110 protein-coding genes and 2 tRNA genes (2 of these 112 only partly in view) are annotated in these 112,654 nt (G+C 67.4%); 50 read left to right on the forward strand and 62 right to left on the reverse strand.

Annotated features, from left to right (window positions below; genetic code table 11):
* The 8 genes from H0B54_RS03385 to H0B54_RS03420 all read left to right on the forward strand — a co-directional run.
* A protein-coding gene (locus H0B54_RS03385; RefSeq protein WP_188259243.1) for a S1C family serine protease crosses the window boundary here: on the forward strand, positions 1-193 show its 3' end. 830 nt of this gene lie to the left of the window's left edge; only the last 193 of its 1,023 coding nucleotides appear in the window; the start codon falls outside the window, past its left edge; the stop codon is at positions 191-193.
* 88 nt (positions 194-281) lie between these two features.
* A complete protein-coding gene (locus H0B54_RS03390) occupies positions 282-890 on the forward strand; it encodes an NUDIX domain-containing protein (protein WP_188259244.1) in 609 nt (202 codons plus the stop codon).
* Positions 891-1,000: 110 nt separating this feature from the next.
* Complete coding sequence (locus H0B54_RS03395; RefSeq protein ID WP_188259245.1) at positions 1,001-2,005, forward strand: cysteine synthase A; 1,005 nt, start codon at positions 1,001-1,003, stop codon at positions 2,003-2,005.
* Between the two features lie 16 nt (positions 2,006-2,021).
* A complete protein-coding gene (locus H0B54_RS03400; RefSeq protein WP_188259246.1) occupies positions 2,022-2,729 on the forward strand; it encodes an alanyl-tRNA editing protein in 708 nt (235 codons plus the stop codon).
* Between the two features lie 15 nt (positions 2,730-2,744).
* Positions 2,745-3,662, forward strand: a complete 918-nt coding sequence (sseA, locus tag H0B54_RS03405) for a 3-mercaptopyruvate sulfurtransferase (RefSeq protein WP_188259247.1) — start codon at positions 2,745-2,747, stop codon at positions 3,660-3,662.
* The gene (locus tag H0B54_RS03410; protein WP_188259248.1) at positions 3,659-4,093 is read left to right on the forward strand and encodes a GNAT family acetyltransferase; all 435 of its coding nucleotides are present in this window, start codon (positions 3,659-3,661) and stop codon (positions 4,091-4,093) included. Before sseA ends, H0B54_RS03410 begins: the two co-directional genes overlap by 4 nt.
* Positions 4,069-4,710: a GNAT family N-acetyltransferase gene (locus H0B54_RS03415; protein ID WP_188259249.1), complete on the forward strand. Its 642-nt coding sequence runs from the start codon at positions 4,069-4,071 to the stop codon at positions 4,708-4,710. The genes H0B54_RS03410 and H0B54_RS03415 overlap by 25 nt, the downstream gene beginning before the upstream one ends.
* Before the next feature lie 52 nt (positions 4,711-4,762).
* Positions 4,763-5,716, forward strand: a complete 954-nt coding sequence (locus H0B54_RS03420; protein WP_188259250.1) for a DMT family transporter — start codon at positions 4,763-4,765, stop codon at positions 5,714-5,716.
* Here H0B54_RS03420 and H0B54_RS03425 read toward each other — a convergent pair.
* The 5 genes from H0B54_RS03425 to H0B54_RS03445 all read right to left on the reverse strand — a co-directional run bounded on the left by H0B54_RS03425 (position 5,652) and on the right by H0B54_RS03445 (position 11,224).
* Positions 5,652-6,737, reverse strand: coding sequence for a pyridoxal phosphate-dependent aminotransferase (locus tag H0B54_RS03425; protein ID WP_188259251.1), 1,086 nt, complete (start codon positions 6,735-6,737; stop codon positions 5,652-5,654). The two genes, H0B54_RS03420 and H0B54_RS03425, sit on opposite strands and share 65 nt — an antisense overlap.
* A gap of 141 nt (positions 6,738-6,878) precedes the next feature.
* Positions 6,879-7,655, reverse strand: a complete 777-nt coding sequence (locus H0B54_RS03430) for an amino acid ABC transporter ATP-binding protein (protein WP_211109180.1) — start codon at positions 7,653-7,655, stop codon at positions 6,879-6,881.
* A gap of 22 nt (positions 7,656-7,677) precedes the next feature.
* Complete coding sequence (locus tag H0B54_RS03435) at positions 7,678-8,796, reverse strand: amino acid ABC transporter permease (RefSeq protein WP_188259252.1); 1,119 nt, start codon at positions 8,794-8,796, stop codon at positions 7,678-7,680.
* Positions 8,797-8,801: 5 nt separating this feature from the next.
* Entirely contained in the window at positions 8,802-10,001 is a 1,200-nt protein-coding gene (locus H0B54_RS03440) for an amino acid ABC transporter permease (RefSeq protein WP_094302112.1), read from the reverse strand.
* 200 nt (positions 10,002-10,201) lie between these two features.
* The gene (locus tag H0B54_RS03445) at positions 10,202-11,224 is read right to left on the reverse strand and encodes an amino acid ABC transporter substrate-binding protein (RefSeq protein ID WP_094302113.1); all 1,023 of its coding nucleotides are present in this window, start codon (positions 11,222-11,224) and stop codon (positions 10,202-10,204) included.
* Between the two features lie 240 nt (positions 11,225-11,464).
* Here H0B54_RS03445 and metC point away from each other — a divergent pair, with 240 nt between their 5' ends.
* Together metC and hisI are read left to right on the forward strand one after the other, a co-directional pair.
* Positions 11,465-12,643 carry a cystathionine beta-lyase gene (gene metC / locus H0B54_RS03450; protein ID WP_188259253.1) on the forward strand — a complete coding sequence of 393 codons (1,179 nt, stop codon included), beginning with the start codon at positions 11,465-11,467 and terminating at the stop codon, positions 12,641-12,643.
* A gap of 37 nt (positions 12,644-12,680) precedes the next feature.
* Entirely contained in the window at positions 12,681-13,115 is a 435-nt protein-coding gene (gene hisI, locus H0B54_RS03455; protein WP_188259254.1) for a phosphoribosyl-AMP cyclohydrolase, read from the forward strand.
* A 332-nt stretch (positions 13,116-13,447) separates the two neighbouring features.
* On the opposite strand, the gene H0B54_RS03460 is transcribed toward hisI, so the two are convergent.
* From H0B54_RS03460 to H0B54_RS03475, 4 genes are all read right to left on the reverse strand, one after another.
* Complete coding sequence (locus H0B54_RS03460) at positions 13,448-13,690, reverse strand: DUF6460 domain-containing protein (protein WP_247894981.1); 243 nt, start codon at positions 13,688-13,690, stop codon at positions 13,448-13,450.
* Between the two features lie 443 nt (positions 13,691-14,133).
* A tRNA-Arg gene (locus H0B54_RS03465) sits at positions 14,134-14,210 on the reverse strand.
* 10 nt (positions 14,211-14,220) lie between these two features.
* Positions 14,221-14,517, reverse strand: a complete 297-nt coding sequence (locus H0B54_RS03470; protein WP_094302117.1) for an ETC complex I subunit — start codon at positions 14,515-14,517, stop codon at positions 14,221-14,223.
* Between the two features lie 49 nt (positions 14,518-14,566).
* Positions 14,567-14,644, reverse strand: a tRNA-Pro gene (locus H0B54_RS03475).
* A 116-nt stretch (positions 14,645-14,760) separates the two neighbouring features.
* On the opposite strand from H0B54_RS03475, the gene H0B54_RS03480 reads away from it, so the two are divergent.
* Positions 14,761-15,261 carry a hypothetical protein gene (locus tag H0B54_RS03480; RefSeq protein ID WP_188259255.1) on the forward strand — a complete coding sequence of 167 codons (501 nt, stop codon included), beginning with the start codon at positions 14,761-14,763 and terminating at the stop codon, positions 15,259-15,261.
* 13 nt (positions 15,262-15,274) lie between these two features.
* Here the strand turns inward: H0B54_RS03480 and H0B54_RS03485 are convergent, their stop codons facing one another.
* The 4 genes from H0B54_RS03485 to H0B54_RS03500 form a co-directional block, all read right to left on the reverse strand.
* Positions 15,275-15,715 (reverse strand): DUF192 domain-containing protein, encoded by a 441-nt coding sequence (locus tag H0B54_RS03485; protein WP_246472305.1) that lies wholly within the window; start codon positions 15,713-15,715, stop codon positions 15,275-15,277.
* Positions 15,716-15,841: 126 nt separating this feature from the next.
* Positions 15,842-16,396: a hypothetical protein gene (locus H0B54_RS03490; RefSeq protein ID WP_094302120.1), complete on the reverse strand. Its 555-nt coding sequence runs from the start codon at positions 16,394-16,396 to the stop codon at positions 15,842-15,844.
* On the reverse strand, positions 16,393-16,965 hold the full coding sequence (locus H0B54_RS03495; protein WP_188259257.1) for a hypothetical protein: 573 nt from the start codon (positions 16,963-16,965) through the stop codon (positions 16,393-16,395). The genes H0B54_RS03490 and H0B54_RS03495 overlap by 4 nt, the downstream gene beginning before the upstream one ends.
* Positions 16,966-17,115: 150 nt before the next feature.
* On the reverse strand, positions 17,116-18,297 hold the full coding sequence (locus tag H0B54_RS03500; protein ID WP_425490001.1) for an acetoin utilization protein AcuC: 1,182 nt from the start codon (positions 18,295-18,297) through the stop codon (positions 17,116-17,118).
* Positions 18,298-18,394: 97 nt separating this feature from the next.
* On the opposite strand from H0B54_RS03500, the gene H0B54_RS03505 reads away from it, so the two are divergent.
* The gene (locus H0B54_RS03505; RefSeq protein ID WP_188259258.1) at positions 18,395-19,153 is read left to right on the forward strand and encodes a DUF1194 domain-containing protein; all 759 of its coding nucleotides are present in this window, start codon (positions 18,395-18,397) and stop codon (positions 19,151-19,153) included.
* A 79-nt stretch (positions 19,154-19,232) separates the two neighbouring features.
* On the forward strand, positions 19,233-20,057 hold the full coding sequence (locus H0B54_RS03510; RefSeq protein ID WP_188259259.1) for a universal stress protein: 825 nt from the start codon (positions 19,233-19,235) through the stop codon (positions 20,055-20,057).
* A 40-nt stretch (positions 20,058-20,097) separates the two neighbouring features.
* Here the strand turns inward: H0B54_RS03510 and H0B54_RS03515 are convergent, their stop codons facing one another.
* From H0B54_RS03515 to H0B54_RS03530, 4 genes are all read right to left on the reverse strand, one after another.
* A complete protein-coding gene (locus tag H0B54_RS03515; protein WP_246472306.1) occupies positions 20,098-21,573 on the reverse strand; it encodes a sodium:proton antiporter in 1,476 nt (491 codons plus the stop codon).
* A gap of 110 nt (positions 21,574-21,683) precedes the next feature.
* Positions 21,684-22,064 (reverse strand): DUF1850 domain-containing protein, encoded by a 381-nt coding sequence (locus H0B54_RS03520; RefSeq protein ID WP_188259260.1) that lies wholly within the window; start codon positions 22,062-22,064, stop codon positions 21,684-21,686.
* A gap of 24 nt (positions 22,065-22,088) precedes the next feature.
* Positions 22,089-24,167, reverse strand: coding sequence for a TRAP transporter permease (locus H0B54_RS03525; protein WP_246472307.1), 2,079 nt, complete (start codon positions 24,165-24,167; stop codon positions 22,089-22,091).
* Positions 24,168-24,231: 64 nt separating this feature from the next.
* Complete coding sequence (locus H0B54_RS03530; protein WP_188259262.1) at positions 24,232-25,170, reverse strand: TAXI family TRAP transporter solute-binding subunit; 939 nt, start codon at positions 25,168-25,170, stop codon at positions 24,232-24,234.
* A 321-nt stretch (positions 25,171-25,491) separates the two neighbouring features.
* Between H0B54_RS03530 and H0B54_RS03535 the strand changes: the two genes are divergently transcribed.
* The 8 genes from H0B54_RS03535 to H0B54_RS03570 all read left to right on the forward strand — a co-directional run bounded on the left by H0B54_RS03535 (position 25,492) and on the right by H0B54_RS03570 (position 34,175).
* Positions 25,492-25,989: a (2Fe-2S)-binding protein gene (locus H0B54_RS03535; protein ID WP_188259263.1), complete on the forward strand. Its 498-nt coding sequence runs from the start codon at positions 25,492-25,494 to the stop codon at positions 25,987-25,989.
* 37 nt (positions 25,990-26,026) lie between these two features.
* Positions 26,027-28,417, forward strand: a complete 2,391-nt coding sequence (locus H0B54_RS03540) for a xanthine dehydrogenase family protein molybdopterin-binding subunit (RefSeq protein WP_188259264.1) — start codon at positions 26,027-26,029, stop codon at positions 28,415-28,417.
* Positions 28,418-28,432: 15 nt separating this feature from the next.
* A complete protein-coding gene (locus tag H0B54_RS03545; protein WP_188259265.1) occupies positions 28,433-29,227 on the forward strand; it encodes an FAD binding domain-containing protein in 795 nt (264 codons plus the stop codon).
* 168 nt (positions 29,228-29,395) lie between these two features.
* Positions 29,396-30,319: an AAA family ATPase gene (locus tag H0B54_RS03550; protein WP_188259266.1), complete on the forward strand. Its 924-nt coding sequence runs from the start codon at positions 29,396-29,398 to the stop codon at positions 30,317-30,319.
* A 6-nt stretch (positions 30,320-30,325) separates the two neighbouring features.
* Positions 30,326-31,525 carry a vWA domain-containing protein gene (locus tag H0B54_RS03555; RefSeq protein ID WP_188259267.1) on the forward strand — a complete coding sequence of 400 codons (1,200 nt, stop codon included), beginning with the start codon at positions 30,326-30,328 and terminating at the stop codon, positions 31,523-31,525.
* Positions 31,522-31,836 (forward strand): XdhC family protein, encoded by a 315-nt coding sequence (locus H0B54_RS03560; RefSeq protein ID WP_035673760.1) that lies wholly within the window; start codon positions 31,522-31,524, stop codon positions 31,834-31,836. The genes H0B54_RS03555 and H0B54_RS03560 overlap by 4 nt, the downstream gene beginning before the upstream one ends.
* Entirely contained in the window at positions 31,833-32,549 is a 717-nt protein-coding gene (locus H0B54_RS03565) for an XdhC family protein (RefSeq protein WP_188259268.1), read from the forward strand. The genes H0B54_RS03560 and H0B54_RS03565 overlap by 4 nt, the downstream gene beginning before the upstream one ends.
* 15 nt (positions 32,550-32,564) lie before the next feature.
* Entirely contained in the window at positions 32,565-34,175 is a 1,611-nt protein-coding gene (locus tag H0B54_RS03570) for an NTP transferase domain-containing protein (protein ID WP_188259269.1), read from the forward strand.
* 3 nt (positions 34,176-34,178) lie between these two features.
* Here the strand turns inward: H0B54_RS03570 and H0B54_RS03575 are convergent, their stop codons facing one another.
* Entirely contained in the window at positions 34,179-34,892 is a 714-nt protein-coding gene (locus tag H0B54_RS03575; RefSeq protein ID WP_188259270.1) for a type 1 glutamine amidotransferase, read from the reverse strand.
* A 155-nt stretch (positions 34,893-35,047) separates the two neighbouring features.
* On the opposite strand from H0B54_RS03575, the gene H0B54_RS03580 reads away from it, so the two are divergent.
* Positions 35,048-36,583 carry a bifunctional metallophosphatase/5'-nucleotidase gene (locus H0B54_RS03580; RefSeq protein WP_188259271.1) on the forward strand — a complete coding sequence of 512 codons (1,536 nt, stop codon included), beginning with the start codon at positions 35,048-35,050 and terminating at the stop codon, positions 36,581-36,583.
* 75 nt (positions 36,584-36,658) lie between these two features.
* Here the strand turns inward: H0B54_RS03580 and H0B54_RS03585 are convergent, their stop codons facing one another.
* Complete coding sequence (locus H0B54_RS03585) at positions 36,659-37,213, reverse strand: phasin family protein (protein ID WP_188259272.1); 555 nt, start codon at positions 37,211-37,213, stop codon at positions 36,659-36,661.
* Between the two features lie 366 nt (positions 37,214-37,579).
* Here H0B54_RS03585 and ald point away from each other — a divergent pair, with 366 nt between their 5' ends.
* Positions 37,580-38,698, forward strand: coding sequence for an alanine dehydrogenase (ald, locus tag H0B54_RS03590; RefSeq protein WP_188259273.1), 1,119 nt, complete (start codon positions 37,580-37,582; stop codon positions 38,696-38,698).
* A gap of 55 nt (positions 38,699-38,753) precedes the next feature.
* On the opposite strand, the gene H0B54_RS03595 is transcribed toward ald, so the two are convergent.
* The 8 genes from H0B54_RS03595 to H0B54_RS03630 all read right to left on the reverse strand — a co-directional run bounded on the left by H0B54_RS03595 (position 38,754) and on the right by H0B54_RS03630 (position 46,445).
* Entirely contained in the window at positions 38,754-39,431 is a 678-nt protein-coding gene (locus H0B54_RS03595; RefSeq protein ID WP_188259274.1) for an L-2-amino-thiazoline-4-carboxylic acid hydrolase, read from the reverse strand.
* A 39-nt stretch (positions 39,432-39,470) separates the two neighbouring features.
* The gene (locus H0B54_RS03600; RefSeq protein ID WP_188259275.1) at positions 39,471-40,454 is read right to left on the reverse strand and encodes a branched-chain amino acid ABC transporter permease; all 984 of its coding nucleotides are present in this window, start codon (positions 40,452-40,454) and stop codon (positions 39,471-39,473) included.
* 3 nt (positions 40,455-40,457) lie between these two features.
* Complete coding sequence (locus H0B54_RS03605) at positions 40,458-41,345, reverse strand: branched-chain amino acid ABC transporter permease (RefSeq protein WP_094302142.1); 888 nt, start codon at positions 41,343-41,345, stop codon at positions 40,458-40,460.
* A 94-nt stretch (positions 41,346-41,439) separates the two neighbouring features.
* On the reverse strand, positions 41,440-42,654 hold the full coding sequence (locus tag H0B54_RS03610; protein ID WP_188259276.1) for an ABC transporter substrate-binding protein: 1,215 nt from the start codon (positions 42,652-42,654) through the stop codon (positions 41,440-41,442).
* Positions 42,655-42,698: 44 nt separating this feature from the next.
* Entirely contained in the window at positions 42,699-43,421 is a 723-nt protein-coding gene (locus tag H0B54_RS03615; protein ID WP_188259277.1) for an ABC transporter ATP-binding protein, read from the reverse strand.
* Entirely contained in the window at positions 43,414-44,169 is a 756-nt protein-coding gene (locus H0B54_RS03620; RefSeq protein WP_188259278.1) for an ABC transporter ATP-binding protein, read from the reverse strand. The genes H0B54_RS03615 and H0B54_RS03620 overlap by 8 nt, the downstream gene beginning before the upstream one ends.
* A 335-nt stretch (positions 44,170-44,504) precedes the next feature.
* A complete protein-coding gene (locus H0B54_RS03625; RefSeq protein ID WP_014240398.1) occupies positions 44,505-44,978 on the reverse strand; it encodes a MarR family winged helix-turn-helix transcriptional regulator in 474 nt (157 codons plus the stop codon).
* Positions 44,979-45,368: 390 nt separating this feature from the next.
* Positions 45,369-46,445 carry an enoyl-CoA hydratase/isomerase family protein gene (locus H0B54_RS03630; protein ID WP_188259279.1) on the reverse strand — a complete coding sequence of 359 codons (1,077 nt, stop codon included), beginning with the start codon at positions 46,443-46,445 and terminating at the stop codon, positions 45,369-45,371.
* Positions 46,446-46,612: 167 nt separating this feature from the next.
* On the opposite strand from H0B54_RS03630, the gene H0B54_RS03635 reads away from it, so the two are divergent.
* The 3 genes from H0B54_RS03635 to hemB all read left to right on the forward strand — a co-directional run bounded on the left by H0B54_RS03635 (position 46,613) and on the right by hemB (position 49,544).
* Positions 46,613-47,593: a diacylglycerol/lipid kinase family protein gene (locus tag H0B54_RS03635; RefSeq protein WP_188259280.1), complete on the forward strand. Its 981-nt coding sequence runs from the start codon at positions 46,613-46,615 to the stop codon at positions 47,591-47,593.
* 25 nt (positions 47,594-47,618) lie between these two features.
* Entirely contained in the window at positions 47,619-48,467 is an 849-nt protein-coding gene (locus H0B54_RS03640; protein WP_188259281.1) for a metallophosphoesterase, read from the forward strand.
* Positions 48,468-48,530: 63 nt separating this feature from the next.
* A complete protein-coding gene (hemB, locus tag H0B54_RS03645; protein ID WP_014240393.1) occupies positions 48,531-49,544 on the forward strand; it encodes a porphobilinogen synthase in 1,014 nt (337 codons plus the stop codon).
* Between the two features lie 49 nt (positions 49,545-49,593).
* Here hemB and H0B54_RS03650 read toward each other — a convergent pair whose 3' ends face one another.
* The 3 genes from H0B54_RS03650 to dapA are packed head-to-tail and all read right to left on the reverse strand — an operon-like array spanning position 49,594 to position 52,021.
* The gene (locus H0B54_RS03650) at positions 49,594-50,622 is read right to left on the reverse strand and encodes a methyltransferase (protein WP_188259282.1); all 1,029 of its coding nucleotides are present in this window, start codon (positions 50,620-50,622) and stop codon (positions 49,594-49,596) included.
* Positions 50,623-50,632: 10 nt separating this feature from the next.
* On the reverse strand, positions 50,633-51,109 hold the full coding sequence (gene smpB, locus H0B54_RS03655; protein ID WP_038527736.1) for an SsrA-binding protein SmpB: 477 nt from the start codon (positions 51,107-51,109) through the stop codon (positions 50,633-50,635).
* A 36-nt stretch (positions 51,110-51,145) separates the two neighbouring features.
* A complete protein-coding gene (gene dapA, locus H0B54_RS03660; RefSeq protein WP_094302149.1) occupies positions 51,146-52,021 on the reverse strand; it encodes a 4-hydroxy-tetrahydrodipicolinate synthase in 876 nt (291 codons plus the stop codon).
* Positions 52,022-52,099: 78 nt separating this feature from the next.
* Here dapA and H0B54_RS03665 point away from each other — a divergent pair, with 78 nt between their 5' ends.
* Both H0B54_RS03665 and H0B54_RS03670 read left to right on the forward strand, forming a co-directional pair.
* Entirely contained in the window at positions 52,100-54,064 is a 1,965-nt protein-coding gene (locus tag H0B54_RS03665; RefSeq protein ID WP_188259283.1) for a lytic transglycosylase domain-containing protein, read from the forward strand.
* A gap of 263 nt (positions 54,065-54,327) precedes the next feature.
* Positions 54,328-54,555 carry a hypothetical protein gene (locus tag H0B54_RS03670; protein ID WP_094302151.1) on the forward strand — a complete coding sequence of 76 codons (228 nt, stop codon included), beginning with the start codon at positions 54,328-54,330 and terminating at the stop codon, positions 54,553-54,555.
* 49 nt (positions 54,556-54,604) lie between these two features.
* Here H0B54_RS03670 and mltG read toward each other — a convergent pair whose 3' ends face one another.
* The 5 genes from mltG to fabD all read right to left on the reverse strand — a co-directional run bounded on the left by mltG (position 54,605) and on the right by fabD (position 59,094).
* Positions 54,605-55,606: an endolytic transglycosylase MltG gene (gene mltG / locus H0B54_RS03675; RefSeq protein ID WP_188259284.1), complete on the reverse strand. Its 1,002-nt coding sequence runs from the start codon at positions 55,604-55,606 to the stop codon at positions 54,605-54,607.
* Positions 55,607-55,632: 26 nt separating this feature from the next.
* The gene (gene fabF, locus H0B54_RS03680; protein ID WP_094302153.1) at positions 55,633-56,895 is read right to left on the reverse strand and encodes a beta-ketoacyl-ACP synthase II; all 1,263 of its coding nucleotides are present in this window, start codon (positions 56,893-56,895) and stop codon (positions 55,633-55,635) included.
* Positions 56,896-56,982: 87 nt separating this feature from the next.
* A complete protein-coding gene (locus tag H0B54_RS03685; protein WP_014240383.1) occupies positions 56,983-57,222 on the reverse strand; it encodes an acyl carrier protein in 240 nt (79 codons plus the stop codon).
* A gap of 169 nt (positions 57,223-57,391) precedes the next feature.
* Complete coding sequence (fabG, locus tag H0B54_RS03690; protein WP_014240382.1) at positions 57,392-58,129, reverse strand: 3-oxoacyl-[acyl-carrier-protein] reductase; 738 nt, start codon at positions 58,127-58,129, stop codon at positions 57,392-57,394.
* A gap of 8 nt (positions 58,130-58,137) precedes the next feature.
* Positions 58,138-59,094 (reverse strand): ACP S-malonyltransferase, encoded by a 957-nt coding sequence (gene fabD, locus H0B54_RS03695; RefSeq protein WP_188259285.1) that lies wholly within the window; start codon positions 59,092-59,094, stop codon positions 58,138-58,140.
* 393 nt (positions 59,095-59,487) lie between these two features.
* Between fabD and rpsF the strand changes: the two genes are divergently transcribed.
* From rpsF to H0B54_RS03745, 10 genes are all read left to right on the forward strand, one after another.
* Complete coding sequence (rpsF, locus tag H0B54_RS03700; RefSeq protein ID WP_035673612.1) at positions 59,488-59,925, forward strand: 30S ribosomal protein S6; 438 nt, start codon at positions 59,488-59,490, stop codon at positions 59,923-59,925.
* On the forward strand, positions 59,926-60,198 hold the full coding sequence (rpsR, locus tag H0B54_RS03705; RefSeq protein WP_014240379.1) for a 30S ribosomal protein S18: 273 nt from the start codon (positions 59,926-59,928) through the stop codon (positions 60,196-60,198).
* A gap of 34 nt (positions 60,199-60,232) precedes the next feature.
* Positions 60,233-61,189 (forward strand): DUF2232 domain-containing protein, encoded by a 957-nt coding sequence (locus H0B54_RS03710; protein ID WP_188259286.1) that lies wholly within the window; start codon positions 60,233-60,235, stop codon positions 61,187-61,189.
* Positions 61,189-61,755 (forward strand): 50S ribosomal protein L9, encoded by a 567-nt coding sequence (gene rplI, locus H0B54_RS03715; protein WP_094302156.1) that lies wholly within the window; start codon positions 61,189-61,191, stop codon positions 61,753-61,755. Before H0B54_RS03710 ends, rplI begins: the two co-directional genes overlap by 1 nt.
* A gap of 258 nt (positions 61,756-62,013) precedes the next feature.
* A complete protein-coding gene (locus tag H0B54_RS03720; protein WP_188259287.1) occupies positions 62,014-63,267 on the forward strand; it encodes a cyclopropane fatty acid synthase in 1,254 nt (417 codons plus the stop codon).
* Between the two features lie 182 nt (positions 63,268-63,449).
* A complete protein-coding gene (locus H0B54_RS03725) occupies positions 63,450-64,982 on the forward strand; it encodes a replicative DNA helicase (RefSeq protein WP_137138576.1) in 1,533 nt (510 codons plus the stop codon).
* The gene (gene alr / locus H0B54_RS03730; RefSeq protein ID WP_188259288.1) at positions 64,960-66,096 is read left to right on the forward strand and encodes an alanine racemase; all 1,137 of its coding nucleotides are present in this window, start codon (positions 64,960-64,962) and stop codon (positions 66,094-66,096) included. Before H0B54_RS03725 ends, alr begins: the two co-directional genes overlap by 23 nt.
* Entirely contained in the window at positions 66,096-66,872 is a 777-nt protein-coding gene (locus tag H0B54_RS03735) for an MlaE family ABC transporter permease (RefSeq protein ID WP_094302160.1), read from the forward strand. Before alr ends, H0B54_RS03735 begins: the two co-directional genes overlap by 1 nt.
* Before the next feature lie 22 nt (positions 66,873-66,894).
* Positions 66,895-67,686, forward strand: coding sequence for an ABC transporter ATP-binding protein (locus H0B54_RS03740; RefSeq protein WP_246472308.1), 792 nt, complete (start codon positions 66,895-66,897; stop codon positions 67,684-67,686).
* 103 nt (positions 67,687-67,789) lie between these two features.
* Positions 67,790-68,008 (forward strand): hypothetical protein, encoded by a 219-nt coding sequence (locus tag H0B54_RS03745; protein WP_188259289.1) that lies wholly within the window; start codon positions 67,790-67,792, stop codon positions 68,006-68,008.
* 3 nt (positions 68,009-68,011) lie between these two features.
* On the opposite strand, the gene H0B54_RS03750 is transcribed toward H0B54_RS03745, so the two are convergent.
* Positions 68,012-68,602 (reverse strand): NUDIX hydrolase, encoded by a 591-nt coding sequence (locus H0B54_RS03750; RefSeq protein ID WP_188259290.1) that lies wholly within the window; start codon positions 68,600-68,602, stop codon positions 68,012-68,014.
* Complete coding sequence (gene map / locus H0B54_RS03755; protein WP_188259291.1) at positions 68,599-69,411, reverse strand: type I methionyl aminopeptidase; 813 nt, start codon at positions 69,409-69,411, stop codon at positions 68,599-68,601. The genes H0B54_RS03750 and map overlap by 4 nt, the downstream gene beginning before the upstream one ends.
* Before the next feature lie 158 nt (positions 69,412-69,569).
* Between map and radA the strand changes: the two genes are divergently transcribed.
* From radA to H0B54_RS03775, 4 genes are all read left to right on the forward strand, one after another.
* Positions 69,570-70,970, forward strand: a complete 1,401-nt coding sequence (gene radA / locus H0B54_RS03760) for a DNA repair protein RadA (protein ID WP_041811042.1) — start codon at positions 69,570-69,572, stop codon at positions 70,968-70,970.
* A 42-nt stretch (positions 70,971-71,012) separates the two neighbouring features.
* Positions 71,013-71,699: a CvpA family protein gene (locus H0B54_RS03765; RefSeq protein WP_188259292.1), complete on the forward strand. Its 687-nt coding sequence runs from the start codon at positions 71,013-71,015 to the stop codon at positions 71,697-71,699.
* A gap of 100 nt (positions 71,700-71,799) precedes the next feature.
* A complete protein-coding gene (gene purF, locus H0B54_RS03770; RefSeq protein ID WP_094302167.1) occupies positions 71,800-73,248 on the forward strand; it encodes an amidophosphoribosyltransferase in 1,449 nt (482 codons plus the stop codon).
* A 90-nt stretch (positions 73,249-73,338) separates the two neighbouring features.
* Positions 73,339-74,049 carry an SDR family NAD(P)-dependent oxidoreductase gene (locus H0B54_RS03775; RefSeq protein WP_014240364.1) on the forward strand — a complete coding sequence of 237 codons (711 nt, stop codon included), beginning with the start codon at positions 73,339-73,341 and terminating at the stop codon, positions 74,047-74,049.
* A 46-nt stretch (positions 74,050-74,095) separates the two neighbouring features.
* On the opposite strand, the gene der is transcribed toward H0B54_RS03775, so the two are convergent.
* From der to H0B54_RS03800, 5 genes are all read right to left on the reverse strand, one after another.
* Positions 74,096-75,499 carry a ribosome biogenesis GTPase Der gene (gene der / locus H0B54_RS03780; protein ID WP_188259293.1) on the reverse strand — a complete coding sequence of 468 codons (1,404 nt, stop codon included), beginning with the start codon at positions 75,497-75,499 and terminating at the stop codon, positions 74,096-74,098.
* A gap of 36 nt (positions 75,500-75,535) precedes the next feature.
* Positions 75,536-76,918, reverse strand: a complete 1,383-nt coding sequence (locus H0B54_RS03785; RefSeq protein WP_246472309.1) for an outer membrane protein assembly factor BamB family protein — start codon at positions 76,916-76,918, stop codon at positions 75,536-75,538.
* On the reverse strand, positions 76,918-77,562 hold the full coding sequence (locus H0B54_RS03790) for a tetratricopeptide repeat protein (protein WP_188259294.1): 645 nt from the start codon (positions 77,560-77,562) through the stop codon (positions 76,918-76,920). The genes H0B54_RS03785 and H0B54_RS03790 overlap by 1 nt, the downstream gene beginning before the upstream one ends.
* Positions 77,563-77,844: 282 nt before the next feature.
* The gene (locus H0B54_RS03795) at positions 77,845-78,399 is read right to left on the reverse strand and encodes a thioredoxin family protein (protein WP_094302171.1); all 555 of its coding nucleotides are present in this window, start codon (positions 78,397-78,399) and stop codon (positions 77,845-77,847) included.
* Positions 78,400-78,596: 197 nt separating this feature from the next.
* Entirely contained in the window at positions 78,597-79,244 is a 648-nt protein-coding gene (locus tag H0B54_RS03800; RefSeq protein ID WP_188259295.1) for a response regulator transcription factor, read from the reverse strand.
* 779 nt (positions 79,245-80,023) lie between these two features.
* On the opposite strand from H0B54_RS03800, the gene H0B54_RS03805 reads away from it, so the two are divergent.
* Positions 80,024-80,767 carry a response regulator transcription factor gene (locus H0B54_RS03805; protein ID WP_246472310.1) on the forward strand — a complete coding sequence of 248 codons (744 nt, stop codon included), beginning with the start codon at positions 80,024-80,026 and terminating at the stop codon, positions 80,765-80,767.
* Positions 80,768-81,004: 237 nt separating this feature from the next.
* Here the strand turns inward: H0B54_RS03805 and H0B54_RS03810 are convergent, their stop codons facing one another.
* Positions 81,005-81,697 carry a LuxR C-terminal-related transcriptional regulator gene (locus H0B54_RS03810; protein WP_094302172.1) on the reverse strand — a complete coding sequence of 231 codons (693 nt, stop codon included), beginning with the start codon at positions 81,695-81,697 and terminating at the stop codon, positions 81,005-81,007.
* Between the two features lie 490 nt (positions 81,698-82,187).
* Between H0B54_RS03810 and H0B54_RS03815 the strand changes: the two genes are divergently transcribed.
* Positions 82,188-82,370, forward strand: a complete 183-nt coding sequence (locus H0B54_RS03815) for a hypothetical protein (RefSeq protein WP_188259491.1) — start codon at positions 82,188-82,190, stop codon at positions 82,368-82,370.
* A 103-nt stretch (positions 82,371-82,473) separates the two neighbouring features.
* On the opposite strand, the gene H0B54_RS03820 is transcribed toward H0B54_RS03815, so the two are convergent.
* Complete coding sequence (locus H0B54_RS03820) at positions 82,474-83,925, reverse strand: ATP-binding protein (RefSeq protein WP_246472311.1); 1,452 nt, start codon at positions 83,923-83,925, stop codon at positions 82,474-82,476.
* Positions 83,926-84,763: 838 nt separating this feature from the next.
* Here H0B54_RS03820 and H0B54_RS03825 point away from each other — a divergent pair.
* Positions 84,764-86,704 (forward strand): potassium transporter Kup, encoded by a 1,941-nt coding sequence (locus tag H0B54_RS03825; protein WP_188259297.1) that lies wholly within the window; start codon positions 84,764-84,766, stop codon positions 86,702-86,704.
* 20 nt (positions 86,705-86,724) lie between these two features.
* Here the strand turns inward: H0B54_RS03825 and H0B54_RS03830 are convergent, their stop codons facing one another.
* On the reverse strand, positions 86,725-87,543 hold the full coding sequence (locus H0B54_RS03830; RefSeq protein WP_343068887.1) for an ABC transporter substrate-binding protein: 819 nt from the start codon (positions 87,541-87,543) through the stop codon (positions 86,725-86,727).
* Between the two features lie 137 nt (positions 87,544-87,680).
* On the opposite strand from H0B54_RS03830, the gene H0B54_RS03835 reads away from it, so the two are divergent.
* The gene (locus tag H0B54_RS03835; protein ID WP_246472312.1) at positions 87,681-91,190 is read left to right on the forward strand and encodes a response regulator; all 3,510 of its coding nucleotides are present in this window, start codon (positions 87,681-87,683) and stop codon (positions 91,188-91,190) included.
* Between the two features lie 32 nt (positions 91,191-91,222).
* On the opposite strand, the gene H0B54_RS03840 is transcribed toward H0B54_RS03835, so the two are convergent.
* The 4 genes from H0B54_RS03840 to cobD all read right to left on the reverse strand — a co-directional run bounded on the left by H0B54_RS03840 (position 91,223) and on the right by cobD (position 96,121).
* Complete coding sequence (locus H0B54_RS03840) at positions 91,223-92,530, reverse strand: methyl-accepting chemotaxis protein (RefSeq protein WP_188259299.1); 1,308 nt, start codon at positions 92,528-92,530, stop codon at positions 91,223-91,225.
* Positions 92,505-93,056, reverse strand: coding sequence for a PAS domain-containing protein (locus H0B54_RS03845; protein ID WP_188259300.1), 552 nt, complete (start codon positions 93,054-93,056; stop codon positions 92,505-92,507). The genes H0B54_RS03840 and H0B54_RS03845 overlap by 26 nt, the downstream gene beginning before the upstream one ends.
* Before the next feature lie 270 nt (positions 93,057-93,326).
* Positions 93,327-94,928 (reverse strand): sensor domain-containing diguanylate cyclase, encoded by a 1,602-nt coding sequence (locus H0B54_RS03850; protein ID WP_246472313.1) that lies wholly within the window; start codon positions 94,926-94,928, stop codon positions 93,327-93,329.
* Between the two features lie 155 nt (positions 94,929-95,083).
* Positions 95,084-96,121, reverse strand: a complete 1,038-nt coding sequence (gene cobD / locus H0B54_RS03855; RefSeq protein ID WP_188259302.1) for a threonine-phosphate decarboxylase CobD — start codon at positions 96,119-96,121, stop codon at positions 95,084-95,086.
* A 35-nt stretch (positions 96,122-96,156) separates the two neighbouring features.
* On the opposite strand from cobD, the gene cbiB reads away from it, so the two are divergent.
* Complete coding sequence (gene cbiB / locus H0B54_RS03860) at positions 96,157-97,119, forward strand: adenosylcobinamide-phosphate synthase CbiB (protein WP_188259303.1); 963 nt, start codon at positions 96,157-96,159, stop codon at positions 97,117-97,119.
* Between the two features lie 57 nt (positions 97,120-97,176).
* Here cbiB and H0B54_RS03865 read toward each other — a convergent pair whose 3' ends face one another.
* From H0B54_RS03865 to H0B54_RS03905, 9 genes are all read right to left on the reverse strand, one after another.
* Complete coding sequence (locus tag H0B54_RS03865) at positions 97,177-98,595, reverse strand: homospermidine synthase (protein WP_188259304.1); 1,419 nt, start codon at positions 98,593-98,595, stop codon at positions 97,177-97,179.
* Between the two features lie 140 nt (positions 98,596-98,735).
* Positions 98,736-100,010, reverse strand: a complete 1,275-nt coding sequence (locus tag H0B54_RS03870; RefSeq protein ID WP_188259305.1) for a type III PLP-dependent enzyme — start codon at positions 100,008-100,010, stop codon at positions 98,736-98,738.
* Positions 100,011-100,420: 410 nt separating this feature from the next.
* Complete coding sequence (locus H0B54_RS03875; protein ID WP_188259306.1) at positions 100,421-101,245, reverse strand: hemerythrin domain-containing protein; 825 nt, start codon at positions 101,243-101,245, stop codon at positions 100,421-100,423.
* Positions 101,246-101,391: 146 nt separating this feature from the next.
* Complete coding sequence (locus H0B54_RS03880) at positions 101,392-101,955, reverse strand: 1,2-dihydroxy-3-keto-5-methylthiopentene dioxygenase (protein ID WP_188259307.1); 564 nt, start codon at positions 101,953-101,955, stop codon at positions 101,392-101,394.
* 100 nt (positions 101,956-102,055) lie between these two features.
* Positions 102,056-103,291: an MFS transporter gene (locus H0B54_RS03885; RefSeq protein ID WP_188259308.1), complete on the reverse strand. Its 1,236-nt coding sequence runs from the start codon at positions 103,289-103,291 to the stop codon at positions 102,056-102,058.
* Positions 103,292-103,431: 140 nt separating this feature from the next.
* A complete protein-coding gene (locus tag H0B54_RS03890; RefSeq protein WP_188259309.1) occupies positions 103,432-104,304 on the reverse strand; it encodes a VOC family protein in 873 nt (290 codons plus the stop codon).
* A gap of 89 nt (positions 104,305-104,393) precedes the next feature.
* Positions 104,394-104,906 carry a thioesterase family protein gene (locus H0B54_RS03895; protein WP_188259310.1) on the reverse strand — a complete coding sequence of 171 codons (513 nt, stop codon included), beginning with the start codon at positions 104,904-104,906 and terminating at the stop codon, positions 104,394-104,396.
* Positions 104,907-104,951: 45 nt separating this feature from the next.
* On the reverse strand, positions 104,952-105,344 hold the full coding sequence (locus tag H0B54_RS03900) for a MerR family transcriptional regulator (RefSeq protein ID WP_094302185.1): 393 nt from the start codon (positions 105,342-105,344) through the stop codon (positions 104,952-104,954).
* 136 nt (positions 105,345-105,480) lie between these two features.
* A complete protein-coding gene (locus tag H0B54_RS03905) occupies positions 105,481-107,199 on the reverse strand; it encodes a long-chain-fatty-acid--CoA ligase (protein WP_188259311.1) in 1,719 nt (572 codons plus the stop codon).
* A gap of 235 nt (positions 107,200-107,434) precedes the next feature.
* On the opposite strand from H0B54_RS03905, the gene H0B54_RS03910 reads away from it, so the two are divergent.
* The 3 genes from H0B54_RS03910 (at position 107,435) to H0B54_RS03920 (ending at position 108,750) form a co-directional block, all read left to right on the forward strand.
* A complete protein-coding gene (locus H0B54_RS03910; protein ID WP_014240763.1) occupies positions 107,435-107,743 on the forward strand; it encodes an SCP2 sterol-binding domain-containing protein in 309 nt (102 codons plus the stop codon).
* Between the two features lie 66 nt (positions 107,744-107,809).
* Positions 107,810-108,442 carry a DUF6134 family protein gene (locus tag H0B54_RS03915; RefSeq protein WP_188259312.1) on the forward strand — a complete coding sequence of 211 codons (633 nt, stop codon included), beginning with the start codon at positions 107,810-107,812 and terminating at the stop codon, positions 108,440-108,442.
* 23 nt (positions 108,443-108,465) lie between these two features.
* Positions 108,466-108,750: a DUF1488 family protein gene (locus H0B54_RS03920; RefSeq protein ID WP_188259313.1), complete on the forward strand. Its 285-nt coding sequence runs from the start codon at positions 108,466-108,468 to the stop codon at positions 108,748-108,750.
* A 116-nt stretch (positions 108,751-108,866) separates the two neighbouring features.
* Here H0B54_RS03920 and H0B54_RS03925 read toward each other — a convergent pair whose 3' ends face one another.
* From H0B54_RS03925 to cysC, 4 genes are all read right to left on the reverse strand, one after another.
* Positions 108,867-109,634, reverse strand: coding sequence for an ABC transporter ATP-binding protein (locus H0B54_RS03925; protein WP_188259314.1), 768 nt, complete (start codon positions 109,632-109,634; stop codon positions 108,867-108,869).
* On the reverse strand, positions 109,622-110,386 hold the full coding sequence (locus H0B54_RS03930; RefSeq protein ID WP_188259315.1) for an ABC transporter permease: 765 nt from the start codon (positions 110,384-110,386) through the stop codon (positions 109,622-109,624). The genes H0B54_RS03925 and H0B54_RS03930 overlap by 13 nt, the downstream gene beginning before the upstream one ends.
* Before the next feature lie 5 nt (positions 110,387-110,391).
* Positions 110,392-111,438, reverse strand: a complete 1,047-nt coding sequence (locus H0B54_RS03935) for an ABC transporter substrate-binding protein (RefSeq protein ID WP_188259316.1) — start codon at positions 111,436-111,438, stop codon at positions 110,392-110,394.
* 202 nt (positions 111,439-111,640) lie between these two features.
* Positions 111,641-112,654, reverse strand: partial view of an adenylyl-sulfate kinase gene (gene cysC, locus H0B54_RS03940; protein WP_188259317.1) — the 3' portion only. It continues 861 nt past the right edge of the window; only the last 1,014 of its 1,875 coding nucleotides appear in the window; its start codon lies beyond the right edge, outside the window; it ends in the stop codon at positions 111,641-111,643.

A 112,654-nucleotide genomic window follows, 5' to 3' on the forward strand; every position in this document is an offset into this window, starting at 1 on the left:
GCCGGGCGACATGATCGTCGGGGTTGCCGGCCAGCGGCCGCAAGGACTGGCGGATTTCTACCGCAAGGTCTGGGATCTCGGTCCAGCCGGCGTCACCGTGCCGCTGGAACTGCTGCGCGGACCCAAGCTGGAGTCGATCGCGGTCCCCTCCGCCGACCGCTACAGCACGCTGAAACTGAACCCGACCTTCTGAGGGAAAATTCCCAGCCGCCTCGCCCCGGTCGGGCGGATGCGCTACATCCTTGGACCGTGCACGCCCAGCAAGCCAAGGAGTCCCGCCCGTGGATCATCCGGACATCGAGGTCCAAGAGAAGAAGACGGCCTACAACGGCTATCTCAAGGTCGACGTCTACCGCCTGCGCCACAAGAAGTTCGACGGTTCCTGGACCGGTGTTCTGCCGCCGCGGGAGGTCTGCGTGCGCGGCGAAGCCGTGGGCGTGCTGCTCTACGATGCGGACCGGGACAGCGTGGTCCTGATCGAGCAGTTCCGGGTCGGCTCGGCTTCGGCGGGCGGGCCGGCGTGGCTCACGGAAATCGTTGCCGGCCTTTTGGACGAGGGCGAGACACCGGAGCAGGTGGCGCGGCGGGAGGCCATGGAGGAAGCCGGCTGCACCATCCAGGACATCGAGACGATCTGCGACTATTACCCCAGCCCAGGCGCCTACGACGAGCATGTGACCGTTTTCTGCGGCCGGGTGGACAGCCGGGGCCTCGCCGCGACGGGTGGCTGCGCGGACGAGCACGAGGACATCCGCATCATGGTCGTCCCGGCCGACGAGGCGATCCGGCTGCTCGACGAGAACCGGCTGAACAATTCCATCGCCATCATCGCGCTGGGCTGGTTCGCGCGGAACCGCGACCGGCTGCGCGCTCAATGGGCTGGAAAATAGAAAGAACAAATCAACTTCGTTCAATGCTGCATTTCACAGGCCGACCTTGAATTCCCTGGTGCGCAATCCGATAGTGTTGCCCGGTTCATCATTCGATTCGGGAGACAGTCGTGGACATCCGCACCGGCTTCATCGGCTCCATCGGCAACACGCCGCTGATTCGGCTGGAAGGGCCGTCGAAGGCCACGGGATGTGAGATCCTGGGCAAGGCGGAGTTCCTCAATCCAGGCGGGTCCGTGAAGGACCGCGCCGCCCTGGCCATCGTCCGCGACGCCGAACGCCGGGGCCTGCTGCGCCCCGGCGGCACCATCGTCGAGGGCACGGCGGGCAACACCGGCATCGGGCTGGCGCTGGTCGGCAACGCGCTCGGTTACCGCACCGTCATCGTGATGCCGGAAACGCAGAGCCAGGAGAAGAAGGACATGCTGCGCCTGGTCGGCGCCGACCTTCGCCTGGTGCCGGCGGTGCCCTACTCCAACCCCGACAACTACGTCCGCTATTCGGGCCGTTTGGCCGAGGAGTTGGCGAAGACCGAGCCGAACGGCGCCGTCTGGGCCAACCAGTTCGACAATGTGGCGAACCGCGAGGGCCACCGCCTGACCACCGGTCCGGAAATCTGGAACCAGACCGAGGGGCGGATCGACGCCTTCACCTGCGCGGTGGGCAGCGGCGGCACGCTGGCCGGCGTCGGTCTGGCGCTGAAGGAGCGCGATCCGGGCGTCCGCATCGTTCTGGCCGATCCGATGGGCGCCTCCCTCTACCATCACTACGCCCATGGAACGCTGAAGGCCGAGGGCACTTCGATCACCGAAGGCATCGGCCAGGGCCGCATCACCGCGAATCTGGAAGGCGCCCCGGTCGATCAGGCTCTGCAGATCCCTGACGAGGAAGCCCTGCCGGTCATCTTCGACCTGATCAAGTCGCAGGGCCTGGTGCTTGGCGGTTCGAGCGGCATCAACGTGGCGGCGGCCATCCGCATCGCCAAGGAGATGGGGCCGGGCCACACCATCGTGACGATTCTCTGCGACGGAGGGCAGCGCTACCAATCGAAGCTCTTCAATCCGGCGTTCCTGCGTGAGAAGAATCTGCCTGTGCCCGATTGGCTGGATTCGTAAACGCACCCGAGGTTCCATGGAACTGATCTTCCGCGAGGACGCCTACGCAACCTCCTGCACCGCCACCGTGACATCCGCGGACGAGCGGGGCATCCGGCTGGACCGGACGGTCTTCTATCCCAACGGCGGCGGCCAGCCCGGCGACACCGGCCAATTGCGCATCGCCGGCGCCACGCTGCGCATCGTGGACACGGTGAAGGGCGATGGGCCGGACGACGTCATCCATGTGCCCGAGCCCGGCACCGCCCTGCCCGCCCCCGGCACGCCGGTCGAGGCGGAGATCGACTGGGACCGCCGGCACCGCCACATGCGGATGCACACGGCGCTGCACCTCGTCTGCGCGGTGCTTCCCGGTGCGTCGATCACCGGCGCCCAGGTCGGGGCGGAGCGCAGCCGTGTCGATTTCAACGTCCCGACCGAGGGGCTCGACAAGGAGACCATCGCGGCGGCCCTGAACCGGCTGGTCGCCGCGGACACGCCGGTCGGCTCGCTGTGGATCACCGACGAGGAGCTGGACGCCAACCCCGAGCTGATCCGCACCCTGACGGTCAAGCCGCCGCGCGGCCATGGCCGTGTCCGGCTGGTGGACATCGCCGGGGTTGACCGTCAGCCCTGCGGCGGTACCCATGTGAAGCGGCTGGGCGAGATCGGCGGCCTCGACGTCGTGAAGATCGAGAACAAGGGCAAGCAGAACCGGCGCGTGATCGTCGCGCTGCGGGGTTGAACGGGAAGACATTCCATGACCGAATCAAAAACCACACTCACCCTCCCCGGCCCGATCGTTCCAACCGGGTGGTTGGCGGAGCGGCTGGGCCAGCCGGGCCTACGCGTTCTCGACGCCTCCTGGTTCATGCCCGGCTCCGACCGCGACCCACGCGCCGAGTTCCTGGAGCGTCGCATCCCCGGCGCCGTGCGCATCGACATCGACGAGGTGGCGCAGCCGGACACCCATCCCCTGCCGCACATGGTCCCGAACGAAGCGATCTTCGCAGCCAAGGTCGGGGCGCTCGGCGTCGGCAGCGACGACACGGTGGTCGTCTACGACAGCGCCGGCATGGCCACCGCCGCCGCCCGCGTCTGGTGGATGTTCCGCCTGTTCGGGCACGACCGCGTCGCCGTTCTGGACGGCGGCCTGCCGAAATGGATCGCGGAAGGCCGGGCTCTGGAATCCGGTCCGGCCGACCCGGCCCCGGCGGAATTCGTGGCGAGGCTGCAGCCGGGCCTGCTGCGCCGGGCCGACGACGTGCTCGCCAACATCGACTCGGGGGCGGATCAGGTGGTGGACGCCCGCGGCGCCAACCGCTACGAGGGCGCCGTCGTCGAGCCCTGGCCGGGCCGCCGCAGCGGTCGCATCCCCGGCAGCCTCAACCTGCCCTACACGGACCTGATCGACGCGGAGAGCAAGACCCTGTTGCCGCCCGAGGTCATCGCGGAGCGGGCGAAGGGCGCCGGACTCGACCTGGAGCGTCCCATCGTCGCCTCCTGCGGCAGCGGCGTGACCGCCTGCGTGCTCGCCCTCGGTCTGGCCGTCGTCGGCAAGAAGGACGTGGCCGTTTATGACGGGTCCTGGGCGGAATGGGGGCTGCGCAGCGATCTGCCGCTGGAGACCGGACCCCGGAAAATCGGACCCCAGAAAACAGGGCCGGTGACGCGGTGAGCGAAGCGCTGAGCATCCGTCCCTACGAGGCGGCGGACCGTGACGACGTGGTGGCGCTCTGGACCGCCTGCAACCTCGTGGTGCCGTGGAACGACCCGGTGGCTGACATCGCGCTCGCCGTGTCGAAACCGAACGCCACGATCCTGATCGGCCGCGAGGGGGACCGGACCGTGGCGTCCATCATGGTCGGACATGACGGGCATCGCGGCTGGTTCTACTATCTGGCGGTCGATCCCGCCTGCCGCGGGCGCGGCCATGGCCGGACGATGGTTCGGGCGGCGGAGGGCTGGCTTGTGGAGGCAGGCATGCCCAAGGCGCAACTCATGGTGCGCGCGACGAACCACGCCGTGGTGGCGTTCTATGAGCGGCTGGGCTATGCCACCGGTCCCGTTACCGTGATGCAGAAATGGCTGAAGACCGATTCTCCCTGACGCCGCCTCCCCGGACGTCCCTGTCGCACTCCCAGATCGCGGCGCCGGTGCCGCCCGGCTGCCTGTCCGTCATCGTCACCTATCTGGAGATGACGGCGCCACCGGCCCACGCGCCCCTGCCCCGTCCGGCGGGTGACGTGGCGCTGGTGCGGGCCAACCCGCCGACCGCCTCCTACTACCGCTATCTCTACGACACGGTGGGCGAGCCCTGGCTGTGGCACGAGCGGCGGCGCATGCCGATGCCGGAACTGGGGCGCATCGTCACCGACCCGCGGATCGAGATCTGGGTCCTCTATGTGAACGGCACGCCCGCCGGCTACGCCGAGATCGACCGGCGGGAACAGAACACCGATCTGGCCTATTTTGGGCTGATCCCGGATTTCATCGGCCTGAAGCTCGGCCCCTGGCTGCTCGACACGGCGATCCGGCTCGCCTGGCAGGGCGGGACGAAGCGGCTTCTGGTCAACACCTGCACCTTCGATCACCCGAAGGCGCTGCCGCTCTATCAGTCGATGGGGTTCGTGCCCTACCGGCATGTGACCCGCGAGATCCGCGATCCCCGTCTCCTCGGCTGGCTGCCGCGGACCTCGGCACCGCACATTCCGATCAACGAGTGACGGCCCGTCCGGGTCCGCTCCACGCCGCTCCGAACGCCAGGATTCCGACGCCATGATGAAGGGCATTCTGTTCGCGTTCCTGGCCTTCGCCTTCTTCGCCTGGGGCGATGCGCTGGTGAAGGCAATCGGGCATGGGCTGGACCCGTTCGAGGTCACCTTCTTCGCCTACATCCTGCCGTTGCTGCTCTCCCCGGTCTTCATGACCAAGGGCGACCGCATCGGCGACCTGCTGCGCTGGAACCGGCCCTGGCTGATGACGGTGCGGCTGATCTTCGTGGCGGCCTCCACCCCGCTCAGCGTCATGTCGTTCCGAAGCCTGCCCTTCGCGGAAGCCTTCGCGATGATCTTCCTGATGCCCAGCCTGGTGACGCTGCTCTCGATCTTCGTGCTGAAGGAGCCGGTGCGCTGGCGCCGGCGGCTGGCCATCGGGGCGGCCTTCATCGGCGTGCTGATCGTCGCCCGCCCCGGCTTCCGCGAGCTGCTGCCCGGCCATTTCGCGGCGCTGGGCTGCGCCTTCAGCTCCGCCGTCGTGGTCATCACCGGGCGGATGATCGGGCATACCGAGAAGCGCTTCACCCTGATCGGGACGGTGTTCCTGTCGACCGCCGTCGCGTCCGGCCTGCTGATGATCCCCGGTTTCGAGTGGCCGACGAAGGAGCAGTGGATTCTGACGGTGGGCTTCGCCACCACGACCTTCGCCGCCCAGGCCCTGTTCACCCTGGCCGCCGCCTTCGCCCCGGCGGATCGGGTGGGTGCGGCCCAATACAGCCAGATCCTGTGGGCGCTGGCCATCGGGGCGATCTTCTTCGACGAGTGGCCGGACCTGCTCTCGCTGGTCGGCATCGTGATCGTCGTCGGCTCCGGGCTGTTCATCTTCGCCCGCGAGCACGCCCAGCATCCGGACCCGATGCCCGAACCGGTTCCCGGCGAGGAGCCGGAGGTCAGCTCAGAATCTCTCCCAGAGCCGCGACCAGAGCCCGGTTTTCGTCCTCCCGCCCGACTGTGATGCGCAGGCAGTCGGCCAGCCCGTAATCCTGGGTGGGCTTCACCAGAATGCCGCGGCGCGCCAGATGGTCGAGCACCGCCTGGACGCCGAGCGACGGATCGGTTGGGATGCGCGCCAGGATGAAGTTGCAGACGCTGGGGTAGACGCGCACGCCGAGCTGCTCCAGCTCGTGGCTCAGCCAGGGCAGCCACGCGCTGTTGTGGGCGAAGGTCGCCTCTTCATGCTCGGTGTCGCCGACGGCGGCCTCCGCCGCGGCCTGGGCGGCGATCCCGACGTTGAAGGGACCACGCGTCTGGTTGATCGCCTCGATCACCCCCGCCGGGCCATAGGCCCAGCCGACGCGCAGCCCAGCCAGCCCGTGCAGCTTGGAAAAGGTGCGCACCATCAGCACGTTGTCGGAATTCTCGACGATTTCCGTCCCGGCGCTGTAGTTGTCGCGGCGGCAATAGTCGGCGTAGGCCGAATCGAGCACCAGCAGCGTGTGCGACGGCAGGCCGGCGCGCAGCCGCAGGACCAGGTTCGAGGGAATGTAGGTGCCGGTGGGGTTGTTCGGGTTGGCGAGGAAGCAGAGCTTCGTCTTCTCGTTCGCCCGGTCGATCATCGCCTCGACATCGACGACCAGATCGCGCTCCGCGGCGATGACCGGCGTCGCCCCGGCGGCGCGGATCGCCTTCATGAAGCCGCGGTAGCCATGCTCGTGGCACAGCACCTCGTCCCCCGGCCCTGCGAAGGCCTGGGTGACGAGGTGGATCATCTCGTCGGAGCCGTTGGCGCAGGTGATGTGGCCGGCGTCCAGATCGTAGCGCCGGGCGATGGCGTGGCGCAGGCGGTCCTGCGACCAGTCGGGATAGCGGTGGATTTGCGCCGCCATGTGGCGGTAGGCGGTGAGCGCCTCCTTGCCGGGTCCCAGCGGATTGACCGTGAGCGACAGATCAACCCAGGCGGCGCCGTCCTGCGGCGGTCGGGCGGGACGGTAGGGCTTGATCTGGCCAATTCCAGGACGGGGACTCAGCAGCTCCATCAGGCAGGCTCCGTTGTGCATAGCGGCAAACAGCACGAACGGACTGCATTCAACCCGAAACCGGGGCAACCCGCCAGCGTTCCTTGCGGGTTGCGCTGGTTTACCGCGCCGGAACAAGCCGTTCCGGCGCGGTTATGAGCATCAGTGGTTCAGGATCTGGCTGAGGAACAGCTTCGTCCGGTCCGACTGCGGGTGGTTGAAGAACTCGTTGGGCGTGTTCTGCTCGACGATCTCGCCGCGGTCCATGAAGATGACGCGGTCGGCGACCGACTTGGCGAATCCCATCTCGTGCGTGACGCAGAGCATGGTCATGCCGTCCTCGGCCAGACCGATCATGACGTCCAGCACCTCCTTCACCATCTCGGGATCGAGGGCGGAGGTCGGCTCGTCGAACAGCATGACCTTCGGGCTCATGCACAGCGAGCGGGCGATCGCCACGCGCTGCTGCTGGCCGCCGGAAAGCTGGCCGGGATACTTGTGCGCCTGCTCGGCGATGCGCACCCGCTTCAGGTAGCGCATCGCCATCTCCTCCGCCTCGGCCTTCGGCTTCTTGCGGACCCAGATGGGGGCGAGCGTGCAGTTTTCCAGCACGGTCAGGTGCGGGAACAGGTTGAAGTGCTGGAACACCATACCGACTTCGCGGCGGACCAGCTCGATGTTCTTCAGGTTCCCGGTCAGCTCGATGCCGTCGACGATGATGGAGCCCTTCTGGTGCTCCTCAAGCCGGTTCAGGCAGCGGATCATGGTCGATTTGCCGGAGCCGGAGGGGCCGCAGATCACGATCCGCTCCCCCTTGGCAACCGACAGGTCGATGTTCTTCAGGACGTGGAACTCGCCGTACCACTTGTGCACGCCCTGGCACTGGATGATCGGCTCCCCCTGGGGGAAGGTGCGCGCGGCGCCGGCGGTTTGGGCCATGGTCATCTCTTTTCCCCTTCCCTCAGCGACGATGACCGCGACGCAGGTCGCGTTCGAGCTTTTGGCTGTATTTGGACATCGAGTAGCAGAACACCCAGTAGATTACGCCGATGAACAGGTAGGCCTCACGGTAGAAGCCGCGCCAGGCCGGGTCGGACAGCGCCGCCTTGGCCGTGCCCAGCAGGTCGTAGAGGCCGATGATGATGACCAGCGACGTGTCCTTGAAGAAGCTGATGAAGGTGTTCACCAGCGGCGGGATGGAAATGGCGAGCGCCTGCGGCAGGATGATCTTGCCCATCGCCTGCCAGTAGTTCAGGCCGAGAGCGTCCGCCGCCTCGTATTGGCCCTTCGGAATGGCCTGGAGACCGCCGCGGATCGCTTCCGCCATGTAGGCGGCGGCGAACATGATGAAGGCGATCTGGGCGCGCAGCAGCTTGTCGAAGTTCACACCGGTCGGAAGGAACAGCGGGAACATCACCGACGCCATGAACAGCAGGCTGATCAGCGGCACGCCGCGGATCAGCTCGATGTAGGTCACCGAGATCACGCGGATGGCGGGAAGCTGCGAGCGCCGGCCGAGGGCCAGCAGGACCGACGCCGGGAAGGCCACCGACAGGCCGACCACCGACAGCATCAGCGTCAGCGGCAGGCCGCCCCACAGCGTGTTCTCGACATAGGTCAAGCCCAGAACGCCGCCCCACATCAGCACGCCCACCGCGGTCAGGCCGGCGATCCAGACGAGGGCCAGCCACGGCTTCCAGAAGCGGCGGTCGCAACTCGCCAGCACCAGCGCGATGATGATCACGATGGTGACCAGGGGCCGCCACTGCTCGTCGTACGGGAAGGTGCCGAACATGACGAAGCGCAGCTTCTCGCTGACGAAGGTCCAGCAGGCGCCGCCCTCCTGCCGGCACACCTGGGGCGGCGTGCCGAAGCTGTTGGCGCTGAAGATCAGCCAGTCGAGAAGCGGCGGGATCGCCTTGAACAGCAACCAGGCGATCAGGATCGTCAGGAGCGCGTTGTACCAGGTGTTGAACAGATTGTTGCGCAGCCACGCCACGGGGCCGACGGTGTTGGACGGCGGACGCTCGTCGGGGATGCTTCCGGTATGGATGTTGCCGGTATGGACGTTGTCTGTCATGGCCGTCAGCGCTCCACCAGCGCGATGCGCTTGTTGTACCAGTTCATGAAGATCGAGATGCCCAGGCTGATGACCAGATAGGTGCCCATGATCATCGCCACGCCCTCGATCGCCTGACCGGTCTGGTTCAGCGTCGTGTTGGCGATCGACACCAGATCCGGGTAGCCGATGGCGAGCGCCAGGGAGCTGTTCTTGGTCAGGTTCAGATACTGGCTGGTCAGCGGCGGCACGATCACCCGCAGCGCCTGCGGCAGGACGACGAGCCGCAGCGTCTTGCCGCTGTCGATGCCGAGTGCCCTTGCGGCTTCCGTCTGGCCCCAGTTGACCGCCAGGATGCCGCTGCGCACCACCTCGGCGATGAAGGCGGCGGTGTAGACGACCAGCCCGACCAGGATCGCGAAGAACTCCGGAGTGAGGACCACGCCGCCGACGAAGTTGAAGCCCTGCAGCTTCGGCACGTCCAGCGCCGTCGGCGCGCCGCCGGCGATGTAGGCGATGAGCGGCAGGCCGATCAGCAGACCCAGGCTCGCCGATCCGATCGGGAAGGGCTGGCCCGTCCGCTCCTGCCGGGCCTTGGCCCAGCGCCGCAGGAAGATGACGGCGATCACCGCGATGGCGAGCGCGAAGCCCATCGTGCCCCACACCGGGTCGGCGGAGGGCACCGGAACGAACAGGCCGCGCTGCGACAGGAACACGCCGGGAATCGGGTTCAACGCCTGCCGCACGGGCGGCATGCTTTCCGAAACCAGCGCGTACCAGAAGAAGAGCTGGAGCAGCGGCGGGATGTTGCGGACGATCTCCACGTAGGTGGAAGCCAGCTTGGCGATCAGCCAGTTGCTCGACAGGCGGGCGACGCCGATCAACGTGCCCAGCACGGTCGCAAGCACGACGCCGATGATCGACACCTTCAGCGTGTTCAGCACGCCGACCAGGAAGGCTCGGCCGTAGCTGTCCCGCGGATGGTAGTCGATCAGGCTCTCACCGATGCCGAAGGAGGCCTCGCGCTCCAGGAAACCGAATCCCGTCGCGATGGACCGCTTCGACAGGTTGTCGAGCGTGTTGTGAATCAGGAACCAGCCGACCGCGATGACGATGCCGACCACCAGAACCTGGTAGAACACGGCACGGACCGTCGGGTCGCTGAGGGAAAATGAAACACCGCCAGGCGCGCTTGGGCGCGCGGTGTCCGGGGTCTCGCTGGCCACGGTTCTCTCCCCTCACCAGCATGGCATAAGGGCGCCGGCCGCCTCCCGAACGTCCGCCGCAACTTGCGCCACGTATATCGTCTCCCAAACGGGCCTGCGGCACGGGCATTGATTCTTGTAGCCCTGAGACCGCTCCGCCCGTCGTCAATAAAAGGAAGGACCGCGGGCCTCCCTACGGTCCGCGGTCCTCCTTTCCGTCCTTAGCGGATCGGCATCGCGTACTGCAGACCGCCGTTGGTCCACAGCGCGTTCAGGCCGCGCTCCAGCTTCAGCGGGGTCTTCGTGCCGACGTTGCGCTCGAAGATCTCACCATAGTTGCCCATGGTCTTGATCACATTGTAGGCCCACTTCTCGTCCAGGCCCAGCGCCTTGCCCATGCCCGGCGAAGTGCCGAGGACGCGCTGAATCTCCGGGTTCTTGCTGTTCACGAACTCGTCGACGTTCTTGGAGGTGATGCCCATCTCTTCGGCCTGGATGGTGGCGTAGACGGTCCACTTCACCACATCGAACCACTGGTCGTCACCGTGGCGGACGGCGGGGGCCAGCGGTTCTTTGGAGATGATCTCCGGGAGGATGATGTGGTCGTCCGGAACCGGGGCCACGCCGGCGCGGGTGCCGGCCAGGCCGGATGCGTCGGTCGTCAGCACGTCGCAACGGCCGGCGAAGTAGGCGGCGTTCACCTCGTCGTTCGACTCGATGACGACCGGGTTGTAGGACATGTTGTTGGAGCGGAAATAGTCCGCGAGGTTCAGTTCGGTGGTGGTGCCGGCCTGGACGCAGACGGTGGCGCCGTTCAGCTCCTTGGCGCTCTTCACGCCGAGCTTCTTGTTCACCATGAAGCCCTGGCCGTCATAATAGGTGACCGGGGCGAAGTTCAGGCCGACCGAGGTGTCGCGGGTCAGCGTGACGGTGGTGTTGCGCGACAGCAGATCGACTTCGCCCGACTGGATGGCGGGGAAGCGCTGCTGGGCCGACAGCGGGGTGAATTTGACCTTGTTCGGGTCGTTGAACAGCGCAACCGCGACCGCGCGGCAGTAATCGACGTCGAGACCGGTCCAGTTGCCCGAGCTGTCGGGGTTGCCGAAGCCCGGAAGGCCGGCGTTCACGCCGCACTGAACGAACCCGCGGCTCTTGACGGCGTCCAGCGTCGGACCAGCCTGAGCACCGGTGACGGCACCGAACACCACGGCCGCGGCAGCAGCGGCGAGGATTCCCGATTTCATGTTAGGCTCCACCCTGTTCTTGCGTTTTTACGCTTAGGTTCATGCAATGCGCGTCCCGCATAGCGGACACGCGCGTGTGACAAGAGTGCACCAACAGCATCCGGCTTGTCGAATCATCCTTAAGCCGTGCATTTGGATTGGTTATCCCTTACAGACGCTTAGGGAAAAGAATCTTTGGTGGCCGGATCCATCTTGGAATGCCGGGATACGGTCGTCATCACTGTTGTTGCGGGAAGACCCATGAAAGACGCACGAAAAGATACGATCCTCGGACACGCAGGGCGCAGCCCGCGCGAGAATCACGGAATCGTGAATCCGCCGGTCTACCATTGCTCGACGGTGCTCTTCCCGACGCTGGAGGAGCTGGAGGCGAGCGACCGCACCCCCTTCGACACCATCAACTACGGGCGCGTCGGGACTCCGACGACGTTGGCCTTCGAACAGGCGGTGGCGGAGCTTGAGGGGGCCTACCGCTCCGTCAACACTGGGTCGGGCCTGAACGCCATCGCCACGGCGCTGCTGGCCTTCACCAAGGCCGGCGACCATGTGCTGATCACCGACAGCGCCTATGCCCCGACCCGCCGATTCGCCAACGACACGCTGGTCCGCTACGGCGTGGAGATCGAGTATTTCGACCCCACCATCGGTGCCGGCATCACCACGTTGCTGAAGCCGAACACCAGCGTCGTCTTCCTCGAATCGCCAGGCTCCCTGACCTTCGAGGTGCAGGATGTGCCGGCCATCGCTGCGGCGGCCAAGACGGTGGGCGCCACGGTGATGATCGACAACACCTGGGCCACCCCCCTCTTCTTCCAGCCGCTGCGCCACGGGGTGGACGTGTCGATCCACTCGGCGACCAAATACATCGTCGGCCACGCCGACGCGATGCTCGGCGTGATCTCCTGCGCCGACGAGGCGCACTGGCTGGCGGTGAAGAAGGCTGCCACGCGGACCGGCACCTGCGCCGGGCCGGACGACCTCTTTCTGGGGCTGCGTGGCCTGCGCACGCTGGCCGTCCGCCTGAGGCAGCACGAGGAAAGCGCGCTCGCCCTGGCCGGCTGGCTGTCGAAGCAACCCGAGGTCACCCGCGTCCTGCATCCGGCCTTCCCCGACTGCCCGGGCCACGAGCTGTGGAAGCGCGACATCGGACGCTCCTCCGGCCTGTTCTCCATCGTCATGAACGCGGCGCCGAAGCCGGCCCTGTCGGCGATGCTGAATTCCCTGGAGCTGTTCGGGCTCGGCTACAGTTGGGGCGGGTTCGAGAGCCTGATCCTTCCGACGCGCCCTGGCGCCGTCCGCACCGCGACCCGCTGGACCGATCCCGGCACCGTCCTGCGCCTGCACGCCGGGCTGGAGGACGTCGACGATCTCATCCGGGATTTGGATGGCGCGTTCACCCGCCTAAGGGCAGCCCTCTGACGGGTGGGTCCGGATACATATGCGAGGATGGGACATTATGACGGACACCACCGCGTGCGAGCCTGCATTCGAGCCCTCTTTTGAGGAGGTGATTGCCGCCATCGCCTTCAACGCCGACGGGCTGGTCCCGGCCATCGCCCAGGCCGAGGGAACCGGCGAGATCCTGATGATGGCCTGGATGAACCGCGAGGCCGTGCTGGAAACGCTGCGCACGGGCCGCGTCTGCTATTGGTCACGGTCCCGGAAGGGGCTGTGGCGCAAGGGCGAGACCTCCGGCCAGATGCAGCGGCTGAAGGATTTCCGCGTTGATTGCGACGGCGACACCCTGCTGGTGATCGTGGAACAGGACGGCGTGGCCTGCCACACCGGTCGGCGCAGTTGCTTCTACCGCGCTTTGCGTGATGGAAAACTTGAGATCATTCAGGACGTTGAGACCGATCCTTCGATTCTCTACGGACACACGCATAAGTAAGACGCTAAACCTTCGCTGCAATGCGAAAAGTGTTTGATCTATGTCAACGTGGCTCGGGGCGCGAAGAGGTAGAACGCTCTTGTCTCTAACCCTCCCTGTATTCGCCTATGCCGGGGGTTCCAATGGAACCCTCGGCTATTTTTTTGTCCTAAAACAAAACAGGCTTGATTGCAGCGACTCAATTAATTTAGCGCGGATTGATACAGATCAACGAAGAGGATATGCCATACAGATATACAGTCCTTGTCTCTAACCCTCCCTGTATTCACTTAGCCGGAGATTCCTTCGAATCTCCGGTTTTTTCTTGTGCCGGTGGTGAACTTCGGGCCGTGTCAGGGACGGTGCCGTGTGCGCGTCCAGCGCATGACCGCTCCAATGACGGACAACGGAACGACGATCACCGCCCCGATCAGGATGTAGGGCAGCGCCCAATGGAACAGGTCCGCGGCCAGACGGGCAATGTCCTGGACCGTGTCCCAACTGTTGGTCAGGATATTGGCCGGGTTGATGTTCAGGAACGACAGCACCAACCCGACCACGAAGCACAACAGAAGCGTTTTGACGACCCAACCCACCAAGACATCACCTCGTACTGACGCCGAACGGCGTGGGATTGATCAGCGCCCCGTGAAACGTCACCGGCACGGAAACCGTTCCTTCCGGTCAATAGTTGGGGCCGCGGCGCATGATAACGCCTCAGCCCCGCCTCCCACAGGCACTTTCGGGTTATCCCCATTTTCTGTGGATAACTTTGTGGATGAGTCTTCAAGCCTGTTGAAGCGGCGACGAGGTGCCACCATGCCCCCAAATTGGGCATGGTCATCGCGACGCGAAGCCGTTGGATGCGCTGCACATCGTCAGCGTTGCAGCTCCACCAGAGGCTTCGCACTCCCCTTGCCTATGACAATGGGGATATGGGGATAACTATGTTGACCTTCTTGAGAATCGAGGAGGTCCGCTGATGGTGACCAGCGGACTGTCCGGATCGGTGATGAGCAAACGGTGCGGCAAAGGGAAGTGGCGACCCCAGCAGGATTCGAACCTGCGACCTATCGCTTAGAAGGCGATTGCTCTATCCAACTGAGCTATGGGGCCCCGGTCCGGATCAGAAGCGCGGACGGTCCATGCGGAAATTGTCGGCGTAGTTGCGCGGGCGGACGCGGCGAACCGGCGCATCCTGGACCGTGTAGTCCCAGCCTTTGCGCTGCGCGAAGGCGACCGCCTCCTCCGCCGTTTCGAAACCGATGCGCACCTGGTTCAGCGTGTCGCCGGAGCTGATCCAACCCATCAGCGGCTCCGGACGGCGCGGGGTTTCAATCTCATACTCAAGCAGCCAACGATGCGTCTTGGCACGCCCGGACTGAGTGGCCGCTTTGCTCGGCTGGTAGATCCGGACCTTCATGACGCGGCATCTCCTCTGATACGTGCGTGGTGCATCGTTCGAATTTCGTTGGTCGGGGCGCCCGGATTCGAACCGGGGGCCTCCAGTACCCAAAACTGGCGCGCTGACCAGACTGCGCTACGCCCCGACGTCGCGCAGTGGAATACACGAACCCTGCGCGGACGGCAAGACGCAGCCGCATCTATCCCGCAGGGTGGACCTTCCGTATGATGCCGCCCCTTTCGACCGCGCCGAACCCCGTCCGTGAACAGCCCCCTCCCGCCCCCTCCCCGACTTGCCGTCTTCGTTTCCGGGCTGGACGATACCCCTGCCGGTCGGGCCGCCGTGGCTCTGGCCGATGCCTTGCGGCGGCGGGGGTACGCGCTCGACGTGGTGGCGCCGATGGGCGGTGGGACGTTGCGGGCGGCGCTGCACCCCGGCATTGGGCAGATCGACCTCGCCAAGCGCCACACCGTCACCTCCGTCCTCGCTCTCGCGCGGATCGTCGCCGAGCGGCGGCCGGCCGGGCTGGTCGGTGTGGGCTCCGACCCCGGGCTGGTGGCCCTCGCCGCCGCTCGTTTGGCGCGGCAGACCACGCCGGCGGCGGTGCTGGAGGACATGCCGCCGTCCGACGGCGGGCTGCGGCGCGCCTTGCGGAAGTGGCTGCACCCGCAAGCGGCCGCCGTAGTGAGCGGGGCCCTTGAGCCCGAGGAGGCGGCCCGGCTCATCCTGACCGCCTTCGCAATTCCCAACGCGATTCGTTAGCGCCGCGGCGTCGTCACTTTGCGGCGCCGAAGACCGAATGCACCACCCGGTCGCCCGGTCGAATGCCCAGACGAGCGCTCATGCCGCCGTTGATCTCAAGAATGCCCTTCACCGGACCGGCCGAGTTCACCGCGTCCAGCGACTGCGGCACGGCGTTGGCGTGGATGTTCATGATCCGGCCGTCCGCCCCGATGAAGATCATGTCGAGCGGGATCAGCGTGTTCTTCATCCAGAAGCTGGCCGGCTGCGGGCGGTCGTAGGTGAACAGCATGCCGGCGTCGGCGGCCATCTTCTCGCGGAACATTAGCCCCTGGGCCTGCTGCGCAGGGGTTTCCGCCAGTTCCACGTCGAAGCGGTACTTGCCGCCGCCAGCCGTCTCGACGGTCAGGGAGGAGCGCGCGAAGCTCTCCAAAGCCGCCGCCGGCAGGGCCGACAGCAAAATCGCGGCCCCCATCAGAAGCCCACCCAAGAGGCCACGCACAGCCCGTCCGATCATCGCGACCAACCCATCCCTTGACGTTCAGAGCTTGGACGATGCCGCCGCGGCGCGCGCCTGTCCAGCGGCGTCTCTCCGGCAGCGTTACGCCGCCGTCCGGTCGGTGGCGGTGGTGTAGATGTCCTTGGTCAGCGGCTTGACCTGCCTGATCTGGTAGCCGGGCCGGGCGCTGAAGCGGCGGATGGCCCGTTCCCCAGCCTCCCGGTCGCTCTCCGCCCAGACGAGATAATCGCGCCCGCGCGCCCACTCGACGGCCAGCGGGTGCAGCGCGTCGATCTCGCCGACCTGGGTGTTGACGACGGTCACCAGCCATTCCTTGTCGTTCGGATTGCGTCGGTCGGTCAGGATCAGGAGCTGGGGCCGCTGCTTGGTCTGCGCCTCGGACAGACGTCGCTGGATGTCCGACTGCTTGCGCCGCGCCTCGACCGTGTCGGCCATGCACGCGTCGATCTCCTTGGCGACGTTCTCCTCCTCGTGTTGGAGACGACGAATCGTTGCCTCCAGCTTGCCGATGGTGTCCTTGGCGGCGCGCATCCGGCTGCGGCTTTGCGCCACCTGAGCGTCGACCGCCAGCAGCACATTGCCCAGCCACGCCCCGATGGCGATGATTCCCAGGATGATGAGGAAATTGATCATCATGGCGCGGGCGCCTTGATCCGACCGGGGTTGATCCGGCCGGGGTTGAGGCGCCCCTGCGTCTTCTGGAACGCCTTGGTGAAGCCCATCTTGAAGGGAAACGCCACCTCGACGAGCTGCTTGGCCTCCTCCGCATTGGACGCCCAGACCTCCGCCACGTTGGCGCAGCGCCAGATCGGGTTGAGCTGGGACTTGTCACCGCCGGAAGAGGCTTTCTCCTGGGCAACGTTCACCAGGAATTTCGACAGGCCGGCCTGGGGATCGCCCACCTCGTGCACGAACACGGGCGGCTGAAGGGCGATTTCCGCGATCGCCCGCTCCATCTTGCGGTTTTCCGTTTCGGCGCGGTGCTTCTCGGCGGACGCTTGGTTGCGCCGCTGCACCTTGCCGTTCACCCGGTCCTGAAGCTCGTGAATTTCCGAATGCAGGACGTAGATGCGGTTCTCAAGCTGATCGATGCCTGCGGAGCGATGGAGAAAGTCGGGCAGGAAACGCTTCAGCATCATGGCGACCGGTACGGCGGCCAGCATCATCGCGGCGATGGTCAGCAGGAGCAAGGTGGTGTTGGACATCGGCGGCCTGCCCCTTTCCTTCTCCGGCTCCCGGCATGGCGCGATTCATCGGAATGGCCAGCGGACAGCCCGAGTCGCGCGAATCAGGCTGTCCGATTCGTCCCATTACGTCAACTGCGTGACATGAGTGAATGAAAAACTTTTCAAAGATTATCCAGTCCAGACCATCTTCGCGATTGCCGCAGCGGCAACGCGACGCACCTCGTCCCGCAACAGGCCGGGGCGCGGCACGTCGGCAAGGGTGGTGAACCAATGCTCCGGCGGGTTGCGCCCGGCGGCGCGCGACCACCTCAGCGCCCGCAGCACACTCTCCGCCTCCGGCGTCGGCGGCACCGTCGGGGCGATGTCGTTCAACACCGCCCAGATCCCCGCCCAGCAACGCCCGACGGACCAAGGATTGTAGCCCCCTCCCCCGACCACCAGCAGGCGCGGCGCCAGCCCCATCAGCGCCCTCACCGCCCGCCACAGCGCGCCGTTCGACAGGTCCAGCCGGCTCAGCGGGTCCTCGGCCAGGGCGTCGGCTCCGGTCTGGATGACCAGCGCCTGGGGGCGGAACGCCTGCCCCAGCGGCAGGATCACCGTCTCCAGAAGGTAATCCATCTCCGTGTCGTTGAACTCCGGAGGGACCGGCAGATTGAAGGCCAGATCGCCCGGCCGATCCTCCGCCTTGCCGGTGTAAGGCCAGCGCCCGTCCTCATGGACCGACAGGGTCAGCACCCGGTCGTCGTCGGCGAAAGCGTCCTCCACCCCGTCGCCGTGGTGGGCGTCGAGATCCACATAGAGCACGCGTTCGATCCCGGAATCGAGCAGAGCCAGGATGCCCAGCACCGGGGCGTTGAGGTAGCAGAAGCCGCTGGCCCGCCCCGGACGGGCGTGGTGCGTGCCGCTGGCCGGGCTGTAGACGATGCCGGCGGGCACCTCCGCCAGCAGGCGCCCGGCCAGGATGGCGGCGCCGGTGCTGATGGCGGGGCGGCGGTACATCTCCGGAAAGACGGGATTCTCCAGCCGCCCGAGGTTGTAGCGCTCTCCCGTCGCGGCATCCACGTGCTGGTCCGCCTCAGCGCGATGAAGGGCGGCGATGTAGTCCGGGGTGTGGAAGCGGGCCAGTTCCTGCGGCGACGCCAGGGGGCTGTCGCGGTAGACCGCGTCGGGAAGCCATCCCATGGCGCGGCTGAGGTCGATGGCGGTGGACACCCGCGGGATGGCCAGCGGATGCTTCGCACCATAGCTGGAGCCCCGGTAGATCTCGCTGCCCAGGAACAACGGCCGGGCGGGAAATTCGTTCGGAAATTCGGTCGGCATGGGGTGGAGAGGTGGCGTGGCGACTCCCATCCGTCAACGCCTCACGCACAAGGCCCCTTGTCGTGGCGCCGTTGCGATCTCTTTTCTAAGGGGGACTCGGCGAAAACATCCGCGGGGGAGACACGGCATGGACGGTGCGAGGCGTCTGGCGGGGGTCGCCGTCGCGGTTCTTCTGGTCGGCGGAGCGGGCGGGCAGGCCCTGGCCGACACGCCGGTCGACCTGGAGCTGGTGTTGGCCGTGGACGTGTCCGGCAGCGTGGACGCGGAGGAAGGCCGCCTCCAGCGCGAGGGCTACGTCGCCGCCCTCACCGACCCGAAGATCCAGGCGGCCATCCGCGGCGGCCCCTATGGGCGCATCGCCGTCACTTACGTCGAATGGGCCGGGGACAGTTTTCAGCGCATCACCGTGCCCTGGACCCTGCTGAGCGACCAAGGCAGCGTCGAAGCCTTCGCCTCCTCCATCGCCGAATCGCCCACCCTCAGCGCGCAATGGACCTCGATCAGCGCGGCCATCGACTTCAGCGCACGCCTGTTCAACGACAACGGGTTCGAAGGGGCGCGTCGGGTGATCGACGTTTCGGGCGACGGGGTCAACAACCGCGGGCGCCCGGTGCAATGGGCGCGCGACGAGGCGGTCGCCGCCGGGATCACCATCAACGGCTTGCCGATCCTGAACGACCGGCCCAATCCCTGGGGCGGCGCGGCTCCGACCAACCTCGACGGCTACTACGAGGAGCATGTGATCGGCGGACCCGGTGCCTTCCTGGTGCCCGCCGTCAGTTTCGAGGCCTTCGCCGACGCCATTTTGAGCAAGCTGCTTCTGGAAATCTCCGGTCTTCCTCCCGACCCCGGCGCGGGCGGGCGCACCGGCCTCGCCAGCCGCTAGCCACGCCGTTGCCAGACCGGCCCGGCAAACGTTACCAATGGAATCCCGGTCATCCGGTTCGAAACCTGCGAGCGAGACCATGCCGATCAAGACGATCCTGCTGCACATGTCGAACGACGACCGCCATTCCCAGCGGCTGGAGGCCGCCGCGGCTCTCGCCAAGCGCTTCTCCGCCTTCGTGGAGGTGCTGTTCGTCGCCACGCCGGTGTCCATGCCCGCCGCGGTGACCGGACGCGCAGCCTCCTACGCCTACATCGCGGAGGCCACGGCCATTGCCCACGAGAAGGCCGAGCAGATCGAGCAGGAGGTGCGGCAGACGCTGAAGGACTGCTCCTACTCCTGGACGATCGAGGAAGGCGACCATGTGGAGCTGCTGGCCGCCCGCGCCGCCTACGCCGACCTCGCCTTGGTCACGCAAAGCCACGACGACGAGCGCGGCGACCGGGTGATGCTCCAGGTGCCGGACCGGCTGCCGCTGACCAGCCCATGCCCCACGCTGGTCCTGCCCTACGCCGCGCCATCCGCTGCGGTGATCGGGCGCCACGTGGTGGTGGCCTGGAAGAACACGCGGGAAGCCGGGCGCGCCGTGCGCAACGCCCTGCCATTCCTGAAGGAGGCCGAGAAGGTCACCGTCGTCACCATCGACCCGCCGGGCCACAAGCTGGACAGCGGGCGCGACCTGATGATCTGGCTGGAACGCCACGGCGTGCGCAGCCAGCATCAGGCGACCATCTTCCAGGGTGGCGACGTCGGCGACGTCCTGATCAGCTCCTGCCGCGAACTGGGCGGCGATCTGCTGGTGATGGGCTCCTACGGCCATTCCCGCCTTCGGGAAATGGTCCTCGGCGGCGCCACCCGCACGGTTCTGGCGAATCTGGACGTGCCGGTGCTGATGTCGCACTGACGGTGAAAGCGCCGGGCGAGGGGCCGCCCGGCATCCGCACCTAGAGGAAGAACACCCAGGTCACCAGGACGAACAGCGGCACCAGGATGCCGCAAGACCACAGCATGTAGCCGAAGAAGCTCGGCATCGCGACGCCGCGCTCCTCAGCGATGGCCTTGACCATGAAGTTCGGCGCGTTGCCGATGTAGGTGTTGGCGCCCATGAACACGGCGCCCGCCGAAATGGCCGCCAGAGTCACGGCGAGGTCGGTCATCAGCACCTGTGCGTCGCCGCCGGCGGTGTTGAAGAAGATCAAATAGGTCGGCGCGTTGTCGAGGAAGCTCGACAGGATGCCCGCCGCCCAGAAATAGGCCGCCGGAACCGGCTGGCCGTCCTGGTTCACCGCCGCGATGATGGCGCCCAGCGCGCCGTCCGTGCCTGCCCTCAGGATGGCGATGGCCGGGATGATGGTCAGGAAAATCGCGGCGAACAGCTTCGCCACCTCCAGGATCGGCCCCCAAGTGAAGGCGTTCAGACGGCGGCTGCGCGCGCTGGTCAGCTTCAGCGACAGGCCGGTGATGCCGAGAAGCAGCAGATTGCTGACGATCGTCTCCAGCGGCACGTGGATGTGGTAGATCTCCACCCCCACCCCCGGATGCCAGACACCGCTCAGCAGCACCGCGCCGACGATGGCGACGAGGAGGAGCAGGTTCACCGCCCCCTCGACCCGCACCGGCTCCCGCTCATGCACGCCTTCGATCAGCGGATGCTTGCCGGGGTCCTTGGTGTGCAGATAGAGGTCCAGCACGAAGTAGATCGCCAGCAGGCAGCCGGCCACCAGCATCATCGGCCAGAACAGGTGCACGGTCGGCCAGAAGAAGCTGACGCCCTTCAGGAAGCCCAGGAACAGCGGCGGATCGCCCAGCGGAGTCAGGGAGCCGCCGACGTTCGACACCAGGAAGATGAAGAAGACGACGGTGTGCACCTTGTGCCGCCGGTGTTCGTTGGCGCGGATCAGCGGACGGATCAGCAGCATCGAGGCGCCGGTCGTTCCCATCAGGCTCGCCAGCAGCGTGCCCAGCCCGAGGCCCAGCGTGTTCGCCAGCGGCGTTCCCACCAGGGTGCCGGCGATCCGCACGCCGCCCGCCACCGTGAACAGGGCGGTCAGCAGCACGATGAAGGGGATGTATTCGAGAAGCAGGGTGTGCAGCAGCTCGTACGTGGCGAGGCCCGCCCCGAAGGTCAGCGCGAAGGGCAGCAGAAAGGCGATGGCCCAGCCGGCGGCGACCTTGCCGAAATGATGATGCCAGAAGGACGGCGCCAGCAGAGGCATCAGCGCGATGGACAGCAGAATTCCGACGAAGGGAATCACCCAGAAGACACTCAGGTCGCGCCCGTCGAGATGCGGGGCTCCTGACGCCTCCGCCGCCAGGGCCAGCCCCGGCAGTCCGGCAGCGGCGAGGCCGCCGATGGCGGCCAGGGGGGCGGCCAGGAAACGGGTGAGGCGGTGTCGGGTCGGTCGGGCGTCGGTCATCATACGCATTCGGCTGTAATATCAGTTGCGGGAGTATGCGTCTCCGAACGGCTTAAGCCAAGCCGGTTCGGCCCTTCCGAATTCCCTTGACCGCCGTGCGTGAACAGCGGGGCTTACGGGCAGGGCCTGATTTCCAGGGGGCTTGGGACCGATCCGCCGAACCATTCGCGAAGCGGGCGGCACGCTCCAGCCGCGCACAGTTCGTGGTCCGGCGTGAAGGACGAGGCGGCCAGGACCAGCCGCTCCAGCGGCGGCACCGCCGGTGCCCAGACCCACCAGCCAGCGGCCAAGCGGGCGCCCGCCGGCGGCTCCATCCCGGCGCCGCTCCCCTTCACGCGGGCTTCGGTCAGGACGAGACGCCCGTTCTCGATGCGCCACTCCTCCCGCCATTCGGTCTTCTCCACCGAATGGGTCCAGGACAAGGTGAAGGCGGGACCCGGCAGGGCGGCCAGAACCGCCCCGCCGAGCGCCGACAGGCATAACGCCACGCTCATACCGCCGCCATCATGCCGCCTCCGTCATGCTGGGGCGCTGGTCCGCCCCAGGCGGCGCAGGCGATGGCGCTGCCACAGCAGGAAAGCCACCGTCATGACGAATCCGGCCTCGTCCGTCACCGGCAGGGACAGAACGAACAGGAAAGCCGCCGCCGCCGCGAACACTCGCTCCGCCCAGGTCATCGGCGTCCAGAAATAGCCGATGGTCGCCGCGCCCCAGAGGCCGATGGACATCAGCGCCTTGAACAGGACGTAGGCCACGGCCAGCGGATCGTCGGTCTGGAGCATCAGCGCCGGGTCGTACACCGCCATGAAGGGCACGACGTAGCCCGCCATGGCGACCCGCGTGGCGATCCAGCCGATCTCCATGTGCCCGGCCCGGCAGATGGACGAGGCGGCCAGCGCCGCCAGAGCCACCGGGGGCGTCAGGTCGGCCATGATGCCGAAGTAGAAGACGAACATGTGCGAGACGATGAGCGGAACGCCCATCTGCAGCAGAGCCGGCGCCGCGATGGCCGCGGTGATGATGTAGTTCGCCGTCGTCGGCAGACCGGTGCCCAGGACGATGCAGGCCAGCATGGTCAGCAGCAGCGCGATCAGCAGATTGCCGCCCGACAGATCCATGATGGTGGAGGCGAAGCTGGAGGCCAGTCCGGTCAGGGTCAGGATGCCGATCAGCACCCCCACCAGCGCGCAGGCCACGCCCACACCCACGGCGTTCTTGGCGCCGTCGGCGAGGCTCTGCACCAGCAGCGCCAGCGTCTCCCGCCCGCCCCTGAGGGCCAGACAAGGCAGGATCAGAAGGCCGACGATGGCGAAGGCCAGATGCTCCGTCCGCAGCCCCATCCGCCACAGCGCCGCGGCGATCAGGCCGAGGACGACCCAGAAGCCGACGCGCAGGACCGTCGGCCCGATGAAGCCGACGATCCGCGTGCCGAGGATCAGCGCGATGGTCAGGGCGATGCCGATCACCCCCGCGAACAGCGGCGTGAAGCCGGAGAACAGCAGATAGACCAGCGCCGCCAGCGGCAGGATCAGGTACCAGCTCTCCTTCAGCGCGCGGAGGACGCTGGGGCACTGGTCCTTCGGCAGGCCGACGAGGTTGTGCTTGCCGGCCTCCAGATGGACCATCCAGAAGGCGCTGCCGAAATAGAGGATGGCCGGGATCGCGGCGGCGATGGCGATGTCGCTGAAGGGGACGCCGATGGTCTCCGCCATGATGAAGGCGGCGGCCCCCATGACCGGCGGCATGATCTGCCCGCCCATGCTGGCCGTCGCCTCCACCGCCCCGGCGAAGGCCGGGCGGTAGCCGAAGCGCATCATCAGGGGGATGGTGAACTGGCCGGTGGTCAGCACGTTGGCCACGCCCGAGCCGTTGATCGTCCCCATGAAGCCGGAGGAGATGACCGCCACCTTCGCCGGTCCGCCCTTGGCGTGACCGACGAGGCCGAGCGACACGTCGTTGAACAGCTTGATCATGCCGGCGCGCTCCAGGAAGGCGCCGAACAGGATGAACAGGAAGATGAAGGTCGCCGACACGAAGGTGGGCGTGCCGTAGATCCCCTCGGTCGACAGGTACAGGTTGTCGATGACCTGATCGACGTCGTAGCCGCGATGGGCCAGCCCGAAGGGCAGATGCCGCCCGAACAGCGCGTAGGGGATGAAGACGCCGCACATGATCGGCAGCGCCCACCCCATGATGCGCCGCGCCGCCTCGAACACCAGCGCGATGGTCAGCGTGCCGACGATGAGGTCCGTGGTGTTCGGATCGCCCGCCCGCTGGATGAGATCGACCTCGAAAACGTAATGGTAGAGACCCAGTGCAAAGGCGCCCAGGCCGAGCAGCCAGTCGTACCAGGGCACGCTGCGCCGTTCCGCCTCCTGCCGGAAGCCGAACAGAGTGAACGTCATCAGCAGCAGAAAGCCGACATGGACCGACCGGACGACCATGCTCGACAGCGGGTTGAAGGCCGCCGTCCAGATCTGGAACAGCGAAAAGGCGACGGCGATGGCGAAGACGGCCTTGCCCGCCACGCCTTCGAAGGCCACGACCGTGGAGGGGTTCTCACGGTCGATGGCCTGGCGGATCTTCTCATCTGACATTTGAGAGGCCGCCGGTTGGGTTGATGCGCTCATCGCACGGGGATTCCGGGACGACGCGGCGCGCTTACATCAGGCCCTTTTCCTTGTAGAACTTCTCGGCCCCCGGATGCAGCGGCACCGGCGACTGGAGGGTGGTGGCGTCCAGCTTGATCTGCTTGGCGGCGGCGTGGGCGGCGCCCATCGCGTCGAGATTCTCGAACATCGCCTTGGTCATCGCATAGACCGCGTCGTCCGAGACACCAGAGTGGGTGACCAGCAGGTTGCGCACCGCCGCGGTCGGCACCGGCTCGCTCTGGCCGCTGTAGCTGTTGGCCGGGATGGTCTCCGCGATGTAGGCCGGGTCGCCGACCTTCTGGATCACGTCGGCCGGGATCGACACGATGGTGATGTCCTGCGAGGTCGCCAGATCCTTGATCGCCGCCACGCCGAGGCCCGCGGAGATCAGCGTCGCGTCGAGCTGCCGGTTCTTGATCAGGTCCACCGATTCGGCGAAGGGCAGATACTCGGTCTTGGCAAAGTCCTTGTAGCCCAGACCGGCGGCGGCAAAGATCGCGCGGGCGTTCAGCTCCGTCCCCGACTTCGGCGCGCCGACCGACACGCGCTTGCCCTTCAGGTCGGCCAGCGTCTTCACGCCGGAATCCTTGCTGGCGACGATCTGAATGTAGTTGGGGTAGATCGCGGCGACGGTGCGCAGCTTGGTCAGCTTGGTCTTGAAGCCGGCCTCCTCGTCGCCCTTCCAGGCGCCGCTCAGCGAATCGCCGAGCGAGAAGGCGATCTCGCCGCGCTCCGACTGGAGGAGGTTCAGGTTCTCCACCGACGCCTTGGTCGCCTGGACCGTGACCTTGGCCCCCGGGATGGCCTTGCCGTAGATGCCGGACAGCGCCACACCCAGCGGGTAGTAGACGCCGCTGGTGCCGCCGGTCAGGACCGTGACGAACTGCTCGGCCTGGGCCGGCAGCGCGGTGAGCATGCAGACGCCGACCGCGGCCAGGAAACGCTTCATTCTACTTCCCTCCCAAAAGGCTGTCCGTTGCGGATCGTTCGTAAGACGCTTTGGTTTGCGTCGGATTGTTGGCTATCCTAACTTGTGGGCGGTGGGTCCGCCAGTCCGTAGGAACCGATAGACACGCGGCGGTTCGGCGCAATCACTCTCCCTTCGGAGGAGGCCGAACGGCGTCTTGACCGGAAAGGACGACGCCCCCCTATCCTTGTTCCGGTTGGTCCTGCGTCACACTTTATCCCGCAGAGTCGGAAGAAACCGTCGAAAGAAGCGTCGCGAAAGTCCGAGGCAACAGAACGTCACCAAACAATGGGAGGACAGCGGATGCCGTGTACCGTTTCCATGACCGTCAACGGAAAGGCGGTCTCGCGCGAGGTGGAGGAGCGGACCCTGCTGGTCACCTTCCTCCGTGACCAGCTCGGCCTGACCGGCACCCATGTCGGTTGCGACACCAGCCAGTGCGGCGCCTGCGTCGTCCATGTGGACGGGCGGTCGGTGAAGTCCTGCACCATGCTGGCCGCCCAGGCCGACGGCGCCGCGGTCACCACCATCGAGGGGCTGGCGGCGGCGGACGGAACGCTGCACCCGATGCAGGCGGCCTTCCGCGAGCATCACGGCCTGCAATGCGGCTTCTGCACGCCAGGCATGGTGATGAGCGCCGTCGATCTGGTGACCACCAACCCCTCCCCCAGCGAGCATGAGGTGCGCGAAGGTCTGGAGGGCAACATCTGTCGCTGCACCGGCTACCACAACATCGTCAAAGCGGTGATGGCCGGGGCGGAGGCGATGCAGGGCGGCACGATGAAGGCCGCCGCCGAATAACGGGCAGAAGCAAGGCTCACATGGGAGGAACACGAAGATGGCGAACCCCAACGGCATCGGCGCTTCCGTGCGCCGGCGCGAGGACGCGCGCTTCCTGACCGGGCGCGGCACCTACACCGACGACATCAACCGACCCGGCCAGACTCACGCGGTCTTCGTCCGGTCCCCCTACGCCCACGCCCGCATCACCGGCATCGACGCGGCCGAGGCCATGCAGGCCCCCGGCGTGATCGCCGTGCTGACCGGCGCCGACATGGAGGCCGACAAGGTCGGCAGCCTGCCCTGCGGCTGGCAGATCCATTCCAAGGACGGTTCCCCGATGAAGGAGCCGCCGCACTTCCCGATCGCCCGCGACCGCACCCGCTACGTCGGCGACGCCATCGCCGTGGTCATCGCCGAGACGCGCGAGCAGGCGAAGGACGCCGCCGAGCTGGTGATGGTGGATTACGAGGAGCTGCCGGCGGCGGTGACCTCGCTGAAGGCGCTGGAGGGCGGCGCGCCGCTGGTCCATGACGACGTCGGCGGCAACGTCTGCTTCGATTGGCATCTTGGCGACGCGGCGGCGGTGGACGCGGCCTTTGCGCAGGCGGCCCACGTGGCGAAGCTCGATCTGGTCAACCAGCGGCTCGTCCCCAACGCGATGGAGCCGCGGGCGGCGTTGGGCGAATACGACCGGGCGACCGGCGAGCACACGCTGACCACCACCAGCCAGAATCCGCACGTCATCCGCCTGCTGATGGGCGCCTTCGTGCTGGGCATCCCCGAGCACAAGCTGCGCGTCGTCGCCCCCGACGTCGGCGGCGGCTTCGGCTCCAAGATCTTCCATTACGGGGAGGAGGCGGTCGTCACCTGGGCGGCGAAGAAGGTCGGACGCCCGGTGAAATGGACCGCCGAGCGCTCCGAGAGCTTCCTGACCGACGCCCATGGCCGCGACCATGTCAGCCACGCCGAGCTGGCGATGGACCGGGACGGCAACTTCCTGGCGCTGCGCGTTTCCACCATCGCCAATATGGGCGCCTACCTGTCGACCTTCGCGCCGTCGATCCCGACCTACCTTTACGCCACGCTGCTGGCCGGCCAGTACAAGACCCCGGCGATCTACGCCGAGGTGAAGGCGGTCTTCACCAACACCGTGCCGGTGGACGCCTACCGCGGCGCCGGACGGCCGGAGGCCTGCTACCTGATCGAGCGGCTGGTCGAGGTCGCCGCCGCCGAGACGGGCATCGACAAGGCGGAGCTGCGCCGCCGCAACTTCGTGCCGGCCAGCGCCATGCCGTACCAGACGCCGGTGGCGCTCCAGTACGACACCGGTGACTTCGCCAAGAATCTCGACATCGCCCTGCCGTTGGTCGACTACGACGGTTTCGCGGCGCGCAGGGGCGAGTCCGCCCGGCGCGGCAAGCTGCGCGGCATCGGCTTCGCCACCTACATCGAGGCCTGCGGCATCGCGCCGAGCAACGTCGCGGGCGCGCTCGGCGCGCGGGCCGGGCTTTATGAATCGGCGGAGGTGCGCTTCCACCCGACCGGTTCGGTGACGGTCTTCACCGGCTCCCACAGCCATGGGCAGGGGCACGAAACGACCTTCGCGCAGCTCGTTTCCGAACGCTTCGGCGTGCCGATCGAGAATGTGGAGATCGTCCACGGCGACACCAGCAAGATCCCCTTCGGCATGGGCACCTACGGCTCCCGCTCCCTGGCGGTCGGCGGGTCGGCCATCGTCAAGGCGATGGACAAGGTGGAGCGCAAGGCCAAGAAGATCGCCGCCCACATGCTGGAAGCCGCCGAGGCCGACATCGAGGTGAAGGACGGGCGTTTCGTCGTGGCGGGCACCGACAAGGCCCTGACCATCGGCGACATCGCCCTGCAAGCCTACGTCCCGCACAACTTCCCGCTGGACGAGCTGGAACCGGGGCTGGACGAGCAGGCCTTCTACGATCCGAAGAACTTCACCTACCCCAACGGCTGCCACGTCTGCGAGGTCGAGATCGACCCCGACACCGGCGTCGTCCAGGTGGTCAGCTTCGCCGCCGTGGACGATTTCGGGCGCGTCATCAACCCGCTGATCGTCGAGGGGCAGGTCCATGGCGGGCTGGTCCAGGGCATCGGGCAGGCGCTCTACGAGAACTGCGTCTACGACGAGGACTCGGGCCAGCTCATCACCGGCTCCTACATGGACTACTGCATGCCGCGGGCGGACGACGTGCCGTCCTTCACGGTGCGCTACCACGAGGATCAGCCCTGCACCCACAATCCGTTGGGCGTGAAGGGCTGCGGCGAGGCCGGGACCATCGGCGCGTCGGCCGCCGTGATGAACGCGGTGGTGCACGCCCTGTCCGAGTACGGCGTCACGCATCTCGACATGCCGGCGACCCCGGAGCGGGTCTGGCAGGCGATCCGGCGCCACACCCCCGCCCAGGCGGCCGAGTAAGAGGGAGGAGACATCATGTACGCCTTCACCTATCACCGCCCCAAGAGCGTTGCCGACGCCGTCGCCCTGCTCGGCCAGTTCGAGGACCCGAAGCTGCTGGGCGGAGGGCAGACGCTCCTGCCGACGCTCAAGCAGCGCCTCGCCCGGCCGAGCGACCTGATCGACCTCGGTCAAATCCCGGAGCTTCAGGGCATCCGGGAGGAGGCCGGCGGCCTGACCGTCGGCGCCTTCACCCGCCACGCGGAGGTCGCCCATTCCGAGACGGTGCGGCGCGTCATCCCGGCGCTGGCCAGCCTCGCCGAGGGCATCGGCGACCGGCAGGTGCGCAACATGGGCACGCTCGGCGGGTCGATCTGCAACGCCGATCCCTCCGCCGACTACCCCGCCGCGATCGTGGCGCTGAAGGCCACGGTGCGGACCGACCGTCGGGAGATCGCGGGCGACGACTTCTTCACCGGCATGTTCGAGACGGCGCTGGAGCCCGGTGAGATCGTCACCGCCGTGCATTTCCAGAAGCCGGACAAGGCCGCCTACGCCAAGTTCCGCAACCCGGCCAGCCGCTACGCCATCGTCGGCGTCTTCGTGGCCGTGTTCGGCAGCGAGGTGCGGGTGGCGGTGACCGGCGCCGGCCCGTCGGTCTTCCGGGCAGACGACATGGAAGCCGCGCTGGCCCAGGACTTCCGCGCGGATGCCCTGAACGGCGCGTCGGTATCGGCGGCCGGGCTGAACGCCGACATCCACGCCAGCGCCGACTACCGCGCCCATCTGGTGCGGGTGATGGCGAGGCGGGCGGTGGAGGCGTGTGGGTGATCATCTTCCCTCTCCCGCCCCGGGAGAGGGTGGCGCGAAGCGCCGGGTGAGGGTACCGTCGAGGATCGGTGCCGTACGCTTGTCGGCACCCTCACCCTTCCCACGTCGTGGGCCCCTTCCCTCTCCCGGGGCGGGAGAGGGAGTTTTCCCGCTGGATGATGGATTGTCATGTCCAACACCCTCCCCGCCTCCGTCGATGACACGCTGGACCTGCTGCGGCGGGGGAACTACGTCGCCGACCGCTCGCTGGCGACGGCGCTTTACCTTGCGCTGAAGCTGCGCCGCCCGCTGTTCCTGGAGGGCGAGGCCGGGGTCGGCAAGACCGAGATCGCCAAGGTGCTGTCCGCCACGCTGGGCCGGCGCCTGTTGCGGCTGCAATGCTACGAGGGGCTGGACGTCGCCGCGGCGGTCTACGAGTGGAACTACGCCCGGCAGATGATGGAGATCCGGCTGGCCGAGGCGTCGGGCGACCGCGACCGGGAGACGCTCGGCGCCGATCTCTTCTCCGAACGATTCCTGATCAAGCGCCCGCTGCTCCAGGCGCTGGAGCCCGATCCGGCCGGGGCGCCCGTCCTGCTGATCGACGAGCTGGACCGCACCGACGAGCCGTTCGAAGCCTATCTCCTCGAAATCCTCTCCGACTTCCAGGTCTCGATTCCGGAGTTCGGCACCGTCACCGCGCCGGAGCCACCCATCGTCATCCTGACCTCCAACCGCACACGCGAGATTCACGACGCGCTGAAGCGGCGCTGCTTCTACCATTGGGTCGATTACCCCAACGCCGAGCGCGAGCGCGCCATCCTGGCGGTGAAGGCGCCGAACGCCGACGCGCGGTTGGCCGCCCAGGTGGTCGGCGTCGTGCAGAGCCTGCGCGGGATGGATCTCTACAAGGCGCCGGGCGTGGCGGAGACTCTGGACTGGGCGCAGGCGCTGGTGGAACTGAACCAGCTGGAGCTGGAGCCCTCGGTCATCAACGACACGCTGGGCACGCTGCTGAAGTACCAGGACGACATCGCCCGCATCCAGGGCAGCGAGGCCGCGCGCATCCTGGCCCAGGTCAAGACGGAACTCGCCGCCTCCACGGCGCGGTGAGCGGCCATGCAGGGCGGCCTCGCCATCAACCTGATGCATTTCGCCCGCGCGCTGCGGGCGGCGGGGCTGCCGGTCGGGCCGGGCAAGCTGCTCCAGGCCGTCGAAGCGGTGGAGGCGGTGGGGATCGGCAACCGGACGGACTTCTACTGGGCGCTGCACGCCGTCTTCGTGAACCGGCGCGACCAGCGCGAGGTCTTCGATCAGGCCTTCCACGTCTTCTGGCGCAATCCGGACATCCTGAAGCGGATGATGGGGCTGATGCTGCCGACCGTCCGCACGGAGTCCCCGGACGCCCAGGACCCGCTGTCCCGCCGCGTCGCCGACGCGCTGCGCGGCACCGCACCGGAGGCCGAGGGGCCGGAAAAGTCGGAGATCGAGGTGGACGCCGCCTTCACCGTTTCGGCCCAGGAACGGTTGCAGGAGAAGGATTTCGAGAAGATGTCAGCGGCGGAGATGGCTGAGGCCAAGCGGATGCTCGCCCGCATCGCCCTGCCGGTCGCCGAGGTGACGACCCGCCGCCACCGCCCCGACCCGCGGGGGCCGCGCGTGGACCCGCGGGCGACGCTGCGGCGGATGCTGCGCTCCGGCGGGGACTTGGCCGATCTGGCGCGGCGCAGCCGCCGCACGCGGCCGCCGCCGCTCGTCGTGCTGTGCGACATCTCCGGCTCCATGACGCGCTATTCGCGGATGCTGCTGCATTTTATGCACGCGGTCAGCAACGACCGCGACCGGGTGCACAGCTTCGTCTTCGGCACCCGCCTGACCAACATCACCCGCCACCTGCGGCACAAGGACGTGGACGTGGCGCTGGACGCCGTGTCGGCGGCGGTGGCCGACTGGTCGGGTGGGACGCGCATCGGCACGGCGCTGCACGCCTTCAACCGGACCTGGGCGCGCCGGGTCCTCGGCCAGGGGGCCGTGGTTCTGCTCATCACCGACGGGCTGGACCGGGATGCCGGCGAGGGGCTTGCGGCGGAGGCCGAACGGCTGCACAAGAGCTGCCGCCGTCTGGTCTGGCTGAACCCGCTCTTGCGGTGGGAGGGGTTCGCACCAAAATCCAGCGGTATCCGGGCCTTGTTGCCGCATGTGGACGACTTCCGCCCGGTCCACAACCTGAACAGTCTGGCCGGGCTCGCCGACGCGCTGAACCGCGACGGGCCGCGACGGGCTGAAAGCCTGCGCAAGTGGCTGAAGGAGGCCGCATGAAGGACGATATTCTGGAGCAGGCCGCGGGCTGGCGCGCGGAGGGCCGCAAGGTGGCCCTGGCGACGGTGGTCGCCACCTGGGGGTCCTCCCCCCGCCCGGTGGGCAGCCAGATGGCGGTGGACGACGCCGGTTCGATGATCGGCTCCGTCTCCGGCGGCTGCATCGAGGGGGCCGTGGTGCACGAGGCGCGCAAGACCATGGAGGACGGCGAGCCCCGGATGATCTCGTTCGGGGTCAGCAACGAAATGGCCTGGGAAGTCGGGCTGGCCTGCGGCGGCCGGGTGCAGGTCTATGTCGAGGCCGTGGAATGAAGCGCGACATCACCGAACGGCTGCTGGCCGCCCGCAAGGCCGGGCGTCCCGTGGCCCTGGTCACCGACCTCGGCACCGGTCTGCAGACGCTGGTCTACGAGGACGCCATCCACGGCGGTTTCGGGCTGGAGGACGACCTTCTGGAGGAGGTGCGGGAAAGGCTGCGCCAGGATCGTTCCGGCCTCGTCAGCGATTTGGAGGAGGATGAGGACGGCGTCCAGCTCTTCGTCCAGACCCACAACCCGCCGCTTCGCCTGCTGGTGGTCGGCGCCGTGCACATCGCCCAGGCTCTGGCCCCCCTCGCCGCGCTGACCGGCTACGCCGTCACGGTGATCGACCCGCGCGGGTCCTTCGCCACGGAATCGCGCTTTCCCGGCGTTTCCCTGCACGATTCCTGGCCGGACGAGGCGCTGTCCGCCCTGACGATCGACAACCGCACCGCCGTGGTGACCCTGACCCACGACCCCAAGCTGGACGACCCGGCACTGCTGGTGGCGCTGCGCTCCCCGGCCTTCTATGTCGGGTCGCTCGGCAGCAAACGCACCCACGCCAAGCGGCTGGAGCGGCTGAAGGAGCAGGGCGTGACCGACGCGGAACTGGCGCGCATCCACGCCCCGGTCGGGCTGGACATCGGCGCCGTGACCCCGGCGGAAATCGCCCTGTCGGTTATGGCCCAGATCACCGCCGTGCGGCGCAAGGCCGGCGCGGCCTGACAGGAGTTCATCACCATGTTTTTCGGCCCGCTGCCCTTGCGGGAGCTGGAGGGCGCCATTCTGGCGCATTCGGTCCGCCGTGGCTCCGTCAGCTTCAAGAAGGGCCGCATCCTCAGCGCCGAGGACGTGACGGCGCTGCGCGACGCCGGCTTCACCACGGTGACCGCCGCCAAGCCCGGTCCTGACGATGTGGGCGAGGACGCGGCGGCGGCCCGCATCGCCGCCGCCCTGAAGGGGCAGGAGATCACCGTCGGCGCCGCCTTCACCGGCCGCGTCAACCTGTTCGCGGAGTCGCGCGGCCTGTTCATTCCGGATGCAGAACGGATCAACGCGCTGAACCTCATCGACGAAAGCGTAACGGTCGCCACCCTGCCCGCCTTCGCGCCGGTCGAGCCCGGCCAGATGGTCGCCACGGTCAAGATCATCCCCTTCGCCGCCCCCCGCGGCGCCGTCGAGGGGGCGGAGGTCGAGGCGTCCGCCGGAATGCCCGCGCTGCGCGTCGCCCCCTTCCGCCCCGTGACCGCCGCGCTGATCCAGACCCGCCTGCCCGGGGTGAAGGACAGCGTGCTCGACAAGACCGTGTCCGTGACGCGGGAGCGTCTGGAGGCGATGGGCGGGCGGCTGGTCCGCGATTCGCGCTGCTACCACGGCGAGGCGGCGCTGGCCGACGCCATCGCGGCGGCGGGGCGCGTCGACCTGCTGCTGATCGCCGGGGCCTCGGCCATCACCGACCGGCGCGACGTGCTGCCGGCGGGCATCGAGCGGGCGGGCGGCGTGATCGAGCATTTCGGTATGCCGGTCGATCCCGGCAACCTGCTGCTGCTCGCCCGCATCGGCGAAACACCGGTGCTCGGCCTGCCCGGCTGCGCGCGGTCGCCCAAGCTGAACGGGTTCGATTGGGTGCTCCAGCGCATCGCCGCGGGCATTCCGGTGACGCGGGCCGACGTCATGCGCATGGGCGTGGGCGGCCTGCTGGCCGAGATCCCCAGCCGCCCCCTGCCCCGCGCCGGCGCCGTCGCGGTCGAGCCGCCACGGGCGCCGCGCATCGCCGCGCTGGTGCTCGCCGCCGGGCGGTCGAGCCGGATGGGCGGCAGCAACAAGCTGCTCGCCGATGTCGGCGGGGAGCCGCTGGTCGTCCGCACGATCGAATCGGTGCTGGCCTCGCAGGCCAAGCCGGTGGTGGTGGTGACCGGCCACATGGCGGAGGCAGTGTCCGCCCCGCTCGCCGGGCGGCCGCTGACCATCGTCCACAACCCGTCCTTCGCCGACGGTCTCAGCGCCTCGCTGCGCGCCGGGCTGGCCGCTCTGCCGGCGGATGTGGACGGGGTGGTGGTGTGCCTCGGCGACATGCCGCGCGTCACGCCGCAGGCCATCGACCGGCTGATCGCCGCCTACAACCCGCTGGAGGGCCGGACCGTCTGCGTCCCGACCGTCCATGGCAAGCGCGGCAACCCGGTCCTGTGGGACCGCGGCTTCTTCGCGGAGATGGCGAAGCTGACCGGCGACGCCGGGGCCAAGACCCTGCTGGCCACCCACGCCGATCAGGTGGTCGAGGTGCCGGTGGAGGACGGCGGCATCCTCTACGACGTGGACACACCGGAACTGCTGGCGGAACTGCGCGGCTAACGTTCAGGCCGCCCGTTCGATCACCAGATCCAGCCAGCGGCGGGAGATCGTCCGGGCGACCGCCTCGGCGGCGGGCAGGTGCCGCTCCAGCGCGGCGTCCAGCCCGTCGAGGACGGCCCGGTTGCACTCCCGCGAGTCGACGCCGAACTTCTCCGCCCAGCCGCGGACGATGGCGGCGTCGGCCTCCGGGTGGAACTGGAAGGCGTAGAGGCTGCGGCCCAGCCGGAAGGCCTGACGCATGCAGGCGTCGCTCCACGCCAGGGGCACGGCACCCTCGGGGAACTCGAAGGTGTCGTAGTGCCACTGCACCATGTGCAGCTCCGGCGCCAACCCGCCGAGCAGCGGATCGTCCGAAGCGGCGTTGAACAGCCGGACCGCGCCCACGCCGATCTCCGCCACCGAATGGCGGTAGACGCGGGCGCCGAAGGCGCGGGCGGCCAACTGCGCGCCCAGGCAGATGCCCATCACCGGGCGCTCCTCCGCCGCGAAGGCGCGGATCAAGCTCATGGCCTGCGGAAAATGCGGTCCCTGCGCGTCGTTCCAGGCGTCCTGCGGGCCGCCGAGAACCAGCAGCCCCTGATAGCCCTCCGGCGTGGCGGGCAGCGCCTCCCCTTCGTCCGCGGCGACGGTGACCAGCGTCGCGCCGAACTCGGCCAGCGCGTCCCCGACGAGTCCGGCGGGGGCGTTTCGGTTGTTCTGAACGACCAGGATGCGCATGGAGGGACCACGTCGGTGAAAGCGGATGCCCCGTTCATGAGCGGCAGAGGCGGCGAAATCAAGCGGTGCAAGGCGGCTATGCGCCGCGCCGCGGGACGGCGTACAGTGCGAGGACGCGAAGGAAGCCTTTCAACTTCCCCAGGGAGACGAGATCGATGCTGACCCGGATTCGCACGCTGGCGGGGGCCGCCGCCCTTGCCGGCACCCTGCTTTTCCCTGCGACCCTGCTTTTCTCAGCACCTGCCGCCGCGCAGAACGGCACGGTGACCTTCCTGCACTTCAACGACATTTACGAGATTTCCCCAGTGAAGGGGCGTGGCGGCTTCGCACCCCTGATGACGGTGCTGAAGGCGGAGCGGGAGCGCAGCGCCGGGGCGGTGACAACGGTCGGCGGCGATTTCCTCTCCCCGTCCCTGCTCTCCGGAACGACGCGGGGCGCGCAGATGCCCGACTTGTTCAACGCCATGGGCGTGGACGTCGTCGGCTTCGGGAATCACGAGTTCGACTTCGGGACGGAGGTGCTGAAGGCCCGCATCGCCGAATCGAAATTCCCTTGGGTCGGCACCAACATCGCCGGGCCGGACGGCAAACCGCTTCCCGGTTCGGTCGCCACCTGGACGAAGACGGTCGGCGACATCAAGGTCGGATTCCTCGGCGTCCTGACCCCGGAAACCGCGCAGTTGTCCAGCGGCGGGGCGGAGGCGACCTTCACCAACGTGCAGGCGGCCGCAGCCCTGGCGGTGAAGGCGTTGCGCGACGAGGGAGCGAACGTCGTCGTCGCGCTGACCCACCAGACCATCGCGGAAGACCGCGATCTGACCGTCAAGGTGAAGGGCATCGACCTCCTTCTGGGCGGTCACGACCATGATCCGATCAGCTTCTACGAGGGATCGACCCTGATCCTGAAAGCGGGAGCGGACGGCCATTATCTCGGTGTCATCGATCTGGCGGTCAGCACCAAACCCACCGACAAGGGGCCGGCGACCACCGTGGTCCCCGCCGGCTGGCGCTTCGTCACCACCGCCGGGGTGGCCCCGGACGCGGAGGTCGGGGCTCTGGTCAAGCGCTACACCGACCAGCTCGACGCCACCCTGGCCGGGGTGATCGGGCGGACGGAAACCGATCTGGACAGCCGCAAGGACGTCGTCCGCTCGCAGGAGACGACGATGGGCAACCTGATCGCCGACGCGCTGCGCGACGGGCTGAAGGCCGACATCACCATCACCAACGGCGGCGGCATCCGCGCCGACACGCTGCACCCGGCGGGCAGTTCACTGACCCGCAAGGACATCTTCGCGGAGATGCCCTTCGGCAACGTCGCCGTGCTGACGCTGCTGTCCGGTGCCGACGTGCTGGCCGCGCTGGAGCATGGCGTGTCGAAGGTGGAGGACAAGGCCGGGCGCTTCCCGCAGGTGTCGGGCCTGACCTTCACCTATGACCCGAAGCTGCCGTCCGGCACCCGCGTGACCGGCGTGACGGTGGGCGGCCAGCCGCTCGACCCCGCCAAGACCTACCGCGTGGCGACCAACGACTACATGCTGAAGGGCGGCGACGGCTACACCGCGCTGACCCGCGGACGGACGGTGGTGGATGCCTCCGGCGCCGTGCTGATGGCGACGATGGTCATGGACTATGTGGAGGCCAAGAAGACCGTGGCCCCGAAGGTGGAAGGCCGCATCGTCGCCAAGTGACCTTTGCGCAAAAAAGAACGCCCCTGGACCGGGTGGTCCGGGGGCGCAAGGCCAGGATGGATCGTTGGTGAAGCGTCAGGCGCTGCGGCGAACTTGGCGCGCGGCCCCTTCGGCCCGCGCGTTCAGCCGCCGCACCGCGTCGTTCGCGGTCTTCGCCGACAGCTCCGACACCTTGACGCTGCGGTTCAGCAGAAGTTCCATCTCGTCTTTGACCATGCTGCTCTGCGCGGCGTAGAGGTCCTGGACGGACCGGCTGCGCATCATCGCGTTGATGCCTTCCGCGTTGCGGGCCATGGCCTCCTGGGCAAAGCCCATCCATTCGCGCATGATGGACTGCATGCCGTCCATCAGCACGGACCCGCACTGCGTCATGACGTCCATGTTCTCGCGGGCTTGCTGGGCGACCTCGCCCTGCGCCTCCGCGGACAGGCCCATCATGCGCTTGAGCTGATCGGAGGTCTGGTTGGCGACTTGGGTCGCCTTCCCCATAACATCGCTGGCCGTGTCGGCGCCGCGCTGGGTCGCCTCCGCGGCGGTTTCCGCCATGCGGCGGGTGGTGTCCTCGGCAACATTCCGGCCCTTGGCGGCGGTGTCGCGCGCGATGGTCTGCGCGTCCTTCTCTGAAGCCATCTGCCTTGCTCCTGGTTTCGTTCCGTCCGAATTGGACGCTCCCCCCAATTCTTCTTGTATGTCGCGGATTTTGTGCAGTGCGACACAAGCAACCATATATCATGGTGGCAAAGAGTCGTTCCACAACTCTAAAAACTAACCTTGCCTACTTTTTTGCGGATATGTGGAAATCTTCTTTCATGATTTACCGCAAAGAATTTTGTATCAAATTCCATGAACTGTTTTAATCGATCGAAAGAAATCCGCTCGATAGCGCCGCAAGAGAGATGCAGACAGGCCGAACACTCCCCAATTCTGAGGTAAGCGACGATAAGCCGGTGCGCTGCTCGTCCTGGTCCGGCACCGGCCCACCTGCGGAGAATGCCCATGCTCATCGGCGTGCCGACGGAAATCAAAAACCATGAATACCGCGTCGGGCTGACCCCGGCCTCGGTCCGTGAACTGGCTCATCACGGACACACCGTGCTGGTGCAGAGCGGTGCCGGAGCCGCGATTGGGCTGGATGACGATCAATACGAGGCCGCCGGGGCGGAGATCGCGCCAGACGCCGCGACCGTCTTCGCCCGTTCGGAAACGATCGTGAAGGTGAAGGAGCCCCAACCGCAGGAATGCGCGATGCTGCGCCCGGGGCAGATCCTGTTCACCTATCTGCACCTCGCCCCCGATCCGAAGCAGACCGGGCTTCTTCTGAACTCCGGCGCGGTCGCCATCGCCTACGAGACGGTGACGGATTCCCGCGGCGGCCTGCCGCTCCTGGCGCCGATGAGCGAGGTGGCGGGCCGCATGTCGGTTCAGGCCGGCGCCCATTGCCTGGAGAAGGCCCAGGGCGGGCGCGGCGTCCTGCTCGGCGGCGTGCCCGGCGTCCCGGCGGCCAAGGTGGTGGTGCTGGGCGGCGGCGTGGTCGGCACCAACGCCGCCCGTATGGCCATGGGGCTGGAGGCGAAGGTTGTCGTCATCGACAAATCCTTGCCCCGCCTGAAGGAGTTGGATCTGCAATTCGGTGCCAAGCTCCAGACGCTCTATTCGACGGTCGACACCATCGAGGAGCATGTGCTCGACGCCGACCTTGTCATCGGCGCGGTTCTGGTGCCGGGTGCGGAAGCGCCGAAGCTGGTGACCAAAGCGATGGTGGAGCGGATGCGGCGGGGCGCCGTGGTGGTGGACGTCGCCATCGACCAGGGTGGCTGCTTCGAAACCTCGCACCCCACCACCCACGCCGAGCCGACCTATCTGGTGGATGGGGTGGTGCATTACTGCGTCGCCAATATGCCGGGTGCGGTCGCGCGAACCTCGACCTTCGCGCTGAACAACGCCACCCTGCCCTTCACGTTGGCCCTGGCCGACCAAGGCTACCGCGCGGCCCTTGCGCGCGACCCGCATCTGCGGGCCGGACTGAACATCCACGCCGGCGCCGTCACGTGCAAGGCGGTGGCCGACGCCCAAGGGCTGGATTATCAGCCGGCGGAGGAGGCGCTGCGGCTTTGACTTCCGTTCCCGGAGGGAGGGGGCGACCGCGCTCACCCCCTCCGAATGCGGGGACTCAGGCCGACCGGAGCCGCGAGAATCGGAAATCGCAGTGGCTGGCGCCGCCGGCCAGGGTTTGCGTTCTTTCCAGATGGATGCCGCGTGTTGCGTAGGCGTCGAAATCGAGACCGCAGATGTTCGGCAGAATGTCCTTGTCGCCATGGCGGGCCGCGAATTTGCAGAAACCGCAGGCTTTGTAGTTGATGCCGAATTCAAAATCGTCCCCTGGACCCGGCTCGACGAAGTCGTAGACGAAATCCTCGGGAAACTGCTCCTGACGGCTTTTCTCCGCCTGCTCGCGCAGAAACGCCTGATTCTCCGGCGACAGGAAGTGTTGCCCCGAGGCGAGGCGTTCCGCTTCGGGCACGGCGAGCAATTGGGCCTTGTAGGTTTCCCGCTCGATATCGCCGATTACGGACAGCGACACGCCGTGTCGCCGGAGCACCCGGCTGATGGCCATGAAGCCCAGGAGACGCATGAAGAAATCGCTCATGCGACTGTCCGTGCCTCCGACATAGGGCATCTGGGTGAGCACGATGCCGAACTCGTCCATCACCTCCCGTTTGATTCCATCAATGCTGGATGGCTGAACGTGCTCGCCCAACATCGCTTCGGCAAGATCGAGGCGATGGCGCATGGCGGCCTCCATCGCGCTGCGATGATTCTCGTAAAATGGATGGACCGTCTCGACCATTCGGTGCTCCCAAATAAATAATTCCGATCCTTTCCTGGCTCACGAACGCTTGCCGCCGAAGCGCGCGGCGATCTCACCGACGATGCCGCGGCGGAACAGCAGCACGCAGGCGACGAAGATCACACCGATCACCACCGGCACCGGCAGGTTGCTCGCCGCCAGATAATTCTCCAGCGTCACCACCAGCGCCGCCCCGACCACCGGTCCGAACAGCGTCCCGATGCCGCCGAGCAGAGTCATCAGCACCACCGCGCCGGACATCTGCCACTGCACGTCGGTCAAGGTGGCAAGCTGGAAGACGATGGCCTTTGTGCCTCCGGCCAGACCGGCCAGGGTGGCGGACAGGACGAAAGCCATCAGCTTGTAATGGTCGGTGCGGTAGCCGAGCGAGATCGCGCGCGGCTCGTTCTCGCGGATCGCCTTCAGGACCTGGCCGAAGGGCGAATGCACGGTGCGCCAGATCACCACGAAGCCGAACAGGAACACCGCCAGCACGAAGTAGTACATGGACAGCGAGTTGCTCAGGTCGATCACGCCGAACAGATGTCCGCGCGGCACGGCCTGGATGCCGTCCTCGCCGCCCGTGAACTTGAGCTGGAGGGCCATGAAGAAGACCATCTGCGACAGCGCCAGCGTGATCATGGCGAAATAGATGCCCTGCCTTCGGATGGCCAGCGCACCGAAAGCCAACCCGAGCGTCGCGGAAAAGGCGGTGCCTAGCAGGATGCCGAGTTCCGGTGGCAAGCCCCAGACCTTCACCGTGTGGGCGGTGATGTAGGCGGCCCCGCCGAAGAAGGCGGCGTGACCGAAGCTCAGCAAGCCAGCGAAACCGATCAGAAGGTTGAAGGCGCAGGCGAACAGCGCAAAGCACAGCACCTTCATCACGAAGACGGGGTACAGCACGTAGGGCGCGGCGATCAGGACCAGAAGCAGCGCGGCGAAGGCCAGAAGGTCCGGCGTCGCCGGTCTTCCTGTGGCGGGGGCCGCGGTTTCGCGGCGGACGGCGTGGATCTCGGTCGCCATGGGTCACCTCTCCCGCCCGAACAGGCCGGCGGGCTTGATCAGCAGCACCACGGCCATGATGACGAAGACGACGATGTTGGACGCCTCCGGATAGAACACCTTCGTCAAGCCTTCCAACAGGCCCAATCCGTATCCGGTCAGCACCGCCCCCAGAATCGACCCCATGCCGCCGATGACCACCACGGCGAAGACGACGATGATCAGGTTGGAGCCCATCAGCGGCGACACCTGATAGATCGGCGCCGCCAGCACGCCGGCCAGTCCGGCCAGCGCCACACCGAACCCGTAGGTCGCCGTGATCATCAACGGCACATTGATGCCGAAGGCCTGGACCAGCACCGGATTCTCGGTCGCGGCGCGCAGATAAGCGCCGAGCTTCGTCCGCTCAATGGCGTACCAAGTGGCGAGACAGACGACCAGCGAGGCGACGACGACCCAGCCGCGGTAGTTGGGCAGGAACATGAAGCCCAGATTCTGGCCGCCGCGCAGCAGGTCGGGAATGGGATAAGGCTGGCCCGACACGCCGTAGAAATGCCGGAAGACCCCCTCCACGATCAGCGCAAGGCCGAAAGTCAGCAGCAGCCCGTAAAGATGGTCCAGCTTGTAGAGCCGGCTGAGCAGCGTCTTCTCCAGCAGCACGCCGAAGGCGCCGACGACCAGCGGCGCCAGCAGCAGCGCCCACCAGTAGCCGATCCCCGCCATGGTCAACAGCAGCCACGCCACGAAGGCCCCCAGCATGTAGAGCGCGCCGTGGGCGAAGTTGATGACGTTCAGCATGCCGAAGATGACCGCCAGCCCGAGGCTGAGCAGCGCGTAAAAGGACCCGTTGATCAGCCCCAGCAGAAGCTGCCCGAACAGCGCCTGGGGCGGGATGCCGAAGATGGTGGACATGGTGATTCGCCTCCGGCCGTTCCACGCGGCGGGTGATCGCCCCGGCTCCCGTCCCCGCACGCGGCGGCGGACGGAACGCCGGGGCGGGCGGGGATCAGCCCGGCAGCTTGCAGCCGCTTTCCGCCAGGGTGGCGAAGGCCTCGTCGCCGGGGATGGTGCGGATGATCTCGTAATAGTCCCAGGGTCCCTTGGACTCGCTGGGCTTCTTCACGCGGGCCAGATACATGTCGTGGACCATGCGCCCGTTCGGCAGGATCTTGCCGTTCTTGGCGAACATGTCGTTGACCGACATCTCCTTCATCTTGGCGGAGACGGTCGCCCCATCGTCGGTCCCCGCCGCCTCGATGGCCTTCAGGTAGTGCTTCACCGAGGAGTAGCTGCCCGCCTGCACCATCGTCGGCATCTTGCCGGTCTTCGCCTTGTACTTCTCCGACCAGGCGCGCTTCTCGTCGTCCATGTCCCAATAGAAGCCGGTGGTCAGGACGAGGTCCTGGGCAACCTGGAGCCCCAGCGCGTGCACGTCCGACAGGAAGATCAGCAGCCCGGCCAGCTTCTGCTGCCCGCTCTGCGTCAGGCCGAACTCCGACGCCTGCTTGATCGAGGTGATGGTGTCGCCACCGGCGTTGGCGAGGCCGATCACCTGCGCGCCCGACGACTGCGCCTGCAGCAGGAAGGAGGAGAAGTCCGCCGTGTTCAGCGGCGCGCGGACCGCCCCCACGACCGCGCCGCCGGCCTTCTTCACCTGCGCCGCCGTGTCGGTTTCGAGCTGGTGGCCGAAGGCGTAGTCGGCGGTCAGGAAGAACCAGCTCTTGCCGCCTTCCTTCACAATGGCCTGGCCGGTGCCGACGGCCAGCGCGCGGGTGTCGTAGGCCCAGTGGAAGCCGGTGGGAGAGCAGGCGTCACCGGTCAGCCGTGAGGTCGCCGGCCCCTGCATCAGAAAGATCTTCTTCTTCTCGCGCGTCACCTCCTGCACCGCCAGAGCGACGCCGGAGTTCGGCACGTCCACGATGACGTCCACCCCGTCGCGGTCGATCCACTCGCGGGAGAGGTTGGAGCCGATGTCCGGCTTGTTCTGGTGGTCCGCCGCGACGACCTCGATGGACTTGCCCAGAATCTTCCCGCCCACCTCCTCGACCGCCATGCGGACGGCGACCACCGAGCCTTCGCCGCCGAGGTCGGCGTAGAGGCCGGAGCGATCGTTGAGGACGCCGATCTTCACGACGTCGCCCGAGACCTTGCCCTGCTGGGCCTGCGCGGAACCGACGGCCAGCGCGGCAAGCGCCGCTCCAGCAAGCAGACGTGCAATCATTCCCATTCCTCCCGGTTCGAATTCGAGCGTTTCTGCTTGTTGATTCAGACACCCAGATAGGTGTGCAGCTTCTCCATGTTGGCGGCGAGCTGGTTGTTCGGGATCATGTCCACCACGTGACCTTCCTCCATCATGTAATGGCGGTCGGCGATGGTGGCGGCGAAGCGGAAGTTCTGCTCCACCAGCAGGATGGTGAAGCCGCGCTGCTTCAGCTTGCGAACGGCCACCCCGATCTGTTCGATGATCACCGGCGCCAACCCTTCCGTCGGCTCGTCAAGAAGGATCATCGACGCACCGGTGCGCAGGATGCGCGCAATGGCCAGCATCTGCTGCTCGCCCCCCGACAGGCGCGTGCCCTGGGTCGAGCCCCGGCCCTGGAGGTTGGGGAACAGCTCGTAAATCTGCTGGACCGTCATGCCGCCCTCCTTGACGACGGGCGGCAGGGTCAGGTTTTCGTCGACGTTGAGCGAGGCGAAAATCCCGCGCTCCTCCGGCACGTAGCCGATGCCGAGGCGCGGGATGTTGTGCTGCGCCATGCCGATCAGTTCCCGCCCCTGGAAGCGGATGGAACCGGTGCGCTTGCCGACGATGCCCATGATCGAGCGCATGGTGGTCGTTTTGCCGGCGCCGTTGCGGCCCAGCAGCGTCACCACCTCGCCCTGGCGGACCTCCAGGTTCACGCCGTGCAGGACGTGGCTTTCGCCGTAGAAGGCCTGAAGATCGGAGACCTCCAGCATCGCGGTCTTCACCGTTGCGCCATCAGGCATGACCGCTCCCCATGTAGGCTTCCCGGACCTTCGGATGGCGCGACACCTCGGCGTAAGCGCCTTCGGCCAGGACCTCCCCGCGGGCCAGGACGGTGATCCAGTCCGACAGGTTGGAGACCACGGACAGGTTGTGCTCCACCATCAGGATCGTGCGGTTGGCCGAGACGCGCTTGATCAGCGCGGCGATGCGGTCGATGTCCTCGTGTCCCATGCCGGCCATCGGCTCGTCCAACAGCAGCATTTCCGGCTCCAGGGCCAACGTCGTGGCGATCTCCAGCGCGCGCTTGCGGCCATAGGGAAGTTCCGCCGCCGGACGCTGGGCGTAGCCGGCCAGCCCGACATCCTCCAGCAACTCCATCGCGCGCCCGTTCAGCCTGTCGAGCACCGATTCCGATTTCCAGAACTGGAAGGAGTTGCCGAGCGGCCGTTGCAGGCCGACCCGCACATTCTCCAGAACCGACAGATGCGGGAACACCGCCGAGATCTGGAAGGAGCGGATGATTCCCAGGCGCGCCACATCCGCCGGCTTCACCGCGGTGATGTCGCGCCCGTTGAACAGGATGTGCCCGTTGCTGGGCTGAAGAAACTTGGTGAGCAGATTGAAAACGGTCGTTTTTCCGGCCCCGTTGGGACCGATCAGCGCGTGGATGGACCCCCGTTTGACCCGCAGGCTGACGTCGCGGACAGCGACGAAGCCCCGGAATTCCTTGGTCAGCCCGCGCGTCTCCAGAATGACGTCACTTGCCATATCCTCCCCATTCCCTGTTTTTCAGCGGCGCTTGCGCGAGACCGCCCGTTGTTTGGTTCAGGCTATCAGCAATCGGTCACACGTACAGCTTACGGAAAGAACTTAATCCCGTCCATCCGGAAGCAGCGATGGCATGACAAAGCGTGGCCGGACGGCGAGTCCGGCAGCAAAAAGGGGGCTGTGGGAGGCCGGAACGCGGGCATGAAAAAAGCGGCCACGCAGGGCCGCACACCGACTCGCGGCACGCCCCCGGTTCAAAGGCCGGGAGGCGTGCCTTTCTCTTTCGACGCAGGAGCCGGAAACCGCGGTACCGATACGACTCAGGCGGCCGCGGATCAGGCGGCCGAGGTCAGCGGAAAGCCGCTGTAGTCGAGCGACGCGGACCAGAAGCGTTCGAGCTTGCGCAGGGTCTCGTTCGCCTTGACCAGCTCCTCGTCGCTGAAGCCGGCCTTCTCCAGCGCCGTCAGGTGGCGCTCGAACATGCGGCTGATCTTCTCGCGGAGATCGAGGCCCTTCTCCGACAGGCGGACGCGCACCGACCGGCGGTCGTGCGGCGAGCGCTCCTGCCCGAGATAGCCGTTCTCGACCATCTTCTTCACGTTGTAGGACACGTTGGAGCCGAGATAATAGCCGCGCGCCGTCAACTCGCCGACGGTCATCTCGTCCTCGCCGATGTTGTAGAGGATCAGGCTCTGGACGTTGTTGATGTCCTGGATACCGAGCCGGTCAAGCTCGGTCTTCAGCACCTCGAGAAAGTGGCGGTGAAGCCGTTCGATCAAGAGGATGCTTTCATAATAGGGTTTGCGCACCGCGGTCTCCTTTGGCTCGTACCGGACATGGGCCGACCTGTGGCCTTTCCGGGGTCCTTAAGGGGAGATTAACCGATCATTGTCCGGCAATCACCTCAATAATGCCCCAAAAGCACAGCCCGGGTTGTAGAACAGCCTGGCCCTGCGGAATACCCCCGTCCTGCCGTGCCAAGCCCCGTCGCGCGCCAGGAGATGCCAGGAACCCAGGCATCCCGGCGGCTTGCCGCCCGGCGAACCGGGCGGCAAGCCGACCCATCCCATCCAACCTTCCGCAACAACGGTCAGGTTTGAGACAAGTCCCGCAAGGATTTCCCGATACTAACGCAGAAACGCGCGGAATGTGCCCGCATCCTTGCACGTCCTGAGTGCAATAAAGGAGAGCAGGCCTCTTCAATCGGTAAAGTGCAAATCCCCGCCATTGGGTTCGGCGAAGTAGCTGTGCACCTCTTCGGCTTTCACCTCGGCCAAAGTGGCGGGTGACCAGCGCGGGTTTCGGTCCTTGTCCACCAGCGCAGCGCGGATGCCTTCGTAGACATCGTGGCGGGCGAGGAAGGCGAGGCTGAGGCGAAGCTCCTGGATCATGCAGCCGTCGAAGTCCAGTTTGGCCCCGCGGCGCAGCGCCTCCAGCGTCACCTTGAGACTGGTCGGCGACACCCGATTCAGCGTGGCGAGCTGGCCGGCGGCCCACTCCGTGCCCTCCGCCTCCAGTGCGGCGACGATGGCCTCCACACCATCATGGGCGTAGCAGCGGTCGATGGCCTCGCGGTTGGCGGCGACCGGCGGTTCGCCCGCTTCCTCGCGGTGACGCGCGACCGCCTCGTCGGCCGGCACGCCGTCGGCCAGTTCGGCGATCAGCGATTCCAGCTTGCCACTGGGCACGAAGGCGTCGGCGGCACCGACCTCGATCATGTCCGCCGCCTTCAACCGGTCGCCCGTCAGGCCCAGCCAGATTCCGATCTGTCCGGGCAGACGCGGCAGGAAGTAGGTGCCGCCGACGTCCGGGTAGAGGCCGATGCCCGTCTCCGGCATGGCGAACATCGTCCGCTCCGTCACGATTCGATGGGAGCCGTGCACCGACAGGCCGACGCCGCCGCCCATGCTGATGCCGTCGATCAGCGCCACGTAGGGCTTCGGGCAATTGTGGATCAGGCGGTTGAGGATATACTCCTCGCTGAAGAAGGCGCGGATGGGCGCACCATCGCCCTGCCCCGCCTTGGCGGCCTTGCCCGTCTCGTACAGGTTCACCACGTCGCCGCCGGCGCAGAAGGCCTTCTCCCCGGCGCCCTGTACGACGATGGCCTTGATCGCCGGATCGGCCGACCAGGCGCGCAGCTGCGGGTCGAACAGACGGATCATGCCCAGCGTCAGGGCGTTCAGCGCCTTCGGGCGGTTCAGCGTCACCAGCCCGATGGAGCCGCGGCGTTCGAACAGGATCTCGGCGAACTGGGTCTCGGCAGGGTCGCTCATGGTTCCGGTCGTTTCCATTTGTTCGTTTGTGGGGCGAATTTGTTGGTTTCGGGCGATGATACGGGCGGCGGGCGGCGTGTCAAACCGCGGTTTCGCAGCGCAGCGTCGCGGAACACGGCCCCAGCCTCAGCCGTTGCCGCACCCACAGTCATGAGCGGGACAGTTCCATGATGGCAGCCTCAGCAGCGCAAGCGTCACGTCAGGAGGGACCGGGCCGCAAGACGGCCATCATCCTCAACCGGTCCGCGGGAACGCTGGCCGGACAGCCGATCGACGATACGGTGGCGGCGATCCGCAGCGCCTTCGAGCGGCACGGGGCGGAGGTGTCGCTGACCGCCGTGGAGCCGGCCGACTGCTCCTCGGAAATCCGCAAGGCCATCGACTCCGACGCGGAGCTGGTCATCGTGGGCGGCGGCGACGGGACCATCCACACCGCGGTCAACATGATCCTGCCCACCGGCAAGATCCTGGGCATCCTGCCGCTCGGCACCATGAACCTGCTGGCGCGCGACCTGAAGACGCCGCTGGACCTCGACGAGGCGTACGAGGCCCTGGCCGCCGGCGAGGTGAGCAGCATCGACGTGACGGAGGTGAACGGCGAGATCTACCTGAACAGCTCGGTCCTCGGTTTCTACCCCCAGGTGGTGCAGGAGCGCGAGGAGAAGCGCAAGCGGCACCGCCTGCTGAAATGGCCGGCGATGGCGCTCGCCATGGTTCGCACCTTCCGCCGCCTACCCCTGCTCGATGTGCGGATCGATTGGGGCGACGGGCCGCGCCGCGTGCGCACCCCGATCCTGGTGGTCTCCAACAACCCGTTCGACGCCGAGGCGGGCAGCATGCTCCTGCGCCGCAACAGGCTCGATTCCGGCAAGCTCGGCGTCTATGTGGCGCGACAGCGCGACCCTTGGGGGCTGTTGCGGCTGATGGGGCGCACCGTGCTCGGAACTTGGCAGCAGGATGAGGAGTTGGAAACGCTGACGGCCACGCAACTGACGGTGCACAGCCGACGGCGGCGGCTGAAGATGGTCAACGACGGCGAAATCCTGCAGATGGAGCCGCCACTGAACTACCGCATCCGTCACAAGGCGCTGAAAGTCCTGCTGCCCAAGGTGACTTCCAAGGGGGATGAAACGGCGGACGGCGCATGACCGTAGAGATCGTCAGGGAGGAGTCGTGAAGAAGCTCGCGCACATCTCGGACCTGCATTTCGGGCGGATCGACCCGCTGGTGGTCGACGGCCTGCTGGCCGACCTGACGGCGGCACGGCCCGACCTGATCGTCATCTCGGGCGATCTGGTCCAGCGCGCCAAGGCCCGTCATTTCCTGGAGGCGCGGGCCTTTCTGGAGAAGCTGCCCTTCCCCTATCTGGTCGTGCCGGGCAACCACGACATCCCGGTCTACAACGTGGTGCGCCGCTTCCTCGATCCGTTCGGCAACTACAAGCGCTACATCACCACCGACCTCAGCCCCTTCCACATCGATTCGGAAATCGCTGTTCTGGGGATCAACACGGCGCGCTCGGTCATCACGGATTTTTCCGAAGGGCGCATGAACAAGGCGCAGATCAAGCGCGTGCGCGAGGTCTTCTGCGAGGTGCCGGACACCGTCTTCAAGGTGCTGTTCACCCATCACCCTTTCCTGCCGCCGCCCGACGCGCCGAAGACGAAGCTGGTCGGGCGGCACAAGCTGGCCCTGCCGGCGCTGGAAAGCTGCGGAGTGGATCTTCTGTTGGCCGGGCATCTGCACCGCGCCTATTCCGGCGATATCATGACCCACCACACCCAGGTGGCCCGCTCCATCCTGGTTGCCCAGGCGTCCACCGCGACCTCCACCCGCCTGCGCAACGAGGCCAACGCCTACAACCTCATCGCCGTCGAGCCGCCGCGCGTCACCTTCGAGGTGCGGTCCTGGGAGGGGGCGGCCTTCACCGGCGGGCTCGTCTCGCAATGGCGCAAGGACGGGCACCGCTGGGTCATGGAGATGCAGGACTCGGGATTCAGACCTGTGAGCGGTGCGGCTTGAGTCGCGGCGGCCATGCGGCGTAGGATCGCGCCGCAAGTTTTAAGAGCACATCAGGTCCCCCGCATGTCCGCTTCGCATTTCCGGTCCCCGGCGTCCTTCCCGCGCACCCGGCTGCGCCGCAACCGCGCCGACGCCTGGACCCGCCGCCTCGTCGCCGAAAACCGCCTGACCGTGGACGACCTGATCTGGCCGGTCTTCGTCATCGAGGGGCAGAACCAGCGGGTGCCCGTGGCCTCCATGCCCGGCGTGGAGCGGCTGACCATCGACCTGCTGACCGAGGCGGTGGCCGCGGCCGGCGACCTCGGCATCCCCTGCGTCGCCCTGTTCCCGGTCGTCGGCGCCGAAGGCAAGTCGGAGGACGCGGCGGAGGCCTACCGCCCCGACAACCTGATGAACCGCGCCATCCGCGCGCTGAAGGCCGCGGTGCCGCATGTCGGCATCCTGGGCGACGTCGCGCTCGACCCCTACACCACCCACGGCCACGACGGCCTTATGCGCGACGGCTACATCCAGAACGACGAGACGGTTGAGGTGCTGGCCCGGCAGGCGCTGTCGCAGGCCGACGCCGGCGTGGACATCGTCGCTCCGTCGGACATGATGGACGGCCGCATCGGCCTGATCCGCGACCGTCTGGACAGCCATGGCCACGAGTTGGTGCGGCTGTGCTCCTACGCCGCCAAATACGCTTCGGCCTTCTACGGCCCCTTCCGCGACGCGGTGAATTCCGGCGGCTTCCTGAAGGGCGACAAGAAGACCTACCAGATGAACCCCGCCAACACCGACGAGGCCCTGCACGAGGTCGCCCTCGACCTGCAGGAAGGGGCGGACATGGTGATGGTGAAGCCGGGCCTGCCCTATCTTGACGTCATCCGCCGGGTGAAGGACACCTTCGCCGTTCCGACCTTCGCCTATCACGTCTCCGGCGAATACGCGATGCTGCGCGCCGCCGCGCAGAACGGCTGGCTGGATTACGACAAGGCGCTGCTGGAGACCCTGACCGGCTTCAAGCGCGCCGGCTGCGACGCGATTTTGACTTATGGCGCCGTGGACGCGGCGCGGCGGCTGCAGGAGGGTTGATCCTTCCGCGCGGAGCCGCGCCGCAGCGCGGCCTCCGCTCGCTCTTTCGTTACTTCGGCGTGCCCTTCCACACCTGGAACTGCGGCGTTTCCAGCAGCAGGTCGGCATGGCCGAAAGCCGTCTTGAACAGCTTGCCCACCCCCGCCGTCCGCTGGGTCACCGCGACCAACGAGCCGCGCAGCTTCAGATACTGCTTGGTGCCGGCGACCAGAGCCTCCAGCATCCCGAAATCCTCGTCCTTGCCGCGGTGGAGCGGCGGGTTCGAGACGATCAGCCCGAAGCGTTCCCGCGCGCCGAGACCGGACAGCCCGTCGCTCAGCACGCATTCCGCGTCCGGCACGTTCTGGCGGGCGGCGTGCAGAGCGACCGCGTCGATGTCCAGCAGGGTCAGCCGGGCATCCGGCGTGCGCTCCCGCACGGCCCGCGCGATCACACCGGCGCCGCAGCCGAAATCAAGAACGGCGGTGCCCTCCGCGACTTCCGGCAGGACCTGGAGCAGGCATTCCGTGCCGGTGTCGAGCCGGCCATGGGCGAACAGGCCGGGGTAGGACACCAGATCGAGCGCCCCGTCACGCCCCGGCAGCGGCAGGACGACGGTCTCCCGCCAATCCTCCAGATTGCCCTTGGCCGGATCGCTGGTCCGGCGGGTTTCCAGCAGGCGGGCGCGGCGCTTGATGGTCAGCGTCTCCACGCCTTCCGCCAGCCCGTCGAAGCGCTTCGGCGCGGAGGTGATGCCCTCGTCGTTGCTGCCGGCGATCCACAGCGGCGCCCCCGCCGGCAGGCGGGCGGCCAGGGCGTGCAGCGCCATCTCGAAGGCGGCCCAGCCGCGCGGCAGGCGCAGGACCGCGCCGTCGAAGGCGCCGTCCGCCGGCCAGGGCGTGGCCGGCTTGCCGTCCAGCCCCAGGCGGTGCCAGGAGACGACCTCCGCCCCGCCGTCGGCCAGGGCCTCTTCCATGGCGCCGTCGGTGTCGCCGGCCACCAGGATGCGGCCCTGCGGGCGGCGTTCGGCCAGGGCCTCCGCGGCGACGCCGGCCACGGTGGAATCGCGGTCGGTCGCGCGGTTGGACAATCGGCTCACGGGTTTTCCTTTAACCTCTGTCGCGCATCAGGCGCGCCTTGTCGCGCTGCCACGTCCGTTCCTTCTCAGACTCGCGCTTGTCGTGCTTCTTCTTGCCGGCGGCCAAGCCCACCTCGACCTTGGCGATGCCGCGGTCGTTGAAATAGACGGACATCGGGATCAGCGTGATCCCCTTCTGCTTGATGGCGCCCATGAGCTTGCTCAGCTCGCGGCGGTGCACCAGCAGCTTGCGCGGCCGCTTGGTCTCGTGCTGAAGCCAGCGTCCCGCCTGCCCGTACTCCGGGATGTAGGCGTTGAACAGGTACAGCTCCCCGTTCTTGAGGCCGGCGTACGCCTCGTTGATGCTGGCACGGCCGCCGCGCAACGACTTCACCTCGGTGCCGGTCAGGATCAGACCGGCCTCCATGGTGTCTTCGATGAAATAGTCGAAGCGTGCGCGGCGGTTCTGTGCCGCGATGCGCCTTGGTTCGGGCTCGCGGGCGGCCACGGATCCTCCTTCCCTGGGGCGGGGTGCTGCCGTCCCTTAGGACAGCAGCCCGGCCTTCTTCATCGCGTCGCGGACGGTGGTCCGCGTGCTCTCCGACGCGGCGACCAGCGGCAGGCGAACCTCGTCCGAGGACTTGCCGAGCAGGCTGGCGGCGTATTTCACCGGGGCCGGGCTCGTCTCCACGAACATGGAATCGTGCAGCGGGGTCAGCAGGTCGCGGTACTTGTAGGCGGTGGCGAGATCGCCCTTCCGCCAGGCGTCCTGCATCGCGGCGCACTGGGCCGGCGCGATGTTCGCCGTCACCGAGATGCAGCCGACGCCGCCCTGCGCGTTGAAGGCCAGCGCCGTCGCGTCCTCGCCCGAGAGCTGGATGAAGTCGGGACCGACCTCCTGCAGCAGGCGGACCGGGCGGGCCAGATCCGCCGTGGCGTCCTTCACGCCGATGATGTTCGGCAGCTTGGCGAGGCGGGCCATCGTTGCCACCGACATATCCACAACACTGCGGCCGGGAATGTTGTAGATAACGATCGGCAAATCCGCCGCGTCATGGATCGCTTTGAAATGCTGGTACAGACCTTCTTGCGTCGGCTTGTTGTAATAGGGCGTGACGACCAGCGCCGCGGTGGCGCCGGCCTTCTTGGCGTGCTGGGTCAGCGAGATCGCCTCCTCGGTGGAGTTCGACCCGGTGCCTGCGACGACCGGAACCTTCCCGCCCGCGGCCTCGATGCACAGCTCGACGACCCGGTTGTGCTCCTCGTGGGAGAGGGTGGGCGACTCGCCCGTGGTGCCGCACGGAACGAGACCGTGGGTGCCCTGCGCAACCTGCCACTCGACGAAGGACTGGAAGGCGGCCTCGTCCACTTTCCCGTTTTTAAACGGGGTCAAAAGAGCGACGATGGAACCGTACAACATGCCTGCCACCTCCGACGGACTTCAAGAAAAGTGTCGCGCACCTTAGCCGCACCCGTTCCCCCGAGCAAGAGCGCCCGGATGATCATCCGACATGCCACCCGTTCCGCGATCGCCGCCGCGCTGCTGGGGCTGATCGTGCTGGCCCAGCCCGCCGGGGCGGCCAGCCTGACGGCGCAGGACCTCGCCGTCTACCGGCAGGCCTTCAAGGCCGCCGACAACGACCGGCACGACGAGGCGCTGCGCCTCGCCGCCCAGGCCTCCAACAAGTTGCCGGCCAAGGTGATCCGCTGGATGGCCCTGGCGACTCCCGGCGGCGGCAGCTTCGACGAGATCGCCGCCTTCATCCGCGAGAACGGCGACTGGCCCAACCAGGCGCAGCTTCGCCGTCAGGCGGAAAAGGCGATGCCCATCGACCTGGACGAGGACCGGGTGCTCGCCTGGTTCAAGCAGTACCCGCCCCTGTCCAACGAAGGCTTCATGCGTTACGCCGACACGCTGCTGGCGACCGGCAACGCCGAGCGGGCGGTGCGGATGGTGCGCGACCGCTGGGTGGAGGCGAACTTCACATCCGCGGACGAGGAGCAGTTCCTGGCCCGCTACCGCTCCCACCTGCGCCAGCAAGAGCACAAGGCGCGCATCGACCGCCTGCTGTGGGAGCGCCAGGAATCCGCGGTGCGCCGCATGCTGCCCTTCTTCGATGAAGCCTACGACCTGCTGATCGAGGCGCGGATCGCCCTGGACAGCGACGCCAAGAACGCCGACGCGGCGCTGGCGCGCGTCCCCGCCTCCCTGCGCAACGACCCCGGCCTGCTGTTCGACCGCGCCCGCTACCGCCGCCGCAAGGGCGACGACGCGGGGGCGCTGGAGATCATCGCGCAGGCGCCCAAGGACATGGGCCGCCCGCAGGCCTGGTGGACGGAGCGCCACATCCTGGCCCGCCGCGCCATGGTGAACGGCGACCACAACCTCGCCTACCGTCTGGTGACGGCGCATGGACAGACCGAGGGCAGCGGTGCGGCGGAGGCGGAATTTCTGGCCGGCTTCCTGGCGCTGCGCTTCCTCGACGATCCGTCGAACGCCTTCAACCACTTCCACAAGCTCTACCGCTCCGTCGGCGCGCCGATCAGCAAGGCGCGCGGCGCCTACTGGTGCGGGCGCGCGGCGGAGGCGCTGGGCCAGACGGCGCAGGCCAAGGACTGGTACGCCAAGGCCGCCCAGTATGGGACGACCTTCTACGGCCAGCTCGCCGCCCGCCACGCCGGGAACGGGCGCATCACCCTGCCCGCCGAACCGCGCGTGTCCAACGCCGACGCCACCGCCTTCGAGCGGCGGGAGGTGGTGCGCGTGACCAAGCTGCTGGCGGAGATCGAGGGCAACACCGACGAGCGGGTCACCGCCTTCCTGCGCCGCATCAGCCTCGACGCCAAGGAGCCGGCGGATTACGTGCTGGCCGCCAAGCTGGCCCGCGAGGTCGGGCGCCGCGACCTTGCGGTCGCCGCCGCGAAGGACGCCGCGCAGAACGACGTGTTCCTGGTGGAAGCCGGTTATCCGATGATCGAGAGCCGCCCGTCCGCTCCGGAAATCGCCCTGGTGCACGCCATCATCCGGCAGGAGAGCACCTTCAACACCGGCGTGGTGTCCTCGGCCGGGGCGCGCGGCCTGATGCAGCTCATGCCCGGCACGGCGCAGCTCGTCGCCACCAAGCTGGGCGTCAAGCACGACAACGCCAAGCTGACCAGCGACCCGGACTACAACGTGCGGCTCGGCTCCGCCTATCTGGCGGACATGATCGACCGCTTCAACGGCTCCTACATCATGGCCATCGCCGCCTACAACGCCGGCCCGACCCGCGTGCGCCAATGGATCGAGACCTACGGCGATCCGCGCGGCGAAGCCATCGACGCCGTGGACTGGCTGGAGCTGATCCCGATCTACGAGACCCGCAACTACGTCCAGCGGGTCATGGAGGGCATGCTGGTCTACCGGGCGCGCATCCAGGGCGCCAAGGCGGAGCTGAACCTGGACAAGGAAATTCGGCGATGAAATCCCGGCGGTCCCTTGCCCACATTGGATGAGGGACCGCCGGATCGACCAAAGACGAATATTCGAAAGTCACAAAAGCCGGCTTATCTCTGTCACATACCAAAATCGAAATCGTCCAATTTTTGACGTTTTCGTCTGAAGTGGTAACTCTTCTTCCTGCCCGGAAGATGAATTGCATTTAATCCTCTATTAACCACAAGCCGAGAGAATTCCCACGCACGGACGGACCGTGTTTCTCTTTATTCCGTGATTGGGAGCCTACCATGCCAGCACCGATGGTCGCCGATGAAGTCCGCCAGGCGTGCCGCATCCACGCGCGCCTTTTAGACGCCTTCATCGCCTTGACGGAACAGGAAGTGGCGCAGCTCGCCCCTGGTTTCGCCGAGGAAAGCCTCATGGAATCGCTGGAGAAGATGCGGGCCGCCCGCAAGAGCTACGGCGCGCTGGGCGGTGTCGTCGCCTTGGAGGTGGTGGCGTCGAACGCCGCCTGAGCAACAGGCCTTCCGCTCGGCAGGCCTTCCGTTCGGGAACAGGGGACCGCTAGTCCTGCGGCGTGTCCCCGTTGCCCGCACCCCCGGATTGCCGGCGCTGCACCTCGCGCCACTTGGCGACGTTCCGGTTGTGATCCGGCAAGGTCTTCGCAAAGACGTGCCCACCTCCGCCATCGGCGACGAAATACAGGAAGTCGTGCTTTTCCGGGTGCAGTGCCGCCTGGATGGACGCCCGCCCCGGATTGGCAATCGGCCCCGGTGGAAGCCCCGCCGCGACGTAGGTGTTGTAGGGCGATTCGAACTTCCAATCGTTGCGGGTCAAGGCCCGCCCCAGTTCCCCGCCGCCATCGGTCAGCGCGTAGATCACGGTCGGATCGGACTGGAGCTTCATGCCGCTTTCCAGCCGGTTGACGAAGACGCCCGCCACCTTGGCGCGTTCCGCCGCGACGCCGGTTTCCTTCTCCACGATGGACGCCATGGTCAGCGCCTGCTGCGGAGTCTCGTAGGGCAGATCCGGGCTGCGGTTCTTCCAGGCATCGTTCAGCGCCTGGGTCATCGCGTGCTGCATCCGCTCGACCAGGGCCGAGCGCGCATCGCCGTAGGAATAGTGATAGGTTTCAGGCAGTACGGTGCCGTCCTTCGGAACCGCCTTCAACTCGCCGGTCAGCGCCGGTTCCGCGTCCAGCAGCGCCACCACCTGGGCGGAGGTCAGCCCTTCCGGCACCGTGAAGCGGCGGACCACGGTCTTGCCCTGATGAAGCATCTCCAGGACGCCGTCGACGCTGATTCCCGCCGGGAACGCGTACTCGCCGGCCTTCAGCGGCCCTTGGAGCTTCGCGGCGACCAGGAAGAGGATCGGGGACTCGACGACCCCTGCATCCTCCAGAGTCAGCGCAATGGCTTCCAGCCCGCTCCCACGCGGAATGACGACCGTTTCGGCGTGCTCAAGCGGTCCGGGGGCCATCACGCGGAGGGCACCCCAGAACACCAACCCGCTGCCCGCGGTGAGGACGGTCAACGCCCCCGCCGCGATTCGGAGGCCCCAGCCCATCGGCTGTCTCCGCGATGCTTCGCCGCTCAGGCGAATTCCTTGAAGACCAGGGAGGCGTTGGTGCCGCCAAAGCCGAAGGAGTTCGACAGCGCGGCCCGCACCCGGCGCTCCTGCGCAACCTTCGGAACGAGGTTGACGCCGAGGCAGCTCTCCGAGGGATTCTCAAGGTTCAGCGTCGGCGGCACGAGGCTGTGGTTGATCGCCTTGATCGAGTAGATGGCCTCGACCGCGCCGGCGGCCCCCAGCAGATGACCGATGGCCGACTTGGTGGAGGACATGGCAACGTTGTCCATCGCCGCGCCGAACAGACGCTTCACCGCGCCCAGCTCGATCTCGTCGCCCAGCGGCGTCGAAGTGCCGTGCGCGTTGACGTAGTCGATGTCCGACGGCTCCATCCCGGCCCGCTTCAGCGCGTTGCGCATGGCGCGGAAGCCGCCGTTGCCGTCCTCCGCCGGGGCGGAGATGTGGTAGGCGTCGCCGGACATGCCGTAGCCGACCACTTCGGCGTAGATATGGGCGCCGCGCTTCTTGGCGTGCTCCAGCTCCTCAAGGACGACGACACCGGCGCCCTCGCCGATCACGAAGCCGTCACGGTCCTTGTCGTAGGGACGCGACGCCTTCTCCGGCGTGTCGTTGAAATTCGTGGACAGGGCGCGCATGGCGGCGAAACCGCCGACGCCCAGGCGGCTGACCGCCGCTTCCGTGCCGCCCGCGACCATCACGTCCGCATCACCCAGCATGATCAGGCGCGAGGCATCGCCGATGGCGTGCGCGCCGGTCGAGCAGGCCGTGACCACCGCGTGGTTCGGGCCTTTGAAGCCGTGCTGGATGGAGATGTGACCGGACGCCAGATTGATGAGGCAGGCCGGAATGAAGAAGGGGGAAATGCGGCGCGGGCCCTTTTCGGCCAGGGTGACCGCACCCTCGGCGATGCCCGGCAGACCGCCGATGCCCGAGCCCACCATGACGCCGGTGAGTTCGCGCTCTTCCTCGGTCTGGGGAACCCAGCCGGAATCCTTGATCGCTTCGTGGGCGGCGGCGATGGCGAAGATGATGAAATCATCCATCTTCCGCTGGTCCTTCGGCGGAACGAAGGCATCGGGGTTGAACAACCCGTCGCCATCCCCGCGCGGAACCTGCCCGGCAACTTTCGAGGCCAAGTCGGAGGCGTCAAAACCCGTGATGGCGCGGATGCCCGATTGGCTGGCGGTCAAACGCTCCCAGTTGAGCTTGTGGCCGACACCGAGCGGCGTGACCAGACCAAGGCCGGTAACGACGACACGTCTCATGGGGTATTCCTTGACCTTTCCTCGGAAAACTCAGCGACGGCCAGGCCACTTTGAAAAGCTGCCTGGCCCTCTTGCGCCAGCGCCTGATCAGGCGGCGGCGTTCGCCTTGATGAAGTCGATGGCGTCCTTCACCGTCAGAATCTTCTCGGCGGCGTCGTCCGGAATCTCGCAGCCGAACTCTTCCTCGAAAGCCATAACCAGCTCGACCGTGTCGAGGCTGTCGGCGCCGAGATCGTCGATGAAGGAGGCGTTCTCCGTCACCTTCGACTCCTCGACCCCGAGGTGGTCCACAACGATCTTCTTAACGCGCTCGGCGACATCGCTCATTTTTTAAGACCTTCCAATCCTTGAGACCGCTCGGGCGAATTCGGCCGGCTCAACACGCGGCTGCGTGCCTTCCTGCCACAAAAAGCCCCGTCCGATAACACATTTTTACAGCCTTGACCAGCGCCCGCGGGAGCCGGTCCGAACCTGTGGTTCAGGCAGCGAATCCGCCTCAGATCATGGCCATGCCGCCGTTGATGTGCAGCGTCTGGCCGGTGACATAGGCGGCCTCATCGCTCGCCAGGTACACGACTCCGGCGGCGATTTCCCCCGGCTCGCCCATGCGGCCGGAAGGAATGGCGGTGAGCAGCTTGTCCTTCTGCTCGGAATTCAGGGCGTCGGTCATCGCCGTGGTGATGAAACCCGGCGCGACGCAGTTCACGGTGATGCCGCGCGACGCGACCTCCGCGGCCAGCGACTTCGACATGCCGATCATGCCGGCCTTCGAGGCGGCGTAGTTGGCCTGGCCGGGGTTGCCGGTGACGCCGACGATCGAAGTGATGCCGATGATGCGGCCCCAGCGGCGCTTCATCATGCCGCGCAGCACGGCGCGCGACAGGCGGAAGGCGGCGGTCAAGTTGACGTCCAGCACCGACTGCCAGTCGTCGTCCTTCATGCGCATGGCCAGTTGGTCGCGGGTCAGGCCGGCGTTGTTCACCAGAATGTCGATCTGGCCGAGAGCGGCCTCCGCATCCTTGGCGAGCTGCTCGGTCCCGGCGGCGTCGGCGAGGTTGCCGGGCACCACCAGGGCGCGCTCGCCCAGCTCGGCGGCGAGCGCCTCCAGCGGGGCGACGCGGGTGCCGGACAGGGCGACGGTGGCGCCCTGCGCGTGCAGCGCGCGGGCGATCTGCGCCCCGATGCCACCCGAGGCGCCGGTGACCAGCGCCTTCTTTCCGGTCAGGTCGAACATGGAATGCCTCACAGGGTCTTCAGGAACGATTCGACGTCGGCCGGGCCCTGAACGGAGGTGCCGGCCAATTCCTTGTCGATGCGCTTGGCGAGACCCGACAGCACCTTGCCGGAGCCGAGTTCGACCAGCGTGTCGACGCCCTGCTCCTTCATATAGAGCACGCTCTCGCGCCAGCGAACCATGCCGGTCACCTGCTCCACCAGAAGGCGGCGGATCTCGTTGGGATCCGACACGGCGGTCGCGGTCACGTTGGCGACCACCGGAACCGCCGGCGCGCCGATCGTCACGTTGGCCAGGGCCTCGGCCATGGCGTCGGCGGCGGGCTGCATCAGCGGGCAATGGAAGGGCGCGCTCACCGGCAGGCGCACGGTGCGCTTCAGCCCGCGCTCCGCCGCGATCACGATGGCACGGTCGATGGCCTCGGCGTGGCCGGAGATCACCACCTGCCCCGACGAGTTGTCGTTGGCGACGGTGCAGACCTCGGTCTGGCCCGCGGGAGTCTTGGCGGCATCGGCGGCGATCGCCTGGGCCTGCTCCAGCTCGGCGCCCAGCAGGGCGGCCATGGCGCCCTGCCCGACCGGCACGGCCTTCTGCATCGCCTGCCCGCGCAGCTTCAGCAGGCGCGCGGTGTCGGCCAGCGTGAAGGCGCCGGCGGCGCACAGGGCCGAATACTCGCCGAGCGAATGGCCGGCGACGAAGGCCGCGTGCTTGGTCAGGTCGAGCCCGCCCTGGTCCTTCAGCACCCGCAGGACGGCGACGCTGACGGCCATCAGGGCCGGCTGGGCGTTCTCGGTCAGCGTCAGGTCGGCCTCGGGGCCTTCGAACATCAGGCGGGACAGGCGCTGGTTCAGCGCGTCGTCCACCTCTTCAAAGGTGAGCCGCGCGACCTCGAACGCCTCGGCCAGCTCACGGCCCATGCCGACGGCTTGGCTGCCCTGGCCCGGAAAGACGAACGCCCTGGTCATGCTGTCTGGGAACCCTAGTAAAAAGGCGCGCCACCCGCGGCGCTGCCGTTGAATTCGGCGACAGTCATACCCGGCCTTTCGGGCAAGTCAAGCGATGCTCAACGTTGAAGGGCTGGAATTGGTGCCTTTCTGTTGCTTTTCCGGCGTTTTTTCATTGCTGCGATGCAAAGGCGAATGGAAAGAAGGGCCATTCCAAGGCACATCGAAGGCGGCGGCACCGGAATCGCCGGCCGGCTCATGTTTCCGCTTGTCGGATTAGGGCTTTTGTGCATACTGCGCCGCTTCATAACTCCTTGCCGGCGGCCCGCGTGCCACCGGCTAGGCCCGGGCGGCTGATCCCATCCATAGGGGAAGGGGCGCAGCGCCGGACCATGAACAGCCATGGGGAGTACGATGGCTCTTTACGAGTGCGTGCTGATCGCGCGCCAGGACATCTCGGCCGCCCAGGCCGAGCAGCTCGGCGAGCAGTTCGCCCAGATCATTCGCGACAACGGCGGCCAGGTCGCCAAGACCGAATACTGGGGTCTGAAGACGCTCACCTACAAGATCAAGAAGAACCGCAAGGGTCACTACACCCTGTTCAACCTTGACGCCCCCGCCGCCGCCGTCCTCGAGATGGAGCGCAACATGGGCATCAACGAGGACGTGCTGCGCTTCATGACCGTCCGCGTCGATGCGCTGGACGCCAACCCGTCGGTGATGATGCAGAGCCGCGGTGAGCGTGGTGACCGCGGCGACCGCGGTGACCGTGGCCCGCGCCGCTTCGACGATCGTGGCCCGCGCCCGCCGCGCCGCCAGGAGCCCACCGTTGCCGAAGGGGAGAACGCCTAAATGTCCGACAAGCAGACCTCGGGCGCTCCGGCCCGCACCGGTGGCGGTCCCCGCCGTCCGTTCTTCCGCCGCCGCAAGACCTGCCCGTTCTCGGGCGCGAACGCCCCGGCGATCGACTACAAGGACGTCAAGCTCCTGTCCCGCTTCATCTCCGAGCGTGGCAAGATCGTGCCGAGCCGCATCACCGCGGTTTCCGCGAAGAAGCAGCGCGAACTCGCCCGCGCCATCAAGCGCGCCCGTTTCCTGGCCCTGCTTCCCTACGTGGTGAAGTAAGGACCCGAAGCGGACAACAGGCAAAGGTAATCCCATGGCCTCGCCCCTGGCCGCCCCTCTGGCGGCTGCCATCGGTGTCGGCGTGGTCAGCGCGTTTTTCTACCTCGCCGTTCTGTTCGGCGGGTTCGGGGCGCTGATCCTGGGCTATCTGGCGCCGTTGCCACTGTTCCTCGCGGGACTGTGGCTCGGCTCCACCGCTTCCCTTCTCGCCGGTGCGGCGGGGACGGTGGCGGTCCTGGCGGTGTCGTCCAGCCTTATGGTGTCTCTCGCCTATCTGGTGACCGCGGCTGTCCCGGTCATTCTGGTGGTGCGGCAGGCGCTGCTGGCACGGGCGGCTCCCGACGGGAGTGTGGAATGGTATCCTCCGGGCCGGCTCCTGATGGCGCTGACCGGAATGGGACTGGCGGGCCTTCTGGGCGCCGCGGTTCTGACGCTCGATCAGCCCGGCGGGCTGGAGGGCGCGGTGCGGGAAACGCTGGGCCGCATGGCGGACCAGATGTTCTCCGCGCAGGGCCAGCAGGCCCCGGACCCGCAGGACATCTGGATGGCCGAGGTGTTGCCGGGCTTCGCGGTGATCTCATGGCTCGTCATGACGATCGTGAACGGAGCCCTGGCGCAGGGTGCCCTGATGCGGTTCGGCCGCAACCAGCGCCCCGCCATGCGGTTGGACGACCTGGAACTGCCGGGGTGGCTCTCCACCGCGTTCCTGGCGGCCCTGGTGGTGGCCTCCCTGGCGCCGGACCCGGTCGGGTTCCTCGCGGTCAACGCCGCGCTGATCCTGGCCTTGCCGTTCGCCTTTGCCGGGCTTTCGGTGGTGCATGTGTTCGCCCGGAGCCGATCGGCCAAGCTGCCGATCCTCATCGGGTTCTACATGTTCCTGTTTCTTTTCGGTTGGCCGATCGTGCTGATGGTCGGTCTGGGCATGATCGAGCAATGGATTGGGCTGCGTCGCCGTCTCCGGCCCGCCGGCCCCGATCAGGAGGACGAGTGATGGAAGTTATTCTGCTGGAGCGGGTCGAGAAGCTCGGCCAGATGGGCCAGGTCGTGAAGGTGCGTCCCGGCTTCGCCCGCAACTATCTGCTGCCGCAGAAGAAGGCCATGCGCGCCACCAAGGCGAACATGGCGTTCTTCGAGAAGCAGAAGGCCCACCTGGAGGCCGTCAACCTGGAGCGCCGCAAGGACGCCGAGCAGGTGGCCGCCAAGATGAACGACGTGACGGTCGTCGTGATCCGTCAGGCCGGCGAGACCGGCGTGCTGTACGGTTCGGTGACGCCGCGCGACGTCGCGGACGCCCTTGACGCCGCCGGCTACAAGGTCGACCGCAAGCAGGTGTCGATCGAGACCCCGATCAAGACGCTGGGCCTGTTCAAGCTGCGCGTCGTCCTGCACCCCGAGGTGAGCGTCTCCGTCACGGTGAACGTCGCCCGCTCGCAGGAAGAGGCCGAGCTGCAGCTCTCCCGCGGCGGCATGGTCACCGCGGCCGACCTGCGCGACGACGAGGATGAGATCGAGGAGGCCGCCGAGGCCACCGAGGCCGAGGTTTCCGAGGAGGGCTGACCGCCCGCTCAACGAGACCAGTCCGCTCGTCCGGAAGCCGCCCGCCCCTCAAGGGGGCGAGGCGGCTTTTCCGCTTTATAGGCCTGCAACGCCCAGCTCCCCCATCAGGCTCCCCATCCGGATGCGCCGGACGCCCCGTCCCCTGCCCCGTCCGACAGATTGCCTCCCTCCGCTCCAAACCCCGACTCTGGTTTCCGGTGATTCGCTTGCGGCGAAGGAACCAGACCGAGTCGTGTTCGACCGATGCGGAGACGCGCGATGCTGCTAGCCCGCCTGCTCAGCCCGGCCTTGACCGCCGGCGCCCTGGACATCGTCGGTGCCGATGGTCGCAGACACCGGGTGGGGGTCGGCACCCCTTCCCTCACGCTGCGCCTGCACGACAAGGCTCTGCACCGCGACCTCGTGGTGAACCCGCGGCTTCGATTCGGGGAAGCCTACATGGAGGGCCGCCTCTCCATCGAGGGCGGCTCAATATACGATTTCCTGGCGCTGCTGTGCGCCGGGACGGAGAATGTCCAGGGCTTTCTGGGCCGTCTCCGGGAAACCCTCTCCCCCGCTCTGCGTCTCGCCCAACAGAACAATCCGCTGAGGCGGTCGCGGCGCAACGTCGCCCATCATTACGACCTGTCTCGGGCATTCTTCGAGCTGTTTCTCGACCGTGATATGCAATATTCCTGCGCCTATTTCACCGCGCCCGGCGTCGGGCTGGACGAGGCGCAGGAGGCCAAGAAGCGGCACATCGCGGCGAAGCTGCTGCTCCAGCCGGGCATGCGGGTCCTCGACGTCGGCTGCGGCTGGGGCGGCATGGCGCTCTATCTCGCCCGCATGACCGGTGCCCAGGTCACCGGAATCACCTTGTCCGCCGAACAACTTGCCATCGCGCGGGAGCGGGCGGCCCTTACCGGGCTGTCGGGGCGGGTCCGGTTCGAACGGCGCGACTACCGGGAGATGGAGGGGCGCTTCGACCGCATCGTCTCGGTCGGCATGTTCGAGCATGTCGGCGTGCCCCATTATCCGGCCTTCTTCGCCAAGCTGCGCGACCTGCTGGCCGAGGACGGGGTGGCGCTGCTTCATTCCATCGGCCGGTCCGAGGGGCCTGGCTCAACCAACCCATGGTTCCGCAAGTACATCTTCCCAGGCGGCTACTCGCCCGCACTGTCGGAGGTGATCCCGGCGGTGGAGAAGGCTGGGCTGTGGAACACCGACATCGAAATCCTGCGCCTCCACTACGCCGAGACGCTGCGCCACTGGCGGGAACGCTTCGCGGCCCGGCGGGAGGACGCCCGCGCCCTGTACGACGAACGCTTTTGCCGGATGTGGGAGTTCTATCTGGCGGGGGCGGAGATCAGCTTCCGCTACCAGGGGCACATGGTTTTCCAAATGCAACTGGCCCGCTCGCAGGGCGCCGTTCCGCTCGTCCGCGATTATATGCATCGCACCGAAACGGCCCTGACCTGCGCCGTGCCACCGCCCTTGCGGACGGGTCGGATCATCGGCGCCAACAACTCTTGACCCGAGGCGTTCGCGCCACATCGACACACAGAGTTTACCAAAGCCCAACACGTTGATGTGACATTGGAATTTGCCATTGCCCCCAGCTTTCACCGGCTGTGGATGAAAGTTACTCACAGGAATGTGGGTATCCTTAACCCGATCGCACAGCTTTGCGTCCCGCCCTTTGCTAAAGTGCCGCCATGGATGACAAGACCACCCAGCTTTTCGAGCCGCGCCCCCTCGACGGCGGGCTGTCCCGTGCCGGTGCCGCGAAGCCCACGGCGGAATACCGCACGCCGCCGCACAACGAGGAGGCGGAACAGGCGCTCCTCGGCGCCATCCTGGTGAACAACAAGGCGTATGAGAAGGTCGGCGAGTTCCTGCGCGCCGAGCATTTCTACGACCCGGCGCACCAACGCATCTTCTCGGCCATCGCCAAGATGGTGGAGCGCGGCCAGATCGCCAATCCGGTGACTCTGAAGGCCTACTTCGACAACGACGTCGAGCTGGCGCCGGACGGCGGCGCCGGCTATCTCGCGCAGCTCGCCGCCAACGTCGTGACGGTGGTCAACGCGGGCGATTACGGCAAGACGATCCACGACCTCTTCCTGCGCCGGCAGTTGATCGAGGTCGGCACGGATATGGTGAACGAGGCGTACCAGCACGACCTCGACATCGACGCCATGGACCAGATCGAGACGGCGGAGAAGCAGCTGTTCGACCTCGCCTCGACCGGCGACGTGCGCGGCGGCTTCATCGCCTTCTCCGAGTCGCTGAAGGCGGCGATCGCCACGGCGGAGACGGCCTTCCGGCGGTCCAGCCACGTCACCGGCGTGACCACCGGCCTGCGCGACATGGACCGCAAGCTGGGCGGCCTGCATCCGTCGGACCTCATCATCCTCGCCGGGCGCCCCTCCATGGGCAAGACGGCGCTGGCGACCAACATCGCCTTCAACGCCGCCAAGGCGCACATGCGCACCAACGGCGGCGAGGGCGCGCCGGTCGGCTTCTTCTCGCTGGAAATGTCGGCGGAGCAGCTCGCCACCCGTATCCTGGCCGGCGAGGCCGAGGTGTCGGGCGACAAGATCCGCCGCGGCGAGATCAAGGACAGCGACTTCCCCAAATTCGTGGCGGCCAGCCAGGAACTCAGCCGCGTCCCCTTCTTCGTGGACGACACGCCCGCCCTGACCATCGCCGCGGTGCGCACCCGCTGCCGCCGGCTGAAGCGCACGCACGGGCTGGGCATGGTGGTGGTGGACTATCTCCAGCTCCTGCGCGGCGGCTCGACCAAGGGCAACGAGAACCGCGTGCAGGAAATCTCGGAGATCACCCGCGGCCTGAAGGCCATCGCCAAGGAACTGGAGGTTCCGGTGCTGGCGCTGTCCCAGCTCAGCCGCGCCGTCGAAATGCGCGAGGACAAGCGGCCGCAGCTCGCCGACCTGCGCGAATCGGGCTCCATCGAGCAGGACGCCGACGTCGTGATGTTCGTTTACCGCGAACAGTACTATCTTGAGCGCGCCGAGCCGGCCCGCCGGCCGGAGGAGACGGAGGACAAGTACAACGACCGCTATGCCAACTGGCAGAAGCGCTACGCCGAGGTGCACAACACCGCGGAGGCGATCATCGCCAAGCAGCGCCACGGCCCGATCGGCAGCGTCCGCATGTTCTTCGACGGACAGTTCACGAAATTCGGCGACCTCGACACGACCCATGACTTCGGCCCCACTGAGTGATCCGCTGGCACGCGCCGGCGCCGTCCTGACCATCGACCTCGGCGCCGTGGTCGCCAACTGGACGCAGCTCCGCGACCGGGTGGCGCCCGCCGAATGCGCCGCCGTGGTCAAGGCGAACGCCTATGGCCTAGGGGGGGAGCGGGTCGTTCCGGCGCTGGCCGCCGCCGGCTGCCGGACCTTCGTGGTCGCCCAGTTCGAGGAGGCTTTGGCCGTGCGCGCCGTGGCGCCGGCGGAGGCCCGCGTGCTGTCGCTGGGCGGTCTCCCCGTCGGCACCGCGCCGGACTTCACCGCCCACCGCATCCTGCCGGTGCTGAATCACCTCGGCGATATCGCCGCTTGGCAGTCCCACGCCAAGGCCCACGGAACGGCCTTGCCCGCGGTCGTCCACATCGACACGGGCATGAACCGACTCGGGCTCGGCCCGGACGAGCTGGACACGCTCGTCGACGACCTCTCCCGGCTGGATGGGGTGGACGTCCAGGTCTGGATGACCCACCTCGCCTGCGCCGACGAAGACGCGGTGATGAACAGCCAGCAGCTCGGGCGCTTCCGCTCGGCGGTCGGCCGGCTGCCCGCGGCCAAGGCGAGTTTCGCCAACTCCTCCGGGATCTTCCACGGTCCGGCCTTCCATTTCGACCTCGTGCGGCCCGGCTGCGCGCTGTACGGCGTCAATCCGACGCCCGGCGCGGCCAACCCGATGCGGGGCACCATCCGGCTCGACGCCCGGCTGCTTCAGGTGCGCAACGTTGACAGCCCTATGACCGTTGGCTACGGTGCCACGCACCGCGTTGCGGCGAGAGGCAAAATCGCAACCATCGCAGTGGGTTATGCCGACGGATATCTGCGCTCGCTCAGCGGGCGCGGTCATGTCTTCGTCAACGGCGTGGCCGCCCCGGTGGTTGGGCGTGTTTCGATGGATCTGATCACGGTGGATGTCAGCCACCTTCCCGACGAGGCGGTGACGCCCGGCGGCCTGGTGGAGCTGATCGGTCCGAACCGCCCGGTGGACACCGTGGCGAGCGAGGGCGGAACCATCGGCTACGAGATCCTGACCTCGCTGGGCGCGCGTTACCACAGGGTCTACCGCGACCCGCCGCCGCCTGAGGTCGCTTGATGGGTTTCCTTGCCGCCACCGGACGGGCCTTCCTGATCTTTCTGGAAGCCACCGGAAAGCTCGCCATGTTCACCGCCGCCGCCCTGTCGCACTGCGTGCGTCCGCCGCTCTACCCGCGGCAGATCCTGCGCCAGATGATCGACATCGGTTACTACTCGCTGCCGGTGGTCGGGCTGACCGCGCTGTTCACCGGCATGGTGCTGGCGCTGCAGAGCTATTCCGGCTTTTCCCGCTTCCAGGCGGAGGGCGCCATCGCCACGGTGGTCGCCCTGTCGGTGACGCGCGAGCTGGGGCCGGTGCTGGGCGGCCTGATGGTCGCCGGGCGCATCGGCGCCGCCATGGCCGCCGAGATCGGCACGATGCGCGTGACCGAGCAGATCGACGCGCTGTCGACCCTGTCCACGAACCCCTTCAAGTATCTGGTGGCGCCGCGCCTGATCGCCGGGCTGACCATGCTGCCGCTGCTGGTGCTGGTGGCGGACATCATCGGCGTGTTCGGCGGCTTCCTGGTCGGCGTCTACCGGCTGGACTTCAACCCGGCCTCCTACATCGGCCGGACCTGGGAGTTCCTGGAGCCGGTCGACGTGATCTCCGGCCTCGTCAAGGCGGCGGTGTTCGGTTTCATGGTGTCGCTGATGGGCTGCTACCACGGCTACCATTCGCGCGGCGGCGCCCAGGGCGTGGGTGCGGCGACGACCAACGCGGTGGTGTCGGCCTCCATCCTGATCCTGGTGTGGAACTACCTCATCACCGGCATCTTCTTCTCGACGAAGTGAGCGCAGACCAATGAGCCGAGTCATGTCGCAGGTCCCCCCCGCTCATCCGCCGAAGATTTCGCTGAAGAACGTGCACAAGGCCTTCGGTCCGAAGGTTGTTCTGAACGGCATCGACCTGGAGGTCGGGCGTGGCGAATCGCTGGTCGTCATCGGCGGGTCCGGCACCGGCAAGTCGGTGATGCTGAAATGCATCCTCGGCCTCCTGTCCCCGGACAGCGGTTCCATCCGTGTGGACGGCGAGGAGACGACGAAGCTGCGCCCGCGCGAGCGGGAGAAGCTGCTGCACAAGTTCGGCATGCTGTTCCAGGGCGCCGCCCTGTTCGACAGCCTGAAAGTCTGGGAGAACGTCGCCTTCGGCCTGATCCAGGGCGAGCACATGCCGCGCGCCAAGGCCAAGGACATCGCCATCGCCAAGATGGGGGCCGTCGGCCTCGGTCCGGAGGTGGGCGAGCTGTTCCCTTCGGAGCTGTCGGGCGGCATGCAGAAGCGCGTCGGCCTCGCCCGCGCCATCGCCGACGAGCCGGAGATCATCTTCTTCGACGAGCCGACGACCGGCCTCGACCCGATCATGGCCGACGTGATCAACGAGCTGATCGTGAAGTGCGTGAAGGATCTGGGCGCCACCGCCGTGACCATCACCCACGACATGGCCTCGGCCCGCAAGATCGCCGACCGCGTGGCGATGATCTACCAGGGCCGGATCATCTGGACCGGCCACGCCAACGACATCGACCATTCCGGCAACCCCCACGTGGACCAGTTCGTCCATGGCCGGGGCGAGGGGCCGATCAAGATGCAGGTGCGGGCGCTCTGACGCACCCGATCAACGGTTCGTGCAAAATTAACCGGCCACCCGGTAGGGTCGGCGACGACATACGCCGGCCCCATCAGGCCGGTTTCCCATCGGAGAGACGAGCATGGCGGACATCACCACGAACGGACTGGCCTTCGCGAGCTTCATGCTGAGCGCCAAGATTCTGGAGACGCTCCAGGCCAAGGGTCTGCTGACCAACGAGGAGACGGTGCAGACCATCAAGAGCGCTCACGAGCAGCTCATCAAGAACGACAACCCGCTGTCGCTCGAAGCCGCCGACGCGCTCGCCCATTTCTTCGCCGGTCCGACCGAGGAGAAGTGAGCCTTACGGCGCCGGACGCGCCGCCGACCGCGCGAGGCTGTCGCGCAGTTCTGGCAGCAGAACGGCGCCCAGCATGGCGACGACCGGCAGCAGGGCGTAGTCGCCCTCTGCCGCCGCCGTGATCAGTTCGGCGCGGGTCAGCAACTCCAGCCGCATCTCCTCCAGATCGCCGGATTCCGCCTCGGCCACCTTTCGGGCTTTGCGGGCGTGGAACAGATGGCAGACGCAGCCGCGCTGGTTGGCCTGCACCACGTAGGAACCGAGCGCGGTCCAGTCCTCCGCGGCATAGCCCGTCTCCTCCAGCAATTCCCGCTTCGCCGCAGCCAGGGGGGCTTCTCCCGGATCGATCCCTCCCGCGGGAAAGGTCTGGCTGACGCGGCGTGGACCATGCTTGTACTGGCGCAGCATCAGGACACGGCCGTGCTCGTCCTCCACGAACATCTGAACGAAGTCGCCCTGTTCGACCTGGTAGAAATCCTCCACCCGCCGGCCTTCCGGGGTCTCGATGGTGTCGGCGTGCACCCGGACGAAGGGGCCGGCGTCGAGCAGGGTCCGGCGGCCCAGGACGGTCCAGGGCTTCAGTTCCTCGCTCATGCCGCGGCCCCATAAGGGGGCTGGGTGAAGCCCGCCGGGGACTGGGTGAAGATCTCGCAGCCCGTCTCGGTGATGCCGACCTGATGCTCGAACTGGGCGGACAGGGAGCGGTCGCGGGTGACGGTGGTCCAGCCGTCCGACAGGATCTTCACATCCGGCTTTCCGGCGTTGAGCATGGGCTCGATGGTGAAGACCATGCCCGGAACCAGCAGAACCCCGGTGCCCCGCTTGCCGAAATGGTCGACATGGGGCGCGTCGTGGAACACCCGCCCGATGCCGTGCCCGCCGAAGTCGCGCACCACGCCGTAGCGGTGGGATTCGGCCAGGGTCTGGATGGCGTGGCCGATGTCGCCCAGATGATTGCCCGGCTTGGCCTGCGCGATGCCGGCCATCATTGCCTGATAGGTGATGTCCACCAGCTTGCGCGCTTTCACCCCGATCTTCTCGCCGACGAAGAACATGCGGCTGGTGTCGCCGTACCAGCCGTCCAGGATCACCGTCACGTCGATGTTCACGATGTCGCCGTCGACCAGCGTCTTGTCGTCGGACGGAATGCCGTGGTTCACCACATGGTTCGGCGAAATGCAGCTCGCCGCCGGATAGCCGTGATAGCCGAGGGTCGCGGGGATCGCGCCGTTGTCCCGCATGAACGCCTCGATCAGACGGTTCAGATGGCCCGTGCTGACCCCCGGCACCACGTGGGGCGTGATGTGATCGAGCGTCGCCGCGGCCAGCCGCCCGGCCTTGCGAATCGCCTCGAACTCCTCCGCCCCGTGCAGCGGGATCTTCCGCGCGTCCTTGTCCGCCACCGTGTCACCTCGTATCCGTTGTTCATCATGATCTCGGGGCAGAACCTATCACCGGAACGGCCGAGAAAAGCCCCAGCTTTTTATCACCTCTGCCATAGGATTTAGAACGTCCGCTTGCTATATGTGGGGCGCTGCCGCTCCAACCAATCGCTAGACCTTTGGCAAAGCCAACCACCCGCTACGTCTGTCAGGCTTGCGGCGCGTCCTTCCCGAAATGGGCGGGTCGCTGCGACGCCTGCGGCGAATGGAACACCCTCGTCGAGGAAGCCGCCCCGGAAGCCGCCCCCAAGGGATTGGGCGTGGCACGCGGGCGCCGGCTGGATTTCGTCGGGCTGGCCGGGTCCAGCGAGGCGCCGCCGCGCCGCATGACCCGCATCGAGGAGTTCGACCGCGTCTGCGGCGGCGGCCTCGTCCCCGGATCGGCGATCCTGATCGGCGGCGACCCCGGCATCGGCAAATCGACCCTTCTCCTCCAGGCCATGGCCCGGCTGTCGCAGGAACACCGCTGCGCCTACGTCTCCGGCGAAGAGGCGGTGGATCAGGTGCGGCTGCGCGCCGTCCGGCTGGGCTGCGCCGCCGCGCCGGTCCAGCTCGCCTCGGCGACCAGCGTGCGCGACATCGTCGCCTCGCTGGACGGCACCGACGGGCCGGAGGTGGTCGTGATCGACTCGATCCAGACCATGTACGTGGACAATCTGGACAGCGCCCCCGGCACCGTCGCCCAGGTCCGGGCGAGCGCGCAGGAGCTGATCCGCGTCGCCAAGCGGCGCGGCTGCGTCCTGCTGCTGGTCGGCCACGTCACCAAGGAAGGCACCATCGCCGGCCCCCGCGTGCTGGAGCACATGGTGGACACGGTCCTCTATTTCGAAGGCGAGCGCGGCCACCAGTTCCGCATCCTGCGCGCGGTGAAGAACCGCTTCGGCGCGACGGACGAGATCGGCGTGTTCGAGATGACCGACGGCGGGCTGGGCGAGGTCGCCAACCCCTCCGCCCTGTTCCTGGCGGAGCGGCGCGGCGACGTGTCGGGCGCCGCGGTCTTCGCCGGCATGGAGGGCACCCGCCCCGTGCTGGTGGAGGTCCAGGCGCTGGTCGCCCCTTCCCCGCTCGGCACGCCGCGGCGCGCGGTGGTCGGCTGGGACTCGGCGCGGCTCGCCATGGTCCTGGCGGTGCTGGAGGCGCGCTGCGGTGTGCAGATCGGCGCCAACGACGTCTATCTGAACGTGGCCGGCGGTCTGCGCATCACAGAACCGGCGGCGGACCTCGCGGTCGCCGCGGCGCTGGTGTCCTCGCTGACCGGGGAGCCGGTGCCCGCCGACGCCGTGGTCTTCGGCGAGATCGGCCTGTCGGGCGAGGTGCGCGCCGTTGGCCAGAGCGACGCCCGGCTGAAGGAAGCCGCGAAGCTGGGGTTTTCAACGGCGATCTTTCCGGCTAGACGGAACGGCAAGAAGCCGGGGCGCGGCGACACCGGCCTGAAGTCGGTCGAGCTGCAGCAGCTCAGCGAATTGCTGCCGCTGTTCCAGGCCGGATCGGGACCCCGTCCGCCGCGCGGCCGGGATTGACACAAGCATCTGAAGCGAAAGCGCACGAGGCGTAGCGGCGTTATGGACACCTTCCCGATCAACCCGGCGGATCTGGCCGTCATCGTGGTGCTTTTGCTGTCGGCCCTGCTGGCCTTCACCCGCGGCATGGTGGCCGAGGTGCTGTCGGTCGCCGCCTGGGTCGGCGCGGCGCTGATCACGCTGAACGCCCTGCCCCACGTGCTGCCCATTGCGCAAACCTACATCCATGTCGAGATGGCCGCCTACGCCGCGTCGGCGGTGGCGCTGTTCGTCGTCAGCCTTGTGGTTTTGACAATCCTGGGCCGCGTCGTGTCGCGCGGGGTGCAGAATTCCGGCCTTTCGGCGCTCGACCGCTCGCTGGGCTTCGTCTTCGGCCTGCTGAAGGGTGCAATCCTCGCCTCCGTCGCCTATCTCTTCTTCGCCTGGCTGGTGCCGAACCCGGCGGAGCATCCGGCGTGGCTGCAGAGCGCCAAGACCCGGCCAATGCTGGTGTCCGGTGCCGCCATGATCTACGAGGTGATGCCGGAGTCGCTGCGCAAGGACGGGCTGGGCCAGATGGACATGGCGCGGGAGCGCGCGCGGCAGGCGGTGGAGGCCAAGGAGGCGTTGGACCGCCTGTCCACGCCGGTTCCCGGTGCGCCGAAGACCGGTGGTGCGTCGCAATCCGATACCGGCTATAAGGACCGGGACCGCGGCGACCTTGAGCGACTGATCCAGAACGCACGCTGAACGCCGCATGGTGCAGAGTGCCTGTGAGTAACGCCCCGCTGGCAAAGAGGCCGCCGGGGCAATGCCCTTTGGTGATGCTGTGTATGACGAGGATCTTCCGATGCTGACGACGCATCCGTTCGACGACGACAAGCTGCGCGAGGAGTGCGGCGTGTTCGGCATCCACAGCCATCCGCAGGCGGGGGCCATCACCGCGCTCGGCCTGCATGCGCTGCAGCATCGCGGCCAGGAAGCCTGCGGCATCGTCAGCCACGACGGCGACCGCTTCCATCTGGAGCACACGCTCGGCCTCGTCGGCGATCACTTCTCGTCGGAAGCGATCATCGGCAAGCTCAAGGGGCCGCAGGCCATCGGCCACGTCCGCTACGCCACCACCGGCGACACGACGATCCGCAACGTCCAGCCGCTCTACGCCGACTTCGAGTTCGGCGGTTTCGCGCTGGCCCACAACGGCAACCTGACCAACGCGCACACGCTGCGCCGCCAGCTCGTCCGCCGCGGCTGCCTGTTCCAGTCCACCACGGACACCGAGACGATCGTCCATCTGATGGCCATCGCGCGGGGCGGTTCGCCGGTGGACCGGCTGATCGAGGCGGTGCGGCAGGTCGAAGGCGCCTTCTCCCTGGTGGCGCTCACCCCGAACGAAGTGATCGGCGTGCGCGATCCGTTGGGCGTGCGCCCGCTGGTTCTGGGCAAGCTGGGCGACACCCACATCGTGACCAGCGAGACCTGCGCCCTGGACATCGTCGGCGCCGAGTATGTGCGCGACGTCGAGCCGGGCGAGATGGTTGTGCTGAACGACCAGGGCGTGCAGAGCCTGCGCCCCTTCCAGCCGCAGGGCCGCCGCTTCTGCATCTTCGAATACATCTACTTCGCGCGGCCCGACAGCGTGATGGAGGGCTCCTCCGTCTACAACGCCCGCCAGCGGATCGGCGCCGAACTGGCCCGCGAATCGGGGATCGAGGCCGACGTGGTGGTGCCGGTTCCGGACAGCGGCGTGCCGGCGGCCCTCGGCTACGCCACGCAGAGCGGCGTGCCCTTCGAGCTGGGCATCATCCGCAACCATTATGTCGGCCGCACCTTCATTGAGCCGACCGACCAGATCCGCCATCTGGGCGTGAAGCTGAAGCACAACGCCAACCGCGCCATGATCGAGGGCAAGCGGGTGGTGCTGGTGGACGACAGCATCGTGCGCGGCACGACCTCCAAGAAGATCGTCGAGATGGTGCGCGCCGCCGGGGCGAAGGAGGTGCATATGCGCATTTCCAGCCCGCCGACCTCGCACCCCTGCTTCTACGGCATCGACACGCCGGAGCAGAGCAAGCTGCTCGCCCACCGCATGTCGGTGGAGGAGATGCGCGACTTCATCCAGGCCGACAGCCTCGCCTTCATCTCGCTGGACGGTCTCTACCGCGCCATGGGCGAGGAGCGCCGCGACCCGCAGAAGCTGACCTTCTGCGACGCCTGTTTCACCGGCGACTACCCCATCGCGCTGACCGACGCGCTGGACCATCCGCCGGTCGAGGCGAACGTCCGCATCCGCGCCTGACCGCTTGACCACCGCCGCGACGGGCCGGCCGCAACCCAGCGGACCGGCCCGTTTGCCAATCCCGCTACCGAACATCGTCGAGTCGCCGCCATGTCCCGTCTTTCCGGCCGCACCGCCCTCATCACCGGCGCCTCGCGCGGCATCGGCGCCGCCGTCGCCAAGCGCTTCGCCGCCGAAGGCGCCCACGTCATCCTCGCCGCCCGCACCGTCGGCGGTCTTGAGGAAACCGACGACGCGATCTTCCAGGCCACGGGCCGGAACGCCACGCTGGTCCCGCTGGACCTGCGCCAGTTCGACAAGATCGACCAACTCGGCTACTCGATCTTCGAGCGGTTCGGGAAGCTCGACATCCTGGTCAGCAACGCCGGCGTTCTGGAAGCGCTTGGGCCGGTCGCCCATTACGATCCGAAGCTGTGGCAGCGCGTGATGGACGTGAACGTCACGGCCAATTTCCGCCTGATCCGCTCTTTCGACCGCCTGCTGCGCGCGTCCGACGCGGGGCGCGCCATCTTCGTTACCTCGGGTGCCGCGAACGCGCCCTACCCCTACTGGAGCCCCTACGGGGCCAGCAAGGCGGCGCTGGAGATGATGGTGAAGACCTACGCGATGGAAATCGCCTCGTCGAACCTGCGCGTCAATCTGGTCGATCCCGGCATCGTGGCGACCAAGCTGCGCATGCAGGCCTTCCCCGGCGAGGACCAGACCAAGCTGGCCCAGCCGGACGACGTGGCCGAGGCCTTCGTGGCTCTGGCCGAAGCCTCCTGCACCCGCCACGGCGAGGTCGTGTCGGCGCAGGGGTAAGAGGTTTGAAGGGCGGCGGCAACGGGCCGCCACCCCTCACGTTCAATCAATCGTCCGCGTAGGGGTTCTTCTGCTTGCGCAGGAGCAGCCGCACCGGCACGCCCGGCAGGTCGAACGTCTCGCGCAGATGCGCGATCAGGTAGCGCTGGTAGCTTTCCGGCAGATCCAGCGGCTTGTTCACAAACAGCGCCACGGTCGGCGGCCGCGTCTTCACCTGTGTGGCGTAGCGGATCTTTACGCGACGGCCCTCGACCAGGGGCGGCGGGTGGTGATCCAGGACGCCTTCGATCCAGCGGTTGAGCTGGGCGGTCGGGATGCGGCGGTTCCACTGCCCGTAGGTCGACAGGATCGAATCCAGCAGCGTGTCCAGCTTCTTGCCCTGCAGGGCGGAGATGGTCACGACCTCCACGCCCTTGATCTGGGCCAGAGCGGCCTGGAGCTTGTCCTCGACCTGACGCAGGGCCATGGCGCGGTCGTCCACGGCGTCCCACTTGTTCAGGGCGATGACCAGGGCGCGGCCTTCCTCCACCACCGTGCGGGCGATGGTCAGGTCCTGCTTATCGAGGATCTGGTTGGCATCGACCACGAGGAGGACGACCTGCGCCATGCGGACGACGCGCAGGGCGTCGGCAACGGCCAGCTTCTCCACCTTGGCATCGACGCGGGCGCGCCGGCGCATGCCGGCGGTGTCGACCAGCCGGAACTTGCGGCCGCGCCACTCCCAATCGACGCTGATGGCGTCGCGCGTCATGCCGGCCTCGGGACCGGTCAGCACACGCTCCTCGCCGATCAGGGCGTTCAGCAGGGTCGACTTGCCGACGTTCGGACGACCGACGATGGCGATCTGGATCGGGCGCGCGCGCTCCTCGTCGGTTTCCGGCTGGTCGCCGACGGGCAGTTCCTCCTCCCCCTCGCCCCTGGCGGGGGCCGCGGCCTTCTCGACCGCCTCCGGTTCCGGCGGGGCGTAGGGCAGCAGGGCTTCGACCAGATCGGCCATGCCCTCACCATGCTCCGCCGACAGAGCGAGGGGGTCACCCAGGCCAAGCTCGAAGGCCTCGTAGAGGCCGGTCATCCCCACCTTGCCTTCCGCCTTGTTGGCGACGAGGATCACCGGGGTCTTGCTCTTGCGCAGCAAAGCCGCGAAATGGCGGTCCAGCGGCGTGATGCCGGTGCGGGCGTCCACGATGAACAGCGCCACGTCGGCGCGTTCCAAGGCGCGTTCGGTCTGGCGGCGCATGCGCGCCTCCAGGCTGTCGTCGGTGACGTCCTCCAGGCCCGCGGTGTCGACCACGGTGAAGGACAGCCCGCCCACGCGGGCGGGGGCCGAGCGCCAGTCGCGCGTCACGCCGGGCGTGTCGTCGACCAGCGCCAGCTTCTTGCCGGCCAAACGGTTGAACAGAGTCGATTTGCCGACATTCGGCCGACCGACAAGAGCGACGGTGAAGGACATCGGGCCGGGGGCCTTATAAAGAACCAAGGGTGGCGATCAGCGGTACGCCACCAGCGTACCGTTCTCGCCCAGGACATATAGGGTGTTGTTCGCCACGACCGGGGGCAAATAGGTGGAAGCCGGCAGCGAATAGCGGGTCAGCACCTGCCCGTCGCTGGGCGACAGGGCCAGCATCTGGCCGTTCGATCCGGTGACGTAGAGCTTGCCGCCGGCCAGGACCGGACCCGACCAGGTGATCGGCCCCTTCTTGTCCTCCGGATCGGTGAACGGCGCCAGCTGCGTGACCCAGCGGGCGTGACCGGCCTGACGGGTCAGGGCGACCAGCTCCGAATCGTTGGTGACCACGAAAATGTAGTCGCCGGCGAGCCAGGGGGTCTGGGTGCCGCCGATCTCGGCCTCCCACAGGCGGATGCCGATGCGCTCGTCGATGGCGACCATGCGGCCGGAATGGCCGATCGCGTAGACGACGCCGCGGTCGATCACCGGGAGGCCGCGGATGTCGGCAAGGCTGCTCAGGGCGCCACTGCGGCGGACGGCCGCCAAGCTCTCCTGCCACGCCACGCGCCCGTTCTCCGGACGCAGGCCGTACAGCTCGCCGGAGGAGTAAGGGGCGACGATCAGGGTCGGCGAGGCCGCCGGGCTGACGGCGCCCAGCAGGCCCGCCGTCTCCAGGATGCCCTGATGGGACCACTGGACGGCGCCGTCGGAAGCCGACAGGGCCGTGAGCTGGTTGTCCAGCGTCAGGACGAGGACTCGCCCGCCTTCAACGGTCGGAGCGCCGCGCACCGGACCCGGAACGCGCTTGCGCCAGACGATCGACCCGTTGGCGGGATCGACCGCAACCACCTCGCCGAAGCCGGTGGCCGCGAAGACACGCCCGTCGGCGTAGGCGACGCCGCCGCCGCTGGCGCCGCCGCGCTCCTTCTCCGGCTTGGTGTCGATCCGCCAGAGCTGGCGCCCGGTCCGCTCGTCGAGGGCGGCGACGTGCGAGTCGGCGTCCATGGCGAAGATGCGCCCGTCGGCGATGACCGGCGTCGCGAGCAGCGAGCGGGAGCTGCTGGCCCCCGTTCCAACATCGCCGCGCCACGCCTCGCCGGGCGTGGCCGACAGAGCGAGGTTGCCGCCGGCATGGTCCGGCGTGCCGCCGGGCTGCGCCCAGGCCGGGTTGGCGACGGCGGTCGGCAGGGCGATCGGCGTGCCGGTCAGCCGCTGGTCGACCTCGACCTTGCGCTCGCGCGTCAGGACGGACACCCGCTCACCCGGCAGGGGCGGGTCGGGGGTCTTGCCGAACCACCCGCTGACGGTGTCGCAGCCGCTGAGCAGCACGGCCAGCAGCGGGGCGGAAAGCAGGGCGGTGCGCAGGGAGCGGCGCTTTGCGGTCGGGAGCGCGGTCGGGGCGGCCATGGGAATGCGGGTCATCAGCTCTTGCCGTAGAGGGTGGCGAGATCGGCGGCGCGGGACCGGACGCCGGCCGGAGCCTGCGAGTCGTCGGCCAATTGCTGGAACAGGGTGCGCGCGCGGTCCTTGTCCCCGGCGCGGGCGGCGAGCACGGCGCTCATCTCGCGGGCGGAGAAGCGCCAGGGACTGTTGTCCGCCGTCAGCGGCTGGAGCCGCGCCTGGAGCTGCGCTGGAGCGCCGGATTCGAGCTGGTGCATCACCGACAGCAGGGCCGCCAGCTCGCGGTAGACCGCGCCGGCGCCGGCGTTGCCGGACAGCTTGTCGTAGACCGCCACGGCCTCCGCCGTCTTCCCCTCACGGGCCAGCAGGGCGGCGGCGTTCAGCTGGGCCAGCGCGGCCATGCCGGGATCGGCCTTGCCAGCGAAGGCGGCCAGAGCCTCGACGCCCTTGTCCGGCCCCTGGGCGGCCTGGGAGAGGGCGGCGGCCAGGGCCGTCGTCTCGCTTTGCTTCTGCGACTGCTGCCAGTTGCGCCAGGCGACCGTGCCGCCCGTCGCGGCGACGACCGCCAGCGCAGCCGCCAGCATGATGCCGCCGTAGCGCTTGAACACGCGCTCCATACGGTCGCGGCGCAGATCCTCGTCGACTTCGCGGAAAATATCGCTCATGGCTCTACAGCGGCATCCTACGGCACGAAAACCGTTACAGCGGGGATTGCGCCCGCGCGCGGCTGCGGCGGGCGGTTCTGATGGTTCAAAGGGCCGGATAGCATTGGGCGCCGCACGCGGTCAAGGCGCAACGGCGCCCATCCGGGCATTTAAGCGGATTGCAATCCGCTTTGGGCCGCGACGGCGGTCCCGGTCGCGCATGCGACCGCAGCCCGCCGGCGAACGAGGCGATAAGAGTCTTAATCGAACGGCAGTTCGCTTAAGGCCACGCTTTGGGCGGATTCAGGCGGGAGTCCTCCATTTGATGGAGCAACCCATGCTGGGGATCTGGTCGGTCGGCCCCTGCCCCGTCTGGGCGATGCGGACCATCGCGTGGAACAGTTCGCGCGGGGCGTCCGGGATCGGCTCGCGCCTGGAGGCGTCCAACCGGCCGCGGTACTGCAGGCAGAGGTCCGCGTTGAAGCCGAAGAAGTCGGGCGTGCAGACGGCGCCGTAGGCCCGCGCCACCTCCTGCGTCTCGTCGAGCAGATAGGGAAAGGTGAAGCCGTGTTCCGCCGCGAAGCGCTTCATGTTGTCGAAGCCGTCGTCGGGATAGGCGTCGGTGTCGTTGGACATGATGGCGACGGCGCCGATGCCATGGGCCTTCAGCGCGTTGACCTCCTCGACGATTCGCCCGATCACCGCCTTCACGTACGGGCAATGATTGCAGATGAACATGACCAGCGTGCCGCTCGGTCCCTGGACGTCGGACAGGCTGTAAGTCTTTCCATCGGTTCCCTTCAGGCTGAAATCCTCCGCCTTCCGGCCGAAGTCGCACACCGGGGTTTCCGCCGCCATCGTTGTCTTTCCTCCTCGTGGGCCCATGAGCACGCCGCCGGCGCGGCGCGGTTTGGTGCGTGAGTATATGAGGTGAGGCGAAAGCCGGAATCGAAAAGGCCGCGGCGGCACCTTGTTCGTGCCTGCTCGCGGCCCTGTCGGTCTCCAACCCGGTTTCTTGCTTCCCGCCCTGCCCCGTACGCTTCGGACCCGACCCCTTACGAGGCCATCGCGGCGGCGGCGATCACCGCCTGGGTGCGGTTCTTGACGCCCAGCGACTTGAAGATCGCCGTGACGTGGATCTTCACCGTGCCCTCGGACAGGCCGAGCTCGTAGGCGATCTGCTTGTTCGACTTGCCGGCCCGCAGGCAATCCAGGACTTCCCGCTGGCGCTGGGTGAGACCGTAAGCGCTGCGCTCCGCACCATCCAGGCGCCCGCGGCGCGGCGCGGCGTCAGAGGCCGCGGTCGCTGCGGTGAGCGCACCGGGGGGCACGTAGATGCCGCCGGAGAAGACGAGGTTCAGCGCGCCCATCATCACCTTGACGCTGCTGGACTTCGGAATGTAGCCGGTCGCGCCGTGATCGAGCGCGCCGCGGATGTCGCTCAGCGCCTCGGAGGCGGAGATCACCACCACCGGCACGCCGGGCTGGAGGCTCTGCACCTCGCGCAGCCCGTCGAAGCCCGGCCAGTTCGGCATGTGCAGGTCCATCAGCACCACGTCGAACCCGCCGCCGACGCGGCATTGCTGAAGAACCTCGTCGAAGGTGCCCGCCTCGACGAAAATCGCGTCCCCGTGAAGCTGCTCCAGAAGACGGCGCAGGCCTTCGCGAAAAAGGAGATGGTCGTCACCGATCAGAATTTTCATGGCCCCGTCCGCCTTCGTTTTTACCCGTTGCTTCGGATCAGCCCACCCCGGACTAACCGGGCCACCCCGTTGGCGATCCAACTACCCTTTCGCCCCGTGGCTTGAAGAACAGCTACCACATTCGGAAGAGGGCCAATATACGGACAAGGGCCATAGGTCATTTGCGGCGCGAAATGACCTGCCTATACTGCGAAGGCCGACTGAACAAAGCAAGAACTAAGACCTTTTATCTATACCTCTACACGAAAGAAAGCGGCAGCGAAATTTTTTCCATGTTTGGTTGTTCAAAGTGACGGCGGCGAGGGCGGCCCGTGGAGAAACACCCAATGCGCGCAGAGGATTAGCGCCAATGATCGAAATGCGTGAAAACCTACCCCTTCGGTGCGATGCCTTGTACGGATGGCCAGCGCTTTTCCTGCGTGAATGCCCCACTCTGCCGCACACGCCTGTACTGGCCTTTCAGCGCAGCCCGTCACAAAAGAGTTATCGCTTGGAGGGATCCGGTCGCCATTCAGATGCGCTTGACGATCTTGAGTGATCGTCTATCGTTTGATTTACGTGTTACACGCCTAATTTATAAACTGTTTATCACAGTGTCAAGTTTTTTTCCAGGTTTGATGGATATATACCTGAAATTCGATGCAGTCTTTAAATGAACTCACTTCAGTAAAGACACAGAGCGCCGACGGATAGAGAGCACGAGACAAGCCTAAAACACAGGCGGCGATAATGCCCGACAAGGGCCTGCCGTGGATGCCTCCTCCAAACAGAGCTGACCCATGCACATGAACCATGAGTACGCCCAAGAGAAAGCATCGCACTCGACCCGCAACGCGGTGACCCCCATGCACGTCTGCCTGATTCTCGACAACAATTCCCTGACCGACACCGTGGTACAGGCGCTTGACCGGGCCGGTCGCCATCGTGTGACCGTCTTCCACGACATATCGGAACTGACGCAGAGCACGCTGACGCCCGACGCGATCCTGATCGGCCTTCAGCAGTTCACCGCGCTGCGCGAGAACGAACCGATGGTGTATCTGCGGCTGTCACGCCGGTCGCGGATCGTCGTGGTGCTGTCGTCTCGGGAGTTGCTGGACGCCGCACACATCCTGGCCTTCGCCGATGCGTGGGTGTTCGAGGACATCAACGTGGACCGCATCAACGAACTGTTGGATCTGGGGCTGGAGGGGCATTGTCTGATGCCCAAGCAGTTCCTGTCCCGGCTGGGCGTCGATGAGATCCGGCTGACCTTGCTGCCGCGGCTGTCGGAACCGGAGTTCGAAACCCTGCGCCTGCTCGGCCAGGGACTGAACAACCGGACGATCGCCAACCAGCTCGATCTGTCCGAGGCGGTCATCAAGTCGATGGTGCGAAGCGTCCTGTCCAAGCTGCACTTCCGCAACAGAACGGAAGCCGGCGTCTTCGCCGCGCGACAGCAGGGCGCGTTGCAGTCCGCCCGGGAAGGCATGGTGCCGCCGCACGTACACGCGGCCCCGGCCCACCGGACCGGCACGTCCTGACGCCACGTCGGACGCGCTTCCCTTTGACCAACCGAAAGAATCCCGGCCACCGTGCCGGGATATTTTCTGTCCGCGCGGTGGTTTCCATCTGCGCAGTGGTTTCCCTTCCAACCGCCGCACGCGCATGCGCACCGCCGCATGGCCCCATGCAGAAACGCCGGACCGGCCCGTCACCCCGAAAGGGAATGGCGGGCCGGTCCGGCGCCTGCACCGGTGACAATGATCGCGGGAGAGCGGTTACTGGTGGGCCGCCGCCGCGGTCACCGCACCGGCCCCGGCCAACTCGCCGCCGATGCCGTTGTTCAGCGCCCAGATCGCCGCCTGGGTGCGGTTGGAGGCGTTGATCTTGCGCAGCAGGCTCTTCAGATGAACCTTCACCGTCGCTTCGGTGATGTTCAGGTGGTTGGCGATCATCTTGTTGCTGTCGCCGTTCAGCAGGCAGCGCAGGATCTGGACCTCCCGCTGCGACAGGCCCTTGCGCGACACCGGCATGTCGGTGCCGTTCCCGTTCACCCGGCCGGAGATCAGCAGAGCGGCGAGATGGGTCGGAAACACCTTTTCGCCCATCATCACCAGGCGCAGCGACTGGGCCAGCGCGTCGGACGACAGGTCCTTCATCAGGTAGCCGTCCGCTCCGGCCTCCAGCGCGTTGGCGAGGCGGCGGGTGCACAGGTCGCTGGTCAGGATGACCATGCGCGCCTCGGGAAGCTGGGCGCGCAGGCGCCGCATGCCGTCGGCCTCCTCCTCGCCCCCATTCACCAGATCAAGCAGGATGAGTTGCGGACGCAAGCCGTTCTCCACGGCGTTCAGCGCCTCGCGCAAGTTCCCCGCCTCGGCGGCGATCTGAAAGGGTGAATCGTCGAGAAGCCTCTTCAGGCCTTCGCGGAACAGCTTATTGGAGTCGATCAGAAAAGCACGCACTGGTTCCATTGGTCAGCTCCCGCGATTTTTGAGAAATTGCTCTGACTCCCTGGGCAATTTTGTAGGTTACCAATCACCCGAGGTTTCCCCACCCGTGCCCCACCGATGGCATTGACGTGCCGATATTTTGGATGACCTTACCCCTGTGTCGCGCAACACGGTACCACTCTGTGGGATTAAAAGAAGAACGCATTGGGCATATGCGCAAAGCTACTTTTAATCATGGAGTACCGCGTCTCTTTTAAAGTATTCCCCATCTCCGATCGAATGGATACTTTCTGGCTTTTCTACCACTTTCTTGCACGCAGATGCACGCTTTGGATGCGCGGATGGGAAAGCCGGTTCATGTGGGTTGCCGAAAGTTCCCACTCCCAAACGGACAGGAGGCACTCATGCCGAAGAAGCGCATCCACCCCTTGCCATCCGCGTCCTATGATCGCCGCCGCCCCTTCACCGTAGGTCATAGCACCATGCGGAGGGAGCGCTTTCAACGGATGCGGTGCGTGGTTCGATGTGGACGATGATCGGCGCGGCGGCGGCCGGCTACCTGCTGCTTCTCGCCAGAAGCGCCTGGAAACAGGGGGAGATGCGCCAGTTCCTGCGCAGCCTCGCCATCGTGGTCGCCCTGTGCGCACTGGTCGCCGGAGCGGTTCTCGCCGCGATGCTGCTCGATTCGCGGTGAGCGTCGGGGACCGACGGGAAACCGGATGCCGGACGCACGAAGGCCCCTCCCCGCGTGACAGCGGAAAGGGGCCTCCCCGGACCGGTCTGCCGTGGATGGACGGTCAGATCTGGCCGCGCTCGTGGGCCTGCCGCATCAGCACATACTGCCGCATCATCTGATTGCGGAAGCGGTAGCGGGTCCAACCCGGCTCGACCACCGGAGCCAGCACGCCGCCATACTCCTCCCGGCAGAGCCGCTCCAGGATGCCGAGCGCTTCCTTGGTCGGCGGAACGCCGCCCGGCCCGGCCAGTTCCTTGGGGTCGAAGGTTCCGTAGGAGTCCGCCGGGCACAGGGCGCAGGCCAGCAGCACATCCTCCAACTCGGCGCGGCGTTCGGCGGCCAGCGCGCGGGCGTAGGAGTCGACGATGCCGCGCTCCGCCTCCTGGAGGCAACGGGTGACGGCGTAGGCGAGGTCGTCCCGCTCCACCACCGTCGAGCCGCGGCTGACCGCGCTGCGGGCCGCGTGCAGGCCAAGAAGCTGGGCGTAGTAAGGCAGACCGCGGACGAACTCGCAGATGCGGTCCACGGCTTCCGGAGCGAAGGCGATTCCGGCGTTCTCGGCGCCCGCGTTGATGAGCCGCCCGATCTCCACATCGGTCATCAACGGCAGATGCACCGGCACCAGAGACCGCTGGATCGACGGATGCTTGCCCAGCAGCTGGTCCAGGTTCTCCGCCACGCCGACCACCAGCAGCGTCACCGGGATCGAGCTGTCGGTCAGGTTCTTGAACAGCTCGGCCAGCTTGTTGCGGAAGTCCTCGTCGGTGATGCGGTCATACTCGTCGAGGATCAGCAGCACATGGGTGGCGTGAATGCCCGACAGAACCTCGTTCAGCTCCGTCACGCTGAATCCGCCCTCGGGCAAAAGCTCGTTGAAGCTGGTGAAGCTGCGGCGCGAGGCGAAGGGGTTGTCGATGCCCGACCGATAGTAGGTGGAGGGGATCTTCTTCAGGAAATGGCGGAAGATGTCCTCGAAGCTCAGCTCCGCGCTGCACGTCAGCTTCAGCGAGAGGTAGCCGGCCTGACCGGCGATCTTCTCGATGGCGTTGGCGACGGAAGTCTTGCCGCGGCCCCGGTCGCCGAACAGGATGACGTGCGCCCGCTCCTCCTCGATGGCGGAGATGATGCGCTTCAGCGTGTCGGTACGGCCGATGAACAGCGAATTCAGCTGCTGCTTGGGCCGCGTCGGCGTGAAGGCCTCGCGCAGCAGGCCGTTCAGTTCGGGGGTGAGCCCCTTCAGCATGGCCGGCGCACCGACCGCCCCCGGTCCACGCAGGCCGCCGTTGACGGTCATGGTGAAGCGTGGAAGATCCGTGTCGGCAGGAGCCTGGCCGCGCTGGCCACCCAATCCGCCGCCGGCGCCGAGCGGGCTGTTCAGCGGATCGTGCCGCAAGCCCGACGGGCCGCGCATCGTCTCGCCCAGCCCGCCGCCACCGAGCCCGGTGCCGGCCGCTCCGCCGACCGGCCTCAGATGCGGTGCCGGACGGCCCGCGAGGGGGCTCTGGGATTGCATCGGCGGATGGCCGTGAGCCGCATTGCCCGGGGAGGAGCCCGGTCCGGCCGCTCCACCACCCGTGATGCCGCCACCCATGGACATCCGGTCATCCGCATCGGCGGTCGCCCGCCGCTTCCGAAAGAAGTTTCGCATCCGTCCCGATCCCAGAATTCCGCGTTGTCGTCACCAGCCGGCCTCGGCCGGTGGTCTGGTCGTCACGTCGCCCGCCCCGGCCCGGCTGGCCCCGGCTTAGCTGGAGGTGCCCGGCGGCGGCGGTGGACGCATTCCGGATGTAAGCGATGCGTCGCCAAGGGTTGCGTGGGATTTCGGATTATTATCCGGAGGAGGCCCAACCCTTATGGCGACTCCTTTCGGGCGGTTCGGCGCCTCAGAAGCCGGCGGCGTGGCCCAGCAGAGTCCAGACGAACAGGGTGCCGAACAGGGCCGTCAGACCGGCAAGCTCGCGCAGGAATACCAGGACCGACATGGCAATCTCCTTTCATCGATGGCGGCACCGCGCCGGGCGATGGTGAAACGCTCAATGACAGCGTCGATGCAGGAAAACGTATCAGAACAAAAAATGAACGACAAGCGCTATGTTCTTTTTTTGTTCTTTTCAGGGCTCCGCCACACTTCCGGCCCCGATTCCGCTCCTCATTCCGGCCCTGATTCCCGGCCCCACTGCCGGTCACATCGGTCCCCGTCGCCTTGCACGCCGTGGCTGGCGGCCCCGCACCACCGGAACCATATGGTTTTGTGGGGAACGGTTGATGTAAGGAGAAGGTTCGCGGCCGAAGCGTTCCGCCCGCAAGGAGGGACTCCCGAACCGGACCGCGATCCGAACGAACGGACCATCATGGACAGCGCCAACCAGCAAACCGGCGACGGACCGAACGGCGCCGCTCCGGCCCCCACCTCCGCTCCGCCGGGCCATCCCCCTCAAGCCAACCGCATGCCCGCCCTCGTCCTGGGGGCGCTGGGGGTGGTCTACGGCGACATCGGGACCAGCCCGCTCTACACCATGCGGGAATCCTTCTCCCACACCGGCTTGCCGCTCGACGAGCCGACCATCCTCGGCATCCTGTCGCTGGCGACCTGGGCGCTCATCATCGTCGTGACGCTGAAATACGTCCTGCTCGTCATGCGGGCGGACAACAAGGGCGAGGGCGGCGTTCTGGCCCTGGGCACGCTGGCCCACCGCGGACTCAGCTCCAGAGCGGGCAACCGCGCCATCATGGCGCTGGCGATCCTCGGCATGGCGCTGTTCTACGGCGACAGCCTGATCACCCCGGCCATCTCGGTGCTGAGCGCGGTGGAAGGGCTGAAGGTCGTCACCCCTGCCCTGTCCCCCTACATCGTCCCGATCACGCTGGCGGTGCTGACCCTGCTGTTCCTGTTTCAGCGTCAGGGCACCGGCCGTGTCGGCATCTTCTTCGGCCCGATCATGGGGCTGTGGTTCGCCACTCTGGCGGTGTTGGGCCTGATGCAGGTGCTGCACTGGCCGGACGTGCTGCGCGCCTTCAACCCGCTGTACGGGGCGGCGCTGTTCGTCGACCACGGCTGGGTGGCCTTCCTGACGCTGGGCGCCGTGGTCCTGGCGGTCACGGGGGCCGAGGCGCTCTACGCCGACATGGGCCATTTCGGGCGGGCGCCGATCCGCATCGCCTGGCTCTACCTCGTCCTTCCGGCGCTGCTGCTGAACTACTTCGGGCAGGGCGCCATGCTGCTGCACGAGCCGGAAACGCTGGAGAACCCCTTCTTCCATCTGGCGCCGGACTGGGCGCAGCTCCCCCTGGTCCTGCTGTCCACGGCGGCCACGGTCATCGCCAGCCAAGCGGTGATCTCCGGCGCCTTCTCACTGACCCGGCAGGCCGTGCAGCTCGGCTACCTGCCGCGGCGCGAGATCCGCCACACGTCCGAGCATGAGGTCGGCCAGGTCTACATCCCGCGCAACAACTGGTTGCTGCTGATCGGCGTGGTGATGCTGGTGATCGGCTTCGGGTCCAGCAGCAATCTGGCCGCCGCCTATGGCGTGTCGGTGACGGGGGCCATGGCCATCGACACGATCCTGGCCGCCGTTGTGGCGTGGCGGCTGTGGCGCTGGAATCCGCTGCTGGTCGTGGCCGCCTTCTCCATCCTGCTGGTGATCGACCTCGGGCTGTTCGGAGCGACCCTGCTGAAGGTGCCGGATGGCGGCTGGTTCCCGCTGCTGATCGCGGCGGCGGTCTACACGCTGATGACCACATGGCGCCGGGGCCGCCGCATCCTTGCCGAGCGGCTCTACGCCGACGCCCTGCCGATGGACCTGTTCCTGCAGCGCGTCTCGCCGCAGTCGCCGCAGCGCGTGGCCGGGACGGCCGTCTTCATGACCGGCAACCCCGACGTCGTCCCCCACGCCCTGCTTCACAACATCAAGCACAACCGGGTGCTGCACGAGCGGGTGGTCGTCATGACCGTGATCATGGAGGAGGTGCCCCGCGTCTCCCTGGATCGCGCCGTCATGGTGGAGAAGCTGGGCAAAGGATTCTTCCGGGTCATCCTGCGCTTCGGCTATCTGGAGCAGCCGCACATTCCCCGCGCGCTGGAGCGGTGCCGCCGCTTCGGCCTGCATCTGGACATGATGGAGACGTCGTTCTTCCTGGGCCGCGAGACGCTGATCCCGTCACGAACCACCGGCCTGCCGAGCTGGCGCGAGCCCGCCTTCATCCTGCTGTCGAAGACGGCCCTGTCGGCAACGGAGTTCTTCTGCATTCCGCCGGGCCGCGTGGTGGAGCTGGGCACACAGGTGGAGATCTGACGGTCAATCTTGCCCGGCCGTCAATCCCGCGCCACGATGGGGGTCAGGCGGAACCGGGCGGCGGCGGTTTCCAGCCGCCCGTCGCGCTTGACCGCGTCGACGAACCGGTTGACCCGGTCCAGCCACACCGGGTCTCCCGGCGCCACCGCGTAGGCGTAGGGCGTGGTCTGAACCGGAGTCTCCGGTGTGATCAGGTGCGCCCATTGGTGGACGCTGAGCATCCGCTGGCCATAGGGGTAATCGGTCAGAAAGGCGTCGGCACGTCCGGACTGCACTTCCTCCTCCCTCTCCTGAGGTCCGGAGACGATGCGGACGCTGGCCTTGCGGAGGGTCCGGCTGGCGTAATCGTCCATGACGGTGCCCTTCTGGACCACCACCACCATGCCGTCCTGGTCCAGATCGTCCCACCGCAGGATGCGCGGATGCGTCTGAGAGGAAACGGCGTAGATGCCGCTGCTCAGGTAGGGTTGGCTGAACGCGATTTTTTCGGCGCGGGCCGCAGTGATGCCGATGCCGAACATGCCGATGTCGCAGCGGTCGCCCAGCAGATCAGCGGTGAGGCTCGAAAAGCCGCTTTCCACAAAGCTGACCCGCGCGCCCAGGTCCTGGGCGAAGGCCCGCGCCATATCGACATCCAGACCCTGAAGCTCACCGCTGTACGGATTGCGGAAGGAGATGGCGTAATAATCCGGCCAGATGCACACGCGCAGCACCCCGGTGTGCTGGACCCGGTCGAGCCGGCTTTCCGCCCGAACCGGCGCCGCGCCGGACACCAGAAACATCGACTGAAGCGCCGCGTGAAACGCCAACGCCGACAGTGCGATGGAAAGACGCCGCACGACCTTACCCCCCGGAAACCGGCTTCCCACTGCGACAGGATAGCACCGCGCCCCCTGCCTGCACAGCGCAGGCTTGCGATTCGCCCGCCCGCTGTTAAGATTCGTGCGATATCAGCACACCCACGGAGCCGCGCGTGATGGCCAAGCTTGCCCTGTTGCAGCATCGGGGCGCTCTTCTCGCATTGGCTTTCTTGTCGGTGATGGCCCTTCTGTTCGAGTTCACCTACGACATCCACGCCGACCGCGCCCTGACGTTGAAAAAAGCGGCGGAAAACATCGACAATCTGGCGAGCGCTCTCGAATCCTCTGTCAGCCGCACGGTCCAGACGGTGGACGTCACGCTCGCCTCGTTGGGCGATGCGGTGACCTTCGGCAATCTGCTGGGTGGCCAACCGCCCCAAGGCCGCGAGGATGGAGCGCTGGCGCCCCTGCTTCAGGAACGGGTGCGCCGGTCGCCGCACATCCGCGGCCTTTCGGTGCTCGACCGCCGCGGTATCCTGGTGGCGACGACGGAGGACCCGAGGCTGCTCGGCACCTCCTTCTCGGAGTTCGATCTGTTCCGCGCTCACCTTTCCGGTCAGAGCAAGGGTCTGCAAATCGGGAGCCCGGTGCGGGGGCGATTTCTGACGCCGGCCGGGACCGTGGAGGACCGCTTGGGCAAATGGGTCCTGCCGATGAGCCGGGCCATTCGGGGCGCCGACGGGACGCTTGTGGGGGTGGCGATCGCCTCGGTCAATCCCGAGTACTTGCAGAGCGTCTTCCGGGCGGTGCGCAACGGTCTGCATGGAACGGTGTCGCTCTACCGCCGGGATGGGGTTCTCCTGACCCGGCTTCCGCAGGACGGGGCGGAGGGCATCGGCACGCCGATGGCGGGGACGGAGCTGTTCCGGGTTCATCTTCCCCTATCGGAAGGCGGTGTGTTCGATGAGATCACCCCGGACGGACAGGAGCGCATCACCGCCTATCGCGCCACGCCGCTCTGGCCGCTGGTTCTGGCGATCAGCCGCAGCGAGGACGAGGAACTGGCGGGCTGGTGGACCAACCAGCTGGAAATCGCGGCGGTCGCGTTGGGCTCCGGACTGGTCATCCTGCTGTTCACAGCCGTGCTGACAATGCTGCGCCGCAAGGATGCCCAGTTGGAGGACGGCAACGCCCGCTTCAACGCGCTTCTGGAAACCGCCGTCGAGGGCATCCTGACGGTGCGTGCGGACGGCGTCATCGAATCCGCGAACAGCGCGGCCCACCGCATTTTCGGCTACCCGCCCGGCGGCCTGATCGGACGCCATGTGCAGGAGCTGATGGAGCCGCAGCATTACGCGGCCCACAGCCGCATCATGGAAACCATCGCCGCGGGCGCACGCCGGATCGGCCCGAACTTTTCCCGCGAGGTCAATGGGCTGCGGATGGATGGGGAGGTGTTCCCCCTCGACCTGTCCCTGGCCGAGGTTCAGACGCAGCAGGGAATCCTCTTCGCCGCCTTCTTCCGCGACCTGTCGGACCGCAAGCGCGTGGAGCGGGCGCTGACCGAGGCGAAGGAGAAGGCCGAGGCCGGACAGCGCAGCAAGATGGAATTCCTGGCGACCATGAGCCACGAGATCCGGACCCCCATGAACGGGGTGATCGGCATGGCCGGGCTTCTCCAGGAAACCAACCTTGACGAGGAGCAGCGCGGCTACGCCGACACCATCCGGGATTCCGCGGAATCGCTGCTGACCATCATCAACGACATTCTGGACTTTTCCAAGATCGACGCTGGACGCCTCACGCTGGAGGTAACCGACTTCGAAGCCGTGCCGCTGGTCGAGAGCGTGGTGGAGTTGCTGACCCCGCGCGCCGCCGCGAAAGGGCTGGAACTGGCCAGTTATGTCCCGCCGGCCCTGCATGGCCCGCTGCGTGGCGATCCCGGACGGCTGCGCCAGATCCTGATCAACCTCGCCGGCAACGCGGTCAAGTTCACCGATCAGGGCAGCGTGACCATCGTGCTGTCGATCGAGCAGAACAGCCTCTCCTCCGCGGAGGACGGGGCGGAATCGCGCGACGCGGAGATCGAGGCCCCGCACGACACGCCGGTGACCGTCCGTTTCGAGGTGAGGGACACGGGAATCGGCATCGCCGCGGCGGACCACAAGCGCCTGTTCTCCATGTTCAGCCAAGTGGATGGGTCGTCGGCCCGGCGCCACGGCGGCACCGGGCTGGGCCTTGCCATCTGCAAACGCCTCACCGAGTTGATGGGCGGGAAGATTGGCGTTCACAGCATGCCTGGAGAGGGCAGCGTGTTCTGGGCCGTCATTCCCCTGTGGCGCGGCGCGGCGACGGACACCGCATCCGCCGCGTCGAACCCGGACGCTTGGGCCGGACGGCGCATTCTTCTGGTGGACGATCTGGCGGTGAACCGCGACCTGCTGGCTCGTCAGCTCGCCGCCATGGGTCTGGAGACCGAATCCGCCGCCACGGGGGAAGAGGCCCTGAACCGGCTTCTGGCCGCGCGCGCGGAGGGGCGGCCATTCGACGCCGCCATCCTCGATCATTGCATGCCGGGCCTGACCGGGCCGGAACTGGCTGCCCGCATCCGTGCCGAACCAGCCCTGGCGAACCTGCCGTTGGCGCTGGCCACCTCGCACCGGATGGGCGAGATGGAGGGAGACGCCGCCGGTGTGGAGGTGCGGATCGTCAAGCCGATCCGCTCCACGGCGCTCCACGCTGCGGTCTCACGCCTGTTCGCCTCGCCGCCGCCGAGGGTTTCGCCGCAAGTGACGGCTCCCGCGGGCAAGCCTCCGCCTGGACCGGCGGCACCCGGCTCGGCCACGTCCGGCGCCCTCCGCCGCCGCATCCTGGTGGCGGAGGACAATCCGGTGAACCTTCAGGTGACTCTGGCTGTGCTGCGCCGGGCCGGCTATGCGGTCGATTCCGTGTCGAATGGGCTGGAGGCGGTCAACACCGTCGCCGCCCTGCCCTACGACCTCGTCCTGATGGATGTCCAGATGCCGGAAATGGACGGTCTGGCCGCGACGCAGGCGATCCGCCGGATGGGTGGGTCGGCCGCTCATGTTCCGATCGTCGCCATGACCGCCAACGCCATGGAAGGGGATCAGGCCGCCTGCCTGGCCGCCGGAATGAACGATTACCTGCCAAAGCCCATCGCGGCGGACCAGCTTCTGCGGACCGTCGCCCGGTGGAGCGACCTCGCGAAAGGAAGCGAGCCGAACAAGTCGGAGCCGTGTCCTGAGACCGGAGCGCCCCCGCGGATCGACCACGCCAAGCGCCAGGATCTGCGCGATGCGATCGGGGACGAGGGTTTTGCCCTGCTGATGGACACCTTTCTACGCGAGACGCCGAGCCATCTCGACCGCCTCCGGCTTGCGGCTCAAAACCGGGATTTTGCGGCGGTGGAACGCGAGGCCCATATCCTGAAGGGATCGACCGGGAATGTGGGATTTGCCCAGGCGTCCGCGCTGGCCGGCGGACTGGTGGCGTCGGCCCGGAACAGAGACGTCGCGGGCATCGGGAGAAGCCGCATCCAGGCTCTGGATGCCGCCCTGAAGGATGCCGTCAAGGACGCGGAGAACGCCACCACCACCCCAAGGGACGATGCTCGGGTCGGGTTGGAGACGGCGGAGTCGCGGACGGGCGATTCAGGGGTGACGTAACTCCCCGGAACCTCCCGGGCCTTCGCCGCCGCTCAGCGCTGACCGCCGCAGACACGGGCAACGAAGGTGTCGATGTCCCCGTTCAGCGTCACGGCGCGCCGCGCCAGTTCCCCGGCCGATGAGAGCACCTGGCTGGCTGCGGCGCTGGCATCCTGCGCACCGGAAGACACGCTGGTCACCGCGTCCGCCACGGTGCGCACGCCGGCCGACGCCTCCCGGATGGACCGGCTGATCTCGTCGATGGCCGCGCTCTGCTGTTCGGCGGCACCGGCGATGCCAACGGCGATCTCGTCGATGTCGTGGATCATGCCACCGACATGCTGGATCACCGCCGCCGTGTCGCGGGTCACCGACTGGACCTGGGCGATCTGGGCGGAGATGTCCTCCGTCGCCTGGGCCGTCTGCTTGGCGAGATTCTTCACCTCGGTTGCCACCACGGCGAATCCCTTGCCGGCCTCGCCCGCCCGCGCCGCCTCGATGGTCGCGTTCAGCGCCAACAGGTTCGTCTGGCTGGCGATGTCGTTGATGAGCTGGACGACCGCGCCGATCTGGTCGGAGGCGGCGAGGAGCGAGCGGATGGTGGCGTCCGCCTCCCGCACCTTCTCCACCGAGCTGCGGGCGAGATCAGCGGTGCGGGACACGCCCTGGGCCACCTCGCTGATGGCGCCCGACACCTCGCCGGTCGCCGCGGCCACCCCATCCACATTGGACGACACCTGCTCCGCCGCCGAGGCCGCGGAGAAGGATTGCTCGCTGGCCGTGGCCGCGGTCGCCGTCATGGCGGTGGAGGAGGCTTCGAGTTGGGCGGCGCTGGCCGACAGGCTCTGCGCGACCTCCTTGATGTTGGCGCCGATGCGGGTGGCGCTCTCCACGAACTCGCGGCTCTTGCCGTCCATGGCGGCCAAGCCGTCGTTGATCTGGCGGGAATAGGCCCCGAACTCCCCGACCATGCCGGTCATCACGATGCGCCGGTAATACTGCCCCTCCGCCGCGTGCTGCATGGCGGCGTTGGCCTCCTTGCCGAAGGACTCCACGCGGTCCAGCAGACGGTTTACGGTGCGCAGCATGTCCGCAATTGGACTGTTGCCTTGGATGTTCAGAATGCGCGGCTGAAGGTCGCCCTTCTCCGCCGCGGCGATCACCGCCATGGCTTTCCGGATGGTCCGGTTGGTGAGCGCCAGCCAGCGGATCGCCGCAAGGCAGGGAAGAGCCGCCAGCAGGCCCAGAAGGGCGGCGACGGCGTCGCCGGCGGCGAGACCGTACACCGCCTGTGCCGCTGACAGCAGGGCGGCCAAGGCGGCGGCGGCGAGCGATTTAGAGACTGAAGACAAACTCGTCATAGCTCGTGCCCTTGTCGCGCAGGAGTTTTTCCAGCATGGCTCCGGAGGCCGTCATCGCCGCGTTCCGGTCGGCGTGCCGTGCCTCTTCCGCCCGCAGCGCGGCGTAGAGGCTTGCCGCCGCGTCCACCGCGGGTCGCGCCGGGACGCGCCGACTGGAATGGTAACCGATGATGGATCGCCCGTTCCCGCTGTCGGGGCTGCCGAAAACCGGTGTGACGTGGGCGAACACCCAGTAATGGTCGCCGTTCTTCGCCCGGTTGATCACATAGGCGAAGATTTCGCTCCCCGCCTCGATGCGACTCCACAGCAGCTTGTAAACGCAGCGCGGCATGTCCGGATGGCGGACGATGTTGTGCGGCTGCCCCAGCAACTCCGCCTCGCCGTACCCGCTGATGCGCAGGAACACGTCATTGGCGTAGATGATGCGACCTTTCAGATCGGTTTTGGAGACGATGATCTCGTCGCGGTGAAACGTCCGCTCCTGTCCGGTCAAGGTACCGTGTGTGCCGCCTATGCCGACCGCCATGACCGTCCGCCTCTCAAACGCGCGGTGAACTCAAAGATCCGACAAACATGTCACCAAGCTGATCGCTGGTAATATCTTTTGTTGATTGACTCATAGCGTACGTAATAATCGGATGGCTTTAAAAACGGACGGGGACATGCCGCGACAAATTGTACCACATGCGTCACGCGCATAAGAGGTTGAGCCAGAACGCACAACGCGGAGTCCCAGGAGAAAATCCAATCGATCCCCGGATGGGGTGGGCGCAATTTTTCTCCCGGAGATGGCGGATCACATCCCCGGTTCGTACACGACGACCCGGTTGCGCCCCTCACGTTTGGCTCGGTAGAGGGCAAGGTCGGCACGGTGGATCGCCTTTTCCAGCGTGTCGTAAGCGCCTTCGATCGCGGAGATGCCGATGCTGCTGGTCAGATGGAAGCGGCCTTCCGGTCCTGGAATCGCCATGCGGGAGAGATGGCGGCGCACCCGTTCCGCCACCACGCGGGACTCCTGCGCGGTGGCTCCGGGCAGGACCACCACGAATTCCTCACCGCCGAGCCGGCCGAGAATGTCGTATTCGCGCAGGATGGCCTGACAGCCTCCAGCCACCATGCGCAGGGCGTCGTCGCCGGTGGCGTGACCGTAGCTGTCGTTGATCCGCTTGAAATGGTCGACGTCCAGCACGAAGACCGACATCGGCTCGCTGAAACGGTGGGCGCGGGCCAGTTGCGAGCGCGCCAGTTCCATGAAGGAACGCCGGTTGTAGATCCCCGTCAGCGGGTCGCGGGACGCCATGTCCCGCAAGGCCTCTTCCATGTTCCGGCGGTCGGTGTAGTCGTAGATCCAGGCCAGATTCACCTGAACGCCCTGGATCACCGCCTGGTTGACCGTGAACAGCGTCCAGAAGGACGATCCGTCGGCCCGGCGGAACTGGACCTCCATGTTGGTCACCGATCCATAGGAGCGCAGCCGTTCGATCACCCGTTCCCGCTGGTGCCGGTCCAGATAATAGTCGCGGGCCTGCCGGCCGATCAGATCCTCGCGCTTCAGTCCGATCAGTTCCGCAAAGCGGGTGTTGACGAAGATGATCTTGCCATCGTCGCGGCGCGACACCGACACGCCGATCGGGCTCTGCTCCAAGATGGCCTGGAGCCGCTCCTCGCTGGGCAATCCCTCGGTCAGGTCGTGGATCACGCCGACGATCCCGCCCAAATTCCCGGTGCTGTCGCAGAAGACGGCCTTGGTCAGGCTGGACAGGCGGGTGGTGCCGCCGACGAAGGGCACCGCCTCCTCATAGCTGCGCTGGCCCCAGTTGACGGTCAGTTCACGATCCTGGTCGGCGTGCGCCTTGGCGATGCGCGGGTCCATCACGGCGAAGGCGGTCTTCGTGACGATGCTGCGGCGCTCCAGGCCGGTGTAGCGCTCGAAGGCGTCGTTGCAATCCGTGTATTCGCCGGCCGCGTTCTTCACAAAGACAGGGACCGGCAGCGTCTCGAACAGCACCTCCTTCATCAGAAGCTGGTCGCGCAGCGCGGCTTGCGCCTGCCGGTGGCGGGTGACGTCGGTGTAGACGCGCAGCGACTGCCGTTCCCCCAGCGGACCCGTAAGGGGCCCGACCGACTCCGCGACCCACACGGTTCCGCCATCCAGGCGCCGCAATGGCCTCTCTCCCGACGCGTCCGGCAGCGCCGGGAGAGTGGCGTCCTCCGGTTCCAGCGCCGCGAGGTCGAGACCGGTCAGTCCGCCGGGAGCGTAGCGCAGCAGACCGTGCAGGGCGGCATTGGCATAAAGGATGGCCCCTGTGTCCGTGGTGACGCAGACCCCCGTCGGCAGCGTGTCGAACGCACGCCACAGCGCAACCCGGGTTTCCTCCGCATCCCCAGAAGGACTCATTGAACCGACCGAATCCAGCATGGCCCCCACAGCGTCATGGAAGATTCTTGCGCCACGATAGGGCAAACCAGGAGTACGTTAGCCGATGGGCCTTTTTGCCCCTGTGTGCCATCTTGTCGCGCTATGGTGGTGATCGCCTATTATAGACGCAAAATCTATCTATTTTTGAATGTTTCGCACGCAACTGTCACACGGTCTTCCGCTGCCTTGTCCGCCGGCAATCCCAATCTCAACCAATCCTGCCGATAGTCGAACCGGCGGACCAGCACCCCGGCCCAGCCCAACTCGTTGTAGAGCCCGGCAGCCTGGGGGTCGTCTATGAGACGAAAGAGCGATGTTCCTCCGGCGACGCGCAAACCGGCACCCGCCAGACGCGCGTCGAAGCGGGCCGCAGCCTCGGCCAGACGACGCCGGGTGGCGGCGATCCACGCCGCATCCGACAAGGCCGCGGTCGCGACGGCCAGCGCCGGACCCGACACGGCCCAAGGCCCCACGGCGGCGCGCATATCCCGGACCAGCGTCGGTTCGCCGAGCAGGAAACCGAGCCGGACGCCGGCCAGCCCGAAGAACTTCCCGAAGGAGCGCAGGACGACCAGACCGGTGCGCCCGGCCTCCGACGCCACGCTGCACTCCGGAGCGACCTCGGCGAAGGCTTCGTCCACCACCAGCCAGCCGCCCCGCGCCGCCTGCCGCTCCGCCAGGGCCAGCAGGGTTTCGGGCGGGACGATGCGGCCGTCCGGGTTGTTCGGGTTCACGACCACCACCACGTCGGCGTCGCATTCCTCCAGGGATACCACCTCCGTCACGCGATGCCCGGCGCTGACCCAGCCCGAGGCGTGCTCGGCGTAGGTCGGCCCCAGCACGGCGACCGCTCCCGGAGATCGCAGCCGCGGCAGGATCTGGATCAGGGACTGGGAACCGCCCGCGGCGGCGACTCCGTCCGGCGACGGCGCTCCATAGAAGGCCGTCGCAGCCTCGCGCAGGGCCGTTTCGGCAACGCGGCCCGGCAAGCGCGTCCAGGCCTCGGCAGGGATGGCGGGCAGCGGGAAAGGCCAGGGGTTGATGCCGGTCGACAGATCCACCCAGGGCTCCGGCGCCGCCGGAAAGGCCGCCCGCGCAGCGTCGAGGTCGCCGCCATGGACAATCCCGCCTTGGACGATCCTCTTGGACCCCGCCGCCGATTCCGCCATCATCCCGCCCCTTCCCTTCCCCCAGAGGATTCGATCCCGTGGAGCTTCATCCGTCCGTGCTCGCCGCCGCTCTCCTCATCGAGGCCGCCGCCGGCTATCCGGACGCACTCTACGCCCAAATCCGCCACCCGGTGGTGTGGATCGGGGCGCTTATCGCCCAGCTTGACCGCGCGCTCAACCGCGAGCGCGATTCCTTCGCCGTCCGTAAGGCGGCAGGGGTGCTCGCGCTGCTCGTCCTGCTGCTGGTGGTGGGCGGCGCCGCATCGGCGGTGGCCGGGCTGTGCCGCCACCTGCCGCTCGGCGGCCTCCTCGAAGCGGCGCTGGCGTCCACTCTTCTGGCGCAGCGCAGCCTGCACGACCATGTCGCCGCGGTCGCCGCCGCCTTCCGCAGCGGCGGGCTGGCAGCGGCGCGCGAGGCCGTGTCGCGCATCGTCGGCCGCAACCCCGCCACGCTGGACCAGCATGGGGTGAGTCGCGCCGCCATCGAAAGCCTGTCGGAGAATTTCTCGGACGGAGTCGTCGCCCCGGCCTTCTGGCTGCTGGTCGGCGGGCTGCCGGGAATCGCGCTCTACAAGGCGATCAACACCGCGGACAGCATGATCGGCCACCGCACCCCCCGGCACGAGGCGTTCGGCTGGGCAGCGGCGCGGCTGGACGATCTGGTCAACCTGCCCGGCTCCCGCCTGTCGGCGCTGCTGATCTGGGTGGCCGCCCGTTTCACCGAGGGGGCCGACGCGGGCGAGTCCTGGCGGTCGGTGCGGCGCGACGCCCACCGCCACCGCTCGCCCAACGCCGGCTGGCCGGAGGCCGCGATGGCCGGCGCGCTCGACCTCCGGCTCGGCGGGCCGCGGGTCTATGGCGAGGTGCGGATCGAGGACGCCTGGATGGGGCCGGGCCGCACCGCCGCCACCGCGCAGGACATCACTCGCGCCCTTCACCTCTACCGGCGCGCCTGCATCGCCCTGGTGGCCGGCGCGCTTCTGCTGGCGCTCACCCTCTGACCGCACCAAAGAAAAAGGGGCTCCGCAGAGCCCCTTTCCTGTTCAGACGACCCGGCCTTAAGCGACCCGGAAGTTCTTGAACTGCCAGGGATCGTCGTGATCGACGTCCTCGGGGAAGAGGCGTTCGCGGTCCTGCAGCGGAGTCCAGTCGCCATAGGCGCCGACCAGTTCGCCCAGATAGGGCGTGGCGATCTCCAGGATGCGCTGGAAGTCGATCTCGTCCGGCTCGACGATGCCGCGGTTCGGGTTCTCCAGCGCCCAGACGATGCCGGCCAAGACCGCCACCGTGACCTGCAGCGAGGTCGCGTTGTTGTACGGCACCAGAGCGCGCGCCTCGTCGATCCCCAGGCGGGAACCGAACCAGTAGATGCCCTTCTTGTGCCCCATCAGCAGCACGCCCAGCTCGTCGGTGCCGCTGACGATCTCGTGCATCATCAGGCGCTGGCTCGGCTGCATGTACCAGTTCTTGCCGGCCAGCTCATGCACCGACTTCACCGCGTCGTCGCACGGGTGATAGGCGTAGTGCACGGTCGGGCGGTAGGTGACGTGGTTGCCGTCGCGCTGGGTGTAGTAGTCGGCGATGGAGATCGCCTCGCTGTGGGTGATGAGGAAGCCGTGGAACGGCCCCTCCAGCGGGGTCCAGGTGCGCACGCGCGTGGAGGCGCCGGGCCGCATCAGATAGATGGCGGCGTCGCAGCCGAACTCGTGGCGGCGCCCATCGGCGGGGAAATGCTTCTCGTGGCTGCCCCAGCCGAGTTCGGTGGGCTGGCAGCCCTCGCCGACGAAGCCGTCGATGGACCAAGTGTTGACGAACTCGCCCACCTTCTTCGGCTCGTTGGACACCTGGGTGTCGCGCTCGGCGATGTGGATCACCTTGACGCCCAGCTTGGCGGCCAGAGCGCCCCAGCCGGCGCGGTCCTTCGGGATCTCCGCCGATTCGCCGGTGTCGGCGGCGATGTTCAGCAGCGCCTGCTTCACGAAATGTGAGACGAGGCCGGGGTTCGCGCCGTGGGTCAGCACGGCGGTCGGCCCGCCCTCATAGGCGGCGCGGTGCGACAGCGCGGTCTCGCGCAGGGCGTAGTTGGAGCGCAGCGACGGCGACAGGGACGGGTCGGTGTAGCCGCCGGCCCACGGCTCGACACAGGTGTCGATGTAGAGAGCGCCGACCTTGTGGCAGAACTCGAACAGGGCGACGGACGACACGTCCACCGACAGGTTGACCAGGAAATCGCCCTTGCCCAGCATGGGCTCCAGAACCTGGACGTAGTTCTCCTTCGTCAGCGGCAGGTTGATGAATTTGACGCCAAGCTCATCCGCCTCGGCATGACCGCGCTCCTCGGCGGTGACGATGGTGATCTGGTCCTTCGTGATTCCGATGTGGCGCAAAATCAGGGGCAAAACTCCCTGGCCAATCGATCCGAAGCCGACAATGACCATGCGGCCGGTGAAGGAGATGTGCTTGGTGTCCAGGGTCATCTAAGACGGTCCCCCGTGGTTGGCGTGACAATAATACAGCCCGTCACCCCCGCGCCTCTTGGAAAGGCGGAGGGTGGTGGACCAACGATGGTTTACGGTGATTTTTTAGGGATATCCACAGCTTTCCCGCGATGCGGGACTTATGCCACGCAGCTCTTCAGAACGTAGCCGGGTGTTTCCAGCAGCGGCGCGTCCGAAACCTCGACCACGCGGGCCTGGTCGAACCCGTTGAAGGCGGTGCGCAGGCAGGAGCCGTAGGCCCCCAGCTGGCCCAGCTCGATCCAGTCGCCGGCGCGGATGTCCGCCGGCAGGTGGAACGGGCCGTTCATGCGGTCCGCGCTGTCGCAGGTCGGGCCGTAGAAGGCGAAGGCCTCCACCGGCTCGTCGCCCATCGGCGCGAACGGACGGATCATGCGGGCCGGGAAGCGGAAGCCGGGGACCCCGGCGTCCGACAAGGCGCCGTAGACGCCGTCGTTGATGAACAGCTCGTTGCCCCGGCGCTTCACCACCTGCACGACCAGCGACACGCCCGGCGCGACCAGCGCGCGGCCCGGCTCGCACCAGACGCGGCAATGGGCCGGCAGGTCGAGCTTCGCCACGCCGCGGGCGATGGCCTCCATGAAGTCGCCGAGCGGCGGCGGGGTCACTCCCGGATAGGAGACGGGGAAGCCGCCGCCCACGTCCAGAACGTCGATGACCACGCCCGACTCGGCGATGATGCGGCCGGCCAGCTCCAGCGCCCGCTCATAGGCGGACGGGTCGAGCATCTGCGAGCCGACATGGAAGGACACGCCAACCTTCGGAGCCACCATGCGCACGGCCTGGAGCAGTTCGACCGCCTCCGCCGCCGGAGCGCCGAACTTGCCGGACAGGTCGTAGACCGCGTTGCCCTTGGGCAGGGCCAGACGCACGACGAGGCCGAGGTCCTGGGCGTCGCCCGTCTCCTCCAGGATCTTCTGAAGCTCCTCCATGCTGTCCAGCACGAAGTCGCGCACGCCGTACTGCTGGTAGGCGGTGCGGATGGCCTCGCGCCCCTTCACCGGGTGCATATAGTGCAGCACCGCGTCCGGGAACATCTGGCGGATCAGGCGGATCTCGCCCGGCGATGCCACGTCGAAGTGGCGCACGCCGCCGGCCCACAGGGCGCGCAGCACCGCCGGCTCCGGGTTGCACTTCACGGCGTAGAGCACGTCGCCGGACACGGCGGCGTCGAAGGCAGCCACGAAGCTGGACGCGGTGTCGGCCAGGACGCCCGGACGGATGCAGTGCATCGGCTCCTCGGGCCGGGCCATCGCCACCGCCTGATGGACGGAGGTGCGGCGGTCCGACACCGGCGAAGCGCCGAAGGACGGGGCGGAAACGGAAACGCCGCGGCGCAGCGGGGCGACGGCGGAACGGGAACGGATGAAGCCCATGGCGCACTCCTTACCCTGGGCCACCCGGCGCGGGGCGGTCCAGCGAACAGACGGGAATCCGGCACGGCCTTCAAAGCCGCGGACCGGAATTCGGGTTGTGGTGAAAGGCGACGGAGAAAAGCCGGGTCAAACGCTCACGAGCGGGCTAACAGCTCCGCAGGTTCAAAGCGTCGATGTCCGGCTATGGGCTACCGTCTGAGAGCCCTGCCGTGGAGAGCCAACATGCCTACCTCCCTCTCGGGACCGGCCCACTGATGACCGGTTCTGCCAAAAAGGACGCGGTACGTCGTTGCATAACCACAGAGGGCCATTGGCACGTGCGAGTGCGTCGTGCCCGATGAATTACGCTTTTTCCCCGGCGATTCAAGTGATTTTTTGATGACAGGCCGGGAACGGGATCGTCGCCGGGATCAGCGGGGCGCCGCGTCCGCCGCCTCGGCAAAGGCCGGACGGTCGGAGCCGAGCACATGGTCCATCAGCCAGAAACGCAGGAATCCCCGCACCGCGACGCCGGAGTCGAGCCGTCCGCTCTCCACCTGCTGGCGGATGCGGGCGAACTGCCCCTCCAGCAGCCGGTGATGGTTGCGGTGGGCCACGAAACGGCCGGGCGCCATGCGGCGCAGCACCCCTTCCTCCATGGCGAAATGTGCGAGCACGTGGTCGTGCAGCAGCCCCAGAATGTCCCGCGATTCGCCGACCGGCGCGTCCCGGCGGCTCATCACGTCCAGCTCGTTCATGAGTTCGGCGAGCTGTCGATGCTGCGCGTCAAGCGGCCCTACCCCGACATCGAAAGCGCTGCTCCAGGCGATCAGCGTCCGTCCTTCCGGCGCCATGGAGGCGTCGCGCACCAGGGCGGCGTAATCACCGTCGTGCCGGATCTCGTGCCCGCACAGAGCAGCGTCCAGCGTGCCCGCCACCGTGCACAGAAAGTCCGTGGTGACCTCGCATTCGCGCACATAGTCGATGAGTCGGCCGAACTGCTGGTCCAGCATCGCGTGATGGCTGGCGTGTTCCTCCCACCGGGTGAATCCGGCGGCGCGGATGATGACCTCCTCATGGTCGAAATGCATGCGCATCTCGTCCGCGAAGCGGCTGAAGCGGGGAACCATGGAGTCGCGGGAGGCGCCGGCCGCGCATTCGCGGCGAATGGCCTCGACATGGTCCATCAGCGACGTGTGGGCCGCGTCGATGAAGCTGTTGCCCGTGCTCGGGACGGTGTGGCCGTCCGTGGTCATGGAGCCTCCGAAGCGGGTGGCGCGCCGCCGTCGGGTCGGCGCTGATACCGAAGGGCTTGTAACAGCACCGGTTTTCGCCCGCAATCGGCTGCGGCGAAAGGTAACGGCGGCGGCCGGGTCACGGCGGCCAGGTTACGGCGGCCGGGTCATGGTGCCGTACCGGTTCCCGGTTCGAACTTCGGAAAACGGTCGGCGATCACGTCGCCAGTGAAGGACGCCACCCAGCCGTCCGGACGCGTGAAGAAGCGAATGGCGGTGAATTCCGGGTCCGGCCCCATGTCGAACCAATGCTTCGTCTGCGCCGGAATGCTCAGCAGGTCGCCGGCCCCGCACACGATGCGGAACACTTTCTCGTCCATGTGCAGATAGAAGGCGCCGCCGCCCTGCACGAAAAAGCGGGCCTCATCCTCATCGTGGGTGTGTTCCGCGAGGAAGCTGGCGCGGCGGGCCGCCGCGTTCGGCAGACCGCGCGGCATCCGCACCACGTCGGCGGATTGGAAACCACGCGCCTCCTTCAGAGCGGCTACCGGCCCGGCGTAGGCCTCCAGCACCGCCTGGGCGTCGGCGGCGTCGGGAAGGGACCGGGATTCCGGCCAGCGTTCGAACAGCACGCCGGCCAGCGCCAGATGGGCGGTGACCAGCGCCGGGTCGGCGGACGACAGTTCGATAACCGTGGGATCGGTGTCGCTGTAGACGGACAAACGCGCCATGGCGGCCTCGTTGTGCAGGTGCGCCCAGAATGGGGCGAAGCGGCACACGGCGCAACCGAAACAGTTGAATTCATACCTCGGTATGCGCGCAATGAACGAATCAGCGGCGGATCGCCAGGGCCAGCGACACGATCAGCCCGAGCGCCAGCAAAAGGCCGACGAATCCGCCGACTCCGGCCCATCCGGACCCGTTCCAGAAGACACCGCCCAGCGTCCCGGCGATGGTGGAGCCCATGTAGTAGCAGAACAGATAGATCGCCGAGGCCTGCCCGCGGTTGATCGGCGCGCGTTGCCCGATCCAGCCGGAGGCGATGGTGTGGACCCCGAAGAAGGCGAAGGTGAACAGGGCGATTCCCGGCGTCATCGTCCACAGGCTGTCCGGCGTCATCAGCGCCAGCCCGGCCGCCATCATCGCAGCGGCGGCGGCCAGAACCCGCCCGCGCCCCAGCCGCACGGCCAGCCCGCCGAACAGCGGCGAACTGACGACTCCGCAGAGATAGACGGTGAAGACGGCCCCGACCGCCGCCGGACGCAGGTCGAAGGGGGGCGCCAGCAGGCGGAAGCCGATGTAGTTGAAGACGGTGACGAAGGCCCCCATGGACAGGAACCCCATGGCAAACAGGGCGAGCAGCCCGCGGTCCATCAGGTGCCCGCGCCACGCCGCCGCCAGTTCCCGCATGCCCGCCGGCCGACGCTGGAAGTTGCGCGAGGCGGGAAGCGCGAACCACACCGCCACCGCGGCGGCGATTCCCAGCGTGCCGATCACCCCCATCGCCATGCGCCAGGACGCGACGTCGGCGACCAAAGCCGTCAGCGCCCGGCCCGACATGCCGCCCAGCGCCGTTCCGCCGATGTACAAGCCCATGGTGACCCCGGCGGAGCGCGGGTCCACCTCCTCCGACACATAGGCCATGGCAACGGCGGGCAGGCCGCTGAGGGCCATCCCCTCCAACGCACGCACCAGCAGCAGCGACACCCAGTCCGGAGCCATCGCCCCGCTGATGCCCAGCGTGCCGGAGGCGAGCAGCGAGAGCGCCATGATGGCCTTGCGCCCGAACCGGTCGGACACCGCCCCGGCGACCAGAAGCGCGAAGGCCAGAACGCCGGTGGACACCGACAGGGCGAGGCTGGACTGTGCCGGGGTGACGCCGAACTCCTGCGTGAACTCCGGCATCAGCGGCTGCACGCAGTAGAGCGCGGCGAAGGTGGAGAAACCGGCCACGAAGAGGATGCGGCTTGCCCGCGTGTAGGCCGGCGTGCCGGCGACGAGGTACTGCGCCGCGCTCCCCTGCCCTGCCGGTTCGATCTGAACCCTGCCGAAATCGCCGTCCGCCACGTCGGTCCGCCCCTATGATGCACTGCAACATGCACGCAAGAGAGGAATGTGCGCCCGCGGCGGTGGCCTGTCCAACGGATCGAACGCAGTGCAGCAATATGATTCCGTTATGACAAACCGGCGTCGGCGGGATTAGCGAATCAGGGAATCAGGGCGCGCAGGTCGAAATCCTTGGCGAAGGCCAGCATGGCGCCACAGGCGCTCGCCGACGACACGCGCAGCACGCCGTTGCCGACGACGGTCGGGAACTTGCTCTTCTGAAGCGCCTGCTGGGCGCGCTCCAGATCGGCGACCCGCAGCACCATTCCGGCCAGAAAGGGGCGCGGAACCGCCAAGGCCGGGTCGCTGGTCCATCCCCAATGCAGAGCGGCGGGATCGGCCACCACGATGGGGGCGCTGCCGGTCGGCACGACGCGCGCCGGCCCCTGCGCCTCCACCGCCGTACCGAACAGGCGCGCGTAGGAGGCGGCGGTGGCGTCGGGATCGTCGGCGGCGACGACCAGGGCGGCAAGCCCGGTCACCGTGTTGTCGTGCTGGATCAGTTCCGGACGCCAAACCACCTCGGGGGTGTGGTGCTGGCAGAGGAAGACCCGCCCGCCCCATTCCGGAACGCCGTCGATCGGGGTGGTGGTGAAGCGCGCCTGCTGCGCGCCGCCCGGAAGATCGACGGGGCGGCCGAACTCCACCGGCTCGCCCGCCGGATAGCCGGCCTCGACCAGGAGGCGTTGCGCCGCCCGCGCGTCGTCGGTCTTCAGCGCCGCCGCGGCGATGCCCTCGCGGGTTTTCAACACGTTGCTGAAGAAGGCGGTGAAGGGGTGCGGCTGTTCGATGGCGAGCAGTTCCAGATAGTCGCCCGCCCCGAACATCATGGTGTGGTTGGCCGACTTCAGCTCGCCATGCCGGCCCTTCGGCGAGATGGTGAAGCCCATGCGGCGATAGGCGTCCTGCGCCTTCTCCAGATCGCGGACGACGATGACGAGATGGTCGATGCCATTGATTCCGTGTGCGCCCATGACCCTTGCCCTTCCGCTTTGCCGGCTTTTCCCGTTCGGCCAGCCATAGTGCAAGGAGGAGGCGCAACGCAAGTCTCGGGGCGCAAGCGTCAGGGCGCAAGCGGTCGCTCGCGCCACGCGGCGACGACGTCCGGCATGGGCGGCGATTCCCGGTGCTCGCCGTGGATCGCCAGAATCTCCGTCGGGGCGACCACGGCGCCGCGCGCCACGAAGGCGCCCTGCACCACGGCCAGCGCCGCCGTGCCCGTGGCGGTCTCCACCCGGTGCTCGATGAAGAAATACTTGTCGTCCCAGCACAGCACGCGGGTCGCCAGCTCGAAGCGCTGGAAGGGCGCCAGCGGACGGCGGAAGCGCACATTGGCGGCGCCGATCACCGGTTGCCAGCGGTGGCGCAGGATCGACCGCCCCATGCCGGAACGCAGCATCAGATCAACGCGCCCCAGGTCCATGACGCTGAAATAGCGGGCGTTGGTCATGTGCATGTTGAGGTCAAGGTCGGTCGGCCACACCCGGAAGCGCAGCCGCGCCGGTTCGAGGAACCCCACCGGCCGACCGGTCAGAGCGGCCACGATGACGCCGATCAGGCGGAACAGCAAATTCATACCCCATCCCCTCCGGCTTGGCCGGGCGGGCGGGACCGCACCGGCTCAGGCGCTCTTGGACGCCAATCCGCGCTCGTCGAGCGCGGCCTGCACCTGGGCCTCGATCTCCCGCAGTTCGCCCACGGTCGCCTCCAGGTCCTGGCGCTGCTGCTCCAGGTCCTTCAGCCGCGCGTCGATGCGCTTCTGCAGGACCTTCAACTGCTCCACCCCGCCATCGACGTTGTAGAGGTCGAGATACTCGCGGATCTCCGCCAGCGAGAAGCCCAGCCGCTTGCCCCGCAGGATCAGCTTCAGCCGGGCGCGGTCGCGCTTGGTGTAGACGCGGTTGTTGCCCAGGCGGTTGGGCGACAGCAGCCCCTTCACTTCGTAGAAGCGGAGGGCGCGCGGCGTGATGCCCAGTTCCTCCGCCAACTGATTCACCGTGTAGAGCTGTTCCATGGTGGGGGGCACGCCTTCCGTCACGTCGCGCCGCGGCGGCGTGGGGAACGAAGGCCGCTCGCTCCACGCCGCCGGACGGCGTCTCCGTTCCTACCACACACACCACGGCGTGACAAAGCCACGCGCCTTTCCGATGTCACTCCCCCGGCTTTTGTAGGGTCTCGGCGATCAACTCCTTCTTCGACAGCTTGCCGACCGCCGTCTTGGGCAGCTCGGCGCGGAATTCGATCAGCTTCGGCATCTCGATCCGCGAGATCTTGTCGCGCAGGAAGTCCTTGAGCTGTTCCGCGGTCAGGCTGGCTCCGGGCTTGAGCTGGACGAATGCCTTCGGGCTCTGGCCGCGGTAGTCGTCGGGGACGCCGATGACGCAGACGGCGACCACGTCGGGGTGCTGGTAAATGGCCTCCTCGATCATGCGCGGATAGACGTTGTAGCCGCCGCAGATGATCAGGTCCTTCAGCCGGTCGAGCAGGAAGACGTAACCGTCCTCGTCCATCACCCCGACGTCGCCGGTGAACAGCCAGCCGCCGACGATGGTGCGCCGGCTTTCCTCGTCCTTGTTCCAATAGCCGGCCATGACGTTGGGGCCGGACAGCACGACCTGCCCCTTTTCGCCGGACGGCAACACGCGGTCGGGATCGTCCAGCGCGCGGATCTGCACCATGATGCCGGGGAGCGGCAGGCCGATGGAGCCCTCCTTGTTCACCCCGGTCAGCGGGTTGCAGGCGCAGACCGGCGACGCCTCGCTCAGACCGTAGCCTTCCACCAGCACGCAGCCGGTGGCCTCCTCGAACTGACGCTTCAGCTCCATCGGCAGCGGTGCCCCGCCGGAGATGCAGTAGCGGATCGACCGCATCGGATGGCGCGCCACGTCCGGATGGCTCAGCAGCGCCTTGTACATGGTGGGCACGCCGGGCAGCAGGGTGGGCTTGCGCCGCGCGATGGTCTTCAGGACCTGCAATGTGTCGAAGCGCGGCAGCATGACCAGTTCCGCCCCCGCCGCCAGCCCCATGTTCAGGATCACCGTCATGGCGAAGACGTGGAAGAAGGGCAGGACGGCGAGCATCCGCTCCTCGCCCAGCGCCATTCCAGGGAACCAGGCCTGCACCTGCCGGGCGTTGGCCACGAGGTTGGCGTGGGTCAGCATCGCCCCCTTGGGCACGCCGGTGGTTCCGCCGGTGTATTGCAGCACCGCCACGTCGCGTCGCGGGTCCACCCGCACCGGCTGGACGACGCCGTCGTTGCCCAGCAGCGAGTCGAAATCCACGTGCCGCCCGTCCTGCGGGATGCTCGCCAGCTCGCTGCGCTTCAGCACGCGGAACAGCACGCTCTTCACCGGGGACAGGATCGAGGCCATGCGGCAGACGACCACCGTCTTTAAAGACGTCCGGTCCAGCATCGCCTCGATGCGCGGGTAGATTTGCTTCAGATCGAGCGTGACCATGATCTCGGTCCCGGAATCCTCGATCTGGTGCTCCAGCTCCCGCTCGACATAGAGCGGGTTGTAGTTCACCACCGTGCCGCCGGCCTTCAGAATCCCGAAATAGGCGATCACGTAGGTCGGCGTGTTCGGCAGGCACAGCCCCACCCGGACACCCGGCTTCACCCCCAGCGCGGCGAAGCCCTTGGCCGCCCGGTTCACCAGCCCCAGCACCTCCGCGTAGCGGTAGCGGCGGCCGAGAAAATCCAGGCACGGACGGTCGGCGTAGCGGCGGGCGGCCTCCTCGAACAGCTCGGCCAGCGGCGTCACAGGGATCGGCTGGTCCCAGGCGATGCCCTCGGGGTAATGGGCCAGCCAGGGATGGGCCGGCGTGTCGTCGCCGATGCTGCCCCGGCGCGCAAGATTCTCGGTCATCTCCGATCCTCCCGGCTGCGCGTCGGGTCAGGACAGACGACGGCGGAAGGCGGTGCGGGGCTTTCGGAGTCCGGGCGCGGCGGCGGTCTGCATGGTTTCACTCCCCTTGATTGATTTGATGTTTCCCGGATCGTTGAGGCGCCGGAAACGTTTTGGTTATGACGTTGACGTAAACGTAAACTACGCCTACTGTCAAGGTCCGACAAACACGAATCCAGGGGAGAGTGACTGATCCATGGTTGAGGACATCCTGCGCGAACTCCAGTCCCGCTCCACCAGCTTCCGCAGCCTGAAGGCCGACGTCCGCTTCGCGCTGGAGGACGGCGAGGCGGTGCGGGTCAACGCCCGCGAGACGCCCGTCGCCATCGCGCGGGAGGACGCCGGGGACGCCGATCCCGACTGCACCATCCGCATCTCCGCCGAGAATCTGAAGAAGCTGATGGACGGGCGGCTGAACCCGATGCTGGCCTTCACCATGGGCAAGCTGAAGGTGGACGGATCGATGGGCGTCGCCATGAAGCTGGCGCAGCTTCTCGACGACTGAGCGAAGGCAACGGACGGCGGCACCATAAGCCGCCGCCGCATCACGAACACAGGGAGGGAACGATCCATGACGCACGCCCTGCGCGCGGCGCTGGCGGCCGCCGGTCTGCTGCTGTCCACGGCCGCGGCCCACGCCGCCGAGCCGCGCACGCTGACCTACCGGATTCTGATGGGCGACGATCCGGTGGGGACGGAAACCGTCCGGCTGGAGCTGCAGGGCGACGTGACCAAGGTCGCGGTCACCGCCTCGACGCGGGTGAAGGTGCTGTTCATCAACTTCCGCTACGATCACAAGCGGGAAGAGGTCTGGAAGGGCCGGACGCTCGAATCCATGAGCGCCCAGACCGACGACGACGGCACGCCCCACGCCATCCGGATGATGCGGACCAGCGGCGGCTATTCCGTCACGGTGGATGGCAAGGTCGGACAGGCCGGCGCCGACACCCTGCCCCTGACGCTGTGGACGCCCGAGGTGCTGAAGCGCCCCACCCTGCTGTCGGTCATCGACGGTAAGCCCTACAGCGTGCGCAGCGACCTCGTCGGCACCGAGACGCTGACCGTCGGCGGGCGCGCCGTTCAGGCGCAGCATCACCGCATTTCCGGCGACGTGGAGCGCGACCTGTGGTTCGACGCGCAGGGCACGCTGCTGAAGACCCGCTTCAAGCGCAGCGGCTACGATGTTACCTACATCCTGGACTGAGATGTGTTCTGCGTGAGGGTGTGATGCCGCTGTTCGTGTTCCCCGACGACCCGTCCTGGAACGAGGAGGCCGACGCCGTGGAGTTCGCGGTGGAGGTCGGGGAGTATCACGGGCGGGTCTTCGTCCCGCGCCGCGCCCTGCAAAGCCTCGCCGGCCATCTGCCGAAACCGGACGAGGCGCTTCAGTATGTCTGCCTGAACCGCCCGGTCTTCGACAAGGCGGTGGAAGCCCGCATCATGGACCGCAAGCTGGACCCGGATGCGAACGTCCATTTGACGGCAAGGGATGTGCGGCGGGTCGCGCCGTAACGCGTGAGTGGTTGAACGGAGCCCCCACCCAACCCTCCCCGCTTCTCAGGGGAGGGCTTTTTCTCCTCCCCCTGCGAAGCGGGGGGAGGCCGGGAGGGGGGCCCGGTTCGACACCCTCAAATGCTGTAATTGTCCGCGATCCCCGACCGCAACTGCTCCACCTGTTCGCGGAAGCCACCGCTCTCGCGGCCCGGCTCGTTGCGGACGTCCTGGACGATGCGCGCCGGGCTGCCACCCAGAACGATGATGCGGTCGGCGAGATGCACCGCCTCTTCCAGGTCGTGCGTGACGAACAGCACCGTCTTGCCCGTCTCGCGGTGGATGCGCAGCAGCTCGTCCTGAAGGCTGTGCCGCGTGATGGCGTCGAGCGCGCCGAAGGGTTCGTCCATCAGCAGGATGTCGGGATCGACGGCCAGGGCGCGGGCGATGCCGACGCGCTGGCGCTGGCCGCCCGACAGCTCATAGGGCCAGCGCCGCCCATAATCGTCCAGACGGACGAGGCGCAGCGCGGCGGCCACCCGCTCCTCCCGCTCGGCGGTGGAGATCGGCAAACCCTCCAGGCCGAAGCGGACGTTCTTGGCGACCCGCCGCCAGGGCAGCAGGCGGGCGTCCTGAAAGACGAGGCTGACCGGACGGTGGCCCGGCTTCTTCGTCTCGTGGATGGTCACGGCACCGGCGCGCGCCGTGTGCAGCCCGGCGACGACGCGCAGCAGGGTGGATTTGCCGACGCCGGACGGCCCGACGATGGCGACGAAGCTGCCGCGCTCGACGGACAGGTCGACGTCGACCAGAACCGGAGGAGACTCGGCGCCGTAGCCGATCGCGACGCCTCTCAAATCAATGACAGCAGAGCCGTTTACGTTGGTGCCGTTCACTTTTGCCATGCCAGCACCCGCTGCTGAACCTGCATGAACAGGAAGTCGCACACGCCGTAGAGCGCCGCGATGGTGACCATGTAGAGCACGACGATGTGCGTGGCGAGCAGGCCGGAGGCGTCGGACATGCGCGCGCCCAGGCCCGAGATGCCGAACAGTTCCGCCGCCACCACCGTCATCCAGCCCTGCCCCAGCCCGGCGCGCACGCCGGCCAGAATGCCCGGCAACGCGCCGGGCAGGACGATCTTGAACAGGCGCGGGATCAGCCCGCCCTGCCCGAAGGCGTGGCCGAGTTCGATCAGGTCCTTGTCCACCCCGCGCACCGCGCTGTAGGTGGCGTAGTAGTTGATCCAGAAGACCGTCAGCGCGATCAGGAAGGTCGCCGCCGACTTGCTGACGCCGAACCAGATGATGGCGAAGGGGATCCAGGCGATGGACGGGATGGGACGCAGCATGCGCACCACCCAGGCCTGGAAGGCGTCCCAGATGCCCCAGGTCGCCGCCGCCGTGCCGAAGGTGATGCCGAGGACGGTGCCGAGCGCCAGCCCCGACAGATAGTGCGACAGGCTGGCGAAGACCATCGCCTGCCAAGTGCCGGACCGGAACTCCGTCAGGAAGGCGCCGGGCACCGCGCTGGGCGACGGCAGCAGGCCGGAGGGCACGATGCCGCTGCGCGCCAGCGCTTCCCAGGCGAGCAGGAAAGCGCCGACGCCGAGCGCCGACAGGGCGATGGAGCTGTGGAGCTTCAGCGGCTGACGCATCGCGCTTACTTCGCGGCAGCCGCGTCGTAGAAGCGGAAGTCGAACGCCTCCGCCACCGGGACGGTCCCCTCGGCGGAGCCGATCTCCTTGGCGTAGGCCATCATCTGCTCGACCGCCGGGACAACGCCGTGCGGGTCGGCGACGAACTTGGAGCCCGGCGAGCGGAAGGCGGCCTCCAGCGTGGCCGGCTCCATCAGGCCCTTGCCCAGATACTCGTTGGCGACCTTGGCGGAGCGGGCCGGGTCCTTGGCGATCAGGTCGACGGCGCGGATGTGCGCCTTGAGAAGGCGGGTCAGCGCCTCGCCATGCTCCTTGGCGACCGGGCCACGGACCGCGATAACGGTGCCGGGCTGGTTCGGGAACATCTCCGCGCCGGTCGCGAGAAGACCGACGTTCGGGTCCATCTTCTGGGTCACGGTCACCGTCGGTTCACGAATGGTGGCGGCATCGAGCGCGCCGGCGAGCAGGGCCTGCTGGGTCTTCTCGATGCCCATGGAGATGATCTCCACGTTGGCCGGGTCGGCTTTCAGCACCTTGAACAGCCAGTGGCGCAGCACCGTGTCCGGAACCGAGCCCGGCGGCTGCGTGCCGATCTTGACCTTGCGACCGCTGTCGGCGACGAACTTCGCGATGGACTCCGCGGTGGCCTTGCCGCCCAGCGCCTTGGCGAACTCGCCGCGGCTGGCGACGACCATCTCCTCGACCGCCGAGTTGGCGATCACCGACACGTCGGCCCCCTTCGAGCGGGCGACCAGGACCGGAGCGACGCCCGCGTAAAGCAGGTCGATCTTGCCGGCGGCCATCGCCTGGATGGCGTGCGGGCCGGATTCGAACTTGGTCAGCTTCAGGTCGATGCCCGCCTCGCGCGCCCAGCCTTCCCCTTCCAGGATGAACAGCGGAGCGGCGGCGAGGATGGGAATGTAGCCGACCTCCAGCTTCACCGGGTCGGCGGCGCGGGCCGCGCCGGGCGTGAAGGCGGTCAGGGACGCGGCGGTCAGGGACGCGACGGCGGCCACAGCCAGCATCGCGGAGCGTCGGGTCAGGGCGGTCATGGATCCATCCTCGCAGGAATTTGCCCGCCTATTTAGCACATCCCCTATCGGAAGGAAGAGCGAATTGCACAAATCACCGTGATGTAATGGAGCATTTCACAAATTCGTCTGGTCCTTATATGCACCAATCCCCCCATAGGAAAAGGCTCCACCCCCGGACCAGGAATGGAGCCTTGCCGTCGCAACCGAACGAGAGGGAGGATTACACCCGGCCGCGCTTCAGGGCGTTCTTGCCGAACGCGCCGTCCACATAGTCGAGCAGTTCGCCCAACGCCTCCACCGGGGTCACCGCGCCGGTGTCGATGGTCAGCTCCGCCGACTCCGGGGCCTCATAGGGGGCGGACACACCGGTGAACTCCGGGATCTCTCCGGCGCGCGCCCGGCGGTACAGGCCCTTGGGGTCGCGCGATTCGCAGGTGGCGAGATCGGCGGCCACATAGACCTCGTGGAAGCACTCGCCGCCGATGGCCCGCGCCCGCGCCCGGTCGGCCTGGAGCGGCGAGATCAGCGACGCGATGACCAGCACGCCGGCGTCGGCGAACAGCTTGGCCGTCTCGGCGACGCGGCGGATGTTCTCCGCCCGGTCCTCCGCCGAGAAGCCCAGCCCGGCGTTCAGCCCGTTGCGGACATTGTCGCCGTCCAGCACGAAGACCTGCCAGCCGCGGTCGAACAAGGCCCGCTCCAGCGCCATGGCCAGCGTGGACTTGCCGGCCCCGGACAGGCCGGTCAGCCAGAGGATGCCGCCCTTGTGGCCGTTGGCGGCGTTGCGCTCGTCCGCGGTGACGGCGTGCGACACCTCGGTGGTGTTGGTCGAGGCGGCGGGACCCTCGTCCACCTCGACGACGATGCAGCCGCCGACCACGTCGTGACCGTCGATCAGCACGCCGCGCCCGGTGCGCGACAGCGCCGAGGCGAGGTCGACGGCGATCGGGGAACGGGAGCGCAGGACGACCTCGGCGACCTCGTTGCGATGGACGGCCTTGGCCGGGGTGCTCGACAGATCCTCGATGTCGATGACGGCGGTGATGCTCTCCACCGTCACGCGGTGCTCGCCCGTCGTGATCTTCAGCGTGTAGGTCTTGCCGACCGCCAGAGGCTCCGAGGTCAGCCAGAAGGCGCGGACGCCCAGCCGGTGGGTGACGTGCGGCGCCCCCTCCTCGTGATGGGCGATGTGGCCGCGCTCGGCGAAGATGCGCTTGTCGAGCGTGATGCCGAT

Origin of the sequence: Azospirillum tabaci, assembly GCF_014596085.1 — a bacterium.
Taxonomy (GTDB): domain Bacteria; phylum Pseudomonadota; class Alphaproteobacteria; order Azospirillales; family Azospirillaceae; genus Azospirillum; species Azospirillum tabaci.

Bases quoted from the DNA above. Each gene is read 5' to 3' on its own strand.
- H0B54_RS03400 (WP_188259246.1), top strand. From the start codon at position 2,022: ATGGAACTGATCTTCCGCGAGGACGCCTACGCAACCTCCTGCACCGCC.
- sseA (WP_188259247.1), top strand. From the start codon at position 2,745: ATGACCGAATCAAAAACCACACTCACCCTCCCCGGCCCGATCGTTCCA.
- H0B54_RS03415 (WP_188259249.1), top strand. From the start codon at position 4,069: ATGGCTGAAGACCGATTCTCCCTGACGCCGCCTCCCCGGACGTCCCTG.
- H0B54_RS03420 (WP_188259250.1), top strand. From the start codon at position 4,763: ATGATGAAGGGCATTCTGTTCGCGTTCCTGGCCTTCGCCTTCTTCGCC.
- H0B54_RS03425 (WP_188259251.1), bottom strand. From the start codon at position 6,737: ATGGAGCTGCTGAGTCCCCGTCCTGGAATTGGCCAGATCAAGCCCTAC.
- H0B54_RS03430 (WP_211109180.1), bottom strand. From the start codon at position 7,655: ATGGCCCAAACCGCCGGCGCCGCGCGCACCTTCCCCCAGGGGGAGCCG.
- H0B54_RS03435 (WP_188259252.1), bottom strand. From the start codon at position 8,796: ATGACAGACAACGTCCATACCGGCAACATCCATACCGGAAGCATCCCC.
- H0B54_RS03445 (WP_094302113.1), bottom strand. From the start codon at position 11,224: ATGAAATCGGGAATCCTCGCCGCTGCTGCCGCGGCCGTGGTGTTCGGT.
- metC (WP_188259253.1), top strand. From the start codon at position 11,465: ATGAAAGACGCACGAAAAGATACGATCCTCGGACACGCAGGGCGCAGC.
- hisI (WP_188259254.1), top strand. From the start codon at position 12,681: ATGACGGACACCACCGCGTGCGAGCCTGCATTCGAGCCCTCTTTTGAG.
- H0B54_RS03470 (WP_094302117.1), bottom strand. From the start codon at position 14,517: ATGAAGGTCCGGATCTACCAGCCGAGCAAAGCGGCCACTCAGTCCGGG.
- H0B54_RS03485 (WP_246472305.1), bottom strand. From the start codon at position 15,715: ATGGGGGCCGCGATTTTGCTGTCGGCCCTGCCGGCGGCGGCTTTGGAG.
- H0B54_RS03490 (WP_094302120.1), bottom strand. From the start codon at position 16,396: ATGATGATCAATTTCCTCATCATCCTGGGAATCATCGCCATCGGGGCG.
- H0B54_RS03495 (WP_188259257.1), bottom strand. From the start codon at position 16,965: ATGTCCAACACCACCTTGCTCCTGCTGACCATCGCCGCGATGATGCTG.
- H0B54_RS03500 (WP_425490001.1), bottom strand. From the start codon at position 18,297: ATGGGAGTCGCCACGCCACCTCTCCACCCCATGCCGACCGAATTTCCG.
- H0B54_RS03505 (WP_188259258.1), top strand. From the start codon at position 18,395: ATGGACGGTGCGAGGCGTCTGGCGGGGGTCGCCGTCGCGGTTCTTCTG.
- H0B54_RS03510 (WP_188259259.1), top strand. From the start codon at position 19,233: ATGCCGATCAAGACGATCCTGCTGCACATGTCGAACGACGACCGCCAT.
- H0B54_RS03515 (WP_246472306.1), bottom strand. From the start codon at position 21,573: ATGATGACCGACGCCCGACCGACCCGACACCGCCTCACCCGTTTCCTG.
- H0B54_RS03520 (WP_188259260.1), bottom strand. From the start codon at position 22,064: ATGAGCGTGGCGTTATGCCTGTCGGCGCTCGGCGGGGCGGTTCTGGCC.
- H0B54_RS03525 (WP_246472307.1), bottom strand. From the start codon at position 24,167: ATGTCAGATGAGAAGATCCGCCAGGCCATCGACCGTGAGAACCCCTCC.
- H0B54_RS03530 (WP_188259262.1), bottom strand. From the start codon at position 25,170: ATGAAGCGTTTCCTGGCCGCGGTCGGCGTCTGCATGCTCACCGCGCTG.
- H0B54_RS03535 (WP_188259263.1), top strand. From the start codon at position 25,492: ATGCCGTGTACCGTTTCCATGACCGTCAACGGAAAGGCGGTCTCGCGC.
- H0B54_RS03540 (WP_188259264.1), top strand. From the start codon at position 26,027: ATGGCGAACCCCAACGGCATCGGCGCTTCCGTGCGCCGGCGCGAGGAC.
- H0B54_RS03545 (WP_188259265.1), top strand. From the start codon at position 28,433: ATGTACGCCTTCACCTATCACCGCCCCAAGAGCGTTGCCGACGCCGTC.
- H0B54_RS03550 (WP_188259266.1), top strand. From the start codon at position 29,396: ATGTCCAACACCCTCCCCGCCTCCGTCGATGACACGCTGGACCTGCTG.
- H0B54_RS03555 (WP_188259267.1), top strand. From the start codon at position 30,326: ATGCAGGGCGGCCTCGCCATCAACCTGATGCATTTCGCCCGCGCGCTG.
- H0B54_RS03560 (WP_035673760.1), top strand. From the start codon at position 31,522: ATGAAGGACGATATTCTGGAGCAGGCCGCGGGCTGGCGCGCGGAGGGC.
- H0B54_RS03565 (WP_188259268.1), top strand. From the start codon at position 31,833: ATGAAGCGCGACATCACCGAACGGCTGCTGGCCGCCCGCAAGGCCGGG.
- H0B54_RS03570 (WP_188259269.1), top strand. From the start codon at position 32,565: ATGTTTTTCGGCCCGCTGCCCTTGCGGGAGCTGGAGGGCGCCATTCTG.
- H0B54_RS03575 (WP_188259270.1), bottom strand. From the start codon at position 34,892: ATGCGCATCCTGGTCGTTCAGAACAACCGAAACGCCCCCGCCGGACTC.
- H0B54_RS03580 (WP_188259271.1), top strand. From the start codon at position 35,048: ATGCTGACCCGGATTCGCACGCTGGCGGGGGCCGCCGCCCTTGCCGGC.
- H0B54_RS03585 (WP_188259272.1), bottom strand. From the start codon at position 37,213: ATGGCTTCAGAGAAGGACGCGCAGACCATCGCGCGCGACACCGCCGCC.
- ald (WP_188259273.1), top strand. From the start codon at position 37,580: ATGCTCATCGGCGTGCCGACGGAAATCAAAAACCATGAATACCGCGTC.
- H0B54_RS03595 (WP_188259274.1), bottom strand. From the start codon at position 39,431: ATGGTCGAGACGGTCCATCCATTTTACGAGAATCATCGCAGCGCGATG.
- H0B54_RS03600 (WP_188259275.1), bottom strand. From the start codon at position 40,454: ATGGCGACCGAGATCCACGCCGTCCGCCGCGAAACCGCGGCCCCCGCC.
- H0B54_RS03605 (WP_094302142.1), bottom strand. From the start codon at position 41,345: ATGTCCACCATCTTCGGCATCCCGCCCCAGGCGCTGTTCGGGCAGCTT.
- H0B54_RS03610 (WP_188259276.1), bottom strand. From the start codon at position 42,654: ATGATTGCACGTCTGCTTGCTGGAGCGGCGCTTGCCGCGCTGGCCGTC.
- H0B54_RS03615 (WP_188259277.1), bottom strand. From the start codon at position 43,421: ATGCCTGATGGCGCAACGGTGAAGACCGCGATGCTGGAGGTCTCCGAT.
- H0B54_RS03620 (WP_188259278.1), bottom strand. From the start codon at position 44,169: ATGGCAAGTGACGTCATTCTGGAGACGCGCGGGCTGACCAAGGAATTC.
- H0B54_RS03630 (WP_188259279.1), bottom strand. From the start codon at position 46,445: ATGAGCGACCCTGCCGAGACCCAGTTCGCCGAGATCCTGTTCGAACGC.
- H0B54_RS03635 (WP_188259280.1), top strand. From the start codon at position 46,613: ATGATGGCAGCCTCAGCAGCGCAAGCGTCACGTCAGGAGGGACCGGGC.
- hemB (WP_014240393.1), top strand. From the start codon at position 48,531: ATGTCCGCTTCGCATTTCCGGTCCCCGGCGTCCTTCCCGCGCACCCGG.
- dapA (WP_094302149.1), bottom strand. From the start codon at position 52,021: ATGTTGTACGGTTCCATCGTCGCTCTTTTGACCCCGTTTAAAAACGGG.
- H0B54_RS03665 (WP_188259283.1), top strand. From the start codon at position 52,100: ATGATCATCCGACATGCCACCCGTTCCGCGATCGCCGCCGCGCTGCTG.
- H0B54_RS03670 (WP_094302151.1), top strand. From the start codon at position 54,328: ATGCCAGCACCGATGGTCGCCGATGAAGTCCGCCAGGCGTGCCGCATC.
- mltG (WP_188259284.1), bottom strand. From the start codon at position 55,606: ATGGGCTGGGGCCTCCGAATCGCGGCGGGGGCGTTGACCGTCCTCACC.
- fabF (WP_094302153.1), bottom strand. From the start codon at position 56,895: ATGAGACGTGTCGTCGTTACCGGCCTTGGTCTGGTCACGCCGCTCGGT.
- H0B54_RS03685 (WP_014240383.1), bottom strand. From the start codon at position 57,222: ATGAGCGATGTCGCCGAGCGCGTTAAGAAGATCGTTGTGGACCACCTC.
- fabG (WP_014240382.1), bottom strand. From the start codon at position 58,129: ATGTTCGACCTGACCGGAAAGAAGGCGCTGGTCACCGGCGCCTCGGGT.
- fabD (WP_188259285.1), bottom strand. From the start codon at position 59,094: ATGACCAGGGCGTTCGTCTTTCCGGGCCAGGGCAGCCAAGCCGTCGGC.
- rpsF (WP_035673612.1), top strand. From the start codon at position 59,488: ATGGCTCTTTACGAGTGCGTGCTGATCGCGCGCCAGGACATCTCGGCC.
- rpsR (WP_014240379.1), top strand. From the start codon at position 59,926: ATGTCCGACAAGCAGACCTCGGGCGCTCCGGCCCGCACCGGTGGCGGT.
- H0B54_RS03710 (WP_188259286.1), top strand. From the start codon at position 60,233: ATGGCCTCGCCCCTGGCCGCCCCTCTGGCGGCTGCCATCGGTGTCGGC.
- rplI (WP_094302156.1), top strand. From the start codon at position 61,189: ATGGAAGTTATTCTGCTGGAGCGGGTCGAGAAGCTCGGCCAGATGGGC.
- H0B54_RS03720 (WP_188259287.1), top strand. From the start codon at position 62,014: ATGCTGCTAGCCCGCCTGCTCAGCCCGGCCTTGACCGCCGGCGCCCTG.
- H0B54_RS03725 (WP_137138576.1), top strand. From the start codon at position 63,450: ATGGATGACAAGACCACCCAGCTTTTCGAGCCGCGCCCCCTCGACGGC.
- alr (WP_188259288.1), top strand. From the start codon at position 64,960: ATGACTTCGGCCCCACTGAGTGATCCGCTGGCACGCGCCGGCGCCGTC.
- H0B54_RS03735 (WP_094302160.1), top strand. From the start codon at position 66,096: ATGGGTTTCCTTGCCGCCACCGGACGGGCCTTCCTGATCTTTCTGGAA.
- H0B54_RS03740 (WP_246472308.1), top strand. From the start codon at position 66,895: ATGTCGCAGGTCCCCCCCGCTCATCCGCCGAAGATTTCGCTGAAGAAC.
- H0B54_RS03745 (WP_188259289.1), top strand. From the start codon at position 67,790: ATGGCGGACATCACCACGAACGGACTGGCCTTCGCGAGCTTCATGCTG.
- H0B54_RS03750 (WP_188259290.1), bottom strand. From the start codon at position 68,602: ATGAGCGAGGAACTGAAGCCCTGGACCGTCCTGGGCCGCCGGACCCTG.
- H0B54_RS03765 (WP_188259292.1), top strand. From the start codon at position 71,013: ATGGACACCTTCCCGATCAACCCGGCGGATCTGGCCGTCATCGTGGTG.
- purF (WP_094302167.1), top strand. From the start codon at position 71,800: ATGCTGACGACGCATCCGTTCGACGACGACAAGCTGCGCGAGGAGTGC.
- H0B54_RS03775 (WP_014240364.1), top strand. From the start codon at position 73,339: ATGTCCCGTCTTTCCGGCCGCACCGCCCTCATCACCGGCGCCTCGCGC.
- der (WP_188259293.1), bottom strand. From the start codon at position 75,499: ATGTCCTTCACCGTCGCTCTTGTCGGTCGGCCGAATGTCGGCAAATCG.
- H0B54_RS03785 (WP_246472309.1), bottom strand. From the start codon at position 76,918: ATGACCCGCATTCCCATGGCCGCCCCGACCGCGCTCCCGACCGCAAAG.
- H0B54_RS03790 (WP_188259294.1), bottom strand. From the start codon at position 77,562: ATGAGCGATATTTTCCGCGAAGTCGACGAGGATCTGCGCCGCGACCGT.
- H0B54_RS03795 (WP_094302171.1), bottom strand. From the start codon at position 78,399: ATGGCGGCGGAAACCCCGGTGTGCGACTTCGGCCGGAAGGCGGAGGAT.
- H0B54_RS03800 (WP_188259295.1), bottom strand. From the start codon at position 79,244: ATGAAAATTCTGATCGGTGACGACCATCTCCTTTTTCGCGAAGGCCTG.
- H0B54_RS03805 (WP_246472310.1), top strand. From the start codon at position 80,024: ATGCACATGAACCATGAGTACGCCCAAGAGAAAGCATCGCACTCGACC.
- H0B54_RS03810 (WP_094302172.1), bottom strand. From the start codon at position 81,697: ATGGAACCAGTGCGTGCTTTTCTGATCGACTCCAATAAGCTGTTCCGC.
- H0B54_RS03820 (WP_246472311.1), bottom strand. From the start codon at position 83,925: ATGCAATCCCAGAGCCCCCTCGCGGGCCGTCCGGCACCGCATCTGAGG.
- H0B54_RS03825 (WP_188259297.1), top strand. From the start codon at position 84,764: ATGGACAGCGCCAACCAGCAAACCGGCGACGGACCGAACGGCGCCGCT.
- H0B54_RS03835 (WP_246472312.1), top strand. From the start codon at position 87,681: ATGGCCAAGCTTGCCCTGTTGCAGCATCGGGGCGCTCTTCTCGCATTG.
- H0B54_RS03840 (WP_188259299.1), bottom strand. From the start codon at position 92,530: ATGACGAGTTTGTCTTCAGTCTCTAAATCGCTCGCCGCCGCCGCCTTG.
- H0B54_RS03845 (WP_188259300.1), bottom strand. From the start codon at position 93,056: ATGGCGGTCGGCATAGGCGGCACACACGGTACCTTGACCGGACAGGAG.
- H0B54_RS03850 (WP_246472313.1), bottom strand. From the start codon at position 94,928: ATGAGTCCTTCTGGGGATGCGGAGGAAACCCGGGTTGCGCTGTGGCGT.
- cobD (WP_188259302.1), bottom strand. From the start codon at position 96,121: ATGATGGCGGAATCGGCGGCGGGGTCCAAGAGGATCGTCCAAGGCGGG.
- H0B54_RS03865 (WP_188259304.1), bottom strand. From the start codon at position 98,595: ATGACCCTGGACACCAAGCACATCTCCTTCACCGGCCGCATGGTCATT.
- H0B54_RS03870 (WP_188259305.1), bottom strand. From the start codon at position 100,010: ATGGGCTTCATCCGTTCCCGTTCCGCCGTCGCCCCGCTGCGCCGCGGC.
- H0B54_RS03875 (WP_188259306.1), bottom strand. From the start codon at position 101,245: ATGACCACGGACGGCCACACCGTCCCGAGCACGGGCAACAGCTTCATC.
- H0B54_RS03880 (WP_188259307.1), bottom strand. From the start codon at position 101,955: ATGGCGCGTTTGTCCGTCTACAGCGACACCGATCCCACGGTTATCGAA.
- H0B54_RS03890 (WP_188259309.1), bottom strand. From the start codon at position 104,304: ATGGGCGCACACGGAATCAATGGCATCGACCATCTCGTCATCGTCGTC.
- H0B54_RS03895 (WP_188259310.1), bottom strand. From the start codon at position 104,906: ATGAATTTGCTGTTCCGCCTGATCGGCGTCATCGTGGCCGCTCTGACC.
- H0B54_RS03900 (WP_094302185.1), bottom strand. From the start codon at position 105,344: ATGGAACAGCTCTACACGGTGAATCAGTTGGCGGAGGAACTGGGCATC.
- H0B54_RS03905 (WP_188259311.1), bottom strand. From the start codon at position 107,199: ATGACCGAGAATCTTGCGCGCCGGGGCAGCATCGGCGACGACACGCCG.
- H0B54_RS03910 (WP_014240763.1), top strand. From the start codon at position 107,435: ATGGTTGAGGACATCCTGCGCGAACTCCAGTCCCGCTCCACCAGCTTC.
- H0B54_RS03915 (WP_188259312.1), top strand. From the start codon at position 107,810: ATGACGCACGCCCTGCGCGCGGCGCTGGCGGCCGCCGGTCTGCTGCTG.
- H0B54_RS03920 (WP_188259313.1), top strand. From the start codon at position 108,466: ATGCCGCTGTTCGTGTTCCCCGACGACCCGTCCTGGAACGAGGAGGCC.
- H0B54_RS03925 (WP_188259314.1), bottom strand. From the start codon at position 109,634: ATGGCAAAAGTGAACGGCACCAACGTAAACGGCTCTGCTGTCATTGAT.
- H0B54_RS03930 (WP_188259315.1), bottom strand. From the start codon at position 110,386: ATGCGTCAGCCGCTGAAGCTCCACAGCTCCATCGCCCTGTCGGCGCTC.
- H0B54_RS03935 (WP_188259316.1), bottom strand. From the start codon at position 111,438: ATGACCGCCCTGACCCGACGCTCCGCGATGCTGGCTGTGGCCGCCGTC.